Origin of the sequence: Amycolatopsis pretoriensis (assembly GCF_900107925.1) — a bacterium.
Lineage (GTDB): Bacteria > Actinomycetota > Actinomycetes > Mycobacteriales > Pseudonocardiaceae > Amycolatopsis > Amycolatopsis pretoriensis.
The window spans coordinates 506545-620625 of the sequence record NZ_FNUJ01000007.1; the positions used below are offsets into that span (position 1 = coordinate 506545).

At 72.5% G+C, this 114081-nt stretch carries 108 protein-coding genes (2 of these 108 cut by a window edge); 46 read left to right on the forward strand and 62 right to left on the reverse strand.

Going from position 1 to position 114081, the window contains the following annotated elements:
- From glgX to BLV96_RS32290, 6 genes are all read left to right on the forward strand, one after another.
- Positions 1 to 1627, forward strand: partial view of a glycogen debranching protein GlgX gene (gene glgX, locus BLV96_RS32265; RefSeq protein WP_086676913.1) — the 3' portion only. 518 nt of this gene lie to the left of the window's left edge; 1627 of the gene's 2145 nt are visible here — the last part of the coding sequence; its start codon lies off the left edge, out of view; the stop codon is at positions 1625 to 1627.
- A gap of 271 nt (positions 1628 to 1898) precedes the next feature.
- Positions 1899 to 3881 carry a maltotransferase domain-containing protein gene (locus tag BLV96_RS32270; protein WP_086676912.1) on the forward strand — a complete coding sequence of 661 codons (1983 nt, stop codon included), beginning with the start codon at positions 1899 to 1901 and terminating at the stop codon, positions 3879 to 3881.
- A 38-nt stretch (positions 3882 to 3919) separates the two neighbouring features.
- A complete protein-coding gene (gene treS, locus BLV96_RS32275; protein ID WP_086676911.1) occupies positions 3920 to 5728 on the forward strand; it encodes a maltose alpha-D-glucosyltransferase in 1809 nt (602 codons plus the stop codon).
- Positions 5729 to 5733: 5 nt separating this feature from the next.
- Positions 5734 to 7107, forward strand: a complete 1374-nt coding sequence (locus BLV96_RS32280; protein ID WP_086676910.1) for a maltokinase N-terminal cap-like domain-containing protein — start codon at positions 5734 to 5736, stop codon at positions 7105 to 7107.
- 4 nt (positions 7108 to 7111) lie between these two features.
- Complete coding sequence (gene glgB / locus BLV96_RS32285) at positions 7112 to 9346, forward strand: 1,4-alpha-glucan branching protein GlgB (protein ID WP_091389817.1); 2235 nt, start codon at positions 7112 to 7114, stop codon at positions 9344 to 9346.
- 92 nt (positions 9347 to 9438) lie between these two features.
- Positions 9439 to 9831: a hypothetical protein gene (locus tag BLV96_RS32290; RefSeq protein WP_091389820.1), complete on the forward strand. Its 393-nt coding sequence runs from the start codon at positions 9439 to 9441 to the stop codon at positions 9829 to 9831.
- Positions 9832 to 9897: 66 nt separating this feature from the next.
- Here BLV96_RS32290 and BLV96_RS32295 read toward each other — a convergent pair whose 3' ends face one another.
- Positions 9898 to 11301 (reverse strand): RNA polymerase sigma factor, encoded by a 1404-nt coding sequence (locus BLV96_RS32295; protein WP_086676908.1) that lies wholly within the window; start codon positions 11299 to 11301, stop codon positions 9898 to 9900.
- 185 nt (positions 11302 to 11486) lie between these two features.
- Positions 11487 to 12254, reverse strand: a complete 768-nt coding sequence (ppgK, locus tag BLV96_RS32300; protein WP_086676907.1) for a polyphosphate--glucose phosphotransferase — start codon at positions 12252 to 12254, stop codon at positions 11487 to 11489.
- 64 nt (positions 12255 to 12318) lie between these two features.
- On the opposite strand from ppgK, the gene BLV96_RS32305 reads away from it, so the two are divergent.
- Positions 12319 to 13137, forward strand: coding sequence for an inositol monophosphatase family protein (locus BLV96_RS32305; RefSeq protein ID WP_086676906.1), 819 nt, complete (start codon positions 12319 to 12321; stop codon positions 13135 to 13137).
- A gap of 201 nt (positions 13138 to 13338) precedes the next feature.
- Here the strand turns inward: BLV96_RS32305 and cei are convergent, their stop codons facing one another.
- Positions 13339 to 14022: an envelope integrity protein Cei gene (gene cei / locus BLV96_RS32310; RefSeq protein WP_086676905.1), complete on the reverse strand. Its 684-nt coding sequence runs from the start codon at positions 14020 to 14022 to the stop codon at positions 13339 to 13341.
- Between the two features lie 517 nt (positions 14023 to 14539).
- Here cei and BLV96_RS32315 point away from each other — a divergent pair.
- The gene (locus BLV96_RS32315) at positions 14540 to 14848 is read left to right on the forward strand and encodes a DUF4193 domain-containing protein (protein ID WP_086676737.1); all 309 of its coding nucleotides are present in this window, start codon (positions 14540 to 14542) and stop codon (positions 14846 to 14848) included.
- A 138-nt stretch (positions 14849 to 14986) separates the two neighbouring features.
- Here the strand turns inward: BLV96_RS32315 and BLV96_RS32320 are convergent, their stop codons facing one another.
- Complete coding sequence (locus BLV96_RS32320; protein ID WP_086676738.1) at positions 14987 to 15469, reverse strand: DUF3093 domain-containing protein; 483 nt, start codon at positions 15467 to 15469, stop codon at positions 14987 to 14989.
- A gap of 24 nt (positions 15470 to 15493) precedes the next feature.
- Here BLV96_RS32320 and dut point away from each other — a divergent pair, with 24 nt between their 5' ends.
- Positions 15494 to 15997 carry a dUTP diphosphatase gene (dut, locus tag BLV96_RS32325; RefSeq protein ID WP_086676739.1) on the forward strand — a complete coding sequence of 168 codons (504 nt, stop codon included), beginning with the start codon at positions 15494 to 15496 and terminating at the stop codon, positions 15995 to 15997.
- Positions 15997 to 16659 (forward strand): DUF3710 domain-containing protein, encoded by a 663-nt coding sequence (locus BLV96_RS32330; RefSeq protein WP_086676740.1) that lies wholly within the window; start codon positions 15997 to 15999, stop codon positions 16657 to 16659. Before dut ends, BLV96_RS32330 begins: the two co-directional genes overlap by 1 nt.
- A 58-nt stretch (positions 16660 to 16717) precedes the next feature.
- Here the strand turns inward: BLV96_RS32330 and BLV96_RS32335 are convergent, their stop codons facing one another.
- Positions 16718 to 17401 (reverse strand): alpha/beta hydrolase, encoded by a 684-nt coding sequence (locus tag BLV96_RS32335; RefSeq protein WP_086676741.1) that lies wholly within the window; start codon positions 17399 to 17401, stop codon positions 16718 to 16720.
- Positions 17402 to 17537: 136 nt separating this feature from the next.
- Here BLV96_RS32335 and BLV96_RS32340 point away from each other — a divergent pair, with 136 nt between their 5' ends.
- Both BLV96_RS32340 and BLV96_RS32345 read left to right on the forward strand, forming a co-directional pair.
- Positions 17538 to 17918, forward strand: coding sequence for an OB-fold nucleic acid binding domain-containing protein (locus tag BLV96_RS32340; RefSeq protein ID WP_072480405.1), 381 nt, complete (start codon positions 17538 to 17540; stop codon positions 17916 to 17918).
- 9 nt (positions 17919 to 17927) lie between these two features.
- Positions 17928 to 18650 (forward strand): DUF3159 domain-containing protein, encoded by a 723-nt coding sequence (locus tag BLV96_RS32345; RefSeq protein ID WP_086676742.1) that lies wholly within the window; start codon positions 17928 to 17930, stop codon positions 18648 to 18650.
- A gap of 233 nt (positions 18651 to 18883) precedes the next feature.
- Here BLV96_RS32345 and BLV96_RS32350 read toward each other — a convergent pair whose 3' ends face one another.
- On the reverse strand, positions 18884 to 19540 hold the full coding sequence (locus tag BLV96_RS32350; protein WP_086676743.1) for a potassium channel family protein: 657 nt from the start codon (positions 19538 to 19540) through the stop codon (positions 18884 to 18886).
- Positions 19540 to 20205, reverse strand: a complete 666-nt coding sequence (locus tag BLV96_RS32355; protein ID WP_086676744.1) for a potassium channel family protein — start codon at positions 20203 to 20205, stop codon at positions 19540 to 19542. Before BLV96_RS32355 ends, BLV96_RS32350 begins: the two co-directional genes overlap by 1 nt.
- 94 nt (positions 20206 to 20299) lie before the next feature.
- Between BLV96_RS32355 and BLV96_RS32360 the strand changes: the two genes are divergently transcribed.
- The 3 genes from BLV96_RS32360 to BLV96_RS32370 are packed head-to-tail and all read left to right on the forward strand — an operon-like array spanning position 20300 to position 24108.
- Positions 20300 to 22333, forward strand: coding sequence for an APC family permease (locus BLV96_RS32360; RefSeq protein WP_208608374.1), 2034 nt, complete (start codon positions 20300 to 20302; stop codon positions 22331 to 22333).
- Positions 22330 to 23517, forward strand: a complete 1188-nt coding sequence (locus BLV96_RS32365) for a class I SAM-dependent RNA methyltransferase (protein ID WP_086676746.1) — start codon at positions 22330 to 22332, stop codon at positions 23515 to 23517. Before BLV96_RS32360 ends, BLV96_RS32365 begins: the two co-directional genes overlap by 4 nt.
- Positions 23518 to 23550: 33 nt before the next feature.
- Positions 23551 to 24108, forward strand: a complete 558-nt coding sequence (locus BLV96_RS32370) for a TIGR03086 family metal-binding protein (protein ID WP_086676747.1) — start codon at positions 23551 to 23553, stop codon at positions 24106 to 24108.
- 572 nt (positions 24109 to 24680) lie between these two features.
- Here BLV96_RS32370 and BLV96_RS32375 read toward each other — a convergent pair.
- Entirely contained in the window at positions 24681 to 25103 is a 423-nt protein-coding gene (locus BLV96_RS32375) for a hypothetical protein (protein ID WP_086676748.1), read from the reverse strand.
- Between the two features lie 84 nt (positions 25104 to 25187).
- Positions 25188 to 26657, reverse strand: a complete 1470-nt coding sequence (locus BLV96_RS32380; protein WP_086676749.1) for an aldehyde dehydrogenase family protein — start codon at positions 26655 to 26657, stop codon at positions 25188 to 25190.
- A gap of 185 nt (positions 26658 to 26842) precedes the next feature.
- Here BLV96_RS32380 and dxs point away from each other — a divergent pair, with 185 nt between their 5' ends.
- Positions 26843 to 28756 (forward strand): 1-deoxy-D-xylulose-5-phosphate synthase, encoded by a 1914-nt coding sequence (gene dxs, locus BLV96_RS32385; RefSeq protein ID WP_086676750.1) that lies wholly within the window; start codon positions 26843 to 26845, stop codon positions 28754 to 28756.
- Positions 28757 to 28877: 121 nt separating this feature from the next.
- On the opposite strand, the gene BLV96_RS32390 is transcribed toward dxs, so the two are convergent.
- The 5 genes from BLV96_RS32390 to BLV96_RS32410 are packed head-to-tail and all read right to left on the reverse strand — an operon-like array spanning position 28878 to position 35688.
- Positions 28878 to 30314 (reverse strand): purine-cytosine permease family protein, encoded by a 1437-nt coding sequence (locus tag BLV96_RS32390; protein WP_086676751.1) that lies wholly within the window; start codon positions 30312 to 30314, stop codon positions 28878 to 28880.
- Positions 30311 to 31669 carry an aminobutyraldehyde dehydrogenase gene (locus tag BLV96_RS32395; protein WP_086676752.1) on the reverse strand — a complete coding sequence of 453 codons (1359 nt, stop codon included), beginning with the start codon at positions 31667 to 31669 and terminating at the stop codon, positions 30311 to 30313. The genes BLV96_RS32390 and BLV96_RS32395 overlap by 4 nt, the downstream gene beginning before the upstream one ends.
- Entirely contained in the window at positions 31666 to 33309 is a 1644-nt protein-coding gene (locus BLV96_RS32400; RefSeq protein ID WP_086676753.1) for a thiamine pyrophosphate-binding protein, read from the reverse strand. Before BLV96_RS32400 ends, BLV96_RS32395 begins: the two co-directional genes overlap by 4 nt.
- Complete coding sequence (speB, locus tag BLV96_RS32405) at positions 33306 to 34250, reverse strand: agmatinase (RefSeq protein WP_086676754.1); 945 nt, start codon at positions 34248 to 34250, stop codon at positions 33306 to 33308. The genes BLV96_RS32400 and speB overlap by 4 nt, the downstream gene beginning before the upstream one ends.
- A complete protein-coding gene (locus BLV96_RS32410) occupies positions 34243 to 35688 on the reverse strand; it encodes a sodium:solute symporter family protein (protein WP_086676755.1) in 1446 nt (481 codons plus the stop codon). The genes speB and BLV96_RS32410 overlap by 8 nt, the downstream gene beginning before the upstream one ends.
- Positions 35689 to 35785: 97 nt before the next feature.
- Here BLV96_RS32410 and BLV96_RS32415 point away from each other — a divergent pair, with 97 nt between their 5' ends.
- Genes BLV96_RS32415 through BLV96_RS32425 form a run of 3 tightly spaced genes read left to right on the forward strand, consistent with a single transcriptional unit; the run spans position 35786 to position 39137 of the window.
- The gene (locus BLV96_RS32415; protein WP_208608375.1) at positions 35786 to 37300 is read left to right on the forward strand and encodes a PucR family transcriptional regulator; all 1515 of its coding nucleotides are present in this window, start codon (positions 35786 to 35788) and stop codon (positions 37298 to 37300) included.
- A gap of 35 nt (positions 37301 to 37335) precedes the next feature.
- Positions 37336 to 38016, forward strand: a complete 681-nt coding sequence (locus BLV96_RS32420; RefSeq protein ID WP_043781112.1) for a response regulator transcription factor — start codon at positions 37336 to 37338, stop codon at positions 38014 to 38016.
- Positions 38013 to 39137, forward strand: a complete 1125-nt coding sequence (locus BLV96_RS32425; RefSeq protein WP_086676757.1) for a sensor histidine kinase — start codon at positions 38013 to 38015, stop codon at positions 39135 to 39137. Before BLV96_RS32420 ends, BLV96_RS32425 begins: the two co-directional genes overlap by 4 nt.
- A gap of 4 nt (positions 39138 to 39141) precedes the next feature.
- Here the strand turns inward: BLV96_RS32425 and BLV96_RS32430 are convergent, their stop codons facing one another.
- Both BLV96_RS32430 and BLV96_RS32435 read right to left on the reverse strand, forming a co-directional pair.
- Positions 39142 to 40203, reverse strand: coding sequence for an alpha/beta hydrolase (locus tag BLV96_RS32430; RefSeq protein ID WP_086676758.1), 1062 nt, complete (start codon positions 40201 to 40203; stop codon positions 39142 to 39144).
- Complete coding sequence (locus tag BLV96_RS32435) at positions 40197 to 41729, reverse strand: twin-arginine translocation signal domain-containing protein (RefSeq protein ID WP_086676759.1); 1533 nt, start codon at positions 41727 to 41729, stop codon at positions 40197 to 40199. The genes BLV96_RS32430 and BLV96_RS32435 overlap by 7 nt, the downstream gene beginning before the upstream one ends.
- Positions 41730 to 41798: 69 nt before the next feature.
- Here BLV96_RS32435 and BLV96_RS32440 point away from each other — a divergent pair, with 69 nt between their 5' ends.
- Positions 41799 to 42227: a hypothetical protein gene (locus tag BLV96_RS32440; RefSeq protein ID WP_244180610.1), complete on the forward strand. Its 429-nt coding sequence runs from the start codon at positions 41799 to 41801 to the stop codon at positions 42225 to 42227.
- On the opposite strand, the gene BLV96_RS32445 is transcribed toward BLV96_RS32440, so the two are convergent.
- The 9 genes from BLV96_RS32445 to BLV96_RS32490 all read right to left on the reverse strand — a co-directional run bounded on the left by BLV96_RS32445 (position 42224) and on the right by BLV96_RS32490 (position 55389).
- Positions 42224 to 44335 (reverse strand): 3-hydroxyacyl-CoA dehydrogenase NAD-binding domain-containing protein, encoded by a 2112-nt coding sequence (locus BLV96_RS32445; protein ID WP_091389823.1) that lies wholly within the window; start codon positions 44333 to 44335, stop codon positions 42224 to 42226. The genes BLV96_RS32440 and BLV96_RS32445 overlap by 4 nt on opposite strands.
- Entirely contained in the window at positions 44335 to 45525 is a 1191-nt protein-coding gene (locus tag BLV96_RS32450; protein ID WP_086676762.1) for a thiolase family protein, read from the reverse strand. Before BLV96_RS32450 ends, BLV96_RS32445 begins: the two co-directional genes overlap by 1 nt.
- Before the next feature lie 127 nt (positions 45526 to 45652).
- The gene (locus tag BLV96_RS32455; RefSeq protein WP_086676763.1) at positions 45653 to 46273 is read right to left on the reverse strand and encodes a DUF998 domain-containing protein; all 621 of its coding nucleotides are present in this window, start codon (positions 46271 to 46273) and stop codon (positions 45653 to 45655) included.
- Between the two features lie 59 nt (positions 46274 to 46332).
- Positions 46333 to 47304 carry a hypothetical protein gene (locus tag BLV96_RS50905; RefSeq protein WP_244180612.1) on the reverse strand — a complete coding sequence of 324 codons (972 nt, stop codon included), beginning with the start codon at positions 47302 to 47304 and terminating at the stop codon, positions 46333 to 46335.
- A gap of 30 nt (positions 47305 to 47334) precedes the next feature.
- Positions 47335 to 48927, reverse strand: coding sequence for an allophanate hydrolase (locus BLV96_RS32470; RefSeq protein ID WP_086676764.1), 1593 nt, complete (start codon positions 48925 to 48927; stop codon positions 47335 to 47337).
- Positions 48924 to 52451: an urea carboxylase gene (uca, locus tag BLV96_RS32475; RefSeq protein ID WP_086676765.1), complete on the reverse strand. Its 3528-nt coding sequence runs from the start codon at positions 52449 to 52451 to the stop codon at positions 48924 to 48926. Before uca ends, BLV96_RS32470 begins: the two co-directional genes overlap by 4 nt.
- Positions 52448 to 53083: an urea amidolyase associated protein UAAP2 gene (locus BLV96_RS32480; protein WP_086676766.1), complete on the reverse strand. Its 636-nt coding sequence runs from the start codon at positions 53081 to 53083 to the stop codon at positions 52448 to 52450. Before BLV96_RS32480 ends, uca begins: the two co-directional genes overlap by 4 nt.
- A complete protein-coding gene (locus tag BLV96_RS32485; protein WP_086676767.1) occupies positions 53080 to 53913 on the reverse strand; it encodes an urea amidolyase associated protein UAAP1 in 834 nt (277 codons plus the stop codon). The genes BLV96_RS32480 and BLV96_RS32485 overlap by 4 nt, the downstream gene beginning before the upstream one ends.
- Positions 53914 to 53925: 12 nt before the next feature.
- Complete coding sequence (locus tag BLV96_RS32490; protein WP_086676768.1) at positions 53926 to 55389, reverse strand: amino acid permease; 1464 nt, start codon at positions 55387 to 55389, stop codon at positions 53926 to 53928.
- Positions 55390 to 55565: 176 nt separating this feature from the next.
- Here BLV96_RS32490 and BLV96_RS32495 point away from each other — a divergent pair, with 176 nt between their 5' ends.
- Positions 55566 to 56231, forward strand: a complete 666-nt coding sequence (locus tag BLV96_RS32495; RefSeq protein WP_086676769.1) for a TetR/AcrR family transcriptional regulator — start codon at positions 55566 to 55568, stop codon at positions 56229 to 56231.
- A gap of 105 nt (positions 56232 to 56336) precedes the next feature.
- On the opposite strand, the gene BLV96_RS51310 is transcribed toward BLV96_RS32495, so the two are convergent.
- The 4 genes from BLV96_RS51310 to BLV96_RS32510 all read right to left on the reverse strand — a co-directional run bounded on the left by BLV96_RS51310 (position 56337) and on the right by BLV96_RS32510 (position 59988).
- On the reverse strand, positions 56337 to 56465 hold the full coding sequence (locus tag BLV96_RS51310) for a hypothetical protein (RefSeq protein WP_279627562.1): 129 nt from the start codon (positions 56463 to 56465) through the stop codon (positions 56337 to 56339).
- Positions 56466 to 56566: 101 nt separating this feature from the next.
- The gene (locus BLV96_RS32500; protein WP_086676770.1) at positions 56567 to 57790 is read right to left on the reverse strand and encodes a ribonuclease D; all 1224 of its coding nucleotides are present in this window, start codon (positions 57788 to 57790) and stop codon (positions 56567 to 56569) included.
- Positions 57791 to 57888: 98 nt separating this feature from the next.
- On the reverse strand, positions 57889 to 58605 hold the full coding sequence (locus BLV96_RS32505) for a response regulator (RefSeq protein WP_033261886.1): 717 nt from the start codon (positions 58603 to 58605) through the stop codon (positions 57889 to 57891).
- Positions 58606 to 59424: 819 nt separating this feature from the next.
- Positions 59425 to 59988 carry a DUF3000 domain-containing protein gene (locus tag BLV96_RS32510; protein WP_167379804.1) on the reverse strand — a complete coding sequence of 188 codons (564 nt, stop codon included), beginning with the start codon at positions 59986 to 59988 and terminating at the stop codon, positions 59425 to 59427.
- A gap of 88 nt (positions 59989 to 60076) precedes the next feature.
- On the opposite strand from BLV96_RS32510, the gene hemE reads away from it, so the two are divergent.
- The 4 genes from hemE to BLV96_RS32530 are packed head-to-tail and all read left to right on the forward strand — an operon-like array spanning position 60077 to position 64646.
- Entirely contained in the window at positions 60077 to 61159 is a 1083-nt protein-coding gene (hemE, locus tag BLV96_RS32515) for a uroporphyrinogen decarboxylase (protein ID WP_086676772.1), read from the forward strand.
- Entirely contained in the window at positions 61156 to 62556 is a 1401-nt protein-coding gene (gene hemG, locus BLV96_RS32520) for a protoporphyrinogen oxidase (protein WP_086676773.1), read from the forward strand. The genes hemE and hemG overlap by 4 nt, the downstream gene beginning before the upstream one ends.
- A gap of 57 nt (positions 62557 to 62613) precedes the next feature.
- Positions 62614 to 63306 carry a hydrogen peroxide-dependent heme synthase gene (hemQ, locus tag BLV96_RS32525; protein ID WP_086676774.1) on the forward strand — a complete coding sequence of 231 codons (693 nt, stop codon included), beginning with the start codon at positions 62614 to 62616 and terminating at the stop codon, positions 63304 to 63306.
- Positions 63306 to 64646: a CoA transferase gene (locus tag BLV96_RS32530; protein WP_091389825.1), complete on the forward strand. Its 1341-nt coding sequence runs from the start codon at positions 63306 to 63308 to the stop codon at positions 64644 to 64646. The genes hemQ and BLV96_RS32530 overlap by 1 nt, the downstream gene beginning before the upstream one ends.
- A 158-nt stretch (positions 64647 to 64804) precedes the next feature.
- Here the strand turns inward: BLV96_RS32530 and BLV96_RS32535 are convergent, their stop codons facing one another.
- The 8 genes from BLV96_RS32535 to BLV96_RS32570 form a co-directional block, all read right to left on the reverse strand.
- Complete coding sequence (locus tag BLV96_RS32535) at positions 64805 to 65143, reverse strand: SCO6045 C-terminal-like domain-containing protein (RefSeq protein ID WP_086685305.1); 339 nt, start codon at positions 65141 to 65143, stop codon at positions 64805 to 64807.
- Entirely contained in the window at positions 65140 to 65940 is an 801-nt protein-coding gene (locus tag BLV96_RS32540; protein ID WP_086685308.1) for an MbnB/TglH/ChrH family RiPP precursor modification enzyme, read from the reverse strand. The genes BLV96_RS32535 and BLV96_RS32540 overlap by 4 nt, the downstream gene beginning before the upstream one ends.
- Positions 65933 to 66847, reverse strand: a complete 915-nt coding sequence (locus BLV96_RS32545; RefSeq protein WP_086685310.1) for a TIGR04222 domain-containing membrane protein — start codon at positions 66845 to 66847, stop codon at positions 65933 to 65935. Before BLV96_RS32545 ends, BLV96_RS32540 begins: the two co-directional genes overlap by 8 nt.
- The gene (locus BLV96_RS32550; RefSeq protein ID WP_091389828.1) at positions 66757 to 67839 is read right to left on the reverse strand and encodes a TIGR04222 domain-containing membrane protein; all 1083 of its coding nucleotides are present in this window, start codon (positions 67837 to 67839) and stop codon (positions 66757 to 66759) included. The genes BLV96_RS32545 and BLV96_RS32550 overlap by 91 nt, the downstream gene beginning before the upstream one ends.
- A gap of 74 nt (positions 67840 to 67913) precedes the next feature.
- Positions 67914 to 68336, reverse strand: a complete 423-nt coding sequence (gene msrB / locus BLV96_RS32555; RefSeq protein ID WP_086674125.1) for a peptide-methionine (R)-S-oxide reductase MsrB — start codon at positions 68334 to 68336, stop codon at positions 67914 to 67916.
- A gap of 19 nt (positions 68337 to 68355) precedes the next feature.
- Positions 68356 to 68661, reverse strand: a complete 306-nt coding sequence (locus BLV96_RS32560) for an aminotransferase class IV (RefSeq protein WP_208608376.1) — start codon at positions 68659 to 68661, stop codon at positions 68356 to 68358.
- Positions 68662 to 68729: 68 nt separating this feature from the next.
- The gene (locus tag BLV96_RS32565; RefSeq protein ID WP_244180627.1) at positions 68730 to 70328 is read right to left on the reverse strand and encodes a serine/threonine-protein kinase; all 1599 of its coding nucleotides are present in this window, start codon (positions 70326 to 70328) and stop codon (positions 68730 to 68732) included.
- A gap of 114 nt (positions 70329 to 70442) precedes the next feature.
- The gene (locus BLV96_RS32570) at positions 70443 to 71156 is read right to left on the reverse strand and encodes a TVP38/TMEM64 family protein (protein WP_244180629.1); all 714 of its coding nucleotides are present in this window, start codon (positions 71154 to 71156) and stop codon (positions 70443 to 70445) included.
- A gap of 121 nt (positions 71157 to 71277) precedes the next feature.
- On the opposite strand from BLV96_RS32570, the gene BLV96_RS32575 reads away from it, so the two are divergent.
- Positions 71278 to 72297, forward strand: coding sequence for a DNA polymerase domain-containing protein (locus BLV96_RS32575; protein WP_086674128.1), 1020 nt, complete (start codon positions 71278 to 71280; stop codon positions 72295 to 72297).
- A 4-nt stretch (positions 72298 to 72301) separates the two neighbouring features.
- On the opposite strand, the gene BLV96_RS32580 is transcribed toward BLV96_RS32575, so the two are convergent.
- The gene (locus tag BLV96_RS32580; protein ID WP_086674129.1) at positions 72302 to 72916 is read right to left on the reverse strand and encodes a hypothetical protein; all 615 of its coding nucleotides are present in this window, start codon (positions 72914 to 72916) and stop codon (positions 72302 to 72304) included.
- 327 nt (positions 72917 to 73243) lie between these two features.
- On the opposite strand from BLV96_RS32580, the gene BLV96_RS32585 reads away from it, so the two are divergent.
- Together BLV96_RS32585 and BLV96_RS32590 are read left to right on the forward strand one after the other, a co-directional pair.
- Complete coding sequence (locus BLV96_RS32585) at positions 73244 to 73636, forward strand: DUF6221 family protein (RefSeq protein WP_086674130.1); 393 nt, start codon at positions 73244 to 73246, stop codon at positions 73634 to 73636.
- A 48-nt stretch (positions 73637 to 73684) separates the two neighbouring features.
- Complete coding sequence (locus BLV96_RS32590) at positions 73685 to 74650, forward strand: LLM class flavin-dependent oxidoreductase (RefSeq protein ID WP_208608377.1); 966 nt, start codon at positions 73685 to 73687, stop codon at positions 74648 to 74650.
- Between the two features lie 205 nt (positions 74651 to 74855).
- On the opposite strand, the gene BLV96_RS32595 is transcribed toward BLV96_RS32590, so the two are convergent.
- Both BLV96_RS32595 and BLV96_RS32600 read right to left on the reverse strand, forming a co-directional pair.
- Complete coding sequence (locus BLV96_RS32595; RefSeq protein WP_086674132.1) at positions 74856 to 75512, reverse strand: maleylpyruvate isomerase N-terminal domain-containing protein; 657 nt, start codon at positions 75510 to 75512, stop codon at positions 74856 to 74858.
- Positions 75513 to 75542: 30 nt separating this feature from the next.
- Entirely contained in the window at positions 75543 to 77096 is a 1554-nt protein-coding gene (locus BLV96_RS32600; RefSeq protein ID WP_086674162.1) for a PucR family transcriptional regulator, read from the reverse strand.
- A gap of 113 nt (positions 77097 to 77209) precedes the next feature.
- On the opposite strand from BLV96_RS32600, the gene pruA reads away from it, so the two are divergent.
- Together pruA and BLV96_RS32610 are read left to right on the forward strand one after the other, a co-directional pair.
- Entirely contained in the window at positions 77210 to 78838 is a 1629-nt protein-coding gene (gene pruA / locus BLV96_RS32605; RefSeq protein ID WP_086674133.1) for an L-glutamate gamma-semialdehyde dehydrogenase, read from the forward strand.
- 14 nt (positions 78839 to 78852) lie between these two features.
- Entirely contained in the window at positions 78853 to 79782 is a 930-nt protein-coding gene (locus BLV96_RS32610; RefSeq protein WP_086674134.1) for a proline dehydrogenase family protein, read from the forward strand.
- Between the two features lie 49 nt (positions 79783 to 79831).
- On the opposite strand, the gene trxA is transcribed toward BLV96_RS32610, so the two are convergent.
- Positions 79832 to 80203: a thioredoxin gene (gene trxA / locus BLV96_RS32615; protein WP_086674135.1), complete on the reverse strand. Its 372-nt coding sequence runs from the start codon at positions 80201 to 80203 to the stop codon at positions 79832 to 79834.
- A gap of 86 nt (positions 80204 to 80289) precedes the next feature.
- Between trxA and BLV96_RS32620 the strand changes: the two genes are divergently transcribed.
- On the forward strand, positions 80290 to 80532 hold the full coding sequence (locus tag BLV96_RS32620) for a DUF2630 family protein (RefSeq protein WP_086674136.1): 243 nt from the start codon (positions 80290 to 80292) through the stop codon (positions 80530 to 80532).
- Positions 80533 to 80623: 91 nt separating this feature from the next.
- Here the strand turns inward: BLV96_RS32620 and BLV96_RS32625 are convergent, their stop codons facing one another.
- From BLV96_RS32625 to BLV96_RS32675, 11 genes are all read right to left on the reverse strand, one after another.
- Positions 80624 to 82171 carry an alpha/beta hydrolase gene (locus BLV96_RS32625; RefSeq protein ID WP_086674137.1) on the reverse strand — a complete coding sequence of 516 codons (1548 nt, stop codon included), beginning with the start codon at positions 82169 to 82171 and terminating at the stop codon, positions 80624 to 80626.
- Between the two features lie 69 nt (positions 82172 to 82240).
- Positions 82241 to 83320 (reverse strand): ATP-dependent DNA ligase, encoded by a 1080-nt coding sequence (locus BLV96_RS32630; protein WP_086674138.1) that lies wholly within the window; start codon positions 83318 to 83320, stop codon positions 82241 to 82243.
- 26 nt (positions 83321 to 83346) lie between these two features.
- Complete coding sequence (locus tag BLV96_RS32635; protein ID WP_086674139.1) at positions 83347 to 83946, reverse strand: Asp23/Gls24 family envelope stress response protein; 600 nt, start codon at positions 83944 to 83946, stop codon at positions 83347 to 83349.
- Positions 83943 to 84479, reverse strand: coding sequence for a DUF6286 domain-containing protein (locus BLV96_RS32640; RefSeq protein WP_086674140.1), 537 nt, complete (start codon positions 84477 to 84479; stop codon positions 83943 to 83945). Before BLV96_RS32640 ends, BLV96_RS32635 begins: the two co-directional genes overlap by 4 nt.
- A 2-nt stretch (positions 84480 to 84481) precedes the next feature.
- Entirely contained in the window at positions 84482 to 84832 is a 351-nt protein-coding gene (locus BLV96_RS32645) for an Asp23/Gls24 family envelope stress response protein (RefSeq protein WP_244180631.1), read from the reverse strand.
- Positions 84829 to 85005 carry a hypothetical protein gene (locus tag BLV96_RS32650; protein ID WP_086674141.1) on the reverse strand — a complete coding sequence of 59 codons (177 nt, stop codon included), beginning with the start codon at positions 85003 to 85005 and terminating at the stop codon, positions 84829 to 84831. The genes BLV96_RS32645 and BLV96_RS32650 overlap by 4 nt, the downstream gene beginning before the upstream one ends.
- A gap of 34 nt (positions 85006 to 85039) precedes the next feature.
- The gene (locus BLV96_RS32655; protein ID WP_086674142.1) at positions 85040 to 85270 is read right to left on the reverse strand and encodes a hypothetical protein; all 231 of its coding nucleotides are present in this window, start codon (positions 85268 to 85270) and stop codon (positions 85040 to 85042) included.
- Positions 85267 to 85704 carry an Asp23/Gls24 family envelope stress response protein gene (locus BLV96_RS32660; RefSeq protein ID WP_086674143.1) on the reverse strand — a complete coding sequence of 146 codons (438 nt, stop codon included), beginning with the start codon at positions 85702 to 85704 and terminating at the stop codon, positions 85267 to 85269. Before BLV96_RS32660 ends, BLV96_RS32655 begins: the two co-directional genes overlap by 4 nt.
- Positions 85705 to 85793: 89 nt before the next feature.
- Complete coding sequence (locus tag BLV96_RS32665; protein WP_086674144.1) at positions 85794 to 86207, reverse strand: Asp23/Gls24 family envelope stress response protein; 414 nt, start codon at positions 86205 to 86207, stop codon at positions 85794 to 85796.
- Entirely contained in the window at positions 86207 to 86761 is a 555-nt protein-coding gene (locus BLV96_RS32670; RefSeq protein ID WP_086674145.1) for an RNA polymerase sigma factor, read from the reverse strand. The genes BLV96_RS32665 and BLV96_RS32670 overlap by 1 nt, the downstream gene beginning before the upstream one ends.
- Entirely contained in the window at positions 86758 to 87495 is a 738-nt protein-coding gene (locus tag BLV96_RS32675) for a pyrimidine reductase family protein (RefSeq protein ID WP_086674146.1), read from the reverse strand. The genes BLV96_RS32670 and BLV96_RS32675 overlap by 4 nt, the downstream gene beginning before the upstream one ends.
- 90 nt (positions 87496 to 87585) lie before the next feature.
- Here BLV96_RS32675 and zapE point away from each other — a divergent pair, with 90 nt between their 5' ends.
- Positions 87586 to 88605 carry a cell division protein ZapE gene (gene zapE, locus BLV96_RS32680; RefSeq protein ID WP_086674147.1) on the forward strand — a complete coding sequence of 340 codons (1020 nt, stop codon included), beginning with the start codon at positions 87586 to 87588 and terminating at the stop codon, positions 88603 to 88605.
- Here the strand turns inward: zapE and BLV96_RS32685 are convergent.
- Complete coding sequence (locus BLV96_RS32685) at positions 88559 to 89110, reverse strand: phosphatase PAP2 family protein (RefSeq protein ID WP_086674164.1); 552 nt, start codon at positions 89108 to 89110, stop codon at positions 88559 to 88561. The genes zapE and BLV96_RS32685 overlap by 47 nt on opposite strands.
- 69 nt (positions 89111 to 89179) lie before the next feature.
- Between BLV96_RS32685 and BLV96_RS32690 the strand changes: the two genes are divergently transcribed.
- Positions 89180 to 90058: an FAD-dependent oxidoreductase gene (locus BLV96_RS32690; RefSeq protein ID WP_086674148.1), complete on the forward strand. Its 879-nt coding sequence runs from the start codon at positions 89180 to 89182 to the stop codon at positions 90056 to 90058.
- Here the strand turns inward: BLV96_RS32690 and BLV96_RS32695 are convergent.
- Positions 90045 to 91394 (reverse strand): DUF2252 domain-containing protein, encoded by a 1350-nt coding sequence (locus tag BLV96_RS32695; protein WP_086674149.1) that lies wholly within the window; start codon positions 91392 to 91394, stop codon positions 90045 to 90047. The two genes, BLV96_RS32690 and BLV96_RS32695, sit on opposite strands and share 14 nt — an antisense overlap.
- Positions 91395 to 91510: 116 nt before the next feature.
- Positions 91511 to 92743: an ornithine--oxo-acid transaminase gene (gene rocD, locus BLV96_RS32700; protein ID WP_086674150.1), complete on the reverse strand. Its 1233-nt coding sequence runs from the start codon at positions 92741 to 92743 to the stop codon at positions 91511 to 91513.
- Between the two features lie 144 nt (positions 92744 to 92887).
- Between rocD and BLV96_RS32705 the strand changes: the two genes are divergently transcribed.
- From BLV96_RS32705 to BLV96_RS32730, 6 genes are read left to right on the forward strand one after another with little or no spacing between them, the layout of a single operon-like run.
- On the forward strand, positions 92888 to 93208 hold the full coding sequence (locus BLV96_RS32705) for an ArsR/SmtB family transcription factor (protein WP_086674151.1): 321 nt from the start codon (positions 92888 to 92890) through the stop codon (positions 93206 to 93208).
- Complete coding sequence (locus tag BLV96_RS32710) at positions 93205 to 93672, forward strand: SRPBCC family protein (RefSeq protein WP_086674152.1); 468 nt, start codon at positions 93205 to 93207, stop codon at positions 93670 to 93672. Before BLV96_RS32705 ends, BLV96_RS32710 begins: the two co-directional genes overlap by 4 nt.
- Before the next feature lie 17 nt (positions 93673 to 93689).
- The gene (locus BLV96_RS32715) at positions 93690 to 94541 is read left to right on the forward strand and encodes a PPK2 family polyphosphate kinase (protein ID WP_086674153.1); all 852 of its coding nucleotides are present in this window, start codon (positions 93690 to 93692) and stop codon (positions 94539 to 94541) included.
- 20 nt (positions 94542 to 94561) lie between these two features.
- Positions 94562 to 96661: a S9 family peptidase gene (locus tag BLV96_RS32720; RefSeq protein ID WP_086674154.1), complete on the forward strand. Its 2100-nt coding sequence runs from the start codon at positions 94562 to 94564 to the stop codon at positions 96659 to 96661.
- Complete coding sequence (locus tag BLV96_RS32725) at positions 96658 to 97608, forward strand: LLM class F420-dependent oxidoreductase (protein WP_086674155.1); 951 nt, start codon at positions 96658 to 96660, stop codon at positions 97606 to 97608. Before BLV96_RS32720 ends, BLV96_RS32725 begins: the two co-directional genes overlap by 4 nt.
- A 56-nt stretch (positions 97609 to 97664) precedes the next feature.
- On the forward strand, positions 97665 to 98045 hold the full coding sequence (locus tag BLV96_RS32730) for a hypothetical protein (protein WP_086674156.1): 381 nt from the start codon (positions 97665 to 97667) through the stop codon (positions 98043 to 98045).
- Here BLV96_RS32730 and crcB read toward each other — a convergent pair.
- From crcB to BLV96_RS32755, 5 genes are all read right to left on the reverse strand, one after another.
- Positions 98042 to 98416: a fluoride efflux transporter CrcB gene (gene crcB, locus BLV96_RS32735; protein WP_086674157.1), complete on the reverse strand. Its 375-nt coding sequence runs from the start codon at positions 98414 to 98416 to the stop codon at positions 98042 to 98044. The genes BLV96_RS32730 and crcB overlap by 4 nt on opposite strands.
- Positions 98413 to 98613 (reverse strand): putative PII-like signaling protein, encoded by a 201-nt coding sequence (locus BLV96_RS32740; RefSeq protein ID WP_086674158.1) that lies wholly within the window; start codon positions 98611 to 98613, stop codon positions 98413 to 98415. The genes crcB and BLV96_RS32740 overlap by 4 nt, the downstream gene beginning before the upstream one ends.
- Positions 98613 to 99005, reverse strand: a complete 393-nt coding sequence (locus tag BLV96_RS32745) for a fluoride efflux transporter FluC (RefSeq protein WP_086674159.1) — start codon at positions 99003 to 99005, stop codon at positions 98613 to 98615. Before BLV96_RS32745 ends, BLV96_RS32740 begins: the two co-directional genes overlap by 1 nt.
- A 71-nt stretch (positions 99006 to 99076) precedes the next feature.
- Entirely contained in the window at positions 99077 to 100465 is a 1389-nt protein-coding gene (locus tag BLV96_RS32750; protein ID WP_086674160.1) for an FAD-binding oxidoreductase, read from the reverse strand.
- 80 nt (positions 100466 to 100545) lie between these two features.
- The gene (locus BLV96_RS32755) at positions 100546 to 103533 is read right to left on the reverse strand and encodes an ATP-binding protein (protein ID WP_086674161.1); all 2988 of its coding nucleotides are present in this window, start codon (positions 103531 to 103533) and stop codon (positions 100546 to 100548) included.
- Positions 103534 to 103623: 90 nt separating this feature from the next.
- On the opposite strand from BLV96_RS32755, the gene sthA reads away from it, so the two are divergent.
- The 7 genes from sthA to BLV96_RS32790 all read left to right on the forward strand — a co-directional run bounded on the left by sthA (position 103624) and on the right by BLV96_RS32790 (position 113272).
- Positions 103624 to 105036: a Si-specific NAD(P)(+) transhydrogenase gene (gene sthA / locus BLV96_RS32760; RefSeq protein ID WP_244180633.1), complete on the forward strand. Its 1413-nt coding sequence runs from the start codon at positions 103624 to 103626 to the stop codon at positions 105034 to 105036.
- Between the two features lie 125 nt (positions 105037 to 105161).
- On the forward strand, positions 105162 to 107054 hold the full coding sequence (locus BLV96_RS32765) for an intein-containing Rv2578c family radical SAM protein (RefSeq protein ID WP_208608378.1): 1893 nt from the start codon (positions 105162 to 105164) through the stop codon (positions 107052 to 107054).
- A 365-nt stretch (positions 107055 to 107419) separates the two neighbouring features.
- On the forward strand, positions 107420 to 108022 hold the full coding sequence (gene merB, locus BLV96_RS32770; RefSeq protein WP_086678300.1) for an organomercurial lyase: 603 nt from the start codon (positions 107420 to 107422) through the stop codon (positions 108020 to 108022).
- A 95-nt stretch (positions 108023 to 108117) separates the two neighbouring features.
- Entirely contained in the window at positions 108118 to 109893 is a 1776-nt protein-coding gene (aspS, locus tag BLV96_RS32775) for an aspartate--tRNA ligase (protein ID WP_086678299.1), read from the forward strand.
- The gene (locus BLV96_RS32780; protein ID WP_167379805.1) at positions 109893 to 110840 is read left to right on the forward strand and encodes a DUF389 domain-containing protein; all 948 of its coding nucleotides are present in this window, start codon (positions 109893 to 109895) and stop codon (positions 110838 to 110840) included. The genes aspS and BLV96_RS32780 overlap by 1 nt, the downstream gene beginning before the upstream one ends.
- Before the next feature lie 78 nt (positions 110841 to 110918).
- Positions 110919 to 112103 carry a phosphotransferase gene (locus BLV96_RS32785; RefSeq protein WP_086678298.1) on the forward strand — a complete coding sequence of 395 codons (1185 nt, stop codon included), beginning with the start codon at positions 110919 to 110921 and terminating at the stop codon, positions 112101 to 112103.
- A gap of 305 nt (positions 112104 to 112408) precedes the next feature.
- Positions 112409 to 113272: an SGNH/GDSL hydrolase family protein gene (locus BLV96_RS32790; protein WP_086678297.1), complete on the forward strand. Its 864-nt coding sequence runs from the start codon at positions 112409 to 112411 to the stop codon at positions 113270 to 113272.
- On the opposite strand, the gene BLV96_RS32795 is transcribed toward BLV96_RS32790, so the two are convergent.
- Both BLV96_RS32795 and BLV96_RS32800 read right to left on the reverse strand, forming a co-directional pair.
- Positions 113244 to 113972, reverse strand: a complete 729-nt coding sequence (locus BLV96_RS32795; protein ID WP_086678296.1) for a metallophosphoesterase family protein — start codon at positions 113970 to 113972, stop codon at positions 113244 to 113246. The genes BLV96_RS32790 and BLV96_RS32795 overlap by 29 nt on opposite strands.
- A 63-nt stretch (positions 113973 to 114035) precedes the next feature.
- A protein-coding gene (locus BLV96_RS32800) for a cytochrome P450 (protein WP_086678295.1) crosses the window boundary here: on the reverse strand, positions 114036 to 114081 show its 3' portion. It continues 1178 nt past the right edge of the window; only the last 46 of its 1224 coding nucleotides appear in the window; its start codon lies beyond the right edge, outside the window; it ends in the stop codon at positions 114036 to 114038.

A 114081-nucleotide genomic window follows, 5' to 3' on the forward strand; every position in this document is an offset into this window, starting at 1 on the left:
GCGGCACCCGTTCATCCCGGAGGCGCTGCGGGGCACCTACCTCGGCCTGGCCCACCCGGTGGCCATCGAGTACCTGACCCGGCTCGGCGTCACGTCGGTGGAGCTGCTGCCGGTGCACGCGTTCCTCGACGAGCCGTCGCTGGTGCGGGACGGGCGGCACAACTACTGGGGCTACTCGCCGCTCGGCTTCTTCGCGCCGCACGCGGCCTACGCCAGCGAGCCCACCCACGAGGTCGAGGAGTTCCGGCTGATGGTGGCCGCGCTGCACGCGGCCGGCATCGAGGTGATCGTCGACGTCGTGTTCAACCACACCTGCGAGGGCGGTCCGGACGGGCCGACGCTGAGCTTCCGCGGCCTGAACGCGCCCGCGTACTACCTGCACACCGACCGCGGGCACATGGCCGACATCACCGGCTGCGGCAACACCCTGGAGGCCGGCTCGCCGACGGTGGTCCGGCTGGTCACCGACTCGCTGCGGTACTGGACGCAGGAGCTGGGCGTCGACGGCTTCCGGTTCGACCTGGCCAGCACGCTCGGCCGGGCCCGCGGCGGCCCGTTCGACCCGGCGTCGACGCTGCTCACCGCGATCACCACCGACCCGGTGCTCTCGCGCTGCAAGCTCATCGCCGAGCCGTGGGACGCCACCGGCGAGGGGTACCGCGTCGGCGGCTTCGGCGCCCAGTGGGCGGAGTGGAACGGCCGCTACCGCGACACCGTGCGTGACTTCTGGCGCGGCGCGACGGGCGTGCGCGACCTCGCCTACCGGCTGTCCGGTTCGTCGGACCTCTACGACCACAACCTGCGGCGGCCGTGGCAGTCGATCAACTTCGTCACCGCGCACGACGGCTTCACGCTGCGGGACCTGGTGTCCTACAACGAAAAGCACAACGAGGCCAACGGCGAGGACAACCGCGACGGCACGAACGACAACCGGTCGTGGAATCACGGCGCCGAGGGTGAAACCGGCGACCCGGGGATCCGCGACCTGCGCGCGCGGCAGGTGCGGAACATGTTCGCGACGCTGCTGCTGTCCACCGGCACGCCGATGATCACCGCGGGTGACGAGTTCTGGCGGACCCAGGGCGGCAACAACAACGCGTACTGCCTCGACGACGAGACGTCCTGGTTGGACTGGACCCCCGAAGATCCCGAGGCCGAGGCGATGCTGGCCTTCGCCCGCCGGGTCGTGCGCCTGCGGTCGATGAGCCCGGCGCTGCGGCAGCCGGAGTTCTTCGAGGGCCGGACCACGCCGACCGGCCAGCCGGACCTGGTCTGGTTCCGGCCGGACGGCGAGGAGTTCGGCGAAACCGACTGGTTCGAGGACCGGCACACGCTCGGCATGTGGATCGACGGGTCGAACAGCCAGGCCCGCAACCGCGACGGCGAGCTGGTGCCCGACCACTCGTGGCTGCTGTGGCTGCACGCGGGCGACGAGCCGGCCGAGGTGGTGCTGCCGGGCCGCGAGTACGGCGAGACGTTCAAGCCGACCCTCGACACGAGCACGGCCGACGGCAGCCCGGCCAACCCGGGGACGCTGGAGGCCAAGAGCCGCGTGACGCTGCAGTCGCGGTCGCTGCTGTTGCTGCGGGCCCCGCGCCTGGCGGCGGAGGCCGCCGACCCCCGCTGACGAGTGGGTAGGGCGGAGCTTTCGTAGGGAAAGCTCCGCCTGGTTCGTCCATTCGGGTACGGGTGTTCAACGTTCGGGCCCGCGTGTCGGCGGGGCGCGTTCGCACGCGGGGTTAACGTCCCGGACATCCTACGGAAATTCCTTGCGGGGAAAGCGTTTCGTCCGCGGCCGCGTGGGTACACCGAAGACAACCCTGCCTCCCAGGCGCTTGATCGAGTCAGGCAGACTGGCGTCGCCTGCGTCCAACCGAACACACCGAGGGGCGTTGCCCATGACCGGCCGGCTCGGCATCGACGACGTCTCCCCCAGCGTGAGCTGCGGCCGGTATCCGGCCAAAGCCGTTGTGGGGGAACACATCCCGGTCACCGCGACCGTCTGGCGAGAGGGCCACGACGCCGTCGCGGCCACCGTCGCGTGGCGCGGACCGGACGACCGGCTGACCCGCCAGACGCGGATGGTGCCGCGCGGTCCGGACCACCCCGACGAGTTCGCCGCGGTGATCGTCCCGGACACCACCGGCATGTGGACCTACCGGATCGACGCGTGGGGCGACCCGTGGGCGACGTGGGAGCACGCCGTCGAGGTGAAGGTCGCCGCCGGGCAGGGGCCCGAAGACCTCGCGAACGACCTCGAAAACGGCGCCCGGCTGCTGGAGCGCGTCTCCCGCCGCCCGGACCGCCGGGGCGAGAAAGCGCTTTTGACCGGCGCGGTGACGGCGTTGCGCGACGAAGAACGCGCCCTCGCCGAGCGCGTCGGGCCCGCGCTTTCGCCCGAAATCCGGCAGCTCATGCGCGAGTTCCCGGTGCGCGAGCTGATCACCAAGGGCAAGCCGCACAAGGTGTGGGTCGACCGCCGCCGGGCCGCGTTCGGCTCCTGGTACGAGCTGTTCCCCCGCTCCACCGGCGGGCTCGACGCCGAGGGCAAGGCGGTGCACGGCACCTTCACCACCGCCGCGGCCGCGCTCGACCGGGTCGCGAAGATGGGCTTCGACGTCGTCTACCTGCCGCCGATCCACCCGATCGGGCGGGTCAACCGCAAGGGCCCCAACAACACCCTTGACGCGAAGCCCGAAGACGTCGGCTCGCCGTGGGCCATCGGCGCCGACGAGGGCGGGCACGACGCGATTCACCCGGACCTCGGCACCTTCGAGGACTTCGACGCGTTCGTCGCCCGGTCCGAAGAGCTCGGCATGGAGGTCGCGCTCGACTTCGCGCTGCAGGCCGCCCCCGACCACCCGTGGGTGCTCAAGAACCCGGAGTTCTTCACCACCCGCCCGGACGGCTCGATCGCCTACGCGGAGAACCCGCCGAAGAAGTACCAGGACATCTACCCGATCAACTTCGACAACGACCCCAAGGCCGTCTACGAGGAGATGCTCCGCGTCATCCTGGTCTGGGTCGAGCACGGGGTGAAGATCTTCCGGGTCGACAACCCGCACACGAAGCCGCCGGACTTCTGGGCCTGGCTGATCCAGTCGGTCAAGGACGCCCACCCGGACGTCCTCTTCCTGGCCGAGGCGTTCACCCGCCCGGCGCGGCTGTGGGGCCTGGCCCGGCTCGGCTTCACCCAGAGCTACACGTACTTCACGTGGCGGACCGGCAAGCAGGAGCTGATCGACTTCGCCATCGACCTGCGCGAGCACTGGGACCAGGGCCGGCCGAACCTGTTCGTCAACACCCCGGACATCCTCCACGAGTCCCTGCAGCGCGGCGGCCCCGGCATGTTCGCGCTGCGGGCGGCGCTCGCGGCGACGATCTCGCCGACGTGGGGCGTCTACTCCGGCTACGAGCTGTTCGAGCACGTCCCGGTCCGCGACGGCAGCGAGGAGTACCTCGACTCCGAGAAGTACCAGCTGCGCCCGCGTGACTTCGAACGCGCGCTCGAAGAAGGCCGCTCGCTGGAGCCGTGGATCGCGAAGCTGAACGCCGTCCGCCGCGCGCACCCGGCGCTGCAGCAGATGCGCACCCTGCACTTCCACCACGTCGACAACGACGCGCTGCTGGCGTACTCCAAACAGGACCCGGCGACCGGCGACACCGTGGTCACGGTCGTCACGCTCGATCCGTACGGGCCCCAGGAGGGCACGCTCTGGCTCGACACCGGGGCGCTCGGGTTCGAGGCGCACGAGCGGCTGATCGCCCACGACGAGGTCACCGGCGACACCTGGGACTGGGGTCCGGCGAACTTCGTCCGGCTCGAACCCTGGCGGGCCGTGGCCCACGTGGTGTGGGTCCGGCGGCGGCTGGCCGGGTAGCAGGGGAAGGAACGGATCGAGGGACTGAGGTGGAACACATGGCGGAGGAAGCCCGCCCCGACGCGGCACTCGGGCTGGACGGCGTGCCGCACACCGGTGAGGCGATCACGGCCGACGGGATGCTCGTCGAGCCCCAGGCCGGGGACTTCCGCTCGGCGCAGCAGGCGCCCAGCAATCCGGAGTGGTTCAAGGGCGCGGTGTTCTACGAAGTGCTGGTGCGCGCGTTCGCCGATTCCAACGGCGACGGCACCGGCGACCTGCGCGGCCTGGCCGGCCGGCTCGACTACCTGGCCTGGCTCGGCATCGACTGCCTGTGGCTGCCGCCGTTCTACGCCTCGCCGCTGCGCGACGGCGGGTACGACATCAGCGACTTCCGCGCGGTGCTGCCGGAGTTCGGCAGCGTCGAGGACTTCGTGTTCCTGCTCAACGAGGCCCACCGGCGCGGCATCCGGGTGATCACCGACCTGGTGCTCAACCACACCTCGGACGCGCACCCGTGGTTCCAGCAGTCCCGCAGCGACCCCGACGGCCCGTACGGCGACTACTACGTGTGGAGCGACGACGACTCCCGCTACGCCGACGCGCGGATCATCTTCGTCGACACCGAGACGTCGAACTGGACCTACGACCCGGTGCGCGGCCAGTTCTACTGGCACCGGTTCTTCTCCCACCAGCCCGACCTGAACTTCGAGAACGTCGACGTCCAGAACGCGATGATCGACACCCTGCGGTTCTGGCTCGACCTGGGCATCGACGGGTTCCGCCTGGACGCCGTGCCGTACCTGTTCGAGCAGGAGGGCACCAACTGCGAGAACCTGCCGCGCACGCACGAGTTCCTCAAGCGCTGCCGCAAGGTCGTCGATGACGAGTACCCGGGCCGGATCCTGCTGGCCGAGGCCAACCAGTGGCCCTCGGACGTCGTGGAGTACTTCGGCGACCCGGCGGTCGGCGGCGACGAGTGCCACATGGCGTTCCACTTCCCGCTGATGCCGCGGATCTTCATGGCGGTGCGCCGCGAGTCCCGGTTCCCGATCTCGGAGATCCTCACCCAGACCCCGACCATCCCCAGCGGGTCCCAGTGGGGCATCTTCCTGCGCAACCACGACGAGCTGACCCTCGAGATGGTCACCGACGAAGAGCGCGACTACATGTACGCGGAGTACGCCAAGGACCCGCGCATGAAGGCCAACATCGGCATCCGCCGCCGGCTGGCCCCGCTGCTGGACAACGACCGCAACCAGCAGGAGCTCTTCACCGCGATGCTGCTGTCCCTGCCGGGCTCGCCCGTTCTGTACTACGGTGACGAGATCGGCATGGGAGACAACATCTGGCTCGGCGACCGCGACGCGGTCCGCACCCCCATGCAGTGGACCCCGGACCGCAACGCCGGGTTCTCCTCCTGCGACCCCGGCCGGATCTACCTGCCGGTGATCATGGACCCGGTGTACGGCTACCAGGGCCTGAACGTCGAGGCGCAGTCGAACAACGACGCCTCGCTGCTGAACTGGACCCGCCGGATGATCGAGGTGCGCAAGCAGCACCACGCGTTCGCCGAAGGCGAGTTCGTCGACCTCGGCGGGTCCAACCCGAGCGTGCTGGCGTACAAGCGCCAGTGGCGGCGCCCGGACGGCGGCGAAGACGTCGTGCTCTGCGTGAACAACCTCTCCCGGTTCCCGCAGCCGGTGGAGCTGGATCTGTCCGCGCACCGCGGGTGCACGCCGGTGGAGCTCACCGGCGGCGTGCGGTTCCCCAGCATCGGGGAGCTGTCGTACCTGCTGACGCTGCCGGGGCACGGCTTCTACTGGTTTCAGCTGACGAGCTCGGGAGACGAAGGCGAAGCGAGGTGAGTCCCTTGTCCGACCCGCGTGGGCTGGTCGACGACCTGACCGAGGACCTGAAGCGCTGGCTGCCGGAGCAGCGCTGGTTCGCCGGCAAGGACCGGCCGGTGACCGGCGTCCGGCCGCTCGGCGTCACGGAGCTGGTGTCCGGTGATCCGCAGCTGCTGCACGTCGTCATCGAGGTCGCCCAGGACGACCGGCGCGAGCCGTACCAGCTGCTGGTGGGCCGGCGGACGCACCCGCCGGAGATCGCGTCCACCAGCTGGATCGGCGCGGTCGGCGACCTCAACGCCTACGAGGCGTCCGGCGACCTCGACGTCACCGGCGTGCTGCTGGACCTGATGGCGCGGGAGGGCAGCGTCGGTTCGCTCGCCTTCGAGCACGAGCCGGGCGTCGAGCTCGAGACGGGCCTGCGCGCGCGGCCGATCACGTCGGAGCAGAGCAACACGTCGCTGGTGTACGGCGGCCAGTACATCCTCAAGCTGTTCCGGAAGCTGACCCCGGGCAAGAACAAGGACCTGCTGCTGCACCGGGCGCTGCAGGGCGTCGGCAGCAAGCACATCGCGGCCCCGCTCGGGTCGATCACCGGCGACCTCGACGGGGAGCCGACCACGGTCGGCATGCTCCAGCAGTTCGTCTCCGACGCGGTCGACGGCTGGGCGATGGCCACCACCAGCGTCCGTGACCTGATGGCGGCGCCGGAACTGCACGCCGGCGAGGTCGGCGGCGACTTCGCCGGCGAGGCCGAACGGCTCGGGCGCGCGGTCGCCGAGGTGCACGCGGACCTGGCCGAGGCGCTCGGCACCGAGCCGGTCGACGCCGACGAGCTGGAACGCTCGGCGAAGGCGATGCTCGACCGGCTCGACACGATCGCCGGCCGCGTCCCCGAACTGGCCGCGCACGCCCCGGCGCTGCGGGCGGCGTTCGAGAAGCTCCGCACGCTGCCGCTGGACTCGGTCACCATGCAGTACATCCACGGCGACCTGCACCTCGGCCAGGTGCTGCGGACGGTCGGCGGCTGGCTGCTGATCGACTTCGAGGGCGAGCCCGCGGCCCCGGTCGAGGAACGGCACGCGCTGCGGTCGCCGCTGCGCGACGTGGCGGGCATGCTGAGGTCGTTCGACTACGCGGCCCAGCAGATGCTGGTCGGCCAGCCGGACGAGCCGGCGCTCGCCGAGCGCGCCCACGAGTGGTCGGAGCGCAACCGCGCGGCGTTCTGCGAAGGCTACGCGGCGGTGGCGGCCGACCCGCGCGAGCAGGGCGAGCTGCTGCGCGCATTCGAACTGGACAAGGCGGTCTACGAAGTGGGCTACGAGCACGCGAACCGGCCGGACTGGCTGGGCGTGCCGCTCGCTTCGATCGCCCGGATCACCGACGGAGAGGGATGACACCGTGAACGCGGTTCCGGAAGGCCTCCCGGCCGCGGCCCCGCCGGCCGCGGACATCGACCGGCTGCTCGCCGGCTCGCACCACGACCCGCACTCGGTGCTGGGCGTGCACGCGATCGGCAAGGGCTTCGTGGCCCGGGCGCTGCTGCCCGGCGCCAAGGGCGTCACGCTGCGCGCGGGCGACGACCGGTACCCCCTGGAGCCGGTGATCGACGCGCTGTTCGCGGCCGCGGTGCCGGAGCACCCGGGCGACTACCGGCTGGAGGTCGAGTACGACGGGCACACCGTCACCGCCGACGACCCCTACCGCTGGCTGCCCACGGTCGGCGAACTCGACCTGCATCTGATCGGCGAAGGGCGCCACGAGCGGCTCTGGGAGGCGCTCGGCGCGCACGTCCGGTCGTACGAGACGCCCGGCGGGGTCGTCGAGGGGACGTCGTTCGCGGTGTGGGCGCCGAACGCCCGCGGCATCCGCGTGATCGGCGACTTCAACGGCTGGGACGGGCGCGGTCACGCGATGCGCTCGCTCGGCTCGTCGGGGATCTGGGAGCTGTTCGTGCCCGGCGTCGGAGCCGGCACGTGCTACAAGTTCCGCATCCTCGGCGCCGACGGGAGCTGGCACGAGAAGGCCGACCCGATGGCGTTCGGCACCGAGCAGCCGCCCGCGACGGCGTCGGTGGTGACGACGTCCGGGCACATGTGGGACGACGACGTCTGGGTCGCGCAGCGCGAGGCGACCGACTGGTCCGCGGCGCCGATGAGCGTCTACGAGGTCCACCTCGGCTCGTGGCGGCCCGGGCTCGACTACCGCGAGCTGGCCGACCAGCTCGGCGACTACCTGGTCGAGACCGGCTTCACGCACGTGGAGCTGCTGCCGGTGTCGGAGCACCCGTTCGGTGGCTCGTGGGGCTACCAGGTGACGTCGTACTACGCGCCGACGTCCCGCTTCGGCTCCCCGGACGACTTCCGCTACTTCGTCGACCGCCTGCACCAGCGGGGGATCGGCGTGCTCGTCGACTGGGTGCCCGCGCACTTCCCGAAGGACAGCTGGGCGCTGGCGCGGTTCGACGGCACCGCGCTGTACGAGCACGCGGACCCGCGCCGCGGCGAGCAGCCCGACTGGGGCACGCTCGTGTTCGACTTCGGCCGCAATGAGGTCCGCAACTTCCTGGTCGCGAACGCGCTGTACTGGATCGAGGAGTTCCACCTCGACGGCCTGCGCGTCGACGCCGTCGCATCGATGCTGTACCTGGACTACTCCCGCAAGGAAGGGGAGTGGCTGCCGAACCAGTACGGCGGCCGCGAAAACCTGGACGCGGTGAAGTTCCTGCAGGAGCTGAACGCGACCGTCTACAAGCGACACCCGGGCATCGTGATGGTGGCCGAGGAGTCGACGGCCTGGCCGGGCGTCACGCGCCCGACCCACCTGGGCGGTCTCGGGTTCGGCTTCAAGTGGAACATGGGCTGGATGCACGACACGCTCCGGTACCTGTCGCACGAGCCGATCCACCGCGCGTACCACCACAACGAGATGACGTTCTCGCTGGTGTACGCGTGGAGTGAGAACTTCGTGCTCCCGCTGTCGCACGACGAAGTGGTGCACGGCAAGGGATCCCTGTGGGGCCGCATGCCGGGCGACGCGTGGAACAAGGCGGCCGGGCTGCGCTCGCTGCTGGCGTTCATGTGGGCGCACCCGGGCAAGCAGCTGCTGTTCATGGGCGGCGAGTTCGGCCAGCCCGCGGAGTGGTCGGAGCAGCGGTCCCTGGACTGGCACCTGCTGGACGAGCCGCTGCACCGAGGCGTCCAGGACCTGCTGCGGTCGCTGAACGCGACCTACCGGTCGACGCCGGCGCTGTTCAGCCAGGACACCTCACCGGACGGTTTCCGCTGGATAGACGCGAACGACTCCAGCGGCAACGTGCTGAGCTTCCTGCGCCTCGGCACGGACGGGTCGCGGCTGGCGTGCATCGCGAACTTCTCGGGCGTCCCGCACCACGACTACCGGGTGGGGTTGCCCTCGGCGGGGCGTTGGCTCGAGGTGGTCAACACGGACGCGGAGGCGTACGGCGGTTCGGGCGTCGGGAACCTGGGCGCGGTGGAGGCCACGGAGGACGCGTGGCACGGCCAGCCGGCCTCGGCGGTGCTCCAGCTCCCGCCGGCGGGTGTGCTGTGGCTGGTCGAGGAGAGCCCGGCTGATCCCGAGACGCTGGTGGTCCCGGAGACTCCCGAGCTTCCCTGAGTCACCGCCGGGGGCGGCACTTTCACGTGAAAGTGCCGCCCCCGGCGGATAAAGATTCCGCTAGCGGCCCTGTGCGGGCTTACCATCGGTGCATGACCGGCGCCGGCGGCGTCCTCGTGAACCTGATCCTCTTCGCCGTGGTCTGCATCGCTCCCACGGTCCTCTTCTGGTGTGCGCTGCGCGTCCCCAATCTGGTCCACCGGATCCGCGAGAAGCACGCGAAGCCGCAACCGGTGGGCCCGCCGATCGAGCGCGTCGCCGCGGACCTGCGCCGCGTGCACCGGCTGCTGGCCGGCTACCCGTCCGGCACACCGGCCGCCCGGCGGCTCGGCACCCGCCAGGCCTACGACGAGCTGCTCACCCAGGCGTGCCGCCAGGTGGGCGTCCCGCACCGGCTCGCCGAGCTGCCCGAGGGCATGGACCGCGAGATCGAACGCCTGCGCGTCGAGGAGTCGCTGCGGGAGCGCGGCCTGGCCGTCCCCTGATGTCCTCAGTGGACACAAGGAGACCCCGCCACCGAGAAGATCTCGGTGGCGGGGTCCCGAAAAACGTCAGTCCAGGTAGTCCCGCAGCACCTGCGACCGCGACGGGTGGCGCAGCTTCGACATCGTCTTCGACTCGATCTGCCGGATGCGCTCCCGGGTCACCCCGTACACCTGGCCGATCTCGTCGAGCGTGCGCGGCTGGCCGTCCGTGAGGCCGAAGCGCAGCCGGACCACGCCCGCCTCGCGCTCGGACAGCGTCTGCAGCACCGACTGGAGCTGGTCCTGCAGCAGCGTGAACGACACCGCGTCCACCGCGACGACCGCTTCGGAGTCCTCGATGAAGTCACCGAGCTGCGAGTCGCCCTCGTCGCCGATCGTCTGGTCGAGCGAGATCGGCTCACGCGCGTACTGCTGGATCTCCAGGACCTTCTCCGGGGAGATGTCCATTTCCTTGGCGAGCTCCTCGGGCGTCGGCTCGCGGCCGAGGTCCTGCAGGAGTTCGCGCTGTATGCGGCCGAGCTTGTTGATGACCTCGACCATGTGCACCGGGATGCGGATGGTGCGCGCCTGGTCGGCCATCGCGCGGGTGATCGCCTGGCGGATCCACCACGTGGCGTACGTCGAGAACTTGTAGCCCTTGGTGTAGTCGAACTTCTCCACCGCGCGGATCAGGCCGAGGTTGCCCTCCTGGATCAGGTCCAGGAACGCCATGCCGCGGCCGGTGTAGCGCTTGGCCAGCGACACCACGAGCCGGAGGTTCGCCTCCAGCAGGTGGTTCTTGGCGCGCTCGCCGTCGCGCACGATCCACTTGAGATCGCGGCGCATCTGGGTGACGAGCTTCTCGCCCTCCTCCTCGGCGGTGCGCACGCGCTCGGCGGCGTAGAGCCCGGCCTCGATCCGCTTGGCCAGCTCCACCTCCTCCTCCGCGTTCAGCAGCGCGACCTTGCCGATCTGCTTGAGGTAGGCACGCACCGAGTCGGCGGACGCGGTGAGCTCGGCGTCCTTGCGCGCTTGGCGCAGCGCCTCGGACTCCTCCTCGTCCCAGACGAAGTCCGGGTTGTCGGAGCTCTTGGCGGCCGCCTTGTCGGAGGCGGCGCTGCGCCGGCGCTGCGCCGGGGTCTCCTCGTCCGACTCGTCGTCGTCATCGTCGTCATCGGCCGAGTCGGCGTCCGGCTCGTCGTTGACCGTCTCGTCGACGACGTCGACCTCGACCTCTTCCAGGTCCGACAGGTCGGGCGAGTCGAGTTCGGCTTCGTCGATCTCGCCGGGACCGTCCGGCTCGCCGTCCTCGGTCTTCGCGCCCTTGGTCGCGGGCTTCTTCGCCGGGGCCTTCTTGGCCGGAGCCTTCTTGGCGGTGGTGGTCTTGCGGGCCGCTGGCTTCGCCGTCCCGGTGGCTGCCTCTTCGGCCGGCTCGCCGGCTGCGGTCGCGGTCTTCGTCCCGCCTCGGGTTGCGGTTCTTGCGGCTGCCACTTACGCCCTTTCGCAGCGGTCGATCATGACGAGCAACGGCACGGGTGCCACTGCTGCCTCACATTCGGGGATCACGCCTCGGCCTGCGGTTTTGGCCTCCGCAGCCGTGGGCCGTGTTCCATTGTAACGACGGTACGCGCATGCGTCGCGAAGCGATCACCCTCCGGCCCGGTTTCGGGTCGGATTCAGTGCTGGATGCCCTCCGCGGCGGCCGCCGCGGCACCCACGATCCCGGCGTTGTTCTGGAGCGTCGCGACCAGCACCGGAGTGCGGATGTCCAGCAGCGGCACCCATTTCTCGGCCTTCTTGCTGACCCCGCCGCCGACGATGAACAGATCGGGCCAGATCAGGTTTTCGAGCACGGTCAGATAACGGTGCACGCGCTTGGCCCATTCGGGGTAGGAGAGCCCCTCGTTGTCCTTCACGGAAGCGGCCGCGCGCTTCTCCGCGTCGTGCCCGTCGATCTCCAGGTGGCCGAACTCGGTGTTCGGGACGAGCTTGCCGTCCTGGAACACCGCGCTGCCGATCCCGGTGCCGAAGGTCAGCAGCGCGGTGACGCCCTTGCGCGCGACCGGGTCGCCGAAGCGGATCTCGGCCATGCCCGCGGCGTCGGCGTCGTTGAGCATCGCGATCTGGTCGACGCCGCGGCCGAGCCGCTTGGCGAACAGGGCGTCGGCGTCGGTGCCGATCCACTGCTTGTCGATGTTGGCCGCGGTGTGCGCGACGCCCTTCTTGACGACCGCGGGGAGCGTCACGCCGACCGGGCCGTCCCAGCCCGCCTGCGTGACGATGTCGTGCACGACGTCCGCCACCGCCGACGGGGTGGACGGCTTCGGCGTCTCGATCCGGATCCGGTCGCCGATGAGCTGGCCCTTCTCCAGGTCGACCAAGGCACCCTTGATCCCGCTGCCGCCGATGTCGATGCCGAAACCTCGGCGGGTCGCCTCCACCACGGACGTGGTCCCTTCTCGCACGATTCAGAAGCCTGCCTCGGAGACTTTAACCGGATGTGGTGACATGTCGGACGTGGGAGTTGACGAGTCGTTGCTGAAAAGCGTCGCGGTGCAGGTCGCGACGGACGCCGCCGAGCTGGTCCGCGAGGCCTGGGAGGGCATGGCGGCCGGCCGGTCAGTGGCTGTGGGCACCAAGTCCGCGGACACCGACGTGGTGACCGCGGTGGACCACGAGTCCGAGCGGCTCGTGCGGGACCGGCTGGCCGCGCTGCGGCCGGGGGAGCCGGTGCTGGGCGAGGAGGGCGGCGGGACCGCGGGCGACGGCGTGACCTGGGTCGTCGACCCGATCGACGGGACGGTCAACTTCCTCTACGGCCTGCCGTGGTTCGCGGTGTCGGTGGCGGCGCAGATCGCCGGCGAGTCGGTGGCGGGCGCGGTGGTGGAGCCGGCGAGCGGCCGCGTCTGGTCGGCGGCTCGCGGGCAGGGCGCGTTCCTGGACGGCCGCCGGCTGGCGGTGTCGGCACCGTCGCGGCTGGAGCTGACGTTGGTCGGAACCGGTTTCGCGTATTCGGCCGAGCGCCGGACGCGCCAGTCGCGCTTCGCGGCCTCGCTGCTCGGGCAGGTGCGGGACATCCGCCGCAACGGCGCGGCATCGCTGGACCTGTGCGCGGTGGCGGCGGGCTGGCTCGACGCGTACGTGGAGCACGGGCTGCACCGGTGGGACTGGGCGGCGGGGGCGCTGATCGCGGCGGAGGCGGGCGCGGAGGTGCTGCTGCCGGGATCGGCCCCGGAGCTGGGCACGGACGCGACATATGCGGCGGCGCCTTCGGTCGCGGAGCCGCTGCGGAAGGTGCTGGCGGACTGCGGCGCCGCGGAGGTCTGAGCGGGCCGCGTGGTCCCTGGTGGTGTCGCGAATGGCGCATTGGGGACCTCCGGCGCCGCGTATGAGTCATTCGCGGCGCGGGGCGGCGGTCTGCGCGGGCCGTCGGGCGGCCGAAACTGTCGGTGCCCACCGGTAACGTGAAAACCGGGGGATCCCCCACGCGCGCGGGTTGCGCCACGCTAAGAGGGCGGCCGGGCCGGGTCAGCAGGCGACGTCGCGGGCCGAGGCCAGCAGCGTCTGGTCGATGACCGGGGCCTGCGCCCCCGCGGACTGCTCGTTCGACCCGCCGCCCTGGTGGGCCTTGGACCAGTCGGCCAGCTGGGTCAGGATCTGGCGGGCCTCCGCGCGCGGCCGGATGTCGCCGAACAGCGTGCCCGTCACCAGGTCCACGCTCGCGTCCTTGCGGTTGTCCTGGACCAGCTCGGCGCACGGCACGACCAGGCTGAGCGTCCGGGCCGCCGTGATGCCGTTCTCGCCGTAGCGGATCTGGCCGCGGCACTTGGCCACGCGGCCCTCGTACGCCGGGTCGTTGGCCGGTTCACCCACTCCGGTGAACCCCAGCTCCTTGAGCGCGGTGCTGGCGATACCGCCCTGGCCGCGCGTGCTGGACGCGTTGAGCACCTTCACCGCGACCTTGTCCGGCGGCACCGGCGCGCGGTCGTCGAGAGCGTTGTGGGGCATCGAACTGAACGTGACCCCCGGCGGCGGGCTCGCGGCCGGGTCGCACTTCACGGCCTCGTCTACGTCGCCTTTGCCGACGGCCGCGTTGATCCAGACGATGATCGCGCCGAGGGCCAGCACGCCGATGACGACCAGCGCCGGCAGCGGCTTGTGCTTGCGATACGGCCGCGTCCCACGGTCCCCGATGCCGTTCCCCGACGCCACCTGCCCGTCCCTTCCCGAACACCGAACCCGGCCGGTGCGAACCCGGCACCGTCGTGGCCGCTCAGCCTAGGCGCTGCGGCCGGCGCGCACCGTCCCGGGTCACCCGTCGGAACACACCCCCGGCCGCCCGTCGCCGCGCGCCCCGCCCGCGGCCGGTCCCCGTGCGGCGATCGCACCACGGCGGGGCCGGCCGGGGCAAGCGGACACGGGCTGGCGGTGAAGTTCTCCACCCCCGGGCAACCCGAATGGACGACACCGCGTCTTACCTGCGGGTTCCCCCTGTCGGGTGACGATTCCCCGGCAATGTCTGACTCGTTGCAGAACCGTCGCGGGCGTGAGCTACCCTTCCCGGGCTCCGGCCGCAGGAAGAGGCCCATAAAGAAGAGACCTCGGTCACTTCGGCCGTCGGGCACAAACAGGGGCCCTGGAACGTTGACCAGCGGCACGGCGGACTCACGGGCGCACCCGGGGGTCCGGGAAAACGACTACACAAGCTGATCGCAGGGGTGAGGGACACATGGCTACCGACTACGACGCTCCGCGCCGCAGCGAAGCCGACGAGCTGGCCGAAGACTCGTTGGAGGAGCTCAAGGCCCGGCGGAACGAGAACCAGTCCGGCGTCGTCGACGTCGACGAGGACGCGACCGCCGAGAACTTCGAGCTGCCGGGTGCCGACCTCTCCGGGCTTTCCGGTGAGGACATGACCGTGAAGGTGGTGCCGAAGCAGGCGGACGAGTTCACCTGCTCCGTGTGCTTCCTGGTGCACCACCGCAGCCGGCTGGCCGAGGAAAGCGGCGGACGCCTGATCTGCCGCGACTGCGCCTGACGGACGCGGGATCTCGGACCAGGGGTTCAGGGGACGAACAGACGCGACTGAGAGCCTCGAGGGCACCAGGGGGAGGCTCGAAGCGCGCTGGGGAAAAGGGGGCCGGCCGGCAGGCCGGCCCCCTTCCCATGTCTCGGGTCAGGCGCCCTTGACCAGCTCGGCGACGCGTTCGGGGTGGCGGGTGCTGAACAGCCAGTAGGGCGTCGGGTCGGCCGGGTCGGTCAGCCGGATCCGCACGACCGGGCCCACCCAGCCGCGGTGCAGGACGTAGGCGGCGGGGTCGCCGTCGCGGCCCAGCGCCTTGCGCTTGGCGTCCTTGTCGAAGATCTCGACCTCGCCCGCGTACCGCAGCGGCAGGTGCGCGTCGCCGACCCACAGCTCCGGCTCGGTGCCGCCGGTGACGCGGACCTTGGACCGGCCGAGCGACAGCATCAGCCCGACGACGACCGGCAGCGCGATCACGTACGGCAGCCACGCCCGGACGCCCGGGTAGCCCATGTCGATCTCGGCCGCCAGCAGGATCGCGCCCAGCACCGGCAGCGGCCAGCCCCACCACGGGACGTACAGCCGCTCGGAGTGCCGGACCGCGGCACTAGCGGCCGTCTTCGCAGATTCACCCACGGGTAGAGAGTAATCTCGCCGCCCGTGTCCAGCGTTCAGGTACTCCTCTCCCGGCTCGACCCGGATGTCCCGCTGCCCGCCTACGCCCGGCCGGGCGACGCGGGCGCCGATCTCGTCACGACCTCGGATATCGTGCTGAAACCCGGGGAACGCGGCGTCGTCGGCACCGGCGTCGCCATCGCCCTCCCGCCCGGGTACGCGGGGTTCGTCCACCCGCGGTCGGGCCTGGCCGCCCGGGTCGGCCTCTCGGTGGTGAACACGCCGGGCACGATCGACGCGGGCTACCGCGGGGAGATCAAGGTCTGCCTGATCAATCACGACCCGGTGCACCCGGTGGAGCTCGCGCGCGGCGACCGCATCGCCCAGCTGGTCGTCCAGCGGGTCGAGCACGCGGTGTTCGTCGAGGTCGCCGAGCTCGACACGACCGAGCGGGGCGACGGAGGCTACGGCTCCACGGGTGGACACGCCACACTGGGAGCACCGGCGCTCGCCGCGAGCGCCGGCACGGGGGAAGGAACGGAGAAGTAGTGGGGATTTTCGGACGCAAGCGGCGGACCGAGGGCGGGTCCGCCGGACGGCACGCCGCGCCCGGAGCCGACGACACGATCGAGGACGAGGCGTACGACGAGGACTCGGAGCTGTCGGACGTCTCCGACGGCCCGTTCGACGTCGCGGACTTCGAGGACGACGGCGTCCCGCGGATCGACCTCGGCTCGGTGAAGGTGCCGGTGCCGGACGGTTCCCAGGTGCAGGTCGAGATGGACCCCGAGACGCAGGGCGTGCGCGCCGTGCACGTCGTCACCGAGCAGGGCCAGATCACGGTCAGCGCCTACGCCGCGCCGCGCTCGGGCGGGCTGTGGCGCGAGGTCAGCACCGAGCTGGCCGAGCAGCTGCGGGCCGACGGCGCCAAGGTCAACATCGGCCGCGGCGTGTGGGGCCTGGAGATCTCGGCCATCGTCGGCGACGTCTCGCTGCGCTTCGTCGGCATCGACCGGCCGCGCTGGATGCTGCGCGGCGTCATCGCCGGGCCGCAGTCGGAGGCCGCGGCGGCGGTCGAGGTGCTGCGGGGGATCGTGCGGCGCACGATCGTCGACCGCGGCGACGCGCCGATGCCGGTCCGCACCCCGCTCACGATCACGCTGCCCGAGGCGGTCGCCGAGCACATCGCGGCCCAGCAGCAACAGGGCTGACCCCACCCGAAGGCCGTGAATGGCACATCGAGGGACCAAGTGTCCGTCAATGTGCCATTCACGGCCTTTTCCGGGCCCGCAGGAAGGCCAGGACGGTCGCGCGGCCGAGGGACTCGCGGTCCGCGCCCAGCGCCGTGAGCGTCGTCTCGCCGAGGACGCCGCGGGGGAGTGCCGTGGCCCACTCCGATGCGACTTTCGTCGGGTGGATCGGGTCGTCGGTGCACGTGCCGATCCCGGCCGGGACGTCGAGCGCCGCGAGTGCGCCGAGGCTCGGCGACGGGCGGCCCGCCGCGACGCGCAGGCCGTCGGCGAGCCCGGCGCCGTGCCGGCGCCACGCCCGGTCGAGTTCGGCCCGCAGCCAGTCCGGGCTGCCCGCCGTCTGCGCCAGCGCGACGTCGACCCCGGAGCCGGCCACCAGATCGGCGGACAGCGTCGCGGCCAGCGACGCGGGTGCTGAGCCCGGGACGCCGTTCCAGGCCGGGAGGGCGGCCAGCAGGCCCCCGCAACGCCCCGGGTTGGCGACCGCCCACTCCGCGGCGAGGTGGGCGCCGAACGAAATGCCGCCTACGAGCAGTTCGCCGTGTTCGTCCGCGAGCGCGTCGAGGGTCGCGAGGTAGCCGTCGGCGAGCGCCGCCCCCGGTGGCGGCGGTGGCGCGATGAGCGGGACACCGAGGGCGCGCAGCGGGCCGCCGAAGACGGCCCGGACGAAGACCTCGTCCGAGCCGGTGCCGGGCAGCAGCACCGCGGCGGGAACTCTGATTGCGGACGTCACGTTGCGATCTTTGCGCAAAGGCGTTTCCCTGGCGGGGACCGCAGTACGCTGGAATCGTTCGGGCCGCAAGCAGTTTGTCGCCGGGCCCCGGAGCACAGGAGCACCTATGTCCGCCAAAGACGGCGGCTACTTCAGCCGGCTGGTACGCAAGCTGACCAGCGACGTCGACGAGCTCGACGCCGACGAGATGTCCATGAGGTCCGGCGCCGAGGGCGCGCAGCGGGCCTGCGACTGCCGTTCCGGCGAAGAGGTCACCGTGATGGGGAGACTCCGCAGCGTGGAGCTCTGCCCGACGAACGAGGCCGCCACGCTGGAGGCGGAGCTGTTCGACGGAACACAGGGCGTGACGCTAATCTGGCTCGGCCGCCGCCGGATCCCGGGCATCGAGCCTGGCCGGACGATCAAGGTGCGTGGTCGGATGGCCGAGCGTGACGGCCAGAAGGTGCTTTACAACCCCTATTACGAGCTCCAGAGCCCAGTGAGTTGATCACCCATCGTGACTGAACCCGCCTCGAGCGAGAAGAAGACCGACTCCGGCGACGAGCCGCAGCCGACCCTCCTGGAGCAGATGGGCGGCGTGTCCGGCCTGATCTACTCCTCGGTGCCGGTGATCGTCTTCGTGCTGGCGAACGCCTTCTTCGGGCTGACCGCCGCCATCTGGACGTCGGTGGGCAGCGCGGTGGCGATCACCGTGCTGCGGGTGGTCCGCAAGGAGCCCCTGCAGCCGGCGATCTCCGGGTTCTTCGGCGTCGCGATCGCGGCGTTCATCGCCTACCGGACGGGGTCGGCGAAGGGGTTCTTCCTCTTCGGGATCTACGCGAGCCTGGTCTACTGCGGCATCTTCGTGCTGTCCGTGGTCGTCCGGTGGCCGATCGCGGGCGTGGTGTGGAACGTGCTCAACGGCACCGGGCAGGCGTGGCGCAAGGACAAGCCGTCCCGCTACGGCTACGACATCGCGACGCTGGCGCTGGCCCTGGTGTTCGCCGCCCGGTTCGTCGTGCAGCGGTGGCTCTACCAGGAGGACTACACCGGCTGGCTGGCCTTCGCGAAGATCGCGATGGGGTACCCGCTGTACGCGCTGGGCCTGTTGGTCGTGGTGTGGGCGGTGCGCCGGTCGGACAAGCGGCTGAAGGCGCAGGCGGAGGACGAGCCGAAGCCGGAGACCGACGCGGAGATCGAAGCCCGGCTGCGCGAGAAGTACGCGGCCCCCGAGGCCTGACAGCCCGACCCGCGAAGCCCGGCAACCCGCGCGCGTAGGGGGACCCCCGGTTTTCACGCTACCGGGAGGCACCGACAGTTTGCGCGCGCGGATCTCAGGCCGGGCTGCTGCGACGCCGTGAACGACTCTTTCACCTCGTCCGACGACATGAACGACCCTTTCATGTCGTCTCACCGGCACCGGACCACGCGAAAGGCCCCCGGCAAACGAGCCGGGGGCCTTCGTCGACGAACTCAGTACCCCAAAGCCGTCCGGATCTCCGGCTCGACATCCGCGGTGGCGACGAACAGCAACTCGTCCCCCGGCTCCAGCGGGTCCTCCGGCTGCGGCACGATCACCCGGTCACCCCGCAGGATCGTCACCAAAGCGGCATCCCGCGGCAACGTCAGATCACTCACCGGCTTCCCGGCCAGCGGGGTCTCCGCCGGCAACGTCAGCTCGACGAGGTTCGCGTTGCTCTGCCGGAACGTCATCAGCCGCACCAGGTCGCCGACGCTGACCGCCTCCTCGACCATCGCCGCGAGCATCCGCGGGGTCGAGACCGCCACGTCGACGCCCCACGCGTCGGTGAACAGCCACTCGTTCGCCGGGTTGTTCACCCGGGCCACCACGCGCCGGACCGCGAACTCCGTCTTCGCGAGCAGCGAGACGACCAGGTTCGCCTTGTCGTCGCCCGTCGCGGCGATCACGACGTCGCACTGCTCGATCCCGGACTCCTCCAGGATCGACACCTCGCACGCGTCGCCGAGCACCCAGTCGGCCTGCTCGACCGTCTGCGGCTCGAACTGGTCGGCCTCCCGCTCGATCAGCATCACCTGGTGGCGCCCGTCGATGAGCTCGTTGGCGATGGAACGGCCGACCGCACCCGCGCCCGCAATCGCGACCCGCATCAGTTCTCGTCCTCCGGTTCGCGCTGCGCCACGCTGGTCACGTCGCTGACCGTGCCGGAGCGCGCGGCGACCCACACGTCGTCGCCGTCCTGCACCACGGTCTTGTTGTCGGGCAGCACCGGCGTGCCGAAGCGCATGATGAACGCCACCCGCGCGCCGGACGCCTCCTGCAGGGACCGCACCGAGTGCCCGACCCAGCCCTCGTGCAGCGGCAGCTGCAGCAGCGCCACGTTGCCCGACGGGTCCCGCCACGCCGACGCGACGCCGTCCGGCAGCAGCGTCCGCAGGAAGCGGTCGGTGGTCCACGGGACCGTCGCCACCGTCGGGATGCCCAGCCGCTCGTACACGGCCGCGCGCTTGTGGTCGTAGATCCGCGCGACGACGTGCTCGATGCCGAAGTTCTCGCGGGCGACCCGCGCCGAAATGATGTTCGAGTTGTCGCCGCTGGACACCGCGGCGAACGCGCCGGCCCGCTCGATGCCCGCTTCGATGAGCACCTTGCGGTCGAACCCGACCCCGACGACCTGCTGGCCGTGGAAGTCGCTGCCGAGCCGGCGGAACGCCTGCTGGCTCTTGTCGATGACGGCCACCTCGTGGCCGAGCCGCTCCAGCGCAGCGGCCAGGGACGCGCCGACCCGGCCGCACCCCATGATCACCACGTGCACGCCCTGCCTCCTCTTCGGCGGGTTCACCCGTCCGTACCTACCCCGACATGCCAGCGCCGAACCTACCGTGCGCCCCGGCAGTTAGGCTTCCGTGGTGTCGAAGTTCCCGACCGTGCTGAAACGCCTGGTCCTCGGACGTCCGTTCCGCAGTGACAGGCTCGCTCACACGCTCCTGCCGAAGCGCATCGCGCTGCCGATCTTCGCGTCCGACGCGCTCTCGAGCGTGGCGTACGCACCCGAAGAGATCTTCCTGACGCTGAGCGTCGCGGGCCTGTCCGCGTACGCGCTGGCGCCGTGGATCGGCATCATGGTCGCCCTGGTCATGCTGGTCGTCGTCGCGTCGTACCGGCAGAACGTGCACGCGTACCCGAGCGGCGGCGGCGACTACGAGGTCGCCAACACGAACCTGGGCGGGAAGTTCGGGCTGACGGTGGCGAGCGCGCTGCTCGTCGACTACGTGCTGACCGTCGCGGTGTCCACTTCGTCCGGTGTGGCCAACATCGGGTCCGCGGTGCCGTGGGTGGCGCAACACAAAGTGCTCGCCTCGATCGTCATCGTGGTCGTGCTGACATCGCTGAACCTGCGCGGCATCCGGGAGTCGGGGAAGGCCTTCGCGATCCCGACTTACGGGTTCATCCTGGGCATTCTGGTCATGGTCGTGTGGGGCCTGGTGCAGGCGGCCACCGGCACCGAGATGAAGGCCGAAAGCGCCGGGTTCACGCTGAACGCCGAGGGCACGTTCGCCGGCGTGGCGTACGCGTTCCTGGTGCTGCGGGCGTTCTCCTCCGGCGCCGCGGCGCTGACCGGGGTCGAGGCGATCAGCAACGGCGTCCCGGCGTTCCAGAAGCCCAAGTCGAAGAACGCGGCGACGACGCTGCTGATGATGGGCCTGCTCGCGGTCACCATGCTCGTCGGCATCATCACCCTCGCCTCGATCACCGACGTCAAGTTCGCCGAGGACCCGGCCGAGCAGCTCGCCGGCGCGCCCGCGGGCTACGAGCAGAAGACGATCGTCGCGCAGATCGCGCACGCGGTGTTCGCCGACTTCCCGCCGGCGTTCTACTACATCTCCTTCTCCACCGGCATCATCCTGCTGCTGGCCGCGAACACCGCGTTCAACGGCTTCCCGGTGCTGGGCTCGATCCTCGCGCAGGACCGCTACCTGCCGCGTCAGCTGCACACCCGCGGCGACCGGCTCGCGTTCTCCAACGGGATCCTGTTCCTCTCGGCGTTCGCGCTCGTGCTGATCATCGCGTTCGACGCCGAGGTCACCCGGCTCATCCAGCTGTACATCGTGGGTGTGTTCGTGTCGTTCACGGTGAGCCAGGCCGGCATGATCCGGCACTGGAACCGGTTGCTGGCCAAGGAAACCGACCCGGGCGTGCGGCGGCGGATGCGGCGCTCGCAGACGGTCAACGCGGTCGGGCTGACCATGACCGGCGTGGTGCTGGTGATCGTGCTGATCACCAAGTTCCTGCTCGGCGCGTGGATTGCGATCGCCGCGATGGTGGCGATCTTCGTGCTGATGACGGCGATCCGGAAGCACTACGACCGCGTCGCCGACGAGCTGAAGGAGCTCGGCGACACCCCGACCGTGCTGCCCTCGCGCAACCACGCGATCGTCCTGGTGTCCAAACTGCACCGTCCGACGCTGCGCGCCCTGGCCTACGCCAAGGCGATGCGCCCGGACGTCCTCGAGGCCGTGACGGTCAATGTGGACGATGCGGACACGCGAAGGCTCACCGCTGAATGGGACGCGCACAACTTCAAGGTGCCGCTGAAGGTCGTCGAGTCGCCCTACCGCGAGATCACGAAACCGGTCCTCGACTACGTGAAGCGCGTGCGCGGCGACAACCCGCGCAACGTCGTCACCGTGTTCATCCCGGAGTACGTGGTCGGGCACTGGTGGGAACAGGTGCTGCACAACCAGAGCGCGCTGCGGCTCAAGGGCCGCCTGCTGTTCCAGTCCGGTGTGATCGTGGCGAGCGTGCCGTGGCAGCTGGAGTCCTCGGCCAAGGCGGCCGCGCGCGTCCGCAACGAACGGCCCGCGGCCGGCGACGTCCGCCGCGGCTTCTCGCCCAACGGCAAGCCGGTCGCGGCGCCGAAGCCCAAGGAGCCCGCCGAATGACGAGCTGGCTGGGCCGGGTCCTCGACGTCGAGGTCGGCGCGGTGGCGCACGGCGGCCACTGCGTGGCGCGTGCGGAAGGCCGCGTCGTGTTCGTCCGGCACGCGCTGCCGGGGGAGCACGTCCGCGTCGAGGTGACCGAGGACAACGGCGGGTCGTTCTGCCGCGGCGACGCGGTCGAGGTGCTCTCGGCGTCTTCGCACCGGGTGACGCCGCCGTGCCCGCTCGCGGTGCCCGGCGGCTGCGGCGGCTGCGACTGGCAGCACGCTTCGCCGGACTACCAGCGTTTGCTGAAGGCTTCGGTGGTCGCGGAGCAGCTGCAGCGGCTGGCGGGCATCGAACGCGAGGTCGTCGTCGAGGCGCTCGACGGCGGGCCGCTGGACTGGCGCAGCCGCGTCCGCCTGATCGTCGACCGGGAAGGACGTGCGGGGCTGCGGGCGCACCACAGCCACCGCGTGGTGGCGCTGGACGACTGCCCGATCGCGGTGCCCGGCGAGCTCGACGACGTCCTGGCGCGGCGCTGGCGGCCGGGCAGCGAGCTGGAGGTCACCAGCGACGGCGACGGCGGCGTGCACGTCCGCGAGCTGTCGACGGTGCGCGGCAAGGTCCGGGCGCGGCAGCTGGCCGGCGGGGTCGCGGTGCAGCACGCGGCGGGGCGCGACTGGCACCTCGACGCGCACGGCTTCTGGCAGGTCCACCCGGACGCGGCGTCGACGCTGGCGGCGGTCGTGGCGGAGTGGGCCGAGGCCCCGGCCGGCGGCACGGCGTGGGATCTCTACGCGGGAGTCGGGCTCTTCGCGTCGGTGCTGGCTTCGCAGGTCGGCTCGTCGGGACGCGTCCTGGCGGTCGAGTCCGGGCGGCGCGCGGTCGCCGACGGGGAGAAGAACCTGGCGGACCTGCCGCAGGTGTCGTGGCAGGCGGGGCGCGTGGAGCACGTGCTCGCGTCGGCGGCCAAGCCGGTCGACGTCGTGGTGCTGGACCCGCCGCGCAAGGGCGCGGGTAAGGCGGTCGTGGAGTCGATCGTGGCGGGTTCACCCGATCGGATTGTCTACGTGGCGTGCGACCCGGCGGCTCTGGCCCGTGACCTGGCGTTCTTCAGCGGGCACGGGTACTCGCTGACCGATCTGCGGGCGTTCGACGCCTTCCCGATGACCCACCACGTGGAGTGCGTGGCGCTGCTGTCCTGAGTTTTTGTCGGTGGTGGTCGTCACACTGCTCGCATGACTCCACTCGACGAATTCGACCTGGCGGCTTCGACGGTGACCGGCTTGGTTTCGGGCACCTCGGCTTGGGACGCGCCCACGGCGTGCGCGGATTGGAACGTGCGCGCGGTGGTGAACCACTTGGCGCACGGCAACGCGAAAGTGGCGTTCTGGGCGGGGATGGGCCCACCCGCGCCGGAGGGTGACTACCTGGGTCCCTCGCCGGTCGAGGCGTTCACGGCGTCGGTGGCGGCGGCCCGGTCGGTGCTGGCGTCGCCCGGGCTGTTCGAGCGGACGGTGACGACTCCGCTCGGCGAGGTGCCCGGGGTGTTCCTGGTGCACATGCGCGTGAACGAGTACGTGGTGCACGGCTGGGACATCGCCGACGCCACGGGTGCTTCGACGGACCTGCTGCCGGAGCTGGCGGCGCGGGCACTGGAGCAGTGGCGGGCACGGTTCGGGTCGGCGCCGCGGCAGCCGGGCGGGCCGTTCGGGCCGGAGGTCGACGCTCCGGAGGGCGCGACGGCGGCGGACCGGCTGGCGGCGTTCCTCGGCCGGAAGGCGGTGAGCGGCTAGCTATCGCCGCGCGTTCAGGGCGAGAGTGCGCGGCACGGGAGAGCTTTGGGGCACCGGTGCGGAGCGGCGCTTTCGGGAGCAGCGCCAGGTGGAATGGCGAGCGCCGCCGGCCGGATGCGGGTCGCGCCAGGCTTACGCGGCCCGGCGGACCGCGAAGGCCGCTGGCAGGTCGGTTGTCGTCATGGCGATGCCCGGCCCCTGGCATCACGCGTGCGGGCGGGTTGGATGGGGGTCGCGCCTGGCAGCGCCTGCTCTACGTGGCCCGGCGGACCGCGAAGGCCGCCGCGAGGTCGGTTGCCGTCGTGGCGATGCCCGTCCGCCGGGCACCGGGGTTGGGCTGGATGCGGGCCCCTGGGCAGCGCCAGGTCTACGTGGCCCGGCGGACCGCGAAGGCCGCCGCGAGGTCGGTTGCCGTCGTGGCGATGCCCGGCGCCGAGAAGAGTGCGGGCCCGGCCCATGCCAGGTCTATGCGGCTCGGCGAACCGCGAAGGCCGCAGCCGGGCCGGCTGCCGTCATGGCGATCCCGGCCGGGCATCACGCGCGCAGCCGCCCGGACGCCGGTCGCGCCAGCTCTACGCGGCCCGGCGGACCGCGAATGCGGCCGCCAACCCGGTCGCCGTCATGGCGATGCCCGACACCAGCAGTACCCACGCCCCGGCCCCGGGCACCACCCGCGCCGCCGGTTGGAGGCGGGTCACTCCCGGCAGCGTCACCACCAAGTGGCGCAAGACCACGCCCGTCACCACCAGCCCCGGCAAGCACGCCATCGCCAAGGGCTCGTCCTGGCGGCGGGCGAACGTCAAATACGCCAGCGTGGCCGTGATCAGGACCGCCGCCGCGCACACCAGGCGCAGGCCGAGGTCCAGCTCGGGGTCCGGCGTGCCCGGGGGCAGCATCCCCGGGTGGTCCGCGGTGCGCAACGTCAGCCCGGCGATCACGCCGAGGCCGGTGATCCCCGCCGCCACCGCCCGTGGAACCCGCCAAGCACGCGTCACGCACGCAGCATAATTCGCCGGAAACGGCTTTCCGGTCACCTTTTCCGCGCTGGGCCGTTCGGGGGATCCCGATCGGAGGACCGCTCAGCCGGCGAACCAGCGCTGCGGGGCCGGCCGGAGGTTCTGGTAGATGTGCTTGACCTCGGTGTACTCGCCCAGCCCCGTCGGCCCCAGCTCGCGGCCGAACCCTGACTGCTTGTACCCGCCCCACTCGGCCTGCGGCAGGTACGGGTGGAAGTCGTTGATCCAGATCGTCCCGTGGCGCAGCCGCCCGGCGACCCGCTGCGCCCTCGACGCGTCCTGCGTGAACACCGCCCCGGCCAGGCCGTAGTGGGTGTCGTTGGCGATGCGGACGGCGTCGTCCTCGTCGGTGAACGTCTCGACCGTCAGCACCGGTCCGAAGGACTCCTCGACCACAGCCGACGACCCCTGTTCCACCTGGTCCAGGATGGTCGGGAGGTAGTAGAAGCCGTCAGCAAGCGCGGGATCCTCGGGCCGGCGGCCGCCGGTGCGCAGCACCGCGCCCTCGGCCAGCGCCGCCGCGACGTACGCCTCCACCTTCTCGCGGTGGGCCGCCGAGATCAGCGGCCCGGTCTCGGCCCGCGGGTCGAAGGGGCCGCCCAGGCGGATCCGCTCGGCCCGGCGCACCAGCTCGTCGACGAACTCGTCGTGCCACTCCCGCTGCACGATCAGCCGCGCGCCCGCCGAGCACACCTGGCCCGAGTGCAGGAACACCGCCGTCAGCGCGTAGTCGACGGCCGTCTCGAAATCGGCGTCGGCGAACACCACGTTCGGGTTCTTGCCGCCCAGCTCCAGGGCCACTTTCTTGACCGTCCCGGCGGCCGCCGCGGCGATCACCCGGCCCGTTGCCAGGCCGCCGGTGAACGACACGAGGTCGACGTCCGGGTGCGACGCCAGTGGCGCGCCGGCCTCGGCGCCCGCACCGAGCACCAGGTTCGCGACTCCCGGCGGCAGGCCCGCCTCGGTGAGCAGCTTCATGAACAGGATCGCGGTGTGCGGCGTCAGCTCGCTGGGCTTGAGCACGAACGTGTTACCCGCCGCCAGCGCCGGCGCGATCTTCCACACGGTCTGCAGCAGCGGGTAGTTCCACGGCGTGATCAGCCCGCAGACCCCGACCGGCTCGTGCACGATCCGGCTGATCGCGTCCGGGTTGCCGGTGTCGACGACGCGCCCGGCGTCCTGGGCCGCGAGCTTGCCGAAGTAACGCAGGCACGCGGCGATGTCGGCCATGTCGTAGCGGCTCTCGACCAGCCGCTTGCCGGTGTCGAGCGACTCCGCGCGGGCGAACGCCTCCGCGTCGCGGTCCAGCAGGCCGGCGGTGCGCAGCAGCAGGTCGCCGCGCAGGTGCGCGGGGGTGCCGGGCCACGGGCCGCTGTCGAACGCCCGGCGCGCCGCCGCGATCGCGGCCTCGGTGTCCTTTGCGGTCCCTTCGGCGACCGTCGCGACCGGGGAACCGTCCGCCGGGCAGCGGATCTCGCGGCGCCCGCCGCCGATCGCGTCCACCCAGTCGCCGCCGATGAAGAAGTCCGCCATGGACCCATTCTCGTGGCCACGCCGCGTGACCGCCACAGCACTGCGGGGAGACGAGGTTCACCTGGCGTGATGACAGGTGGTCGCGCTCCGCCTGTGACGCCGGACGCGGCGGGCGGAACCACCCTGGCGGGTCTCCGTAGACTGGGCCGGACGTGGGGCGTGCCGACCAAGTGAGGTGGAGACGAGTGACGTTGCTGGAGTCCGTGAACGGACCGGCGGACCTGAAGCGCATGAGTGTCGAGGACCTCGGCGAACTGGCTGCCGAGATCCGGGACTTCCTCGTCGACAAGGTCCGCCGCGCCGGCGGGCACCTGGGGCCCAACCTCGGCGTCGTCGAGCTGACGCTGGCGCTGCACCGCGTGTTCGACTCGCCGCGCGACGCGATCGTCTGGGACGTCGGGCACCAGGCCTACGTGCACAAGATCGTCACCGGCCGCGTGGACGGCTTCGACAAGCTGCGTCAGACCGGCGGTGTCACCGGTTACCCGTCGCGCGCGGAGAGTGACCACGACTGGGTCGAAAGCAGCCACGCCTCCTCCGGACTGTCCTATGTGGACGGCCTGGCGAAAGCGTTCGCCCTGGAGGGCGGCGAGCGGCACGCGATCGCCGTCGTCGGCGACGGCGCGCTCACCGGCGGCATGTGCTGGGAAGCGCTCAACAACATCGCCGCGCACCGCGAGCGCCCGGTCGTCATCGTCATCAACGACAACGGCCGCTCGTACTCGCCGACCATCGGCGGCCTCGCCGACCACCTCGCCGCGCTGCGCCTCCAGCCGGGCTATGAGCGCCTGCTCGACGGCGGCCGCGAGATCCTCAAGCACACCCCGGTCGTCGGCAAGCCGATCTACGCCGCGCTGCACGCCGCGAAGGCCGGACTGAAGGACGCCCTGAGCCCGCAGGCGATGTTCTCCGACCTCGGCCTGAAGTACCTCGGCCCGGTCGACGGCCACGACCAGGTCGCGCTGGAGAAGGCCCTGCAGAGCGCGAAGGCGTTCGGCGGCGCGGTGATCGTGCACGTGGTGACCGAAAAGGGTCACGGCTACGCGCCCGCGGTCAACAACCAGCACGACCAGATGCACCAGACCGACCCGATCGACCCCGAGACCGGCCTGCCGCCGGTGAAGGGCCCGAGCTGGACCGGCGTGTTCGGCGACGAGCTGGCGAAGATCGGCGCCGAGCGCGAGGACGTCGTCGCGATCACGGCGGCGATGCTGCGGTCCACCGGGCTCGACAAGTTCGCCGAGGCGTTCCCGGACCGCTGGTACGACGTCGGGATCGCCGAGCAGCACGCGGTCACCTCGGCCGCCGGGCTCGCGATGGGTGGGCTGCACCCGGTCGTGGCGATCTACTCGACGTTCCTCAACCGCGCGTTCGACCAGGTGCTGATGGACGTCGCACTGCACCGCCAGCCGGTGACGCTGGTGCTGGACCGGGCCGGGATCACCGGGCCGGACGGGCCCAGCCACCACGGGATGTGGGACCTGTCGCTGCTCGGGATGGTGCCCGGGATGCGCGTCGCTGCTCCGCGTGACCCGGCGACGCTGCGGGAGGAACTGCGGGAGGCGGTCGCCGTCTCCGATGGGCCGACCGCGCTGCGGTTCTCGAAGGGCAAGGTCGGCGCGGATGTGACGGCGGTGGAGCGGATCGGCACGGTCGATGTGCTGCGTCGCCCGACCGAGGGCGCGGATGTCTTGCTGGTGACGGTCGGTCCGTTCGCGACGCTCGGGTTGGCGACCGCGGACCGGCTGGCCGATCAGGGGATCGGCGTGACCGTGGTGGACCCGCGGTGGGTGCTGCCCGTTCCGGCCGAGCTGGTCGCGTTGGCTTCGCAGCACAAGCTCGTGGTGACCGTCGAGGACAGCGGCCGGCACGGCGGTTTCGGGTCGGCGCTGGCCGCGATGTTCCGGGACGCCGAGTGCGACGTGCCGTTGCGGGATCTGGCGGTGCCGCAGGCGTTCCACGACCTGGGCAGCCGCGACGAGGTGCTCGGGCGGATCGGCTTGACGGCCCAGGACGTGGCTCGTCGCGTGACCGAGTGGGCCGCCGGCCGGCTGGGCTCGGAAGAGCAGCCGGCGAAGAAGGACGCCAACCGCGGCTGACCGCGGCGAACCGGCCCCCGGGAACTGTTCCCGGGGGCCGGTTCGCGGCTTCAGGTCCCGAAACTGTCGGTGCCCACCGGTAGAGTGGAAAACGGGGGGCGCCCCCGCGCGCGGGGTGAAGTCAGGCCCCGGCGTTGACCGGGAGGGGCACCGAAGCGAAGACCTCCGCGGGTTCCGGGAACAGCTTCACCAGCACCGGGTACGCCACCGCCGCCGTCGCCAGGGTCACCAGCAGGCTGATGTCCACACCGCCCGCGATGTCCCTCAGCGGGCCCGCGATCATCGGCGTGTTCGCGCACAGCAGGCCCAATGTCGTCGCCGGGATCCACGCCGCCATCGCTCGCCAGTTCACGCCTCGGGCGAACCAGTACCTCCCGCCGCGCCGGCCCTCGTTGAACACCTGCAGGTCCGCCACGTCGTAGAACCCCCGGCGCTGGACGAAGCCGATCATCATGATCACCATCCACGGGCTCGTGCACAGCACGATCAGCGTCGCGAACGCGTTGATGCTCGACACCATGTCCAGCACGAAATTGCCGATGAAGATGAACGCCACGCTCAGCGTTCCGATCAGCAGCGTCGCCTGGACCCGGGACAGGCGCGGGAAGATCGAGCTGAAGTCCAGGCCCGTGCCGTACAGCGACGTCGTTCCGGTCGACAGGCCGCCGATCAACGCCACGACGATCAGCGGGATCGCGTACCACAGCGGGGAAATCGCCGTCAGGCCCGTGATGTAGTCGGCCGGGTTCGCGACCAGCGTGGCCGTCGCGATGCCGAACCCGAACGGCAGCAACGTCGCCACCTGGGCCAGGAACGGCGCTGTCAGGAGAGAGCGCTTGCTGAACGAAGAAGGGATGTAGCGCGCCCAGTCGCCGAGGAACGCGCCGAACGAAATCGGGTTCGCCAGCGCCGTCAGCGCCGCCAGGGTGAACGTCGGCCAGAACGTGCCGAGTGCGTAGGTGCCCGTGCCGGCGTAGCCCGGGTCGAACGAGCCGCCGTACGCCAGCACGCCCAGCAGCATGATCGCCGTGCCCAGGACCACCGCGATCCGGTTCACCAGCAGCATGAACCGGTAGCCGTAGATGCACACCACCAGCGTCGCGACCGCGATCACGCCGTACGCCACGCCGCGCAGCACCGCGCCGCCGTCGAAGCCGAACAGCCGCTGTGCCGCGCCGGCCACCGCGTCGCCGCTCACCCACACCGAAATCGCGAAGAACGTGATCGCCGTCAGCAACGACAGGAACGAGCCGACGCACCGGCCGACCACGCCGAAGTGCGCTCCCGACGACACCGCGTTGTTCGTGCGCGTGCGTGGTCCGAACAACGCCATCGGCGCCAGGACCAGGCCGCCGACCACCACGCCGAGCGCGGTCGCCAGAGCCGCGTCCCGGAAGCTCAGCCCGTACGCGATCGGCAGCGTGCCCAGGATGATCGTCGCGAACGTGTTCGCGCCGCCGAACGCCATCCGGAACAGGTCGCGCGGGCGCGATGTCTGCTCCTCCGGCGGGATGGGCGCGATGCCGTTGTGCTCGACCTCCGTCACGCGCGCGCTCATGCGAACCTCGTCATGACGTGCTTGACGCGCGTGTACTCGGCGAAGGCGTACGCCGAAAGGTCCTTGCCGTGGCCGGAGTGGCCGAACCCGCCGTGCGGCATCTCCGCGACCAGCGGCCCGTGCGTGTTGACCCACACGCAGCCGAAGTCCAGCTCGGCCGACACCCGCGTCGCCACGGCGAGGTCGCGAGTCCACACCGACGACGCCAGTCCATAAGGGACGCCGTTGGCCAGCGCGACACCGGAAGCTTCGTCCGAAAAGGACTGGACCGTGACGACCGGCCCGAAGATCTCCTCCTGGACGATCTCGTCGTCCTGCCGCACGCCGGAGATCACCGTGGGGAAGAAGTAGTACCCCTGTGAGCCGAACCGCGAGCCGCCGGTTTCGATCCGCGCGTGTGCCGGCAGCCGCGAGATCAGGCCCTCGACGCGGGAGAACTGCGCCGCGCTGTTCAGCGGCCCGTAGTCGACCCCGGGGGTCTGCGCGGCCGCGACCTTCGCCAGCGCGGCGACGAAGTCGTCGTGGATCGACGCGTGCACCAGCACCCGGCTGCCTGCGGTGCAGTCCTGGCCCGCGTTGTAGAACGCCGCGCCCACGATCCCTTCCGCCGTCGCGGCGAGGTCGACGTCGGGGAAGACCAGCAGTGGTGCGTTGCCGCCCAGTTCCAGGTGCGTGCGCTTGAGGTCGGCGGCCGCGACCGTGGCGACGTCGATGCCCGCCCGCGTCGACCCGGTGATCGACACCAGGGCCGTGACCGGGTGGCGCACCAGCGCGCGGCCCGTGTCGCGGTCGCCGGTCAGCACGGTGAAGGCTCCCGAAGGCAGGAACTCCGCGGCGACCTCGGCCAGCAGCACGGCCGTCGACGGGGTCGTCTCGGCCGGCTTGAGCACCACCGTGTTGCCCGCCGCCAGGGCCGGCGCGATCTTCCAGACCGCCATCATCAGCGGGTAGTTCCACGGCGCGATCTGCGCGCAGACGCCGACCGGCTCGCGGCGGATCACCGACGTGTGGCCCGGCGCGTACTCCCCGGCCGCGGTCCCTTCCAGGTGCCGCGCGGCGCCGGCGAAGAACCGCAGCGCGCTCACGCACTCCGGGATCTCCTCTTCGAGCACCACGGACCGGATCTTGCCCGTCTCGCGGACTTCCAGGTCGGCGAACTCCGACGCCCGCGCCTCGAGCGCGTCGGCGATCTTAAGCAGAGCCAGCTGCCGCTGCGCCGGGGTGCTGCGCCGCCAGGCCGCAAACGCTTGCGCGGCGGCTTCCATGGCCTTGTCCACATCGGACTCCGAGGCGACGGCGCTGGTGCCGAACACCTCGCCGGTCGCCGGGTCGGTCAGGTCGAGCGTGCGGGTCATGCCTGCTCCAGGTGGGTCGGCGCGAACAGCTTCAGCAACGCGGGGAGGACGACGACGGACGGGCCCGGCGTGCGCAGTGCCTCGGCGAGGTCCGCGCCCACCGTGTCCAAAGAGGAGAGCCGGGCGGGGACGCCGAACGACGAGGCCAGCGCCACGAAGTCGGGCCGGGCCAGCTCGGTGGCCGTCGTCTGGCCGAACGTGTCGGTGAGGTACTCGCGCAGCACGCCGTAGCCGCCGTCGTCGACGATCAGCCACGTGACGTCGAGGCCGTGCTGCACCGCCGTGGCCAGCTCGGCGACGCCGTACATCGCGCCGCCGTCACCCGACACGGCGAGCGCCGGACCGCCCGCGGCCGCGCCGCCGAGCGCGCCCGGCAGGCCGTAGCCCAGCCCGCCCGCGCCCTGCGCGGTGTGGATCGGCGCGCCCTCGGGGTTCCACGCCGACCAGGCCCAGTACGCGGCGATCGTCATGTCCCAGAACGTCTGCGTGCCCTCGGGCAGTGCCGCGCGGACGTCGTCGATCAGCTTCCGTTCGACGGCCAGGTCCTGACCGTCCAAACGGGACTCGACCCGCGCGAGCAGTCCGGAGACCGCTTTCTCGGCCCGCCCGTCGGATGGCCGCATCGGCACCCACTCCAGCAGCGCCTGCAGCGTGAGCTTGACGTCGGCGTGGATGCCCAGGCCCGGGTAGTTCGACTCCAGCTTGCCGAGATCGGCCTCGACCTGGATCACCCGGCCGCGCGGCGCGAACTCGCGGTAGTTGCTGGACAGCTCGCCCAGGCCCGAGCCGAGCACGAGCAGGACGTCCGCGGAAGCGAGGAACTCCGTGGTGTGCCAGTCCTCCAGCCACGACCGCCCGGACAGCTCGTGGTCCCAGCCGAAGACGCCCTTGCCGCCGAACGTCGAGATCACCGGCGCACGCAACGCTTCCGCCAGGGCCTTCAGCTCGGCCGAAGCGCCGGACCGCAAGGCACCGCCGCCGGCGAGGATGACGGGGTTCGACGCCGCGGCCAGCAGGTCGGCTGCCGCGGTGACCAGCTCGGGCAGCGGTGCCAAGGCTGGGGGAGTGGCCGACACGGACGTGATCGGCGGCAGACCGGCCGGGCCGAGCAGCACGTCCTGGGGGATCTCGACCCACACCGGGCCGTAGGGCGCGGTCGCCGCCGACGTCCACGCTTCCCGCAACGCGGAAGGGATCTGGCTCGCCCGCCGCACGACGTGCACCGACTTCACGACGTCCCGGAAGCTCGCCTGCTGGTCGGGCAGTTCGTGCAGGTAGCCGTGCCGGCCGCCGCCGAGCCCGGCGACCGGGACCTGGCTGGAAATGCCGAGCACCGGCACCGACGCGGTCCGGGATTCCTGCAGCGAAGCCAACGTCAGTAACGCACCCGGCCCGGTCGAGACGACCAGGGGCGTCACCGGGACCGGCCCGTCCGGGTTCGCCGCGAGCCGGGCGCGGGCGAAACCGTCGGCGGCGAACGCGAGGTTGTTCTCGACGCGCCCGCTGATCACGCGCAGGTCGCCGGCGCGCCGCAGCGCTTCGAACAGACCCAGCGCGTGCTGGCCGGGCAGGCCGAACACCGTGTCGGCGCCCAGCGCGCGAAGGGTTTCGACGACGACGTCGCCGCCGATGCGGGTCATTCGCCCTTCCCCAGCGACAGCAGGCTCACCAGGTCGTAGGCGACGTGGGAGGCCGCGATGGCGGTGATCTCGGCGTGGTCGTAGGCCGGGGCCAGCTCGACGACGTCCGCGCCGACCAGGTTGAGGTCGCGCAGCCCGCGCAGGATCTCCAGGAGCTCGCGGCTGGTCATTCCGCCCGCTTCGGGGGTGCCGGTGCCGGGTGCGTGGGCCGGGTCGAGCACGTCGATGTCGACCGAGACGTACAGCGGCCGGTCGCCGATCCGCTGCCGCAGCGCGTCCACGGTCTCGGCGACGCCGCGGCGCAGGACGTCGCCGGAGGTGACGATCCCGAAGCCGAGCCGGCGGTCCTCTTCGAGGTCGCGCTTGCCGTACAGCGGCCCGCGCGTGCCGACGTGCGACAGCGCACTCGTGTCGAGGATGCCTTCCTCGGACGCCCGCCGGAACGGCGTGCCGTGCGTGTACGGCTCGCCGAAGTAGGTGTCCCAGGTGTCGAGGTGCGCGTCGAAGTGCAGCAGCGCGACGGGTCCGTGCTTCTTCGCCGCCGCGCGCAGCAGCGGGAGCGCGATGGTGTGGTCGCCGCCGACGGTCACCAGCCGCGTCCCGTTCGCCTGCAGTGCTTCGGCTTCCTGCTGCAGCGTCTCGATCGCTTCGCCGATGTTGAACGGGTTGACCGCGATGTCGCCCGCGTCGACCACCTGCATCTGCTCGAACGGCGAGACGTCCAGCTCCGGGTGGTACGGCCGCAGCAGCCGGCTCGCCTCGCGCACGGCGGCCGGGCCGAACCGCGCGCCGGGCCGGTAGGACACGCCGGAGTCGAAGGGCACCCCGACGACGGCGACGTCGGCGCGCTCGACCTGGTCGATCCGCGGCAGCCGCGCGAAGGTCGCGAAGCCGGCGAACCGGGGGACGCGCGACGAGTCGAGGGGTCCGATGTTAGGCACTGGTGGGCTCCTGTTCCCGGGTCTCGGTGGTGGTGTCTTCGCCGGCCAGGCGGCGGGTCCAAAGGGAGAGAATCGAGTCGGCCGTGCGGGGCGTGGCGAAGCTGACCGCCAGGTAGACGACCAGGCTCGCGCCGAGGCCCCAGTAGATCGGGGTGTTGGCGTCGACGCCGTCGATGATCATGAACGCGATCACCGACACCGTGCCGGCCACCATCGACGCGTACGCGCCCTGCCGCGTGCCGCGCTTCCAGAACAGCGCGCCGACGATCGCGACGAGCAGGCCGCCGACCAGGATGTCGTAGGCGATGGTGAGCGCGTTGACGACGTCGTCGACGACCATCGCGATGCCGATGGCCAGCAGGCCGAGCACGAGCGTGGCGATCCGGTTGCGGCTGACTTCGCCGCCCTTCTTCAGGCCGAGCTTGCTGAGCAGGTCCGACGTCGTCGTGGTGGAACACGCGATCAGCGCGCCGCTCGCGGTCGACATCATCGCCGAGAGCGCGGCGGCCAGCACGAGGCCGCGGACGCCGGTCGGCAGCAGCCGCTCGACGATCGTCGCGAAGGCGTCCTGCGCGCTGGCGAGGTCCGGGTAGAGCGTGTGGGCCGCGGTGCCGATCAGGGCGCCGGCCAGGCCGTAGACCAGACAGTAGACGCCGGAGGTGATGCCGCCGGACGTCGCGATCGCCGGCGTGCGCGCGGTGAACACGCGCTGCCAGATGTCCTGGCCGATCAGCAGGCCGAAGGTGTAGATGACGAAGTAGGTGATGATCGTGTCGGTGCCGATCGAGGTGAAGCTGAAGAAGCTCGCGTCGAGCTTTTCGCTCATCCCGGAGAAGCCGCCCGCGGAAGAGATCGCGACCGGCAGCAGGATCGCCAGGATGCCGATGGTCTTGATGACGAACTGGGCGATGTCGGTGAGCGTGATCGACCACATGCCGCCGAGCACCGAGTAGAGGACGACGATCGAGCCGCCGACCGCGATGCCCGCCCAGTTCGGCAGGTCGAACAGGACCTTGAAGATGGTCGCGAAGGCCAGCGTCGAGGTGACCGTGAGCATCAGCGTGTAGCCCCACATGACGACGCCGGACACCGCGCTGGTGCGGCCGCCGTAGCGCAGGTCGAGCATCTCGCCGACGGTGTAGACCTTCAGCCGCACCAGCCGCCGCGCGAACAGCGCGTGCAGCACCAGGATGCCGACGCCGATGCTGACCACCAGCCACATGCCGGAAATGCCGTAGGTGTAGCCGAGCTTGACGCCGCCGACGGTCGACGCGCCGCCGAGCACGACGGCCGACATCGTGCCGGAGTACATGAACCAGCCCAGCCGCCGCCCGGCCACCAGGTAGTCGGACTTCGTCTTCGCGAGCCGGAGGCCGTACCAGCCGACCCCGAGCATCCCCGCGATGTACAGCGCGATCACCGCGTAGTCGCCGGTCACGGTGTCCTCCTCACGTCGTTTCGGGTCACCGTAGGTTCGCCCGCCACCCCTTGGGCATGGGATGATTCATCCCCATGTCGACTTCGATAGGGATGAAATGACCTCGAGCACGGATGCGCTGTCCACGGAGGTGAATGTCCCGTTACGGGACGTGGTCGGCAACCGGGAGCTCGCGCTGGAGGTCGTCCCGGAGACCCTGCGGCCGGGCGCGCTGGACGCCCCGGTGCGCTGGGCGCACGTGAGCGAGCTGCAGGATCCCGCGCCCTACCTGCTGGGCGGCGAGCTGATCCTCACCGCCGGGGTCGACCTGCCGGAGCAGGTCGACCGGTACGTGCGCGGGCTGCGCGACGCCGGCGTGACGGCGCTGGGGTTCGGGCTCACCCCGACGGTGCACGAGACGCTGCCGGAGCCGCTGCGCCGGGCGTGCGCGCGGCGCGGGCTGCCGCTGCTGGTGGTGCCCTCGCGCACGCCGTTCCTGGCGGTCAACCGGGCGGTCTCGGTGGCGCTGACCGAGGCCGGCCAGCGGGACCAGCGGCGGATCACGGCGGCGCGCGAGACGCTGACGCGCGCCGCGGGGGGCGGGCTCGGCGAGCTGACGTCGGCGCTGGCGGCGGTGCTGCGGTCGTGGGTCGCCCTGGTCGGCGCGGGGGACGTGCTGGCCTCGGCGCACGACGCGCCCACGCCGCTGCCGCTCCCCGTGCGGGAGCTGATGGCGACCGTGCGGGCGGGCAGCGGGATCCGGAGCGCGACCACCGAGCTCGACGGCGGCATCGTCGTCGTCCAGCCGGTGTACCCGCAGGCCACGGCGTCGCACCTGGTGGTCGTCGGCCGGGCCGGGCGGCTCGACGGCGCCGAGCGGGCGATCCTCGCGGTCGGCGCGGCCCTGCTGGGCCTGGTCGGCCGCGCGGGCTCGGACGCGGCCGAGCTGGGCGCGGCGGCGACGGGGCTCCTGCTGGGCCGGGTGTCGCCGGGGGAGGCGGCCTGGTCGGTGCTGGGGTCGGAGGTGGTCCGGCTGGTCGCGGGCGCGGAGCACCGGCGCGGCCCGGGCGAGGTGGCCCGGCGGCCCGACTGGCTGCGGGCGCGGCTGGACACCCCGCTGGTCTCGGTTCTCCCCGGGCCGTCGTTCGTGGCGGTCGCGGGGACGAGCCCGGCGCCGGAGGTGCTCGAGGACCTGCGCGAGCACGGCTGGCTCGCGGCGGTGGGCTCGCCGGTCCCGGCCGGCCGGGCGGCGGGCGCGGTGGCGGAGCTGGACCTGCTGCTGGCCCGCGCCCGGGCGCTCGGCCGCGCGGTCGTCGCGGGCGACGGCCCGCCGGACCCCGGCGCACTGCTCGATCCGGCCGCGGCCCGCGGATTCGCTTCGAAGGTCCTGGAGCCGCTGGTGGCGCTGGACCGGGCGGGGGATCGCTCGCTGGCGCCGACGCTGCGAACGTGGCTGGCCCACCACGGCGCGTGGGAGCCGACGGCGGCGGAGCTGGGCGTCCACCGCAACAGCGTCCGGCACCGGATCGCGCAGGTGGAGAAGGCTTTGGGGGTGGACTTGGCGGACCCGGAGGCCCGGATGCGGCTGTGGTTCGCCTTGCGGTGGCTCTCACCGGTCACACACAGTCCTTAAAGGGCACTCTCAGGAAAATATGGGATTGTGGGCTCGTGCGAGTTTTGGTAGTCGAGGACGAAGAACCCCTGGCCGACGCGATCGCCCGCGGCCTCCGCCGCGAAGGCATGGCCGTGGACGTCGCGCTCACCGGGGACGATGGGCACGAAAAAGCCGCCGTCACGCGGTATGACGTCGTGTTGCTGGACCGGGATCTGCCCGGGATGTCCGGGGACGAGCTGTGCCGGGAGATCGTCGCCTCCGGGGAGCTGACCCGGGTGCTGATGCTCACCGCCAGCAGCTCGGTGTCCGACCGCGTCGACGGGCTCTCCCTCGGTGCCGACGACTACCTCGCCAAGCCCTTCGCCTTCCCCGAGCTCGTCGCGCGCGTGCGGGCGCTGGGCCGGCGGGCCACGCCGGCCGCGCCGCCGCTGCTCACCGCCGGGGACGTCGAACTCGACCCCGCCAAGCGGACCGTGCGGCGGGCGAGCGGGCCCGTGGAGCTGACGCGCAAGGAGTTCGGCGTCCTCGAGGTCCTCCTGCAGGCCGCCGGATCCGTGGTCAGCAGCGAGGAACTCCTCGAACGCGTCTGGGACGAGAACGCCGACCCGTTCACCACGACCGTCCGGGTCACCGTCATGACGCTGCGCAAAAAGCTCGGCGAGCCGGGGATCATCGAGACCGTCGTCGGCTCCGGGTACCGGGTGCCGGAACCCGGCACGCCGCAGCGCGCGTGAACCTGCCGGGCACCCGCAGCCTCCGCGCCCGGATCACCCTGCTCGCGACCGTGCTGGTCGCCGCCGTCAGCCTGCTGCTGCTCTGGCTCGCCTGGACGCTGGTGCGGGATTCGCTCGACAGCGTCCCGCAGATGCCGCCGGGCAGCACGGTCGTCGTCGACGGCGTCACGGTCGACGCCTCGACGCTCGCCGAGCACCTGCGCGTGCACGCCCGGAACCGGATGCTGCTCTTCGGGTCGATCGCGTTCCTGCTGGTGGTGGCGGCCGCGGCGATCCTCGCCTGGACGTTCACCTCCCGCGTCCTGCTGCCGTTGCGCGAGATCACCGGCACCGCGCGGCGGCTGTCGGTCGAGTCGCTGGGGGAACGGATCGGCGCGGTGCGCCCGCGTGACGAACTGGCCGTGCTGGCGGAGACGTTCGACGCCATGCTCGACCGGCTCCAGTCCGCCTTCGACGCGCAGCGCCACTTCGTCGCGAACGCGAGCCACGAGCTACGGACGCCGTTGTCGGTGATCCGCACGGAACTCGACGTCACCCTCGCCGACGACGACGCCGACGAAGCCGAGCTGCGGCGGATGGGCGGCGTGGTCCGCGACGCGACCGAACGCGCCGGGCAGCTGGTGAACTCGCTGCTGCTGCTGGCCCGCACCGACGGCGCCGGGCTCGGCGTCCGCGAGCCGGTCGACCTGGCCGTGGTCATCGACCGGGCCTGGCGCGCGGTGCGGCTGGAAGCCGAGAAACGCGCGATCCGGGCGACGTTCGCGGTGGTGCCGGCGCCCGCGTTCGGCGATCCGGCGCTGCTGGAGCGGATCGCGGGCAACCTGCTGGAGAACGCCGTCCGCCACAACGTCGAGGGCGGCTGGCTGGAGGTCGTGACCCAGCCGGGGCCGCGGTGGTCGACGCTGCGGGTGCGCTCGTCCGGCGGCCTGGTGGACCCGGCGACGGTGGCGGAGCTGTTCGAGCCGTTCCGCCGGGCCGGGGTGGCGCGGACGGCCCGGTCGGGCGCGGGCCTGGGGCTGTCGATCGTGCGGGCGGCGGTGGCGGCGCACGGCGGAAGCGTGACGGCGGAACCCATCGTGGGCGGCGGTCTCGGCGTGACGGTCCACCTGCCCGTCCGGTAACTGCTCAGCCGAGGGCGAGACCCGCGCGGAGCACGCCCGCCGCGTGGACCATGGCCGCCCGGGCGTCCGGGTCGATGCCCACCCGGTTCGCGAAGCCGTGCAGCTGTCCCTCGTGACGTCGGTGCACCAAAGGCACTCCCGCCGCGGCCAAGCGAGCCGCGTACGCCTCACCTTCGTCGCGAAGCAGGTCGAAGCCGCACGTTGCCACGTACGTCGGCGGAAGACCTTCGAGGGCGTCGTCGTACAGGACCGACGCCCGCGGGTCCGCGTACAGCGCCGGATCCCGCACGTACTGGTCGCGGTACCAGGCCCACTCGTCGCGGTCCAGGCGGAAGCCGGAACCGAACTGCCGGTGCGACTCCGACGAACCCAGCGCGTCCGTCGCCGGGCTCAACAGCAGGCTGAACGCCGGCCGGGGCAGCTCGCCGCGGGCCGCCGCGTGGGCCACCACCGCCGCCAGGTTGCCGCCGCTGCTGTCGCCGCCCACCGCCAGCCGCGCCGGGTCGATGCCGAATTCCCCCGCGTGCTCGTGGACGAAGGCGAACGCCGCCACCGCGTCCGAAGCCGCCGCCGGGAACGGGTGTTCCGGCGCCAGCCGGTAGCCGATCGACACCACCCGCACGCCGGCCTCCTCGGCCAGCAGCCGGCACGCGCCCTCGTGCGTGTCGAGCCCGCCGAGGACGAACCCGCCGCCGTGGAAGTACACGATCGCCGGGGCGGGCGCCGGGACGCCGGCCGGTTCGTACCGCCGCAGCGGCAGCGGGCCACCCGGCCCGGGCCACCCCGAGTCGCGCGTCCGGACGCCCGGGCAGATCCCGGCGCCGGCCAGCGCGCCCGCCAGGTTCAGCTCGGTCCGCGCCCGCGCGAGGCTGCCGTTCTGGTGCGGCGCGTCGAACGGCGCGAACCGCGACACCCGCATCAGCATCCGCGCGGTCGGCACCGGCTGCCGCCCGTCGACCACCACCGGCCGGCCCGCGAGCACGCGCAACACCGGTGACGGCAACCGCAGCAGCCACCGCAACCCGATCATGATCGACCGGACGAGCAGCACTCTCCTGTTCAGCACACGTCCACGAAAATCGGGTTCGCGTACATCCACAAGTCCTCGAACGGGTTCGCCTGCCCGATCACGTCCGGAGTCGGCTCCGAAGTGCCGTTCGAGCCGCGTACTCGCGCGTAGAACGGCGAGCGCACGTTCCGGAAGGTGTGCCGGAAGACCACCTGCCGGCCGGGCGCCCACCGCGGCTCGAACGACTCGGCGACCTTCGTGCCCGGCGCCGTCATCGTGTCGGGATCGGTCACGGCGCCGGTCACCGGGCCCGCGACGACGTCCAGCCGCGCCAGCCTCGGCACCGAACCACCACCGTGGGGCCGCGCCGCGAGCCGCGCCGAAACCACCAGCGTGACGTCCGAACCGCGGCGCACCCGCAGCCGGCCGCCCAGCGTCGCCGCGGCACCACCGCCGTACGCGCCGACTTCAAGGGACTGGACCAGGCCGCCGTGCACGCCCCAGACCCGCCCGGCCCGCAGGCCCTCCAGGACGCCTTCGAGACTTCGCCGCGTCACACCGACGTACGTGCGGCTGAACTCGCCGGGGTAGAAGTCGGCGTAGGGCGCGAGCAGCTGCGGGGAGCCGGTGTCGACCGGGTCCGGGAACTTGCCGTGGGTGTCGTACCAGTCGTCGGCCACCTGCGGCCGCACGAGCGTGTCGCCGCGGTTGTAGTGCGAGTCGGAGTTGGTCGTGATCCACCACGGCTTGCCCTCGGCGAGCAGCGAGTCCCACAGGCCGCCGACCTTCGCCGTCGCCCAGTCCCAGCCGCCGTATGACCGGTACGCCTCGGCCGGGAAGCCCGGCCACGAGTTCGGGCCGGCGCTGTTGGCGTAGCCGCCGCGCGCGCCGCCGTTGCCGAGCGGCTTCGGGAAGCCGTCGGCCTGCGCGCCGGGCGCGCCTTCCATGCCGATGACGATGTTCGGCGCGGCATCGCGGTAGGCGCGCAGCTCGTGCGGCGCGATCCGGCCGTTGCGCAGCGGGTGGTTGATCAGCACCACCGGCGCGTGGATCCGCTTCGCCTGTTCCTCCGCCGCCAGCCAGCGCAACGCCCGCAGCGCGAGGGCCTCGTTCGCCGGGCTCGACGCCTCGGAGTTCGTCAGCCGCCAGTCGAAGGCGCGTTCGAACTCGCGCAGCTTCGCGGCCTGGTCCCGGCCCGCCTGGAAGAACACCGTCGCGTGTTCGGCGCCCGGGACGTTCCACTCCATGCCGTGCCACAGCAGCAGATCCGGGTACTTCCGCCGGGCGGCGAGGAAGTCCGCCTCGGTCGGCTCGACCGACACCTTCTCGTGCTCGGCGTGCCCGTGGTCGGTGAAGACGATCCAGTCGGCGCCGTGCGCCCGGCCTCCGCGGGCGATCTGGTCGATCCGGTACATCGCGTCGTAGGAGTACTGGCTGTGCGTGTGGTGGTCGCCCACCAGCCACTGGTAGCGACCGCACAGCCGGCTCACGTCGAAGCTTTCGGAAGGAGCGGGGAGGGGCGCGCCCGCGGCGGCGGCCGCGAGCCCGGCGCCCTTGAGGAACCGGCGTCTGTCGGTGGTCACGCGCGGACGCTAAGCCGCCGGGGTGAACGGGCGGTGTCCCGGCGGCCAACGTGTGCTGTGATCTTGGGCGTGGAGGAAAAGCCGCTGGTCCGCGTGGTCGCCCCGGCCGTCGCGCTGGCCCTGGCCGCCGGCGTGGGGCTGGCCTTCGGCGTCGCGGCCCTGAAGCGGCCGCCGGACCTGCCGGTGGACACGAACCCCGCGCCCTTGGCGGGGCACACGCTGTGCGCCGCGGTCGTCGTGGTCTTCCCCGCCGACGCCGAGCTGGGGGCGGCGCTGCCGGCCGTGCGCGCCGACCCCAAGGTGCGACGCGTGTTCGTGGACCCGCCGTCGGTCTCGCTGCTGGCCGTCCCGGGGACCGACCTCAAGGCCTGGGCACAGGAGCTGCACGCCCGTTTCCGGACGGCCGAGCGGGTGACGGTCATCGATTCCGACGCGGCGGCGGCGCAGCTGAAACTCACCGCGCCGCCGCCGAAGTGCCCTCGTGAGGGCGAGTACTAGTTCGCCGGAACCGATGCCACGCCCGGGGCGAGGAACGGCTTGCCGTTCACGCGCTCGGAGACGCCGGAGCGGTCCAGGTACGGCGTGATGCCGCCGTTCCAGAACGGCCAGCCCGCGCCCAGGATCAGGCACAGGTCGATGTCCTGCGCCTCGGCGACCACGCCCTCGTCCAGCATGATCCGGATCTCCTCGGCGATCGCGGACAGGGCCCGGTCACGCACCTGCTCCGAAGTGGACGGAGAATCTCCCTGCGTCCACAGCTCGACGACCTCGGGGTCGGCCGACTGGTTGCCTTGGGAATCCCAGACCCAGACGCCCTTCTTGCCCGCCTTGACGAACTTCGCGAGGTTGTCGGACACGGTGAACCGGTCCGGGAAGGCCTCGTGCAGCGTCTCGCCGACGTGCAGCGCGATGGCCGGGCCGACGAGCTGCATCAGCGTCAGCGGCGTCATCGGCAGACCGAGCGGTTCGAGCGCGGAGTCGGCGACGTCGAACGGCGTGCCCTCGTCGACGGTGACCAGCACCTCGCCGAGGAAGCGCAGCAGGAGCCGGTTGACGACGAACGCGCTCGCGTCCTTGACCAGCACGCTGGACTTCTTGAGCTGCTTGCCGACCGAGAACGCCGTCGCCAGCGACGCGTCGTCGGTCTGCTCGCCGCGGACGATCTCCAGCAGCGGCAGCACGGCGACCGGGTTGAAGAAGTGGAAGCCGACCACGCGCTCGGGGTGCTGCAGCTTCGACGCCATCGCGGTGATCGACAGCGACGAGGTGTTCGTCGCCAGGATCGCCTCGGGCTTGACGTGCTGCTCCAGCTCGGCGAACACCTGCTGCTTGACGCCCAGTTCCTCGAAGACGGCTTCGATGACGAAGTCGGCGTCGGCGAACGCGGCCTTGTCGAGCGAGCCGGAGACCAGCGCCTTGAGCCGGTTCGCGCCGTCCGGGGAGACGCGCTTCCTGCCCAGCAGTTTGTCGATCTCGGCGTGGACGTACCCGACGCCCTTGTCGACGCGCTCCTGGTCGACGTCGGTCAGCACGACCGGCACCTTCAGGCGGCGCACGAACAGCAGCGCGAGCTGGCTGGCCATCAGGCCGGCGCCGACGATGCCGACCTTGTTCACCTTGCGGGCCAGGTTCTTGTCCGGCGCGCCGGCCGGGCGCTTGGCGCGCTTGTTGACCAGGTTGAACGAGTACAGCCCGGCGCGCAGGACGTCGGACATGAGCAGCTCGGCGAGGCCGTCGGTCTCGGCCGCGTAGCCGCGGTCGAGGTCGTTTTCCTTCGCGAGTTCGAGCAGTTCGACGGCCTTGGTGGCGCCCGGCGAAGCGCCGTGCGTCCGGCCGTCCACAATGGACTTGGCGCGGGCGATCGCGGCGTCCCAGCCGGAACGGCGGTCGATCTCCCGGCGTTCCGGCTTGATTTCGCCGTTCACCACGCGAGCCAGCCACAGCAGCGACTGCTCGAGGTAGTCGGCGGAGCCGAAGACCGCGTCGACGATGCCGAGCTCGGCCGTCTGCTTGACGTTGAGCATCTTGTTCTGCGCCAAGGCGTTCTCGATGATCACCGTGACGGCGGCGTCCGCGCCGATGAGGTTCGGCAGCAGCTGCGTGCCGCCCCAGCCCGGGAACAGGCCGAGGAAGACCTCGGGGAACGCGATCGCGGCGGTGTTCTCCGACAGCGTCCGGTAGTGGCAGGACAGTGCCAGCTCCAGGCCGCCGCCCATGACCGCGCCGTTGATGAACCCGAAGGTCGGGATCTTCGTTTCGGTGAGGCGGCGGAAGACGTCGTGCCCGGTCTGGGCGATCTCGCGCGCCAGCTTCGGGTCGCTCACCGACTCGACGCCCGACAGATCGGCGCCGACGGCGAAGATGAACGGCTTGCCGGTGACGGCGATCGCGGCCGGCTCGGCCTCGAAGGCCTTGTCGATGGCCGCGTTCAGGCTCACCAGACCTTGGGGGCCGAAGGTGTTCGGCCGGGTGTGGTCGTGGCCGTTGTCGAGCGTGATGAGCGCGACGGGCTTCTCGAGCCCGGGCACCTTCACCAGGCGCGTCACGGCGTGGGTGACGACCTCGTCCGGGAAGGCGGCCTTCGCTTCTTCAGCGGTGAAAGTCATTACTTGGCCCCCTCGAACGCCGGGTTCTCCCAGATCACGGTGCCGCCCATGCCGATGCCGATGCACATCGTGGTCATGCCGTACCGGACATCGGGTCGCTCGGCGAACTGGCGGGCCAGCTGCGTCATGAGCCGGACGCCGGACGACGCCAGCGGGTGGCCGCACGCGATCGCGCCGCCCCACTGGTTGACGCGCGGGTCTTCGTCGTCGATGCCGAAGTGGTCGAGGAAGGCCAGCACCTGCACGGCGAAGGCCTCGTTGATCTCGAACAGGCCGATGTCGTCGATGGACAGGCCGGTGCGCTTGAACAGCTTCTCGGTGGCCGGCACCGGGCCGATGCCCATGACCTCCGGCTCGACGCCGGCGAAGGAGTAGCCGACCAGCCGCATGGCGACCGGCAGGCCCAGCTCGCGGGCGGTGTCCTCGTCGGCGAGGATCGAGGCGGTCGCGCCGTCGTTGAGGCCGGCCGCGTTGCCCGCGGTGATCCGGCCGTGCGGGCGGAACGGCGTCTTCAGCCCGGCGAGGGTTTCGAGCGTGGTGCCCGGGCGGGGCGGCTCGTCCTCGGTGGCCAGACCCCAGCCCAGCTCCTTGGAACGGGTCGCGACCGGAACCAGCTCGGGGCCGATCTTGCCGGTCTTGACGGCTTCGGCGTAGCGCTCCTGGCTGCGCGCGGCGTAGGCGTCGGTGCGCTGCTTCGTGATCGCGGGGAAGCGGTCGTGCAGGTTCTCGGCGGTCTGGCCCATGACGAGCGCCGTCGGGTCGACGAGCTTGTCGGCGATGATCCGCGGGTTCGGGTCGACGCCCTCGCCCATCGGGTGCCGGCCCATGTGCTCGACGCCACCGGCGATCGCGATGTCGTAGGCACCGAAGCCGATGCCGGACGCGGCGGTCGTGACGGCGGTCATCGCGCCGGCGCACATGCGGTCGATGGCGAAGCCGGGGACGGACTTCGGCAGGCCGGCGAGCAGCGCGGCGGTGCGGCCGATGGTCAGGCCCTGGTCGCCGATCTGGGTGGTGGCGGCGATGGCCACCTCGTCGACGCGCTCGGGCGGCAGTTCGGGGTGCCGCCGCAGCAGCTCACGGATGGCGTTGACGACGAGGTCGTCGGCGCGGGTCCCGGCGTAGATGCCCTTGTCGCCGGCCTTGCCGAAGGGGGTCCGTACCCCCTCGACGAAGGCGACGTTTCGCACGCCCCGCGCGTTCGGCGCGAGCGGCGTTGCTGGTGCGGCCACTGAAGCTCCATGAAGTAGAGGTCTTTGCCCGCACGATAGCCCTTGTTACCCGTCGGTAACCAGTGGAGTGGCCCGGTCGAGTGGGCTACGGCACACTCTTGGGGGTGAGCGTCTGCCCCTTCACGAGCCACGCGACACCGAACGCCCACACCGCGGCCGCCTCCAGCCACAGCGCCGGGTGCCACTCCGGCACCAGCCGCAGCCGGCTCGTCAACGCGATCAGCACGAGCGCGGCCAGGATCACCGCGCCGCACACCCGGTAGACGACCCCGACGCCCGGCGGCTGTTCGCCGTCGTGGGGGAACAGGCGCAGGCAGAAGTAGGCGAGGGAGAGGAAGAACACCGCCGCGAACGCCAGGTGCAGCACGCCCGAGGTCCGGTCCCACGAACTCACGTCGTGGTCCGGCGTCGTCGGGAAGAGCGCGAGCCCGATCGCACCCAGGCCGGCAAGAGTGCTCACGACGTTGTCGACGTAGTCGTGGCCGTAGTACGCGAGCAGGAACACCCCGGCCGCGCACATCGCGCCGACGAAGACGTCGCGGAGATCGGTGTAGTAGTACGAGCTGAGCGAGCCGGCGAGGTCGCCGCCGTCGACGAGCTGCTTGCCGAAGATCAGCACGAAGGGCAGCGCCAGGCCGATCAGCCCGATGGCGCGCCGGAGGAACAGGTACGAATGAACGAGTGGGGTCTGGGTCGCCGTGGTCATGGCCGCCTCCGGGGTCTCACCAAGGTCATCGGCGGTCTGCTGCCCCGGGAGGAGCGTTGTTATCCGACGGGTGCCCAGATCCTCAGCTGATCGTTACGGAGTTCGGCGAAGGAGCCGTCGTGGTGGGCGATCGGCGCGAAGCCTTCGAGGAGCCCGATCCGCGCGCCTTCGGTGGGGTCCCAGACCTCGAGCCCCGCTTCGGCGGCGACGTACAGCAGGCCGCCGTGAGCCCACATCCGGCCCTTCGGCCCGGCGAACTGCCCGAGCAGCCGGCCGGACGCCGCCGCGCGGACCTCGACGCCGTCGAGCGGCGGGCGCTCGCTGCCGATCCCTTGCAGGGCGATGGTTTCCTCGTCGAGCCACACCATCGGTTCGTCCCAGACGTCGCCGCGATCGGCCAGCTGCGCCGGGTTCCGATCGCCCGCGAGCCACGCGGCGCAGTCGATGACGAGCGGGATCCCGACCGGGTGCCAGGCCCAACCGTCGACGAGCAGCGACCGGCCGGACGGGCTCGGCAGCACCGCGCCGAAGTAGTAGCCGGAATCGTCCGCGTGCTCGGTGAGCAGGCGCCCGGTGGCCGCGTCGAAGACGTCGAGCCGGTCGCAGGCGGTGGCCGCGGCGAACCTGCCCCCGTCGAGGAACGCGAACGGGTAGCGCGTCCACTCGTTGTCGTCCCAGTCCCGGTCGAGGTCGAGCACGGTGACCCACTCGGCCAGGTCCACGACGGTCCCGTACTGCCCGTAGTCCGAGACGACCGCCGCGAACCGGCCGTCCGCCGAGGCGTGCAGCGCGGGACCCCGGGGCCGGTCCGGGCGGTCGTACCGTTCGACGTCGCGTTCCTCGGCCGGCTCGACCGGCCCGAGGAGCCACTGGTCCTCGTCGTCGATCCGGACGAAGCCCGCCTCGGTGAGCGCGAGCCAGCCACCGGGCACGGGGACGAGGCAGCGGTCGTTCAGCGGGGTCACCGGGCAGGGCCGGGTCGTCCAAGTACCGGCGGCCGGGGCGGGATGGCCGCACGGAGAAACGTTCACCTGCCCAGTATCCGGCGGCCCGCATCCGTTTTATCCCAAGTGCGCGAGCCAGCCGCCCTTTGCCGAGATGTCTTCCGCGCCTTCCGTTGCCGCCGGTTCGCACAAGAAGCCGGAGACCCGGGAGCCGTCGGCCAGCTCGACCTTGCCGATCGCCAGCGGCGCCGGAATGCGCGAGACGAACTCGCCGAACCCGCGCACCGGCAGGTCCCACAACTCCGCCGCGATCGCGACCCCGCCGGACGCCACCCGGACCAGCCCGGGCTTCGGCGGCACCGTGTCCAAGGCGAACAGCCGGTACGACCCGGCGGTGGAAACCGGCGAGACGAACCGCCCGCCCCGCGAAGTCAGCTCGTGGTTCAGCGGCTGCCCGCGCAAGTGCGCCCCGACCACCACGATTGGTACGCGCTCGCCGCGCAAACCTGCCAGCGCCGCCAGCTTCAGGTCGTCGTGCGGGGCGCCGATCAGCATCACGCCGAACGGGCGTCCGGCCACCGTGCCCGCCGGGACCGCCAGGGCCGGCAGCCCGAACAGGTTGGTCGAGTTCGTGAACCGGCCCAGGCGCGCGTTGACCGCGACCGGGTCCGCGGCGACCTCCGCGATCGTCGGGTGCTCGGTCGTCGTCGGGAACAGCAGCGCGTCGACGCCGGCCAGCGTCGCCAGCGCTTCGGCCCGCAACCCGGCCAGCGTCGCCTGGTCCGCGAACAGCCGGTGCGCGCGGATGTCTCGGGCCGTGGTGATGATGCCGTGCACCACCGGGTCGCAGTCGGCCGGGTGCGCGTCCAGGAATTCGCCGACCGCCGTGTATCGCTCGGCCACGAACGCGCCGCCGTACAACAGTTCCGCCGCCTCCAAAAAAGGCGTGGTGTCCACAGTGGTCACTTCGGCACCCGCCGCGGCGTACTCCGCGACAGCCGTCTCGAACGCCTCGGCCCAGCCCGCCGCCAACGGGCCCAGCTCGGCCGGCACGCCCAGCCGGAACCGTCCCGTGTGGACTTGCGCGGGCTCGGCCAGGCACGTCAGCGCGAACGACGCTTCCTCGACCGTCCGCGCGAACAGCGACACGCAGTCGATGCTCGCGCACGCCGGGACGACACCTTCCGTCGGCAGCAGGCCGGGCGTCGGCTTGAGGCCGGTGATTCCGTTGAACGCCGCCGGGACGCGCCCGGAGCCCGCCGTGTCCGTCCCCAGCGCCAGATCGGCGATGCCCAGCGCGACCGCCACCGCCGAACCCGAGCTGGACCCGCCGGAAACGTAGGCCGGGTCGACGGCGTTGCGGACCGCGCCGTACGGGCTGCGCGTTCCGACCAGCCCGGTCGCGAACTGGTCGAGGTTGGTCGTGCCGAGCACCAGCGCCCCGGCCGCCCGCAGCCGCGCGACGACCGGCGCGTCCACCTCCGGCTGGTACGCATAGGCCGGGCACCCCGCCGTCGTCGGCAACCCGGCGACGTCGATGTTGCCCTTGACCGCCACGAGTTTTCCGTACAGCGGCAAGCCTCGCCCGTCCAAGGCCGCGGCCTCGGCGAGCACCTCGGCTTCCGGCCGGAGATCGATCCAGATCTCCGGCCGGTCCACCTGCTCGATCCGCCGGTACGCGGCCCGCACCCGTTCCTCGACAGGGGTCATCCCAGCACCACCAACGGGGTGCCGGGAGCGACCTGGTCACCGGGGGACACGAGCACTTCGACCACCTCACCGCGGGCCGGCGCGGGGATCCGCGCCTCCGTCTTCATCGCTTCCAGCGTCACCAGCGACTGCGCGTCCTCGACGCGCTCGCCCGCGGTGACGTCGACCCGCCACACCGTCGCCGCGAACGGCGCCTCGACGACGTGGCCGCCCGCCGGGGCTTCGACCCGCTTCGGCGGCCGCGTCACGGGTTCCGGCTTCGGGTCGAACTCGCCCGCCGCGGCCCACGCCCGCCGTTCCGCTTCGAACGCCGCCGCCTGCGTCGCCCGGAACTCCGCGATGCCCGAAGCGTTGTCCGACAGGAACTTCTGGTACTCGGCCAGTTTGAAAGTGCCGTCGCTGGTGTCGAGGGCCAGTTGCCCGGACGAACTCCGCGCCCGCAGGTCGAGGAGTTCCTCCGCCGACACGGGGTACCAGGAGATCCGGTCGAAGAACCGCAGGTTCCACGGCTGCTCCCCGCCGTGCCAGCTGTTCCACACCTGAACGGTCCGGCCGACGAACTGGTAGCCGCCGGGGCCCTCCATGCCGTAGATGCAGAGGTAGGCGCCGCCGATGCCGACGGAGTTCTCCGCGGTCCACGTCCGCGCCGGGTTGTACTTCGTCGTGACGAGCCGGTGCCGCGGGTCCAGCGGCGTCGCGACCGGCGCGCCGAGGTAGACGTCGCCGAGGCCGAGGACCAGGTACTCCGCGTCGAACACCGTGCGGTAGACGTCGTCCACAGAGGACAGTCCGTTGACGCGCCGGATGAACTCGATGTTCCACGGGCACCACGGAGCGTCGTCGCGCACGCCCGTCATGTACCGCTCGATCGCCTCGCGGGTCGCCGGGTCGTCCCACGACAGCGGCAGCCGGACGCTCCGGCTCGGCACCTCGAGGTCGGCGGTCGGCGGCAGGTCCCGCTCCAGCTCCCGCACCAGCCCGAGCGCCTTTTCGACGGGCAGCGCGTCCGGGTCGACGTGCACCTGCAGCGACCGGATGCCCGGGGTCAGGTCGACGATCCCCGGCACGCCTTCGACCGCCAGCCGTTCGCCGAGCGCGTGCACCCGCATCCGCAGCGCCAGGTCGAGCTTCATTTCGCCGTACTCGACGAGCAGGTTGTCGTCCCCGCTGCGGCGGTAGGTGACCGACGGCTCGTCGCCGGTGGACGTCTGCCGGCCCAGGACGCCGCCGTCGTGCCGGGTGTCCCGAGTGGACGTCACGGCCGTCGCGGGCCGCTGCCGCAGCGCCGCCGCGTGGTCGGTGTCGATCGGGACGAACCGCACGGTGTCGCCCGGGCGCAGCTGCCCGAGCTTCCACCGCTCGCCGGTGGCGACCGTCGCCGGGCAGACGAACCCGCCCAGGCTGGGCCCGTCCGGGCCGAGCAGGATCGGCAGGTCGCCGGTGTAGTCGACGGCGCCGATCGCGTACGGCGTGTCGTGGATGTTCGACGGGTGCAGGCCCGCCTCGCCGCCGTCGGCGCGCGCCCATCGAGGCCGCGGTCCGACGAGCCGGACGCCGGTGCGGGCGGAGTTGAAGTGCACCTGCCACTCGGTGGCGTAGAAGGTGTCGACGTCTTCGGGGGTGAAGAACTCCGGTGCCGCGTGGGGACCTTCGAGCGCCCCGATCGACCACTGTGGCGCGAAGCCCGGGCGGTCGGCCACCGGTCCGACGACCGGGTCCGCGGGCTCGGGCCCGGTCCGCAGGACGTCCCCCACGGCCAGCGCGCGGCCGCCGTGCCCGCCGAACTTGCCCAGGGTGAACGTCGCCGCGCTGCCGAGGAACCCGGGAACGTCGATTCCGCCGCGTATGAGCACGTAGCTGCGCAGGCCCGCCGTGCACGCCCGGACGTCGAGCGTGCTTCCGGCGGGCACCTCGACCGGTGTCCACAACGGAACCTCGGCGCCGTCGACGAGCACGGTGGTCGGAGCGCCGGTGACGCATACCTGGGTGGCGTGGGAGAACCGCAGCGTCACGCCGTCCACAGTGCACTCCAGGCCGGGCGCGCCCTCGGGGTTGCCCAGCGCGAGGTTGCCCAGCCGCAGCGAGCGGTCGTCCATCGGGCCGCTCGGCGGCACCCCGACGTGCCAGAACCCGGTGCGCCCCGGCCAGTCCTGCACCGTGGTCATCGTCCCGCCGCGCACGACGTCGATCCGGGGCTCGGCGTCCTCGATCCCGTCCAAAGTGGACGTGTCGTGCGCCGCCGCGCCGAACGCCGCGTCGGCGGCCGCCGCGCGCAGCTGCCCGAGGTTGGTGCGCACGCCGTCGACCCGCGTCGTCGCGAGTGCCTCCCGCAGGTGCGCGAGGGCGTCGGTGCGGTCGGTTCCGGTGCAGATCACCTTGGCCAGCAACGGGTCGTAGTGCGTCGTGACGGTCGTGCCGGGCTCGACCCAGGTGTCCACGCGGACGCCGGCGGGCAGCGCGACCCGCGTGACGAGACCCGCGCTCGGCCGGTGCCCGGCACTCGGGTCCTCGGCGTACACCCGGGCCTCCACGGCGTGCCCGCGCGCCACCGGTACCGCGCGGAACATCGCGCGGTCGCCCTGGGCCAGGCGCAGCATCCAGGCGACGAGGTCGACGCCGTACACCGCCTCGGTGACCGGGTGCTCGACCTGCAGCCGCGTGTTGACCTCGAGGAACGCCGCCTCCTCACGCTCGGGGTCGTAGACGTATTCGACCGTGCCCGCCGAGCGGTACCGCACCGACGAGCACAGCGCGACGGCCGAGTCGACGAGCTGCTTGCGCACGGCGGCGGGCAGGTCCGGCGCCGGGCACTCCTCGACGACCTTCTGGTTGCGCCGCTGCAGCGAGCAGTCGCGCGTGCCCAGAGCGAGGACCTCGCCGAAGCCGTCGCCGAACACCTGCACCTCGACGTGCCGGGCGCGGCGCACCAGCCGTTCGAGGAACACCCCGGCGTTCGCGAAGCTCTTGGCCGCGACGCTGCGGACGCTGTCCCACGCCTCGCGCAGCTCCCCGGCGGTCGCGCAGGCACGCATGCCGATGCCGCCACCACCCCCGGTCGCCTTGAGCATCACCGGGTAGCCGATCTCGTCGGCCCGCGCCAGTGCTTCGTCCACATCGGACAGGAGACCGGTGCCGGCCAGCAGCGGCACGCCGGCCGCGATCGCCGCCTCGCGCGCGGTGTGCTTGCTGCCGAACACCTCCAGGTGCTCCGGCGCTGGGCCGGCGAACGCGAGCCCGGCGTCCTCACAGGACCGGGCGAACGCCGTGTCCTCCGAGAGGAAGCCGTAGCCGGGGTGGACGGCGTCGCAGCTGGTGTCGAGGGCGGCTCGGACGATCGCGTCGGCACGCAGGTAGCTCTCGGCGGCGGGCGCCGGGCCGAGCCGCACGGCCCGGTCGGCGAGCCGCACGTGCGGGGCGAGGCGGTCGGCGTCGGAGTACACCGCGACGGTCTCGAGACCCAGTTCCCCGGCAGTGCGCAGGATCCGGACCGCGATTTCGCCGCGGTTGGCGACGAGCAGCCTCACTCGCCGCCTCCGGGGGCCGTCACGACCATGCGGACCGGCGTCGGGTCGAACCCGTTGCAGGGGTTGTTGATCTGCGGGCAGTTCGACACGAGCACGAGGACGTCGGTCTCCGCGCGCAGCCGGACTTCCAGGCCGGGCGCGGAGATCCCGTCGACGATGCCGAGCGTGCCGTCCGCTTCGACCGGCACGTTCATGTACCAGTTGACGTTGCTGACCAGGTCCCGCTTGCCCAGCCCCCACTTCGCGCCCTCGATGAGGAAGTTCTCGACGCAGGCGTGCTGGAACCGGGTGTGCTGGCCGTAGCGGAGGCTGTTGGACTCCTTGCTGCACGCGCCGCCGAGCGTGTCGTGCCGGCCGCACGTGTCGGCGACGACGGTCAGCAGCGGCGCGCCTTCCTGCGTGCGCAGGACGCTGCCCGTGGTCAGGAAGATGTTGCGCTGCGCGGCGATCGTCGCCGCCGCGCTGTAACGCTTGGCCGTGTCGTTCGCGTCGTAGCAGAGGAAGTCGACGGCCTGGTTGCCGCCGAGGTCGATGATCGCCAGCTCGCTGCCGCGCTTCAGCACGGTCGAGAACGGGGCCCGCGCGGGGACGTCGAACGTCAGCTCCAGCTGGGACTGGTACGCCGTGCTCATGCGATCCCCCGGGCGGTCAGGTAGTCGGCGGTGTTCTCGAAGGCCCGCTGGGCCTCCGGCGAGTGCCTCCACTCCGGACTGTCCGGAGTGGACGGCGTGGCGCGCCAGGCGAGGACTTCGAGGTTCGTCACGGTGTAGTCCGGCCGCGGGTCGACCGGGTGCGCCACGTTGGCGATGAGCACGACGGCCGGGATCTCGATCCGCAGCTCGACGGACTTGCCGGCGCCGGCGGACCCGGTGAACTCCAGCTCGCCTTCGGGCTGGACCCGCACCCCCTGGAAGAACGACAGGCTCGGCGGCAGGTCCCGCGGCCCGAGGCCGTTCTTGGCCGCCGCCAAGGTGAACAGCGGCAAACCGGCGGGGGACGGGCCCTGCGGGGAGCCGTCGCCGTAGTGCTCCACGTTGCCGTCCACAGTGGACGTTCCGCAGAGGGCGTCGTGGCGCCCGCTCGAGTCCGCGACGATCGTGGCCAGCACCCGCGCCTGGTCCGACAACAGCGCCACCTTTTCGCCGAGGTAGGCGTTCCACTGCACCTTCACCGTGTCCGCGACGTTCAGCCGCTCCCACGGCTGGGCGGCGTTGAACAGCAGCAGGTGCGCGCAGGCGTCGCCCTCGACGTCGGTCAGCCGCAGCCGCGTGCCGCGGGCCAGCACCTTGTGCGTGTAGCCGCCCCCGGCCACGGTCTCCGCCCAGGTCAGCGCCTCGGGTGCCACCCCGGGTGGGGGAGCGGGGAAGGTGCTCGCCGGGATCGACGGCATTGTTTCGACCACGGTGCCGGCCTGGGCCCTGGCGTGGTCGCGGGCGCCGTAGGTGGTGGCGGTGGTGCTCATGGACGTCCTCTCTCAGATCGCGGGTTCGAGGGCGGGAGCGGGGCGCAGCCGCAGCCAGCAGAGCCGGCCGATCACCAGTGCGCCGCCGACGAACTCTATCGGGAACAAGAGCATCCAGGGGGCGCCCGAACCGGTCACGTCGTAGATCTCCGCGCGTGGCCAGGCGATGTTGACGATCATCGCGATGCCGTAGAGAACGGCTGCCCCGTTCAGGGGAACACCCCACCGTCCGAGGGAGAACCGGCCGGGTTCCGCGGGGAACTTCCCGCGCAGCCGCTTGACCAGCAAGGGGCCGGTGACCAGCAGGTAGGCCAGGTAGACGACCACGACGGACGTCCCGGTGATCGTGCTGAACAGCGTCGGGTTGCCGAAGTTGAGCAGCAGCAGCCCGATCGCGAGCCCACCGGAGAGCAGTGCCGGCGCGACCGGCGTCCCGGTGCGCGGATTCACCGACGAAAGTCGGGTGGCGAACGGAAGTGCGCCGTCCCGCGCCATCGCGTAGATCAGCCGGACGGTACCGGTTTGGATGGTCAACGTGCAGACGACGACGGCGATCGCGACGTCGGCGAGGAAGACGCGGCCGAGGGTGTCGCCGAAGACGGCGGTGATCACGTACGGCAGGCCGCGGCCGGCGAGCTGCCCGTCGGTCAGGCTCGGCGCGGCCATCAGCGCGGTGATCACGACGGCCAGCCCGCCGATCCCGGACACGAGCACGGCTCGCAGCACCGCACGCGGCGCCGCCTTCCGCGCGTTCTTCGTTTCCTCCGCGACCGACGCGGCGGTGTCGAAGCCGTAGAGCACGTACGCCGCCATGAGCGCCGAAGCGAGCACGCCGCCGATCCCGGCGCCCGTGCCCGGGGTGTCGTGCAGCACGACCTGCGGACCGCGGACGGCGAACAACCCGAGCCCGGTGACGAGCACGACGACGCCGAGCAGTTCGGCCGCGACGCCGACGTCGTTGATCCGCGCCATCAGCCGGACGCCGCCGGCGTTGACGAGCGTGGTGAAGACGAGCAGCAGGGTGCCGAGCAGCACGGCGTTGGCCGCGCCGGACGGCGACGTCACCGCCGGGTCGCCGCCGACGATCTGGAAGCCGGCCCACACCGACGGCAGCACGACCTGCAGCGCGATCGCGGCGGCCGCGAGGGCGACGACGCAGCCGAGCAGCATCATCCAGCCGGCGAGCCAGCCGAGGAACCCGCGGGCGAGCTGTTTCGCCCACTGGTACACGGATCCGGCGAGCGGGTAGCGCGCGGCGAGCTCGGCGAAGGTGAGGGCCACGAGCAGCTGGCCGGCGAGTACGACCGGCCACGTCCAGAAGAAGAGCGGGCCGCCGAAGGAGAAGCCGAAGCCGAAGAGCTGGAAGACGGTCGTGAGGATCGAGACGAAGGAGAACCCGGCGGCGAAGGCGGAAAACCCGCCCAGCGACCGGCGGAGCTCCTGGCGGTAACCGAAGGCGGCGAGTTCGTCGGGCATGCGCGCTCCTTTTTTCGATCGCACGACAGAAATTAGGGCCACGCAAGGACTTTTCGATCTCCGGCGCGTTAGCGGCGAGTTAACGTCCCGGTCGACGGGGCGTCAACGGCGACATGTGGGTGTAACTCCCGCGGCGGTGTGGGTGTCCGGGCGCCGGACCTGGCAAGATCACCGCCGTGGTCAAAGGGGCGGGGGTCGGCAGGCCCAGGGCGAGCGGCGCGGCGGCGAACCGGCCGGACGCGCGGCAGGCGGTGCTCGACGCCGCGGGTGAGCTGTTCACGGGAGCCGGCTACGCGGCGACGACGACGCGGGCGATCGCCGAACGCGCGGGTCTGCGCCAGGCGTCGCTCTACTACCACTTCCCGGCCAAGGAAGACATCCTCGCCGCGCTGCTGGCCGAGACGGTCCGCCCGTCGCTGGACCTGGCCGCCCGGCTGGTCGCGGGTCAAGCCCCGGCCGCGGTCCGGTTGTGGGCGCTGGCGTACGCGGACATCGGCCTGCTCGGCGGCGCCCGCCACAACCTCGGCGCGCTGTACCTGCTGCCGGAGGTTTCCTCACCCAACTTGGCCCGCTTCCGGGCGGAGCGGGCGGATCTGAAGGCGGCGTACGGGAGTTTGGTGGCGGCCGCCGGTGTCGCGCCGGAGGCGGTGAGGATCCGGACGGACCTGGTGTTCGGGCTGGTGGAGAGCATCGCGGTGATCCGCCGCGACGACCCGGCGCTGGACGTCGAGTCCCACGTGCGCGAGGGGGCCGACGGGGTGGTCCGGCTGGCTGGGCTCCCGGCGCCGACGGACGAACTGCGCGCCGAGGCGCACACCCTGCTGGCGACGCTCGCGGACTGACGCGGGCTCAGCTGCGGAGGCCGGGCAGGGCTTGATCGTGTCGGCGGCCAGTGCCCCCGATCTTGGCGAGGTTTCGATGTATTCCGGAGCTCCTCTCGGCATGCGCTACTGGTAGAAGTAGCTCATCGAGATCGCCGGGATGAACGCCATCGCGGCGTTGAGGCCGTCCTGGATCTTCGTCCGCCAGCCCTCACCCCAACGCACGGCGGGCTGATCGGACATGAAATCGGTCATCGAGCTACCTTCGGCGAACGACGCGGCATTGCGCGGCGCAGCCTAGGGGAGCCGCCGGGCCGTTTCGGCGCTGCCGCCGGAACTGTCCGGGAATTGTCCGTTCAGGAAGCCGTCGTCTGCAGCGCCTTGCTCAGCGCCGTCACCGTCAGCTCGATCTGCCACGGCCGGGCCCCGCCCGCGCGGAGCACCGCGGCCACCGACTCCTCGTCGGTCTCCGCCGGCGGGCGCCAGCACGTGCGGCGCACGAGGTCCGGCAGCAGCAGGTTCTCCACCGGCAGCCGGCGGTCCTCCGCGATGGCCGCCAACCCGGCCCGGGCCGCCGACAACCGGGCCGCCGCGTCCGGGTCCTTGTCCGCCCAGCGGTTCACCGGGGGCGGGCCGTCCGTCGGCTGCGACGGCGACGGCAGTTCGGACGCCGGGAGCGCGCGGGCCGCCTGCAGGTGCCGCAGCCAGCTCGACGTGTACTTGCGCTGGACCCGGCCGCTGAACACCGGGAGCGCCTGAAGTTCCTCGACCGTCTTCGGATCGGCTGTCACCGCGTTGATGATCGCGCTGTCCGGCAGGATCCGGCTCGGGGCGCGGTCGCGCTTGCGGGCCAGCTCGTCGCGCGCCTGCCACAGCTCGCGGACCGCCGCGAGCCCCCGCGGGTTGCGGATCTTGTGCACCCCCGACGTCCGGCGCCACGGCTCGGCCCGCGGCGCGGGCGGCGGGGCGTTGCGGACGTTTTCGAACTCCTGCTGCGCCCACTCCAGCTTGCCCTGGGCGCCCAGCTCCGCCTCCAGCTTTTCGCGCAGCTGGACGAGCAGCTCGACGTCGAGGGCCGCGTAGTTCAGCCAGTCGACCGGCAGCGGCCGCTTCGACCAGTCCGCCGCGCTGTGCCCCTTCTCGAGGGTGTAGCCGAGCAGCAGCTCGACGAGGGTCCCCAGCGCCACGCGTTCGTAGCCCGCCAGCCGGCCGGCCAGCTCGGTGTCGAACAGCGCCGCCGGACGCAGGTCCAGCTCGGCGAGGCAGGGGAGGTCCTGGGAGGCGGCGTGCAGCACCCACTCCAGGTCGTTGAGGACGTCGCGCAGCGGCTGGAGGTCGTCGGCCAGTGCGATCGGGTCGATCAGCACCGTGCCGGAACCCTCGCGGCGCAGCTGCACGAGGTAGGCCTTGGGCCAGTACCGGTAGCCGGACGCGCGTTCGGTGTCGACGGCGACCGCGCCGGTGCCCGCGGCGAGTCTCGCGCACGCTTCGGCGAGCGCGTCAGCATCTGTGATCACCGGGGGCGTGCCCTCGGCGGGTTCGCGTAGCAGCACAGGGCCGCCCGTGGACTCGATCTCCATCCCGGTGTCCTCGGCCTCTGCACTTCCCATAACCGACGACCCTACGGGACGGGCATACCGCGCCTGGTCTGCCCGCCCCGCAGGGCTGTTCGCTTGCGTCAGCGGATCACGCCGGCCCGCATGGCCAGCGCCACCATCTGCGCCCGGTCTCCCGTGCCGAGCTTGCGCCCGATCCGGGAGAGGTGGGACTTGACGGTGAGAGCGGAGAGCGAAAGCTCTTCGCCGATCTCCTTGTTGGACTGCCCGTCGGCGACCAGCTGGAGCACCTCCACCTCACGAGCGGACAGCTCGCGCGGGGTGTTGTCGGTGCCCGCGACGCGGGTCCCGGTGGCGAGCACCGGAGCCACGCTCGGGTCGGCGTAGACGCCGCCTTCGAGCACGCGCCGCACGCCATCGGTCACGACGACCGGTGACGCGGACTTCAGCAGGTACGCCTGGGCCCCGGCCTGGAAGGCCGAGCGGACCGCGTACGGGTCGTCCGAGGATGCGAGTACGACCACGCGCGGCCAGCCGTGGCTACGGAGTTCCGTAACCAGCTCGATGCCGCTGCCGTCCGGCAGTCCGAGATCGAGGATCGCCAGGTCACAAGGCCCGGTGGCCTGTGCTCGCGCCCTCGCCTCGGCCACCGTGGCGGCCTCGTGGACGGTCCCCGCACCCATCTGTGCGAGTCTTGCTGCGATTGCCTCCCTCAACAGCGGGTGGTCGTCGACCACCAATACCGAAAAGAGCTCTTCCCGCGGGTGCGGAACCATGCTCGCCGGCAACGCGCCGGCTGGCGTGGATCGGACGGCCTGAGAAATGCCGACGGTAGCCACGTCACTACCTCCCTGGAGTCGGTCGTGCCCCCCGACCGGCACCGGGACCTTCGGCCGTTCAGCCGCGCCAGCTTTAGACCGAAAGTGGTGTCGTCGAAGGCACTGTAGCCGCCCTGAGGCCATTGCGGGGGGATCGAATGGGTATCTATCTCAAACGAACAGTCACTCAGTGGGTTCGTAGTAACACGATCGGGCTAGTACACGGCCGGTTGTTAACGGATAGCCCAGCGAACACGATGCTAAGAAGTTACCGGCGGCCAAATGGCCGTGCAGATGAGGTGTGCAGCTGCCGGTGCGCCTAGTGACCAGGGGCCGGATGGGGGTCTCCGCGGGGCGGAAAGTGGCTCCGGCCGGGGCATGATCAACTCTCTCGCGCGGCTTCGGCGAGCTTCGCGGGCTCTTGTTCCGGTGACTGTCCGTGGCGTTCGAGGGCGATCTTCGGCCCCGGAACCCCTAGATGATCTTGTTGCGGTGCGTGACCGCGCGGAGTCACGAACGGGGAGACGTGAAACGGCCTCAGAGGCGTTTGGGCCAGTGCCCCGGCTCCGGGTGCTGGTTTGAGTGGTTTCGCCCGTCCGGTGGCGCTCCAGGCGGCCGTTCGGGGGTGAACGGCGTTCAGGGGACGTGAGATTTGCTCACATCCGTACAGGCAGCTCCTGACGGACCGCGCGGTGGCGGCCCGCCGTTGCCGATTCGTTGCCGACCATCGCCCGAACGCCGCGCCCGGGCCTGGATCACCGCGGCTGAGAGGACATGAACGACTCGTTCAGCGCGCCTGGCGACATGAACGACTCGTTCATGTCGTCCGGCGCCGGCCGGTCAGGAGCTCTGGCGCTGCCCGAACATCGTCACGCCGACCGGCGGCAGACCCACCACACTGGCCATCACCTGGCAGAACGCCTGCCCGTGCGGCAGCAGCCCGGCATCGGCGGGGGTCCAGGACGCCCGCAACTCCAGGTCGTCCGTTCGCGCCGGCCCGGAGATGTCGCCGAAACGCGCCGAGGACGTCTCCGTCACCGTGCCGCCCAGCGCCGTCCAGGTCGCGCCCGACACCTCCAGCGCGTCGGTCAGCCACGACCAACCCACCTGCGGCAGGAACGGATCCGTCGCCAGCTCGCGGTCCAGCTCCGCGCGCACGTACATGACGAGGCGCAGGACGCCGTCCCAGCCGTCCTGGCCGTCCGGGTCGTGCAGCAGGACCAGCCGGCCCGAGGCCAGCACGTCCGCGGGCCCGGAGACCTCGCAGCTGACCGCGTACGACCACGGCGCGAGCCGCTGCGGGGCCCGCATCGGCTCCAGCAGCACCTCCCGGCGGGGCCGGACGGACTGCAGCGCCGAAACTGCTTCGCGGAAGAGTTCGGGCACTGGCGTCATCGCGGTCACGCTTCGACTTTAGGGCGGGCACGCCCCGTTGCGGGCGCAGGCGCGCCGAGAGAACGGCCCCGGCGGGCTCGTGGCACGATTGACGGCGATGTCTCCGACCACGCCCTTGCCGCAGCAGGCCGCCCCGTCCGGCCGCCGCGAGCTGCCCGAAGCCCCGTTCCTGGCCGCCGCGCGCGGCGAACGCCCGGCCCGCACGCCCGTCTGGTTCATGCGCCAGGCCGGCCGCTCGCTGCCCGAGTACCGCGCGCTGCGCGAAGGCGTGCCGATGCTGGACGCCTGTTTCGACCCCGAGATGCTCGCCGAGATCACGCTGCAGCCGGTCCGGCGCCACGGCGTCGACGCGGCCATCCTCTTCAGCGACATCGTCGTGCCGCTGAAGGCCGCGGGCGTCGACATCGACATCGTTCCCGGCACCGGCCCGGTGGTCGCTTCGCCGGTGCGCGACCTCGCCGCCGTCCGAGCGCTGCCCGAGCTGGCCGCCGACCAGGTCTCGCAGGTCGCCGAGGGCGTGGAGCTGCTGGTCGAGCGGCTGGGCGAGACGCCGCTGATCGGCTTCGCCGGCGCGCCGTTCACGCTGGCCAGCTACCTCATCGAGGGCGGCCCGAGCCGCAACCACGAGCACACCAAGGCGCTGATGCACTCGTCGCCGGAGGTCTGGCACGAGCTGGCCGGGCGCCTGGCCGACATCGCGCTGACCTTCCTGCGCGCGCAGCTCGACGCCGGCGTCGACGCGATCCAGCTGTTCGACTCCTGGGCCGGCGCGCTCTCCGAGCGGGACTACCGCGAGTTCGTCCTGCCGCACTCGACCAAGGTCCTCGACGGCGTCGCCGCGTACGGCGTGCCGCGCATCCACTTCGGCGTCGGCACCGGCGAGCTGCTCGGAGCCATGCGCGACGCGGGCGCGGACGTCGTCGGTGTCGACTGGCGCATCCCCCTGGACGAGGCCGTCCGCCGCCTCGGCGGCAAGGCCTCGGGAAAAATCGCAGTGCAGGGCAACCTCGACCCGGCGCTGCTGCACGCGTCCTGGCCGGTGCTCGAAGCCGAGGTCCGCCGGATCGTCGAAGAGGGCAAGGCGGCCGACGGCCACATCTTCAACCTGGGCCACGGCGTGCTGCCGGGCGTCGACCCGGACGTGCTGACCCGCGTGGTCGGGCTGGTGCACGAGCTGTGAAGCGCGTCGCCGTCGTCGGCGGGGGCGTTTCCGGGCTGACCGCGGCGTACCGGCTGCGGCGTCTGCTGGGCGACACCGCCGAGATCGTCGTCTTCGAGAAGACGAAGACGCCGGGCGGGAAGCTGCGCACGGCCGAGCTGGCCGGCGTTCCCTACGACGTCGGCGCGGAGGCGTTCCTCGTCCGCCGGCCCGAGATGCTCGCGCTGGTCCGCGAGCTCGGGCTCGACGTCGTGAACCCGACGAAGGCGCGCGCGAAGATCCACGCCGGCGGCAGCGTCACCGGCCTGCCGCCGGGCACCGTCATGGGTGTCCCGGCGTCGGCCGAGTCGGTGGCCGGGGTGCTGTCGGAGGCCGGGCGGCGGGCCGTCGAGGCCGAGCCGTCGCTGCCCGAACTGCGGTTGCCGAGCGGCGACCTGCCGCTCGGGCCCTTGCTGCGCGAACGCTTCGGCGACGAGCTGGTCGACCGGCTCGTCGACCCGCTGCTCGGCGGCGTCTACGCCGGCGGCGCGGACGGCCTCGGACTGCGCGCGACCATGCCCGGCCTGGCCGCGGCGGTGGCCGCCGGCGCGGGCTCGCTCACCGCGGCGGCCCACGCGCAGCTGCCCGCGAACCCGTCGACGGCACCGGTGTTCGGGACGGTCCCGGGCGGCCTGGGCACCGTGATCGACCGCCTGACCGAGCTGTCCGGCGCCGAATTGCGGTCCGGGCTGCCGGTGTGCGAGATCGAGCGGCACGGGCCGGGCTGGCGGCTGCGGATCGGCGCGAACCCGACCGCGCACGCGCCCGCGGACAACACGGTCGAAGCGGACGCGGTGGTCCTCGCGGTCCCGGCGCCCTCGGCCCGGCGGCTGCTCGCCGAGCTGGTGCCCGCGGCGTCGGCGGCGTTCGGCGAGGTCGAGCTGGCGTCGATGGCGGTGGTCGCGCTGGCGCTGCCGCCGGGAACGCGGCTGCCCGACGCGTCGGGGATCCTCATCGGCGCCGGCGAAGGCGATTCCGCGGGCAAGCCGTACGCGGCGAAGGCGTTCACGTTCTCTTCGCGCAAGTGGGCGCACTTCGGCTCGGGGCCGGTGCTGGTCCGAGGCTCGGTGGGCCGGTTCGGCGAGCTGGGCGCGTTGCAGGCCGACGACGTCGAGCTGGTCCGCGTGGTCCGCGACGACCTCGCGCGGCTGACCGGCGTGACGGCCGCGCCGATCGAAACCCTGGTGACGCGCTGGGGCGGCGGCCTGCCGCAGTACGGCACGGGCCACCTCGAGCGCGTGGAGCGGATCGAGAAGGCGGTCGCGGGGATCCCGGGGCTGGCGGTGGCGGGGGCGACCCTGCACGGCGTCGGCCTGCCGGCCTGCGTGGCGACGGCCGAGGCGGCGGCGCACCGGATCGCGGCGCACCTTTCCGCGTGAGTGCGCTCACCCGGACCCGTGGCAGCGTTCCGGCGGCCGCGGTGACAGGATGGAAGCATGGCGCGGGTCAACTACAACGAGCTCAACGACACCATCCGCTACACCACCTGGTCGGTCTTCCGGATCGAACCCGGCCGGCTGGGTGAGGACCGCGGGGCGGCCGGGCGCGAGACGACCGAGTACCTCGACGGTCTCGAGGCCAAGGGCGTCGTTGTCCGGGGGGTCTACGACCTTTCGGGCCTGCGCGCCGACGCCGACTTCATGATCTGGTGGCACGCCGAGGAGATCGAGCAGGTGCAGGCCGCCTACTCCGGCTTCCGGCGGACCCCGCTCGGCCGCGCGTCGACGCCGGTCTGGAGCCAGACCGCGCTGCACCGGCCGGCCGAGTTCAACAAGAGCCACGTCCCCGCGTTCCTCGCGGGCGAAGAGGCGCGCAAGTTCATCTGCGTCTACCCGTTCGTGCGGTCCTACGAGTGGTACCTGCTGCCGGACGCCGACCGCCGCAAGATGCTGGCCGACCACGGCAAGGAAGCCCGCGACTACCCGGACGTGCGCGCCAACACCGTCGCGTCGTTCGCGCTGGGCGACTACGAGTGGATCCTCGCCTTCGAGGCCGACGAGCTGCACCGGATCGTCGACCTGATGCGCCACCTGCGCGGCACCGAGGCGCGGCTGCACGTCCGCGAAGAGATCCCGTTCTACACGGGCACGCGCGTGCCGCCCGCCGAGCTCGTCGCGGCCCTGCCGTAGTGCGCGACGCAGTCGAGGGCGTCTGGCACGCCCTCACCGAGTCGAAGCCGGGACCCTTCGAGCTGACCGGCGCCGAGGACGTCCTGCCCGGCCCGTACCGGGTCGCGGCGGCCGCGACGGCTTCGATCGCCGCGGCGACGCTGGCCGCCGGCGAGCTGCTGAAGCTGCGTGAGATCGACCCCGGCGTCGTCACGGCGGACACGCGCCACGCGGCGGCGGCGTTCCACAGCGAGCAGCTGCTGCGGGTCGACGGCGTCGGCCCCGAGCCGATGTGGGCGCCGCTGTCGGGCAACTACCGCGCGGCCGACGGCTGGGTGCGCCTGCACTGCAACTACCCGCGCCACGAAGCGGCGGTGTGCTGGGGCCTCGGCGTGCCGGGCAGCCGGGACGCGGTCGCGAAGGCGGTCGCCGGGCGGCCCGCGCGCGAGATCGAGCACGCGGTCGTCTCCGCCGGGGGAGCGGCCGCCGAGCTGCGGTCGCCGGAGGAGTGGGCGGCGCACCCGCAGGGGCAAGCGGTTTCTTCGCTGCCGCTGGTTTCGGCGTCGCCGGTGGGCGACGCCCCCAAGCGGGCGTTGTTCTACTCGGACCGGCCGCTGGGCGGGGTGCGGGTGCTGGAGCTGACGCACGTGCTGGCGGGCCCGGTGGCCGGCCGCGTGCTGGCGGCGCACGGCGCGGACGTCCTGCACGTCGGCGCGGCGCACCTCCCGCGGGTCGAGGCGCTGGTGCGCGACACGAACCAGGGCAAGCGCTCGACGTTCGTGGCGCTGGACACCGAGGGCGGCCGCGCGCGGCTGAAGAAGCTGATCAGCCGCGCGGACGTGCTGCTCCAGTCGTTCCGCCCGGGCGCGCTGGAGCGGATCGGCTTCGGTGTTTCGGAGCTGGCTTCGCTGCGGCCCGGACTGGTGATCGCGGACTTGAGCGCGTACGGCTGGGAAGGCCCGTGGCGGCGCCGGCGCGGGTTCGACAGCGTGGTCCAAATGGCGAACGGCATCGCCTACTCGGCGGAGGGGCCATCGCCGCTGCCGGTCCAGGCCCTGGACCACGCGACGGGCTGGCTCGCCGCGGCGGCGATCATGACGGCGTTGCGCCGGCAGGTGACGGACGGCGGGACCTGGCGGGTCCGGCTGTCCCTGGCCGGGACGGGCCGGTGGCTGGATTCGCTGGGCCGCAAGGATCCTGCAGGTGCTTCCGTGGAATTCGGGGACTTGCTGGAGGAAGCCGACAGCGGCTACGGCCGGTTGACGCGGGTCCGGATGGCCGGTGGGCTCCCGGGAGCGGAGCCGCACTGGGACTTCGGGACGCGGCTGCCGGGAGTCGACAAACCGACCTGGACCCCTTAGCCGGCGGCCTGACCCCCTGGCTGCCGGCCTGCCCCTGCTAGCCGCCGGCCGGGCGCGGCCCGCCCTTCCCGGGGGTGCCCCCGCATCCAGTTTACCGGCGGGGCCCGACGGAATCGCCGAGTCGGCCTCAGCTGTCCACAAGCCGGCGTGCCTGTGGACTAGCGGCGCCGGAGGCGGGACACCAGGCCCCGCCTTGGTTTCGGCAGATGCCCTCCCGCGATCAGCCACGTCACGAACTCGTCCGCGTACGCCCCCGAGCGCTCGGTGTCCCGCTTCGGCCGGGCCGAGTTGAACTCCGCGAACAACGGCCCGAACCGCTCCCCGAGCGCCTCCGCCAGCTCGGGCCGCTGGTACGCCAGCACACGCCCGTGCTTGCGCCGCAACACCGACGCCTCCACCCGCAGCCGCGAGGCGTCGAAGCCCGCCGGTGGTGGGCCGGACGCCAGCAGCGCCCGCAGCAGTTCCGCCTGCCGCGCCGCCAGGTCCGCGCGGCTCACGCCGTCACCGCCGCACGCAACGCCGCCAGCTCCGCGGTCAGCTCGTCGTCCGTCGGGTAGTCGTCGTCGCGCTCCAGCAGCACTCCCGGCGGGTCCGTCCGGCTTCGCAGCTCCGTCAGCAGCGCCAGGACCTCCGGCAGCACCGGGTGCGCGTGCGTGTCGTGGTAGACGCCGTCGCGCTCGATGCCGCCCGCCATGTGCACGTACGCCAGACGCTCCCACGGGATCCCGTCCAGGAACTTCACCGGGTCCGTGCCGATGTTGCGCGCGTTCGCGTACAGGTTCGCGACGTCGATGATCAGCCGGCAGTCCGTGCGCTCGGTCAGCTCGGTGAGGAACTGCTCTTCGGTCAGCTCGTGGTCCGGCCAGTCCAGCACCGCCGCGATGTTCTCCAGCGCGAAAGGTGCGTCCACAATGGACTGCGCGAGCCGGACGTTCGCCACCAGCACGTCCAGCGCCTCGCGGGTGCGGGGGAGCGGCATCAGGTGGCCCGAGTCGAGCCCGCCCGCGCGGACGAAGCACACGTGGTCGCTGACCAGCGGCGCGTCCAGCGCCCGCGCGATCTCCGCGAGGTGCTGGACGCGTCCGGTGTCGAGCGGCTCGGCGCCGCCCAGCGACAGCGAAACCGCGTGCGGCAGCACCGGCATCCCGCGCCGGCGCAGGGCCACGAGCGTCTCCGGGAGGTGGTCGGCGTGCAGGTTCTCGGCGACCACCTCGACCCAGTCGACGCCGGGCAGCCGGGCGATCGACAGGTCCAGCTCGTGGCGCCAGCCGATCCCGATGCCGAGCTCACCCACCGCACCCACCCCCGCCGCACGACGAACCACACGACGAGCCGCTGCTGCACGACGAGCTCGAGCAGGACGACCCGCTGCTGCACGACGACCCGCCGGACGAACCGCCGCCGCCGAACGACGTCACCGGCGGGGTCAGCGCCGCGCTCAGCTCCTCGTCCGGGTACATCGCCCAGCCGCCGAGCGCGACCGCCGCCGCGGCGCCGCCGAGCAGCACGCCGCCCGCCAGCATCCCCGCCGGCAGCGGGCCGCTCGACGCGGACCGGGCCTGCCCGAGCACGCGGTGCCCCGCGGCCGAGGGCTGCCGCGCCCCGGTCTTGGACCGGCGAACCGCCGCGATGATGGTCAGCACGGCCGCGACCAGCACCAGGAACACCAGGATCCCGACCGGGCGGCCCAGCGAGAGGCCGTTGACCAGCCGCACCACGCCGAGCACCAGCACGGCCAGCTGCAGGAAGAGCCCGAACGTCCGGGACTGGCGCTTCGCGGCCGCCGACGCCAGCAGACCCCGCTGGTCGAGGCCGTCCTCCAGCGCCCGCATCGCCGCCGACCCGCGGACGTACGCCCGGATCGTCGACGTCGTCTTCAGCTGTGCCGCGTCGAAGACGGCCTGCTCCAGCGGCTCGGCCGGCCGGGCGCCGGCCTGGCTGATCTGCTTGTAGCTGTTGACGCGCACCTGGCCGCGCTCCACCAGCGCCGCGATCGCCGCGTCGGCGGCCCGGTCGGGGCCGCCCGCGAGGAACGCGAGCTGGTAGACGGTCGGCGGCGGCCCGGGCCGCTCGGTGTTCGCCCGCAGCGCGCGGCTCGCGACGACCCCGGTCACGACGACCCGGACCAGCAGCACGGCGACGAGCAGTCCGATGTAGAAGACCACGAAATCCGGTCCGGAGATGCCCCACGGGTCGTCCATCGCCCGTCTCCCCTCAGTGAGTTGCGGTTACCGTAGCTGTGAGACGCGGCTGGTCGCGTCGGCGTTTCAACCGCCGCAGCCCCGCCGCCACCCCCTCCGCCGCAGCCGCCCCCGCCGCCGCCACCGCAGGAGCTGCCGCTGCCACCGCCGCACGAGCTGCCGCCCCAATAGCCGACGGCGGCCCCGCCGCCGGCGCCGGCCAAGCGGGTGCGGCGGCTGTGCGCCCGCGCGGCCGAGTGCCGCGCGGCCTGAGCGGCGGCCTGGGTGGCGGCCCGCCGGATGTCTTTGTCGGGGTGACCGCCGAACCCGTGCGCCGCGACCGTCCCGGCCGAATCGGTCGTGAGCGTTCCGGCCCGGCGGGCCGCTTCGGCAGCCGCCGTGCCCGCGGCGGTGGCCATCACCGACGGCCGGTTACGGGCCTTCACGGTGACGGCGATCGCGACGGCGGTGCCGACCGCGAGCAGGCCCAGCAGGATCCCCACCGGGTGCCCGGTGCTCGACCCGGCGATCAGCCGGACCACGCCGAGGACGAGCGCGAGCCAGTACGCCACCGCGGTGGCGACCCAGGTCGAGCGCACCTTCCGCGGGTCGGTGAGCAGCCCGCGGCCGATCAGCGCGGCCTCGAGCTCGAGTGCGGTCCCGTGCTCGGCGGCGGCATCGCACACCCGCTCGAGCGAGGTGCCGTGCTTGCCGATCCGGCTCACTGCTTCGCGGCCCACGGTGCCGGCCGTGGTGCCCTTGACGCGGCTCAGCCAGCCGTTGCCCGCCAGCCGGACGACCTGCTCGTCCAGCAGGGTGGCGACGACGTACTCGCCGAAGCGCCGCCGCCCGCCGGTCAGCACCGCCAGCTCTTCGGGTCCTTCCGGCGCTCCGCCCGCGCGGCCCCGCCGCAGGAGCGCCAGCCGGATCGCGGCGGACAGCGCCAGCAGGAGCAGCAGCCCCAGGTAGAGGCCCGCGAACGCCGGTCCGGGAATGCCCCAGGTGTCGGTCATGAGTCCGCCCTCCCTCGTCCGTGTGCGGAGACTACGTTCGAGGAAGGGCGGCAGGTTGTCGGCTTAAGAGAGATTTAGGACTCAGGTACCAATTTCAGCGAAATCGAGTTGATGCAGTACCGCTGGTCGGTCGGGGTCGGGTAGCCCTCGCCCTCGAAGACGTGCCCGAGGTGGCTGTGGCAGGAGCCGCAGAGCACCTCGATCCGCTTCATGCCCATCGTGCGGTCCTCGCGCAGCAGCACGGCGTCGGAGTCGGCCGGGTCGAAGAACGACGGCCAGCCGCAGTGGCTCTCGAACTTCGTGTCGCTGCGGAAGAGCTCGGCACCGCACGCGCGGCACTCGTAGACGCCGGTGCTCTTCGTGTCGGTGTACTCGCCGGTGAAGGGCCGTTCGGTCCCCGCCTGGCGCAGCACGGCGTACTCGTCGGGGCTGAGCTGCGCCCGCCACTCCTGCTCGGACTTCACGACGCGCGGGGTCGCGCCGACCACGGGTTTCATACCTTTCACCCGTTCCACGTTACGCCGCGAGCCACGCGAGGGCGTGCACGACGATGTCCCATGCGGCCACGATCACGCCGAGCACGATGAGCACGACGATGAGGGCCGACACCCAGTAGCGCAGCCCGCCGAGCCGGTTGCTGGAGTCGGCGAAGTCGGCCACGCCGTCCAGCGCGGCCTCGATGGTGAAGTTGGGGCCGGAGCGTTCCATCCGGTCGAGGTGCTCGGCGAACGCGAGCGCCTCCGGGTCGTACGGGTCCAGGCCGACCAGGTCCTCGTGGAAGCGAGGATTCTGGCCCGGCAGCGCAGCTCCGTCGTCGGCCATACCACCACGGTAGGCCATCGGTGCCCGCGAACCCACCAGCGGCGCGTTAAGTCTCAGTACCCGGCGGGCTACGTCTGGGGAAGCCGGGTCTCGCCGGCGATCATCAGCTGGCCGCCACCGGCGTCGAGGACACGGACCGTGTTCTGCACGGATCCGCCGCCCTTCAGGACGAGGTTGATCTGGATCACGACCGAGCCGTCCTGCTCGTTCGCCCGCTTGTAGGCGCTGGCGCCGCCGTAACTGCTGAGGGGGTGTTGCTCCCAGTACGACGCGAACTGGTCCTGGCTCCCGTACACGGCCTGTGCGTCGGGGGTGAGCAGCGCCCACGCCGCCGCGGGATTGCCGACGCTCTTGTAGAAGTCGATGACCTTGTTGCCCGCCGGACCCCACTCGACCTTCCCGTTCGAGGCCACGTTGGCCGTCGAGGGCGCCGAGGTGGACGGCGACTTCGGCGTGGTTTCGACGGTCACCGGCGCCTTGGGGGTCGTCGGGCCCGCCTGGTTGTTCCCGCCCCCGCCGCCGCTCGAGTTCAGCACGAGGAAGACGATCACCGCGACCACGACGACCGCGGCGCCGCCCCCGGCGAGCAGCGCGTACTTGCGCTTGTTGTCCGCCTTCGGCGGGTTCGACGAGTACTGGGGCGCCCTGGCCGTCGGCGCGGCCGCGGGCATCGGTCTGGGCGGCGTGTTCGGCGGTGCGGCCGGCGACCGCATCGGCATGAACGCCGCGGTCGGGCGCGGCGGGTTCGACGCCGCCTTGTTCGCCGGCATCGGCGTGCCGACCGGCGGCGACGACGGCGCCTTCTGGTCGGTGCGCTGCCAGGGCGGGCGCTCCCCGCCGTCGGCGGGCGCGGCGGGCTTGCGGCCCGCGCCGCCCGAGAGCAGCGGCGGCGACGCCGACATGCCGCCCGGCTCGGTGCGGGCCAGCGCGGCCAGCCGCTCACGCGCCTCGGCCATGCTGGGCCGCTCGCCCGGCTCGCTGCGCAGCAGGCTCATCAGCAGCGCGGTGGCCGCGCCCGCCTGCACCGGCGGGTTGATCTGGCCGTTCGCCGCCGCGTAGAGCAGCGCGAGCTGGTTGGTCGTGTTGCCGTACGGCGTGGTGCCCTCGATCGCCTGGTAGAGGGTCGCGCCGAGGGCGAAGACGTCGGAGCTGGGCACCGGGTCGGCGCCGCGGGCCAGCTCGGGCGCGAGGTAGGCGGGGGTGCCGCCGATCAGTCCGGTGGCGGTGAGCGTCATGTCGCCGGCGGCGCGCGAGATGCCGAAGTCGGTGATCTTCGCGGTGCCGGTCTCGTCGATGAGGATGTTGCCGGGCTTGACGTCGCGGTGGACGATCCCGGCGCGGTGGGCGGCCACCAGCGCGGACGCGACCTGCTCGCCGAGCCGGGCGACCCGGCCGAGCGGGAGCGTGCCCTCCTCGGACAGGATCGTCGAGAGGCTGGGCCCGTCGAGGTACTCCATCACCAGGCACGGGTCGCCGTTGTGCTCGGCGATGTCGAACACGACGATCGCGTTCGGGTGCTGGAACCGGGCGGCGTTCTTCGCCTCGCGCATCGCGCGCTGGCGCATGTTGTCGCGTTCGGTCTCGGAGACGCCCGGCTGCGGGAGGATCTGCTTGATCGCGACGGTGCGCTCGAGGCGCACGTCGGTCGCGCGCCACACGACTCCCATGGCACCGCTACCAATGTGCTCGACGAGGCGGTAGTGCCCCGCGATCAGCTGACCGGTGTCGATGGCGGCTGCTCCTGACGAAATTCCCGGTGATGGTGGCCCTGCTCAGCGCGTTTACGCTTCGCGCACCCGATCGAGTGTAGCGGTCGGCCCTGTGCTGTTCGCGTCAGCCAGCAGGTCCGGCGGGCCCGGTTCGGCCGGTGCCCGCTTCTTGAACACCTTGACCAGCCCGATCGCCCCGGCCAGCGCGAACACGCCGTAGCAGGCGAGCAGCGCCGGCGGCGTGTCGCCGGTGAGGGCGTCGCCGAGGACGACCACGGCGACGGTGCCGGGCACGCTGCCGAGGAGAGTACCGGCCAGGTAGGGGAGGAGCCGCACCGAGGACACCCCGCAGAGGTAGCTGAAGGGGGCGAACGGCACGACCGGGATCAGCCGCAGCGACGTGATCGCGAGGACGCCGCCGCCGGAGAGCCGGTCGTTGACGGTCCGCACGGCCGACCGGTGCAGGTGGCGGGTGACCAGGTCCCGGCCGAGCAGCCGGGCCAGCCCGAAGGAGAGCCCGGCCGCGACGGTGGTGGCGACGAGGCCGATCGCGATCCCGGCGGCGGTGCCGACCAGCAGCCCGGCGGCCAGGTTGAAGACGGTCCGCGGGATCGGCGCGACGGTGAGCACCGAGTAGGCGGCGAAGAGCACGAGCGGGGTGGCGGGCCCGGTCGCGGCGGCCCAGGCACGGAGCTGGGCAGGGCCGGGGATCGGCAGCACCACCGCGGCGGCCACGAAGAGGGCGACGACGGCGAGAGCGACGATCAATTTGGTGCGGCCGGACACCCGCTCCAGCCTACAGACGGCACTTTCACGTGAAAGTGCCCACCTGGGGGCGGAGCTTTCACGTGAAAGCTCCGGCACGTTCGCGGGCGCTCCGGTGCGCGATCACCGCTAGCGTGGCCGCATGCCCAAGCACGGTGACCCGGTCGAGTACGAGGTGGGCGGGCGCACCGTCCGCGTCTCGAGCCCGGACAAGGTGTACTTCCCCCAGCGCGGCATCACCAAGCGCCAGGTCGTCGAGCACTACATCACGGTCGGCGCGCCGCTGCTGCGCGCGATCGGTGAGCGGCCGACGACGCTGAAGCGGTACGTCGACGGCGTCGAGGGCGAGTGGTTCTACGCCAAGCGCGTCCCCAAGGGCGCCCCCGAGTGGCTGGAGACCGCCGAGATCACCTTCCCCTCGGGGCGCAAGGCCGCCGAGGTGTGCCCGACCGAGCCTGCGGTGTTCGCGTGGGCGGCCAACCTGGGGACGTTCGACTTCCACCCGTGGCCGGTCCGCCGTCCCGAGGTCGACCACCCGGACGAGCTGCGCATCGACGTCGACCCGCCGGACCGGGCCGGCTTCGCGGACGCGGTCGAGGTGGCGCTGGTGGTCCGCGAGGTGCTGGCGGACGCGGGCCTGACGAGCTACCCGAAGACGTCCGGCGGCCGCGGGGTCCACGTGCTGGTCCGGATCCGCCCCGAGTGGGACTTCGTCCAGGTCCGCCACGCGGTGATCGCGCTGGGCCGCGAGGTGTCCCGGCGCATCCCGGAGAAGGCGACGATCGCGTGGTGGAAGGAGGAGCGCGGGGGGCGCGTGTTCCTGGACTACAACCAGGCGGCGCGCGACCGCACGGTGGCGTCGAGCTGGTCGGTCCGCGGCACCCCGCGGGCGACGGTGTCGACGCCGCTGACGTGGGACCTGCTGCCCGAGGTCGACGCGGACGACTTCGACGTGCTGACGATCCCGGCGTTCCTCCAGGCCCACGGCGACCTGCACGCGGGGATGGACGCCGAGGCGTTCGGCCTGGAGACGGCGCTGGAGTGGTACGAGCGGGACCTGGCCGACCACGGGCTGGGGGACATGCCGTACCCGCCGGACTACCCGAAGATGCCGGGGGAGCCGAAGCGGGTCCAGCCGAGCAAGGCGCGGCCGGAGGCCTGAAGCGTCACGGCTTGCGGCAGCTCACCGAGGTGACGGTCGCCTTGGGCACGACCTTGGTGTTCTTGGTGCTCATCACCGTGCGGTCGACGCGGTAGGACGTGCCGCCCTGCGCGTAGGCGGTCTCGATCAGCTCGCCGGAGCTGTCGCCCGAGATGCTGTAGGTGAGGTCGCACTCCCAGAGCAGGGTGCTCGCGCCGAGGGCGTTCAGCTTCGGCTCGACGACGACGTTGCACCCGGCCGAGCCGAAGCACTGCTTGGAAACGACCGCCAGGTCGACGGAGTAGTCCTTCGCCGTGGGTTCGGGCAGGGCGGGCTCGGTGGTGGTCGGTGCGGCGAGGGCCGGGATCGAGGGGCTGGTCGTGGCGGGCGCGGCGGCGTCGCGGGGCCGGACGGCGCCGTCGGCGGACACCCAGCTCCCGCCGGGGCCGACGCACGGGACCTCCTGGGACTTGTCCAGGCACGGGCTCGAAGACGCCTTGCCCACCGCGATCGCCAGCACGATGCCCGCCGCGAGCGCGGGGACCACGAGCGCGGCGCCGACCACCCACGGCCACTTCCGGCGCTTCGGCGGCTCGGGGACCGGCGGGAGGTGCGGCACCGGCGGAACGGGAACGGTCATGGCTGCCTCCGGGGGTCTTGTGCCCGGGACAGACGCCGCGGCCGGGTTCGCTGTTACTCACCGGCGCCGGGATTCCCTCGATCGGGACCGCGTGTAATCACGGCCACATCCGTGCCGCGCGCCACTTCCGGAAGCGGGAAAGCAATCGGAACGTCGCCGCGGAAAACGCGGAGTGATCATCCCGCTGCCCGCTGTCGCCTTTCGGGTCACAAATCCCGCACGGCCGTCTGTGTGGTCTCGACCACCGCCTCGAACGGCGTAACGTGCGGTCCCGAATCGACGACTCCTCGACGACATGTCCTGGGGCGAGTTCGAGGGAGGCCCTTCGTGGACGACCTGATCGCATTCCTCGCCGCGCGCGTCGGCGCGCGGCAGGCGTTGATCATGCAGGCCGTCAACAAGGCGAAGGCCGGCGAGGCGATGAACCGCGGCGAGACCAAGGTCGCCGTGGAGCAGAAGATCCGCGGGCTGACCGACCTCGAGCTCGACGTCGTCAACCAGATGATCAACGAGATCGAAGCCACGCGGCGGATCCTGCTCGCCCACCGGACCACGGTGTCGGAGAAGGTGCCCGGTTTTCCGCTCTACGGCAGCGAATACTGGTGTGAGACCTGCCACGTCCCCGCCGACGAGGCCGGCTCCAACTGGTGCCTCACCCTGCGCCTGCTGGCCCTGCCCTACGGCGACCACCCGGAGTACAGCGAGCGCTGGCGGCCCTGACGGGAATCCCGCCGCGCGCCGGGCGTTGCACCCGGCGTGAAGCTTTCCGTGCTCGATCGCTCGCCCGTGCGGCGGGACGGCGGGATCGCGCGAGCGCTGCGGGACACCGTCGCCTTCGCCGCCGACGTCGAACGGCTGGGCTACCACCGGTTCTGGGTCTCCGAACACCACGGCGTGCCCGGGGTCGCCGGGTCCGCGCCGACCGTCCTGGCCGCCGCCGTCGCGGGTGCCACCAGCCGGATCCGGGTCGGCACCGGCGGCGTCATGCTGCCGAACCACCGGCCGCTGGTCGTCGCCGAGCAGTTCGGGGTGCTCGAAGCGCTGTTCCCCGGGCGGATCGACATGGGTCTCGGCCGTTCGGTCGGCTTCACCGCCGGCGTCCGGGAGGCACTCGGCCACGGCAAGGAAGCCGCCGGCCACTTCGGTGCGCAGGTGCGCGAGCTGCTCGGCTTCTTCGCGGGCGAGCACCCCGGCGTCCACGCCTACCCGGCCGAGGGACTGCGCGTGCCGCCGTTCCTGCTGGCCACCGGTTCCGGCGCGGACCTCGCCGCCGAACTCGGGCTGCCGCTGGTGATCGCGCCCGTCCGCGGCGAACGCGCGCTCGCCGAGGCCGTGACGCGCTACCGGGACGGCTTCCGGCCGTCCGCGTGGGCGAGCGAGCCGTACGTCGTGGTGTCGTCGGCGATCGCGGTCGCGGACTCGGCCGCCGACGCGCGGCGCCTGCTCGTGTCGGAGGCCTGGGCGACGGTGTATTCGCGCTCCCACGGCGTCTTCCCGCCGCTGTCGCCGCCCTCGGAAGTCCTGGCGCTGCCGATGACCGACCGCGAGCGCAAGCGTCTCGAGGAGACCCTCGACAGCCAGATTTCCGGCACCGCGGCCGAAGTCGAGGACCGCCTCGGCGCATTGATCGACGCCGCGGGCGCCGACGAGGTTTTGGTGACGACAGCCGCGTACGACCAATCCGCGCGGCTCGATTCCCTCGCCCGGCTGGCCGCTCTTCCCGTTCTTGTGTGAGCCGATTTCCCGGTAGCCGGATATCGCGTCGGAGAATTACCGCTGGTGCGATTCCGGGCTCCGGCGATACCGTTTCCGGGTGACTGCCGGGTCGGCCTCGAGCCGTTTGTCGCCGCCCACAGCGATTGCGGGGTGCTCGACGGCGTCGTGCTCGTGACCGACCGCGTGCCCGAGCAGGCAGCCGGGTGACCCAGGGCGCCCTGCCTCACCCGAGCACGAACGGCAGCCGCGCGGCCAGGTCACCCAGCGCGGCCGTCTCTGCCCCGGTCGGTGTACGGCGGCCCGTCGCCACCAGCAGCACGTCCGTGTCCGAGAACGACGCCGGGAAGACCGCTCCGGTGATCTTCTCCAGCATCTCCCGCGTGCGCGCCAGTCCCTCGGCGGGTGGGCCCGCGACGGTCGGCACGTGGGCGATCAGGTCCAGGTGGTGCAACGTCCACTCCAGGACGTAGACCAGGAGGAAGTCGTCCACGGTGAGGACCATGTCCTGCGTGCTCACCCGCATCCGGAGATCCGCCAGCTCCGCCGCGCGGCCGGCGGCCGAGCCGACGTCGTCGAGGTGGCCCCGCAGCAGGGCTGGGTCCTCGTACGCCGCGGCCAGGCGGACGGTCACCGCGTCCTCCGGGGCTTCGCCGGTCGGGGGCTCGTCCGTCACCGTCCAGTACGTGATCGCATCGCGGGTCGGCTCTGTGTCCGCCGGGGTGACCAGGGTGATCAGCACGTCCTGGGCGTTGATGATCAGGTGGCAGAGCAGGTCCCGCACCAGCCACCCCCGGCACCCCGACGGCTTCGCGAAGTCCGCTTCGGGCAGGGCCGTGATCGCGGCGTGCAGCGCCGCCCACGTACGTGTGAAGAGGTGCACCAGGCCAAGCTAACAGCGGGCGCCAGCGATTTAGAGCCGCAGTTGCAGCTGAGTGAGGATGCGCTGGGCCGGGTCGGCGAAGTCCACTCCGGACACTTCGGCCGCCCGCCGGACGCGGTAGCGGACCGTGTTCGGGTGGATGTTGAGGACCCGGGCGGCCGCGCGGACGTCGCCGAACGCGTCCAGCCAGGCCAGGACCGCCGGGACCAGGATGCCGCCGTGCTCGGTGTCGTGCTCCACGAGCGCAACCAGCCGCGGGTCGCGGATGCGGGGCTGCGAACCCAGGTACGCCAGCACCTCCGACAGCAGCACCTCCGCGCGGACGTCGGCCAGCGAGGCGACGTCGGCGGCCCAGTGCCCGCGGGCCATCGCCGCCAGGACGCGGTCGGCGTCACCGCGGGACGCCGCCGCGTCGGACAGGCGCGGTACGACGCCGCCCAGCGCCGCCCGGACCGGGACGTCCAGGTGGCGGCGCGCGGTGCCGGTGATCTCGCGCGCCAGGGCCAGCACCGCCGCGTCCGAGTGCTCGGGCAGGTCCGGCAGCAGCGCGTAGACGCGGCCGCCGATCACGCTCACCAGCGCGCTGCGCCGGTAGGCCGCCGTGTGCACGGCGATCAGGTGCACCAGCTCGGCGCGCCGCAGTTGCCTGTTGCCCGAGCGCTCCAAGGAAAACGCGAGCACCTGGGCCGGTCGCGCGGGGTCCGCGCCGATGTCGTCCGCGACGGACTCCGCGTCGAGGCGCCCTTCCAGCAGGCTCGCGAGGAGGTCCTCCCGCAGCCGCAGTTCCGGGCTCGGCAGCGTGCGGGCGCGGATCAACTGCGGCGCCAGGGCTCGGCTGGCGCCGAGCAGGGCCGTCTCGGCGCGTTCGGTGAGCGGCTGCGCGCCCTCCTGGACCCAGATCGTGCCGAGCGGCTGCTTGCCCGCGTGGATGCCGGCCGCGATGCGGCGGCGGATGCCCAGCTCGGGCCGCTCGTCGATGCGGACGATCCCCTCACCGGCGCGAAGCCGCTGGTAGACGCCCCATTCGCGAAGCATCGCGAGGTAGCGTTCCGGGCCTTCGCGGCCGAGGATCGACAGCCGCCGCAGCTCGTCGACCTCGTCGCCCGCCCGCGAATACGCGAGGACGCGGTTCGCGGTGTCCTCGATGCTGACCAGGCCGCCGGTGAGCGACGCGATGGTCTGGGCCAGGGCGAACAGGTCGCCGAGGACCTCGCCGCTGGCCGCTTCGCCGCCCGCGCGCGCCGCCTCGACGACGCCGCGGGCCAGCGACTCGACCTGTTCCCACCGCGCCTCGGCGCCGACCGTCAGCAGCGCGACCCCCGCGTCGGCGGCGACGTCGGCGCCGGTCGCGCCCTTGACCGCCACCGCGGCCGCCCCGCCGCGTCCGGCCGCGCGGATCGCCGGGGCCGCCGCCCGGCCGCGTGCGCCGATGACCAGCACCAGGTCGCCGGGGGAGGCTTCCAGAGGGTCTTCGGGGTCGAGGATCACGACGTCGGTGACCGGGACCCCCAGCCCGTGCGGCGCCACGACCACCTCGACCAGCGGCTCGCCGAGGGTCGCCAGCACGTGGCGCAGGGAGGTTATCCGATCGGCCAAGGTCACCCCATCGATTTTAGCCGTTGGAACAAGCCGCTACGACGTGTCCGGAGTTACCGTTCGGGGCATCAAGGACGTAGAGGAAAGGCAGAGGAGCCGCCGTGGACGCCGTGACCCAGACCCCCGCCCCGAAGAACGAGCCGGTGCTCACCTACGCGCCGGGCAGCGCTGAGCGCGCCGAACTCGAGGGTGCGCTCAAGCGGCTGGGCCAGGCGGAACCGGTCGACCTGACGGTCACCGTCGGCGGCGAGCAGCGCCCCGGCGGCGGCGAGAAGATCGACGTCGTCCAGCCGCACAACCACCGGCACGTGCTGGGCACCATCCACAGCGCGACCCAGCAGGACACGACCGACGCCATCGCGGCCGCCGCGAAGGCCGCCCCGGAGTGGCGCGCGCTGTCCTACGACGACCGCGCCGCCATCCTGCTGCGCGCGGCCGACCTGCTGACCGGCCCGTGGCGCGCCACTCTCAACGCCGCCACGATGCTCGGCCAGTCCAAGACCGCGACCCAGGCGGAAATCGACTCCGCCTGCGAGCTCGCCGACTTCTGGCGCTTCAACGTCGAGTTCGGCCGCCGCGTCCTCACCGAGCAGCCGGTCAGCTCGCCGGGCGTGTGGAACCGGATGGAGCACCGCCCGCTGGAGGGCTTCGTCTACGCGATCACCCCGTTCAACTTCACCGCGATCGCCGGCAACCTGCCGACCGCGCCCGCGCTGATGGGCAACACGGTCCTGTGGAAGCCGTCGCCGACGCAGTCGTTCGCCGCGCACCTGACCATGCGGCTGCTCGAAGAGGCCGGGATGCCGCCGGGCGTCATCAACCTGCTGCCGGGCGACGGCAAGGCCGTCTCCGAGGTCGCCCTGACCCACCGCGACCTGGCCGGCATCCACTTCACCGGCTCGACCCCGACGTTCCAGCACCTGTGGGCCACGGTCGGCGCGAACATCGCGGGCTACCGCGGCTACCCGCGGCTGGTCGGCGAGACCGGCGGCAAGGACTTCATCGTCGCGCACCCGTCGGCCGACGTCGACGTCCTGCGCACCGCCATGGTCCGCGGCGCCTTCGAGTACCAGGGCCAGAAGTGCTCCGCCGCTTCGCGCGCCTACGTCCCGCGCAGCCTGTGGACGAAGCTGAAGGACGGGCTGGTCTCCGAGACCGAGGCGTTGTCCTACGGCGACGTCACCGACCTGTCGCACTTCGGCGGCGCGGTCATCGACGCGCGGGCGTTCGCGAAGCACACCAACCTCTTCGAGAGCGTGCAGAACGACGCCTCGGTCGAGGTCCTCACCGGTGGCACCGCCGACGACAGCGTCGGCTACTTCGTCAAGCCGACGATCCTCGTGTCGGACAACCCGAAGCACGAGATCTTCTCGACCGAGTACTTCGGCCCGATCCTGTCGGTGCACGTCTACGAGGACGGCGACTTCGACGCCGTGCTGAAGCTCGTCGACGAGACGGCCGCGTACGCGCTGACCGGCGCGATCATCGCCAACGACCGCACGGCCGTGGCGAAGGCGTCCGAAGCGCTGCGGTTCGCCGCCGGCAACTTCTACGTCAACGACAAGCCGACCGGTGCGGTCGTCGGCCAGCAGCCGTTCGGCGGGGCACGGGCGTCCGGTACCAACGACAAGGCCGGGTCGATCTTCAACCTGCAGCGCTGGACCAGCCCGCGCTCGGTGAAGGAGACCTTCGTGCCGCCGACCGGCGTCCGTTACCCGCACCAGGGCTGAGAGGGAGGTCCGTCATGCTGCGTGCCCCGTTGCTCGCCGCCGCCCGCTCCCGGAAGATCCGGGCGCTCGTCGAAGCCGTGCCCGCCACGCGGTCCGTGGTGCGCCGGTTCGTGGCCGGGTCCGAGACCGCCGACGCCGTCCGCGTGGCCCGGGAACTGGCCGCGGACGGCCGGCGGACCACCCTCGACCACCTCGGCGAGGACACGACCGACGCCGCGCAGGCCGCGTCGACCGTGGCGGCCTACGAAGCCGTGTTGACCGCGCTCGCCGCGGAAGGCCTGGCCGAGGGAGCGGACGTCTCGGTGAAGCTGTCGGCGGTGGGCCAGTTCCTGCCGTCGAACGGCGAGGACGTCGCCCTGGAAAACGCGCGGAAGATCTGCGCGGCGGCCGAGGCGGTCGGCGCCACCGTGACGCTCGACATGGAGGACCACACCACCACGGACTCGACGCTCGGCATCCTGCGCGAGCTGCGCGGCGAGTACCCGTGGGTGGGCGCGGTGCTGCAGGCGTACCTGCACCGCACCGAGGCGGACTGCCGCGCGTTGTCGGGTCCGGGTTCCCGGGTCCGGCTGTGCAAGGGCGCGTACGCCGAGCCGGAGTCCGTGGCGTTCCAGGAGAAGTCCGAAGTGGACAAGTCCTACGTCCGCTGCCTGCGCGTCCTGATGGCGGGTTCCGGGTATCCGATGGTCGCTTCGCACGACCCGCGGATGATCGAGATCGCCGCCGCGCTCGCCGACGAAAACGGCCGCAAGGACGACGACCACGAGTTCCAGATGCTCTACGGCATCCGGCCGGAGGAGCAGGCGCGGATCGCGGCTTCGGGCTCGCGCATGCGCGTCTACGTGCCCTACGGCGACGAGTGGTACGGCTACTTCATGCGGCGGCTGGCCGAGCGGCCGGCGAACCTGGCGTTCTTCCTGCGCGGGCTCGCGACCCGTTCCTGAAACACGACGAAGGCCGCCCCGCGGGGCGGCCTTCGTCGTGTGGTGGTGGTCAGGCCTTTTCGGCCTCGGCTTCGGCGGCCTTGCGCTTGACCTCGTCCATGTCGACCTCGCGAGCCTGCTTGATGAGCTCTTCGAGGGCGGGCTCGGGCAGCGCGCCGGGCTGGGCGTAGATCAGCGTCTTGTCTCGGATGATGGCCAACGTCGGGATGGAGCGGACGTCGAAGGCGGCCGCGAGCTGCTGCTGCGCTTCGGTGTCGACGCTCGCGAAGACGATGTCGTCGTGCTTCTCGGAGGCCTTCTCGTAGACCGGCGCGAACTGGCGGCACGGCCCGCACCAGCTCGCCCAGAAGTCGATCAGGACGAACTCGTGGTCGTTAACCGTCTGGTCGAAGTTCTCGGCAGTCAGCTCAACGGTGCTCATGCCCTGGTCAACGACGTGGACGCGGCGGGAATTCCCGGAGCCGGGGTAGCGTCTGCACCCGAGCACCCGTGAAGAGGAGGACAAGGATGGCCGACGGCGAAATCCTGGGCCGGATCGACGAGCTGATCGCGGAGGAGCACGAACTCCGGTCGCGCTCGGTCGGCGTGGGGCTGAGCGGCGGCGACAAGGACCGCCTCACCTCGGTCGAGCAGCAGCTCGACCAGTGCTGGGACCTGCTCCGCCAGCGCCGCGCGAAGTCGGAGTTCCACGAGAACCCGGACGACGCGCAGGCCCGCCCGGTTTCCGAGGTGGAGTCCTACCGCCAGTGACCGGCTGAAGGGCACCTTCCTCACGTGTGGTGAGAGGAAGGTGCCCTTCAGCGCGTCACATGCGACGAAAGTGCCCTTCAGCGCGCCGGGGTCAGGCGGGGCAGAGGGTGCCGTCGGCCGGGACCTTGCCGTCCACCAGGAACGCCCGCGCCGCCTCCGTGACGCACGGGGACGTGCCCACCGCGCCGTGGCCCGCGCCCTGCCACGTGAGCGTCACCGCCGTCGGCATCTGGTCCGCCGCCCGGGTGCTGCCCACCTGCGGGGTCACCGGGTCCGCCGCCGTCGCCGTCACCAGGATCGGCGGGGCTCCCGTCGCGCCCGCCGGGGGCAGCGGTTCCGTGCGGACCGGCCACGGCCCGCACCACGCCAGCTGCTGGGCGACGACCGTGCCGAACTGCGGGTACTTCGTCCGCATCCCCGCCGCCACCTGGTCCAGCTGGTCGGCCGAAAGCCGGGTCTGGCTGTCGTTGCAGCGGGTCGCGATCGTCGCGTCGAGGCGGGACGGCTGTGCGCGCGTGTCGTGCAGCACCGGCGACGCGAACGCCGCCAGCGCCGTGATGTTGCCGCCGCGAGCCGCCGCGATCGCGTCGGCCAGCTCCGGCCAGCGCGAACGCTGCGAAAGCCCCGAATAGACCGCGTACATCGCCACTCCCGGCCCGAACCCGACGGCGTCCTCGGTCATCGGGGGCGAGACCCGCAGCTGGTCGGTGAGCGCCGTCAGAGCCGCCTTCGGGTCGCCGAGGGCGCACTTGCGGGCCGCGCAGTCCGCGGCGAACGCGTCCAGCGTCGTCTGCGCGCCGGCCGCGACCGCGTCCAGCACCGCCGCGGTGTCCGGGCCCGGGTCGGGGACGCCGTCGAGCACCATCCGGCCGACCTGGCCGGGGAAGCGCACCGCGTACTCCGACAGCAGCTTCGAGCCGTCGCCGCGGCCGAGCGCGTTGAGCCGGTCCGAACCCAGCGCCTTGCGCAGCTCCTCCAGGTCGCCGGCGCCGCGCCAGCTGTCCAGCGCCGTCTGGGAGTCGTCCAGCTCGATCGCGCACTGCTGACCGGCCTTGCGCGCCGCGTCCAGCACGTCCTGCAGGTCGCCCTGCCCCGGGTCGGCGTCGATCAGGTCGTGCCGGATGTCCGGCGGCACGCACTGGACGGGCGCCGAAAGCCCGGTGCCGCGCCGGTCCAGGCCGATCAGCGAGAACTTCGCCAGGAACGCCGGCGGCAGCGTCGCGGCCAGCCGCGCGGCGTAGACCGTGCCCGGTTCACCGTCGACGTCGTTGACCACGACCAGCGGGATCGGCCCGGTGCCGGCTTTCAGCGCCAGCAGCCGCACCACCGACCGGCGCGCCTCGCCGGGCGCGTCGAGCGGCGTGGTGACCCGGGCGCAGGTGAAGTGCAGGCTGTCCGGCACCGGCGGGGTGCCGATCCGCTGCCGGGTGTCGTCGTCGCAGTCGGCCCACCGCAGCGACGGCGACTGCGGCTCGGCCAGCGGCGGCAGCGGCACCGGCGGGGTGCCGGTGGGCGACGCGGGCGTCGTCTTCCCGTCGTTTTCGACCAGCGCCGGGCGGACCGACGGCCCCGCGGCGCAGCCCGCCGCGGAGGCCAGGGCGAGCAGCGCGACCAGGAGACGGGTACGGCGGCGGCGCACGGGCGAGGTCCTCACGTAGATCACAGGCAGGGTACTGCCGAGCTTCGCACGCCCGGTGTGGGACGCGGGTTAGCGGGTCCGCACGACCTGGCCGCGGAACACGGCGTCGAGGTCGTAGCGGGCGGGCTCCTCGAGCTGGCTGTAGTCGCACGACGCGGGTTCGCGGTCGGGGCGCCAGCGCTTGAACCGCGCGTTGTGCCGGAAGCGCGACGGCATCCCGCCTTCGGTGTTCTCGTAGGCCACTTCGACGACGCGCTCGGGTCGCAGCGGCACCCATTCGTGTTCGGTGGCGCGCCAGCGCGTGACCCCGCCGGGGATCCGCTGGGCCTCGCCGGTCGCGCGGCCGCCCCACGGGTGGTCTTCGCCGTCGGTGACCAGCGGCGCCAGCTCCTCGGCGAGTTCGCGGCGGCGCTCCTTCGGGAACGACCCCACCGTGCCGACGTGGTGCAGCACGCCCTTTTCGTCGTGCAGGCCGAGCAGGAACGACCCGACGAGTTCACCGGGGCCGCCGTCGACGTGCCAGCGCAGGCCGGCGAGGACGCAGTCCGCGGTGCGCAGGTGCTTGTACTTGACCATCACGCGCTTGCCGGGTGTGTACGGCTCGTCGAGGGGCTTGCCGATGACGCCGTCGAGGCCCGCGCCCTCGAAGAGCTCGAACCAGTGCCGCGCGGTGTCCGGGTCGGTGGTCGCCGGGGTGAGCGGGAACCGGTCGCCGGCCAGCTCGGCGAGCCGCTCGCGACGCACCGACGTGGGCTCGTCGAGGAGGGATTCGTCGTCGAGGGCGAGGACGTCGAAGGCGACGAACTCGGCGGGCTGCTCGGCCGCCAGGAGCGTGATCCGGCTTTCGGCGGGGTGGATGCGCTCGGTCAGGGCGTCGAAGTCCAGCCGGCCGCCGCGCGCGACGACGAGCTCGCCGTCCAGCACGACCCGCGGCGGCAGTGTCTCCAGCAGCCGCGCGACGGCCTCCGGGAAGTACCGGTTCAACGGCTTTTCCGCGCGCGACTGCAGGTACAGCTCGTCGCCGTCCTTGAAGACGATGCAGCGGAAGCCGTCCCACTTCGGTTCGAACAGCAGGCCCCCGGAGTCCGGGATGGCCTTCGCGGGCTTGGCGAGCATCGGCTTCAGCGGCGGCTGCAGCGGTAGGGGCATGCGGGCATTCTGCGGAAAGACGCGGTTCAGCGCACGCGTTTCGCCGCGCTCGTGTCGAGTTCCAGGCGGACGGCCGTGGGCAGGACGTCGAGGCCGAGCGACTCCCGGGCCCTGGTCAGCACGCGGCCGTCCAGGTCTTCCCAGACGCCCTTGAGGTCGGTGCCCTCGTGCAGCCACAGGGTGATGCGCAACGCGGGAGACGTCCGCGAGCCGACGGCGCGGACCCGGGCGCGGCTCACGCCGCCGAGCTGTTCGGCGTCGGCCTGGACCGCGCCGGAGATCGCCGCGGCGGTGACCACCAGCTCGGCGCCTTCCGTGCGGTCGAGGTCCAGATCGGGCCGCGGCTCGGGGCGCAGTGAGCGCAGCGTGCCGCGCAGGCCGAACACGACCAGCAGGATCCCGAGCACGATGGCGGCGGCCCGGGCGGGCGTGGCGTGGCCGCCGAGCCAGCCGAGCGCCATCGGGTCGAGCAGCGGGCGGCGCCCGCGGAACTCGCCGAGCAGGCCGAAGCCGACGACGAGGGCCAGCGCCCCGCCGAGCAGCGCCAGCAGCCCGACCAGGAAGACCCACGTGCGTTCGCCCGAGTACGACCGGGAAAGCGCCTTCGCGGCGATCGACTTCCTCATCGGCGGTCCTTCGGCGAGTCGACGACGACCGACACCTTCGGCCGGCGCGCGAGGGGGACTTCGTCGAGCAGCGCGGCCACGGTTTCGAGCAGCCGCGGCCGCAGCTCGCCTTCGGATTCGAGAGTGCTCTTCGCGCGGACGCGGACGCGGCGGGCGCTCGCGGTGACCGTCGCGCCGGCGACGTTGTCCTGCGCGCGCACGGTGAGCCCGACCAGCCGGGCCAGCGAGCGCGGCGACGTCGAGACGCTCACCTCGCCGGCCGGGTCGGTGAGCCGGACCGCGCGGTTGCCGGCTGCCAGCGCACACAGCAGCAGGACCAGGCCCGCGGCGGCGAGCACGCCGGCGCCGACGCGCACCGCGTAGGCGTCCCAGCCCAGCGCCGCGAGCTGCGCCTGCCAACGCGGCCACGGCACCAGCAGCGGGCCCGAAGCCGGGCGCCACCAGTGCCAGCCGACTTCCAGGGCGAGCAGCGCCCCGGCGGCGGCGACGGCCAGCCCGAGCAGGGCCGAGAGGAGGCGGACGAACGGGCGCACGGCTACCGCACCCTCGGCGCCACCGCGGGCCGCAGCGCGGACACCGTCACGGCCAGCGTCCGGACGTGGTAGCCGGTGAGCAGCTCGACCTCTTCCGTGACCTTCTCGCGCACGGCACCGACGACGGTCCGCACCGGCGCCGGGTACTGCAGGGCCAGGTCGAGGGCGAGGTCGACGTCGTTGTCGAGGCCGCCGACCTTCGCCTTGGCGCCCTTCTTGGCGTCGCTCGAAGTGCCGGGCACCTGGTCGGCGGCGTGCTGGGCGACCTTGCGCACCACGGCGTGCCCGACGGTGAGCGTGCCGCGCTCGGCCGGTTCGGCGAGCTCGCGCGGCACGTCCAGGACGCGGCTCACTTGTCGCGGCCCTTGCCGAAGAGCTCGCCGAGGTCGAGCTCGCCGTCGAGGACCCGGCCGGCGACCAGGCCGATGATGCCGACGGCCAGGGTCACCAGGAACGCGGTGAACCCCTGGGACGCGGCGAGGCCGAGGATCAGCCCGGCCAGGAGCCCGGTCTGCGTTGCGTTCACATGTCCTCCTTGGACGGTCCGTTGTGCGGAAGCTTCAGCGCACCCGGGGTGGCCGGCGGCGGAAGCGGGCGAGGAGCGCGGCGACCCCGCGCCGGCGGGCGGCGAAGCTCACCGGAGCGTCGTAGCGGGAGTCCACTTCGGACTTCCCGGCGCGGAACCGGGCGAGCCCTTCCGCGAACACCGCCGGGTCGCCGCCGACGTCGGGGTGGTGGGTGCGCACGAACTCCCGGAAGGCCGCGCGGCCGTCCCGGTCGCCCCCGGTCATTCCACCCGCGTCGATTCGGCTTCTTCCTCGCCGGGCAGGTGGATGTCGTTGACGGCGATGTTCACCTCGATCACCTCGAGGCCGGTGATCTGCTCGACCGCGGTGATCACGTTGCGCCGCACCGCGCGGGCGACGTCGCCGATCCGCGCGCCGTACTCGACGATCACGTCGAGGTCGATCGCCGTCTGCTTCTCACCGACCTCCACCGCGACGCCGGTGGTGCTCACCGTGCCGGAGCCCGGGATGCGTTCGCGCAGCGCGCCGATCGCGCGCGACACCCCGCCGCCACCGAGGGCGTGCACCCCGGCGACTTCGCGGGCGGCCAGGCCGGCGACCTTCTGCACGACCAGTGAGGAGATCGTGGTGCGGCCGGCGGCGCCCTCCTCGTTGAGCGGGGTCACCGTGCCGGGGCTTTCGGTCCGTTCCGGGTGCATGCGTGCGGGCTCCTCTCGCGGCGGTCTCTCGCCCGTACGATGCCCGCGGGCGCGCAAACCTCACGCAAACTCACCCGATCGGGGGTATGTCAGTCCCGGTGGACGTCCACGACGTGCACGTTCACCGTCGCTTCGGTCCCGAGCTGGCGAGCCAGCTCCGCGGTGACCTCGCGCCGCAGCGCTTCGGCGGCTTCGTCGGCGGCCACGCCGAAGCGGACCGACACGAGCACCTGCACGGCGTCGTCCTCGACCGCGACCGCCGAAACCCGCACCCCGGCCGGCGCCCGCTCGCCGGCGATCGCCGTGGCCAGCCGCGTGACGACGGTTTCGGCGACCCGCAGGTCGCCGTCGTCGCCGGGCACCTCGACGGCGGTGCGGCGGCCGCGCGCGACGGCCCGCAGCACCCGTTCGACCAGGCCGGGCGGGGTCGGCACCCGGCGTGCGGCCGCCCGGCGCACGGCGTCCCAGCGGGGGTCCCGCTCGGGGTCGGACTGCTCGGCCATCACCGCTCCCTCAACTCGGCGAGCAGCGCCACCCTGGCCCGGTGCAGCCGGGAACGCAAGGCGCCGACGTTCACATCGAGCACTTCGGCGACCTCTTCGTAGCTCAGCCCCTCCAGTTCGCGCAGCACCAGCGGCACTCGCTGCGAGACCTCCAGCCGGCCGATCGCGCGCAGCACCGCGTCGACCTCCTCGGCCCGCACGACCCGGCCTTCGGGACCGGGGACCGCGGCGGCGAGCAGCGCGGTGTCCACTGTGGACCGATCGGCGGGCTCGTCGAGCGAGACCGTGGGACGGCGGCGGCGCAGCAGCGCGAGGGCGCTGTTGGTGACCACGCGGTAGAGCCACGTCGACACCGCGGACTCGTGCCGGAAGGCGGGCAGGGCGCGCCACGCGGCGAGCCACGAGTCCTGCACGACGTCCTCGGCCTCGGCCGCGCTGCCGGTGATCCGCAGCGCGACGCGGTACATCCGGGGCGTGTGCCGCCGCACGAGCGCGCCGAACGCGGTGTCGTCGCCGGTCGCGGCCTTGGTGACCAGGTCGGCGTCGTCGCTCACCCGGCGTCCCGGCGGTAGCGCAGGAGCGTGAAGCCGTCCTCGACCAGGATCGATGCCAGCGCGAGCCGGCGCGGGACGGCGACCGGCCCCGCGGCGATCCGCGCGGCGGGACCGGCCACGAGCAGCGGCGCGACGGTGAGGCACAGCTGGTCGACCAGATCGGCTTCGACCAGCTGCGCGAACAGCCGCGACCCGCCTTCGCACGCGACGCGGCGCAACCCGCGCGCGGCGAGCAGGTCCAGCGCACGCCGGACGTCGACTTCGGTGTCCCCGGCGCGCAGGATCTCCGCTCCGGCGGCCTCCAGCGGCCAGGTCCTGGCGGTCTCCGTGGTCACCACGATCGGGGGGACGACGGTCTCGGTGAACAGCCGGGACGCGGGGTCGAGGTCCGCGGTGCGCGTCACGACGGCGATCGGCGGGACGGTCTCGAAACCGAGCCGGCGACGGCGTTCGAGGCGTTTCGGGCCTGCGACGACCCCGCGGTAGTCCTCGGCGCGGGCGGTGCCGGCGCCGACCAGGATGACGTCGGCGAGGTCGCGCCCGAGCAGGAAGACCTTGCGGTCGGCGGCGTGCGACAGGCCGGCGGAGGTCGTGTCGACCTCGACCGCGCCGTCGGCGGACGCGACGAAGTTGACCTGCACCCACGGGCGGTCGAGGTCCGCCGGGTAGGCGTAGATCGCCTCGAGGTCGACCCCGGTCAGTTCGCCCGTCGAAGAGGGCCACACGCTCCGCACGCCGACAATCCCAGCACGGGCGTGAAGTGCGTCTCGACCGGGGGACATCGGCGCCCGCCGGGTCGCGCGACGCCGTTAGGCTCTGCCACCATGCCCGCGCACCTCACCGACCGCCGTCCCGAGCTGTCCTCCGACGAGCTGATCGGTGCGCTGGTGCCGCCGCCGCGCTTCGACGCCGTCCGGTTCGAGACCTACCTCCCGAACCCGGACGAGCCGAGCCAGGCCGCCGCGGTCGAGGCGTGCTCGGCGTTCGCCGCCAAGGTCGGGCCGCGCAAGGAGAAGAAGCGCTTCAAGCTCTTCGGCGGGTCTTCGGAGCCGGCCGGCCCGATGGGGCTCTACCTCGACGGCGGGTTCGGCGTCGGCAAGACCCACCTGCTCGCCTCGACGTGGCACGCGGCGCCCTCGCCGAAGGCGTACGGGACGTTCGTCGAGCTGACCCACCTGGTCGGCGCGCTGGGCTTCGCCGAGGCCGTGCGGCGTCTGTCGGAGCACCGCATCCTGGCCATCGACGAGTTCGAGCTGGACGACCCGGGCGACACCACGCTGGTCACGCGGCTGCTGCAGGAGCTGATGGACGCGGGCGTGTACGTGGCGGCGACCTCGAACACGCTCCCGGAGAAGCTCGGCGAAGGCCGCTTCGCCGCCGAGGACTTCCTGCGCGAGATCCAGACGCTCTCGGCCCGCTTCGGCGTCGTGCGCGTCGACGGCCCGGACTACCGCCACCGCGGCTTGCCGGACGCGCCGCCGCCGGTGACCCCCGAGGAGCTGGAGTCGTCGGTCGCCGCGCACGAAGGGTCCACTGTGGACGACTTCGACGCCTTGGTCGAGCACCTGGCCTCACTGCACCCCTCCCGCTACGGGCGGCTGCTCGACGGCGTCACGCGGGTGCACCTGCGCGACGTCCACCCGGCGCCGGACCAGAACGTGGCGCTGCGGCTGGTCGCGTTCGCCGACCGGCTCTACGACCGGGCGATCCCGGTGGTCGTCTCCGGCGAGCCGCTGCCTGCGCTGTTCACCGAGGAGATGGTGAACGGCGGCTACCGCAAGAAGTACCTGCGCGCGGTCAGCCGGCTGACCGCGCTGGCACGGGACGCGGCACGGACCAGCTGAACAGGACGACCGCGACCGCGAAGAGCGTCCCGCCGGCGACGTCGGTGAGGTAGTGGTAGCCGAGGCCGACCAGCCCGGCCGTGGCGGCGAGCAGCGCCACCGCGCTCAGCACGACCACGACCACCTTGCGCGTGACGAGCACGAGCACGGTCAGCACGGCGACCAGGCTCACGGTGTGCCCGCTGGGGTAGACGAGGGTGTCGTTCTTCCACCGGTCGTAGAGCGGTTTGAGCAGGACGGCGGTCAGCAGGACCGCCAGCAGGGGCGCCGCGAGCGCGAGCCCGGCCTCCAGCCTCCGGCCCGCGCGCAGGCACAGGACCATCGCGAGGACGCCGAGCGCGACCACGACGTACGGCTCGGTCGGGAAGACCAGCGCGCGTAGCACGCCGGGGCTCAGGTGCGCCGTCCACCCCGCGGCCACGGCGTCGACCGCGCCCGGGCCGGTCCCGCCGGCGAACGGCAACCCCAGCAACACCGCGAGCAGCCCGCAGACCGCGGCCGGCACCCACATCGTCCTCACCCGCGCGAGGGTAGCCGCGACCGGCGTGGGACGGCTGTCTGCCACGATGCGGGAATGCACATCACGGTGGCGGGGGCCGGGATCATCGGCTTGACCTGCGCGTACCGGCTGGCCGGCGCGGGCCACGACGTGACGGTCGTCGCGGCGGCGGGCCCGGGGGAGTCGACGTCGGCGGTGGCGGGCGCGGTGCTGTACCCGCCGGTGCGCCGCCCGGACAAGCGGATCGCGCGCTGGACGGCGGAAACCTTGGCGGTGCTGCGGGAGCAGGAGGCACCGGGGGTCCGCTTCCGCCGCGGCCGGGTCCTGCTGGCCACGGGCGAGCCGGAACCGCAGTGGCTGCGCGCGATGATCGACCCGGTCCGCGACGGCGACCGGCTGGTGTTCACGACGGCGCTGGTCGACACCCCGGTGTACCTGGAGTGGTTGCTGGCGCAGGTGGTTTCGCTGGGCGTGCGGGTCGAACACCAGCCGTTGACATCGTTGTCCGGGTTGGGGCCGGTGGTCAACGCGGCCGGGTTGGGAGCGGGCCCGCTGGCCGGCGACGGCTCGATGGTCCCGATCGGCGGCCAGGTCGTGCACCTGGCCGACCCGGGGTTGCGCGAGTTCGTGGTGGACGAGACGGGCCCGGGTGTGACGTACGCGATCCCGCACGGCGGGCACGTGGTGTGCGGCGGAACGGAGGAGCCGGGCCGCGCCGACACGGTCCCGAACCCGGGCGTGACGGCGGACATCGTCCGGCGGTGCCGCGAGCTGGTGCCGGCGCTGGCGGGGGCGGAGGTGCTGCGGTCGGCGGTGGGGCTGCGCCCGTTCCGGCCGGTGGTGCGGCTGGAGCGGTCCGGCGAGGTCGTGCACTGCTACGGGCACGGGGGTTCGGGGATCACACTGGCGTGGGGCTGCGCGGCCGACGTCGTCGAGCTGTTCAGGGCCGGCTGAAAGCCGCGTGGTCGGCTTCGGTGCGATCGGCGTACCGCACCGCGTACGCGCCCATCGCCTCGTCCAGCTCGGAGTCTTCGGCGAAGTATCCCGCCAGCAGCTTCGGGTGCAGCGACCGCGTGTGGGCGCGGGCGAGCAGTGCGCCGGCCAGGCGGCCGTAGTCGTCGAGGTGGTCCTTCTCCAGCTCCGCCGGGTCGATGTCGCCCTTGAGGTTGCGGAACTGGCGGACGATGTACGGCACGCCGTCGATCGTGGTCCAGCCGAGCAGGATGTCGGTCTCGGCCTGGACCAGCCGGGCGCCGTCGACGATCCGCTGACCTTCGTGGTCCGCCGGCGGCAGGTCGAGGTACGGCGCCAGCGCGGGCTTCGCCGCCTGCTTCACCTGCAGGACGAGGTCCTCGTCGTCGTTTCCGTGCAGCAGGGCGACGTAGCTGCGCAAGCCCACGCTGCCGGTGCCGACCACGCGGAAGGCGACGTCGGCGATCCGGTACCGCTCGGCCAGCGTCCGCCGCGACTCGCGCAGCGTGTCCACATAGGACACCAGTCCGGCGGCGACGGCGTCGGCGGTCTCGTCGTCGACGTGCGTCAGGACCGGCGGGTCCTCGACGAACCGGTGGCGCGCCAGGCCGGTCTCGCGGTCGTCGACGCGCTCGGTCCACTTCGCGACGACCTTCGCGCTGTCGTTCTTGCGTGCCTTCTCGGCGGCGTCGGCGAAGTCGTCGATCAGCTCGTCCGCGCGGGCCTTGGACAGCACCGAGGAGTCCGGCAAGGCGTTCCAGCTGCGCAGGAACGGCAGCTCGGCCAGCGCGCGGATGGTGCGGCGGTAGGACTTCACGGCGTCTTCGGCGGCCGCGCGGCAGCCGGACTCGCCGATGCCGCCCTCGCGCCCGGCGAGCACGAGGCTGGCGGCGAGCCGCTTGAGGTCCCACTCCCAGGGGCCGGGGACGGTCTCGTCGAAGTCGTTGATGTCCATCACGATCTTGCCTTCGGGCGTGCCGTAGAGCCCGAAGTTGGCCGCGTGGGCGTCGCCGCAGAGCTGGGCGGTCAGCCCGGAATCGGGTGTGCCGGCGAGATCGGCGCCCATCAGCCCGGCGGCGCCGCGGAAGAAGGTGAACGGCGACGCGAGCATGCGTTCGCGCCGGAGGTCGATCAGCTCCGGGAGGCGTCCTTTGTTGGAGGCCTCGAAGTACTGCTTCGCGCTCGGCCGGTTTTTCGCTGCGGCCTCGTGGTCGTGCGCGGTGGCCGGGACCTTCTCCCGGAGCCGCTTCCCCTGCTCGTACAGCTCGCTCAGTGTGACGGTGCCGGTGCCCACCAGCGGGCGCTCCCCTGATCCCATACCGGGCACAACGTCCGAAGGGGACGATCTGCTCCCGGGGCGCCGGTCGTCACCCGGGCGCGTTGTGCTCCGGATGCCGCCGGGGCGGGAGGCTCACCCGGCGGCATCCGGACGTCTTACGGGCGGATGACCTCGGCGATCGCGTCGATGCCGCGGTCCAGCTCTTCGCGCGTGATCACCAGCGGCGGTGCCACGCGCAGCGTGCGCTCGTGCGTCTCCTTGCACAGCACCCCGCGCCCGGCCAGCGCCTCCGATGCCTCGCGCCCGGACGGCCCGCCCGGGGCGATGTCGATGCCCGCCCACAGGCCGCGGCCGCGGACCTCGGACAGCCCGGTCCCGATCAGCGCGTTCAGCCGCCCGTGCAGGTGGGCGCCCAGCTCCGTCGACCGCTGCTGGAACTCGCCCGTCGCCAGCAGCTTTACGACCGCGCGGCCGATCGCGCAGGCCAGGGGGTTGCCGCCGAACGTCGAGCCGTGCTCTCCCGGCTTCAGCACGCCCAGCACGTCCCTGCGGCCGACCACCGCCGACACCGGCATGATGCCGCCGCCGAGGGCCTTGCCGAGCGTGTACACGTCGGCGCGGACGCCCTCGTGGTCCAGCGCCAGCACCGTGCCCGTGCGGGCCAGCCCGGACTGGATCTCGTCGGCGATCAGCAGCACGCCGTGCTCGTCGCAGGCCTGGCGCACCTCGGCGAAGTAGCCCTCCGGCGGCACGATCACGCCGGCCTCGCCCTGCACCGGCTCCAGCAGCACCGCGGCCGTGCGCGGGGTGATCGCGTCGCGCAGCGCGGCCGCGTCGCCGTACTTCACCGTGACGAAGCCCGGCGTGAACGGCCCGAAGTCGGCGCGCGCGGTCTCGTCCGTCGAGAACGACACGATCGTGGTCGTCCGGCCGTGGAAGTTGGACCCGGCGACGATGATCTCGGCCGTGCCGTCCGGCACGCCCTTGACCCGGTGCGCCCACTTGCGGGCGATCTTGACCGCGGACTCGACGGCCTCGGCGCCCGAGTTCATCGGCAGCACGAGCTCGGTGCCGGTCAGCTCGGCCAGCTCGCGGCAGAACAGGCCCAGCTGGTCGTGGTGGAACGCCCGCGACGTCAGCGTGACGCGCCCGAGCTGGTCCACGGCGGCGGCGATCAGGTCCGGGTGGCGGTGCCCGAAGTTCAGGGCCGAGTAGCCGGACAGGAAGTCCAGGTAGGAGCGGCCTTCGACGTCGGTCACCGAAGCACCGGCGGCTTCGGCGATCACGACGGGCAGGGGGTGGTAGTTGTGCGTGCTCCACCGCTCGTCGAGCTCGATGAAGCTCGCGGCGGTGGGGGCGGCGGTCTCCCGGCCGGCGAACGTCGTCATGCGTTCAGGTTAAGGGCAGAAGACGCAGAGTTCAGCCGGGAATCGTTGCTTTCACCCGTCGTTCGTTGCGCAATCCGCGGCAGAGACCCCCGAAACACTGCGTGGCCGTTGACGACGTCATCAGTAAGCCGTAACTTACGGTTCGTGGCGACTTACGGAAGCGACCAGCTGGCCGCCCTCGCCGACCCTTCGCGCCGCGCGATCTTCGAGGCGTTGCGCGCCGGGCCGCGCGCGGTCGGCGAGCTGGCCGCGGACCTCCCGATCAGCCGCCCCGCCGTCTCCCAGCACCTGAAGGTGCTCAAGGCGGCCGGCCTGGTCACGGACCGGGCCGCCGGCACCAAGCGGCTCTACCGGCTGGAACCGGCCGGCATCGCCGCCCTGCGCGCCTACCTCGACGGGATGTGGTCGGACGCGCTGAAGTCCTTCGCCGAACTGGCGGAACGAACGGAAGAAGAGGAGCCATGACCTTCGAACCGATCCGCAGGACGATCACCGTCGCCTGCTCGCGCGAGCACGCGTTCAAGATCTACACCGAGGCCTTCGACAGCTGGTGGCCGCGCCGGCACCACCTCGGTGACGCCGACCTCGCCGAGGCCGTCCTCGAGCCGAAGCCGGGCGGGCGCTGGTACGAGAAGACCGTGGACGGCGCCGAGTGCCAGTGGGGCGAGGTGCTCGTCTGGGAGCCGCCCGCCCGGGTGGTCCTCTCGTGGCGGATCGACGGCGACTGGAAGGTCGACCCCGACCCGGCGCACGCCAGCGAGATCGAGGTCAGATTCGTCGAGGAAGGCCGGCGCTCGACCCGTGTCGAACTGGAGCACCGGGACTTCGAGCGGCACGGCGAAACCGGCGCCAAGGTCCGCGAAGGCGTCTCCGGTGAGGGCGGGCACGGCGCGCTGCTGAAACTTTTCGCCGAGAAAGCCGCCGCCTGAGCGGGTAGCTTCGGCGGATGGCCAAGAAGGACGCAGGAAGCCGGGTCCGGGACGCGCTGCGCGTGGGCGCACAGCTGCCGGACCCGGGCTCGACCCCGGTCGGCCCCGGCAAGAAGCCCAAGGCGCTGGCCAAGCTCGACAGCGCCGGCGAGCGGCTCTCGGCGCTGCAGGAGTCGCTCTACGCCGAGGGCGTCGGCGGCGGCACCCGCAGCGTGCTGCTCGTGCTGCAGGGCATGGACACCTCCGGCAAGGGCGGCACGGTCTCGCACGTGCTCGGCCTGGTCAACCCGATGGGTGTCCACTACGCCGGGTTCAAGGCGCCCACGCCGGCCGAGCGGCGCCACCACTACCTGTGGCGGATCCGCAAGCAGCTGCCCAAGCCCGGCCAGATCGGCGTCTTCGACCGCTCGCACTACGAGGACATCCTGGTCCCGCGGGTGTCCGGGCTGTTGACGGCGGCCGAGCGCCGCCGCCGCTACGGCGAAATCAACGCGTTCGAGCAGGAGCTGGCGGACGCGGGCACGACCGTCGTCAAGGTGTTCCTGCACATCTCGCCGGAGGAGCAGCTCAAGCGGCTCAAGGCCCGGCTGGAGACCCCCGAGAAGCACTGGAAGTACAACCCGGGCGACCTCGAGGCGCGGTCGCACTGGCCCGCCTACCAGGAGGCCTACGCGGACATCTTCAAGAAGACGTCGACCGCGCACGCGCCCTGGTACGCCGTGCCCGCCGACCACAAGTGGTACCGGAACTGGGCGGTCGCCGAGCTGCTCCTCGAGACGCTCGCCGAGCTGGACCCGGTGCTGCCGGAGCCCGGCTTCGACGTCGACGCCGAGCTGGCGAAGCTCAAGGGCGTTGGCGTGTCGGCGTGATCGTCTGAAAGAGTGCGGGCGTGACCGATGTCGACGACCTCCCGTTCCTCCGCAAACAGGCCCGGACCCAGCGCTTCACCCTCGGTGCGCCGAAGGAGTTCCGGGTCGCCCCGGACGCCTCGCGCGTGCTCTTCCTGCGCGCGGAGTCGGGCACCGACCCCCGGCACAGCCTCTGGTCGGCCGACCTGGCGACCGGCGCCGAGACGAAGCTCGTCGACGCCGCCGAGCTGCTGCCCGGCGAGGAGGAGCTGCCGGCCGAGGAGCGGGCGCGCCGCGAACGCGCCCGCGAAAGCGGCGGCGGCGTCGTCCACTACGGCGTCGACGCGGGCTTCACGGTCGCCGCGTTCTCGCTGTCGGGCAAGCTGTACACCTTGGACCTCGCCTCCGGTGCGGTGGCGCTGCGCGTCGACGGCGCCGTCATCGACCCGCGGCCGAACCCGACCGGCACGCACGTGGCGTACGTGCAGAACCGCCGGCTGCACGTGATGGAGCTGGCCACCGGCGACGACCGCGTGCTGGTCGAGGAGGACGGCGAGGACATCGCCTGGGGCCTCGCCGAATTCATCGCCGCCGAGGAGATGGACCGCACCCGCGGCTACTGGTGGGCCCCGGACGGCCGCAGCATCCTCGCCGAGCGTTCCGACCGCGGCCCGGTGCCGCGGTGGACCATCGCCGACCCGGCCAACCCGCAGAACCCGGCCAACGTCGTCGCCTACCCGGCGGCGGGCACGACGAACGCGCTCGTGTCCTTGGCGGTGCTCGGCCTCGACGGCTCCCGCGTGGACGTCGCGCCGGGGGAGTGGGAGTACCTGGCCTCGGTGCACTGGTCGGCCGGCGGCGCGCCGCTGCTGGCCGTCGAGCCGCGGGACCAGAAGCGCATGGACGTGCTCGCCGTGGACGTCACCGACGGCTCGACGTCGGTGCTGCACACCGCGTCCGACCAGTACTGGATCGACATCGTCGGCGGCGTCCCCGCGTGGACGCCCGACGGGCGCCTGGTGGTCGAGGGCATGGTGGACGGCGACCACCGGCTGTTCGTCGGCGGCGAGGCCGTCACCCCGGCCGGGCTGCAGCTGCGCGCCGTCCTCGACGTCGGCGACGAGATCCTCTTCAGCGCCTCCGAAGACGACCCGACGCAGATCCACGTGTTCCGGACCGAGGGCGGCTCGGTGCGTCGGCTGTCCACTGTGGACGGCGTGCACCACGGCTCCGGCGGTGCCGCGGTCACCGTGCTCTCGTCGTGGAGCCTGGAGCACAGCGGGCCGCGGGTTTCGGTGCTGCGCGACGGTTCGCCGGTGGCGTCGATCGAAACGTCCACTGTGGACCCGGACGTCGTGCCGAACCTGACCTGGCTCACGCTGGGGGAGCGCGGGTTGCGGGCGGCGCTGCTCCTGCCGCGCGGGTACGAGCCGAGCGAGGGCAAGCTGCCGGTGCTGCTCGACCCGTACGGCGGCCCGCACGCCCAGCGCGTCCTGCAGAGCCGCAACGCCTTCCTGACGTCGCAGTGGCTGGCCGACCAGGGCTTCGCGGTGCTCGTCGCGGACGGCCGCGGCACGCCGGGCCGCGGCGCGGTGTGGGAGCGCGAGGTCGCCGGGCGCCTCGCCGACGTGACGCTGCAGGACCAGGTGGACGCCCTCCAGGCGGCCGCCGCGCGGTTCCCCGAGCTGGACGTCGAGCGCGTCGCGATCCGGGGCTGGTCCTACGGCGGCTACCTGTCGGCGCTGGCGGTGCTGCGCCGGCCGGACGTGTTCCACGCGGCGGTCGCGGGTGCGCCGGTCACCGACTGGTCGCTCTACGACACGCACTACACCGAGCGGTACCTGGGCCTGCCGCAGGACGAGGCCGAAAGCTACGCGCACAACTCGCTGATCGAGAGCGCCGGCGAGCTGAGCCGGGCGCTGCTGATCGTGCACGGGCTGGCCGACGACAACGTGTTCGTCGCCCACGCTTTGCGGTTGTCGTCGGCGTTGCTGGCGAAGGGGCGCCCGCACGTCTTCCTGCCGCTGGCGGGCGCGACCCACATGACGCCGCAGGCCGAAGAGGTCGCGGAGAACCTGATGCGCACGCAGGTGGACTGGCTGCTGCGCGAGCTTTCCGCCGTGGACAAGGAGAATTCATGAGCCGCTGGGGCCTCACGATCCCATTGACCGGGGTGCCGCTGACGGCGCACCGCGAAATGGTCGAGCAACTGCCGGACCTGGGCTACACCGACGCGTGGACGGCGGAAACGGCGGGCACCGACGCGTTCACGCCGCTGGTCCTGGCCTCGCAGTGGGCGCCCCAGCTGAGGCTGGGTACGGCGATCGTGCCGGTGTACACGCGCGGCCCGGGCCTACTGGCGATGCAGGCGGCGACGGTGGCGGAGCTGGCCCCGGGCCGGTTCGTCCTCGGCATCGGCGCGTCGTCGCCGGTGATCGTCTCCCAGTGGAACGCGGCTGCCTTCGATGAGCCGTTCGCGCGGTCGCGGGACACGCTGCGGTTCCTGCGCACCGCGCTGGCGGGGGAGAAGGTCACCGAGAAGTACGACACGTTCGCGGTGTCGAAGTTCCGGCTGGAGCGCCCGGCCGACCCGCCGCCGTCGATCATGCTGGCGGCGCTCCGCCCGGGGATGCTGCGCCTCGCGGCCCGTGAGGCCGACGGCGCGATCACCAACTGGCTGGCGGCTTCGGACGTGCCTCGCGTGCGCGCCGAGATCGGCCCGGACGTCGAGCTGGCGGCCCGGATCTTCGTGTGCCCCACGGAGGACGCGGAAGCGGCGCGCGGCCTGGGGCGGATGCTGATCTCGAGCTACCTGACGGTCCCGGTGTACGCGGCGTTCCACGAGTGGCTCGGCCGCGGCGAGGCGCTGGCCCCGATGCACGAAGCCTGGGCGGCGGGGGATCGGCAGAAGGCCAACCAGGTGATCCCGGATTCGGTCGTGGACGAGCTGGTGATCCACGGGAGCGTCGAGTCGTGCCGGGAGCAGGTGCGGTCCTATGTGGACAACGGGCTGACGACGCCGATCATCGCGCTGCTGCCCACCGGCGGGGATCCCTTCGAGCAGGTGCGAGGGCTCGCGCCGCGCTGATATTCCGTTGCCGCCCTCCGGCGCCCGGGTGTTTCCTGGGCGCCGGAGGAGGACGGATGAGACGGAAGACGCCGCAGGAGAAGAAGCGGCTCAGCTACCTCAAGGACCGGCGCGACACCTACGGCGAAAACGCCAAGTCGACGCGCAAGAACTTGCCGCGCGGCAAGGCGTTCGCGCGCAGGGCGAACCGCGCGCGGGAAAGCCTGGCGCTGCGGGCGGCGACCGGAAACCCGGACGAGGTCCGCGCCGAAGCGGCCGAGTTGCGGATCCTGGGGAAACGCCGCCGGGTGAAGCGCAAGTGGCCGGACACCCCGCTCGCCGAGTACGTGGAGTGGAAGGTCGAACGCCGCGCCGAGCGGGAAGGCGGCCGCGCCGGGCGGCTGGAGGAAGCCCTCGGCCGCGTACAGCGGCGGATGGGCCGGCCGGACCGCGGCTAGGCGAAGACCGCGGTCGCGAGGAGCAGGCCGAGCGCGCCTGAAGTGAGACCCGCGACCACCGTCACCAGCACGTTCAGCACCGCGTACAGCCGCGTCTTCTCCAGGAACAGCCGCACGGTCTCGTAGCCGAACGTCGAGAACGTCGTCAACCCGCCGCAGAACCCCATGGCCACCAGCGAACGCACCGACGACGGCTCGGCGCCGTGCAACAGCCAGCCGCTCGAGAAGCCCAAGATGAACGACCCCACGATGTTCACCGTGAGCGTGCCGAACGGGAACGGCGAGTCCCGCCACGCCTGCACCCGCCGGTCGGTCAGGTAGCGCAGGATCGACCCCGCCGCCCCGCCGAGGGCCACCAGGACCGGCGTCACTCCGTCCGCCCCACGTAGCGGACCACCTCGACCTGGTCGAGCGTCACCAGGCCCTCGCCGATCAGCTCGTCCAGCTGCGGCAGGAACGCGCCGTAGCCCTCGACGCCGCGGAGCACCGAAGCGCCCACCAGCGGCTTGTGGTGCCAGTGGTCGTCTTCGCCGATGTAGATCGTCAGGCGGGTGGCCGGTCCTTCCATCAGCGTCCCTCCCGCACCGCTCGCGTCGCCGTGAGGCCGGCCGCGACCGCCGTCAGGCACAGCACCACCGACGCGGCCACGTACAGCGAGGATCCCACGAGACGCCCGGTCGTCGCCGCGTCGAGGGTGTCGGTCACGAACGTGGAGAACGTCGTGAACCCGCCGAGGATCCCGACGCCGAGGAACGGCCGGAGCAGGTGGTGCGGGCGCGCGGTGGTGGTCAGCAGCGCCATCAGGACGCCGATGAGCAGGCAGCCCAGGACGTTGGTGAGCAGCGTCGCGACGGCGAACTCGCCGCGGGCGTGCGGGATCGCCACGGACAGCCCGTACCGGGCGAGGCTGCCCAGCGCGCCACCGGCGCCGATCGCCGCCAGGACGTCCCACCGGGGCACGTGATCACCTCCCGGCGGTGAACCTACCCCCGGGCGGCCGGGCCCCCTCGGCCCGGCCGCCGCGCCGCGCGCTACGCCGGGCGGATGTTCTGGTTGACGTGGAACACGTTGTCCGGGTCGTACCGCCGCTTCACCGCCGCCAGCCGGTCGTAGTTCGCGCCGTACGACGCCTTCACCCGGTCGTGGCCCTCCTCCATCATGAAGTTGACGTACGCCCCGCCCGCCGACGTCGGGTGCAGCTCCTCCCAGTACTCCCGCGTCCACTGCGAGATCGCCTCGGCCTGCGAAGGCGACGGGTCGACCCCGACGATCACGCCCGACCAGCCGCCCGACCGGTGCGGGAACGCCGTCGCGTCCGGGGCGACCCGGCTCGCCGCGCCGTCGATCGGGTACAGGTGCATCGTCGAATGCATCGTCGGCAGGGCGGAGCCGTGCTTGAGGTGGATGTCGATCGCCGCGTCGGAGATCTCGTGGAACACGTCGGCCCGCCAGTACCACTGCAGCCCCGCCGGGTACAGCGCATCGAACGCGCCCTGCAGCGCCGTGTACGGCATCTCCTGCAGCCCCACCAGCAACGGCGACCCGAACGAGCGGACCGGCGCCAGCACCTCGTCCGCCTTGTCGTGCGCGCCCGTGTAGCACCAGACGATGCCGCACGCCTTGCGTCCCCACAGCTCCTCCGGGAACGGCGGGGCCGGCGGGACGGTCAGCAGGCCGAACCAGCCGCTGAGCTCTTCCGGCAGCGACGGCAGCAGTTCGCGGTACCAGCGCAGCACGTCGGGCGTGTCGCCCACGTCGTACAGCACCGGTCCGCCGATCACGACGCCGCGCTCGCCGATGTCGTGGCAGCGGAACGTGAACGACGTGACGACGCCGAAGTTGCCGCCCCCGCCGCGCAGCGCCCAGAACAGGTCGGGGTGCGACGACTCGTCGGCGTGCACGAACGAGCCGTCCGCGAGCACGACGTCCGCGCCGAGCAGGTTGTCGACCGTCAGGCCGAAGCGGCGGGCCAGGTAGCCGATGCCGCCGCCGAGGGTCAGGCCCGCGACACCGGTCGAGGCGACCACGCCCGACGGCGTCGCCATCCCGAACGCGACCGTCGCGTGGTCGACGTCGCCCCACGTGCACCCCGCGTCGGCGCGGACGGTGTGGTGCACCGGGTCGACCGTCGTGCTGCGCAGGCCGGACAGGTCGATGACCAGGGCGCCGTCGGCGACGCCGAGGCCGCCCGCGTTGTGGCCGCCACCGCGCACGGCCAGGTCCAGGCCCCGCTCGCGGCCGTACCGGACGCAGGTGACGACGTCGGCGGCGTCGCGGCAGCGGGCGATCGCCGCCGGCCGCTTGTCGATCATGGCGTTGTAGACCGCGCGGGCTTCGTCGTAGCCCGGGTCGGCCGGGGTGATGAGGTCGCCGCGCAGCGCGGCGGCCAGTTCCTCGTGCGGCAGAGCGGTGGTGGTCATGGTGCCCCTCTCGGATTTCCCGGTTCGGAAGGGAACGTAGGCACCGGGCGTTCGCGCAGCGTTCGGTCCGTTCGCCGGGGTCAGGACGGGAGCCGAACGCCCAGGTCCGCCTCCGCCCGCCGCCGCAGGGCGACGCTGCCCTGGGCGCGGGCCAGCTCGGCGGCCGCCCGCAGGCGGGGGACCGGGTCGGCGTCGTGGGCCGCCCGCAGCCGCAGCACCTCCGGCAGCCACCAGCGGTCGTCGCGGGCTTCCCCGGCGGCGAGCGCGGCGTCCAGCGTCGCCCGGGCCGCGGCCGGCTCCGCGAGCTCGGCGACCAGCGCCAGCCAGTACGGCATCCGCGCGAACGACCCCTCGGCCTTGAGGTTCGCGACGCCCTCCTGCGCCGCGGCCAGCCCGGCCGCACCGCCACGGGACCAGCCGCCCAGCACCAGCGCCCACTCGCGGTAGTAGGCGAAGCCGTACCGGTCGCACAGCGCGTGCAGCTCCGACACGGCCGCCCACAGCGCCGGCCCGTCACGGCGCATCTGGTGCGTCACACCCGCGTAGGCGAGCCCGATGGCCAAGCTGTACGGATCGTCGACCGCACGGGCGCGCGCGACGGCCTCGGCGGCGCTCGCCACCGCCGCGTCGTCGTCGCCGAGGAGCCAGTGCGCGTGGGCCGCCCAGGCCGGGCCGTGGACGTCCGGTCGGGTGCCGACGGGCAGCCTCGGCAGGTCGCGCGTGCGGGCCGCGGCCAGGGCGAAGTGCCGCACCGCCGCGGCCGGGCGGCCGAGGCTGACCGACGACCCGGCGTAGGCGAAGTGCGCGGTGCCCGTCTCGGCGGCGGCCGCGTCCGGGCCGAGCAGCTCGAGCGCGCGTTCGGCGACCTCGTGGGCCTGCGCGGTCCGGCCCTGCACGAACCGGGACGAGAACACGGCCAGCAGCGCGGTCACCGTCGCCGCCGGGTCCCCGGCGGCCTCCGCCAGCACGAGCGCGCGTTCGACGGTCTGCTGCAGCTGCGGCGAGGAGTAGCCGTGGCGGGCGTTCAGCGGGCCGGCGAGCTCGTCGAGGACGGCGTGCTCGGTGCGGTCGCGCGTCCCGCTCGCGGGCCGGGCGCGCACCAGCGCCAGCGCGGCCTCGAGCAGCCGGATCGCTTCGGCGTGGGCGAAGGTGCGCGTGGCGACCGCCGCCGCCCGCCGGTACGAGGTGACGGCGCGGTCGGGCCGCCCGCCGCGCGCGTACTGCTCGGCCAGCTGCGCCGCGACGGCGTCGGCGTCGTCGGCGTGCAGCAGCTCCAGGCCCTGGGCCAGCCGCCGGTGCAGCAGCCACCGGCGCGGCGGGCTGACCTGCTGGTAGGCGGCCTCGCGCAGCAGGTCGTGGGTGAAGTCGTAGCCGCCGCCGACCTCGCGCAGGATCCGGCGGCGCCACAGCTCGTCCACCGCGTCGACGACGGTGTCGGCGTCGAGGTCGCTCGCCTCGGTGAGCAGCTCGAGGGTGAAGTCCCGGCCGGCCGCCGCGGCCAGCCCGGCGACCTCGCGCGCCGCGGGCCCGGGCTGCGCCAGCCGGGCCCGCAGTACCGCGCCCAGGCTCTCGGTGGGCGGCGCGTCACCGGCGCGCAACGCTTCCACCACGAACAACGGGTAGCCGCCGGTGGCCGCGTGCAGGACTTCGCGGTCCGACGCGGTCAGCGGCCGCCCGGCCACCGCCTCGCCGAGCAGCGCCGTGCCGCCGGCGTCGAACGGGCCCAGCGGCAGCTCGGTCAGCCGGCCGTCGTCGCGCAGCTGGGCCGTCCACGACGGCACGCCCGGGGCCGGCGTCCCTTCGCGCAGCGTCGCCGCGACCAGCAGCGGCGCGTCCGGCAGCAGGCCGAGGCAGAAGGCGAGGAACGCGCCGGTCTCTTCGTCGCACCACTGGACGTTGTCGAGCACCAGCAGGACCGGCCGCCCGCCGGCGGTGAGCGCCCGCGCCAGCCCCTCGAAGAACCGAGGCCGCTGCCAGGCTTCGAGGGTGGCCTGCCCGCCGTCCGGGCGCGCGGCGGGCAGCAGCCGGGCGACCTCGGCCCGCCAGAGCGGGTCCAGCGACCCGGTGGCGCGCTGCAGCGCGGGGGTGCGCAGCCAGTCGGCCACCGGCGCCAGCGGGAGCCGGCCGGCCGAGCCGAAGCAGCGGCCGGTGGCCACGACGGCGCCTTCCGCGCGCGCCAGGCCGGCGAGCTCGGTGACGAGCCGCGTCTTGCCGACGCCGGGGTCGCCGCGGACGAGGACCACCCCGGCGCGGCCCGCGGCGGCCGCGTGCCACCGCTCGCCGAGCCGGGCCAGCTCGGCCGCCCGGCCGACGAGCGCGGTCGCCGCGGCGCGCCGGACCTCGGGGCCGGGCCGGGCGAGCAGCCGGCGCAGCGCCGCACGGGTCGGTTCGGCCGGGACGACGCCGAGCTCGCGTTCGAGCACCGACGCGCACCGGTGGTACGTGCTCACCGCGCCCGCGCGGTCGCCGGCGTCGGCCTGCAGCCCCATCAGCGTCCGGTAGCCGGTCTCTTCGAGGGGGCGCAGCCGGATCCGGCGGCGGGCGGCGGCGAGGGCGGCGGCCGGGTCGCCCGCGGGGGTCGAGCAGATCAGGTCGCACAGCTCGACGCACCGGCGGTCGAGCTCGGCGCGGGCCGCCAGGACCCAGTCGTCGGCCAGACCGGGCAGCAGCTCACCGCGGTAGGCCGCGAGCGCGGTCCGGGCGTGGGCGACGGCTGCACCGGGGTCCTCGGCGGCGAGCGCGGCCTGGTGGGCGAGGTCGAACTCGCGGACGTCGACCCGGCTCGACGGCGTGTCCCGCCAGCACAGGTCCCGCCCGGTGACGGCGAGCGAGGGCGGGTCGCCGAGGACGCGGCGCAGCTGGTGCAGCTCGCGGCGGAGGTTGGTCAGGGCCTGGGCGTCGGTGGAGTCCGGCCAGAACAGCCCCGCGAGCAGGCGGCGCGGCTGGGCCAGGCCGGCGTGCACCACGAGGTGGGCCACGAGCGCGACCGAGCGCGGCGACCGCGTCAGCACGGTGCCGGTGGTGTCGTCGGCGATCACCTGCTCGCCCAGCAGCGAGACGCGCAGCACCCGGCCACGCTAGCCCGGAAACCGATCCGCGCGCGGATCTTCACCGGCGGGGGGTTGCGCCGGGACGTCCGGGTGCGCAGGCTCGACACCGTGAGCGAGCACGAGTACGACCTCATCGTCATCGGTTCGGGCCCCGGCGGCCAGAAGGCCGCGATCGCCGCGGCGAAGCTGGGCAAGCGGGTGGCGGTCGTGGACCGGCACGACATGGTCGGCGGGGTGTGCGTCAACACCGGCACGATCCCGTCCAAGACGCTGCGCGAAGCGGTGCTCTACCTGACCGGCATGAACCAGCGCGAGCTGTACGGCGCGAGCTACCGCGTCAAGCAGGACATCACGATCGCCGACCTGCTGGCGCGCACGCAGCACGTCGTCGGGCGCGAGGTCCAGGTGGTGCGGGCGCAGCTGATGCGCAACCACGTCGACCTGGTCTCCGGCACCGGCTCGTTCGCCGACCCGCACACGGTGGTCGTCGAGAGCAAGCACCCCGGCGACCGCCGGACGCTGAGCGCGGACTACGTCGTGATCGCCACCGGCACCCGCCCGGCGCGCCCGCCCCAGGTGGACTTCGACGCCGCGCGCGTGCTCGACTCCGACGAGATCCTGCGGCTCGAGCAGATCCCGTCGTCGCTGGTCGTGGTCGGGGCCGGGGTGATCGGCATCGAGTACGCGTCGATGTTCGCGGCGCTCGGCTCGCGCGTCACGGTGGTCGAGCAGCGCGACCAGATGCTCGACTTCTGCGACCCGGAGATCGTGGAGTCGCTGAAGTTCCAGCTGCGCGACCTCGGCGTGACGTTCCGCTTCGGCGAGAAGGTCGCGGACGTGGCGGTCTCCGACGACGCGACGATCACGACGCTGGTCAGCGGCAAGCGCATCCCGGCCGACGGCGTCATGTACTCCGCGGGCCGCCAGGGCATGACCGGCGAGCTGGCGCTGGACGCCGCCGGGCTGTCGTCCGACGAGCGCGGCCGGCTGGTGGTCGACGAGAACTACCGCACGGAGGTGCCCCACATCTACGCGGTGGGCGACGTGATCGGCTTCCCGGCCCTGGCGGCGACGTCGATGGACCAGGGCCGGCTCGCGGCGTACCACGCGTTCGGCGAACCGGCGAACGGCCTCGGCGCGCTGCAGCCGATCGGCATCTACACGATCCCGGAGATCTCGTACGTGGGCGCGACGGAGGCCCAGCTGACGTCGTCGTCGGTGCCGTACGAGGTGGGGATCGCGCGCTACCGCGAGCTGGCGCGCGGCCAGATCACCGGCGACAGCTACGGGATGCTGAAGCTGCTGGTGTCCACAAAGGACCGGAAGCTGCTCGGGGTGCACGTGTTCGGGACGGGCGCGACCGACCTGGTCCACATCGGACAGGCGGTGATGGGCTGCGGCGGGACGGTCGATTACCTGGTGGACGCGGTGTTCAACTACCCGACGCTGTCGGAGGCGTACAAGGTGGCGGCGCTGGACGCGACGAACAAGATCCGGGCGTTGGATCGCTTTTCGTCCTGAGTCCGGAGGGACGCTGCCGACGGGGAGCGGGCGGCCGGGACCTCAGCAGTCACACCAGCACCACCCCGCTTCGCCTGCGGCGAACCGGTTTGACACCCGCCTAGAACATATGTTCGACTGGCGCCGTGCGATGGGATCGGCAGCGAGCAGGGGAGGGTGAGCCGGCACTGCCCGGGCTGGAGGGCCTGGTGCGGTCCGTGCGGTCACCGGAATTCGACGGCGTCACCTTTCACGAGGTGCACGCGCGCTCCGTGCTGAACAAGGTCCCCTCGGGCTCCGGTGTCCCCTTCAACTGGACCGTGAACCCGTACCGCGGCTGCTCCCACGCCTGCACCTACTGCCTCGACGGCGGCACCAAGATCCTCCTGGCCGACGGCCGCACGCGGGCGCTGTCCGAGCTGAAGGTCGGCGACGAGATCTACGGCACCCGCGGCCACGGCGCCGCCCGGCGGCTCGTGCCCACCCGCGTCGAAGCGCACTGGACGACCCTGCGCGCCGCCTACCGCGTCACCCTGGAAGACGGCACCCGGCTCGTCGCCGGCGGGGATCACCGGTTCCTCACCAGCAAGGGCTGGAAGCACGTCACCGGCAGCAAGTTCGGCGCCGCGCAGCGGCCGCACCTCGAACCCGGCACCGAGCTCATCGGCGTCGGCCGGTTCGAGCCGACGCCGGACGAGACGCTCGGGTACCGGGCCGGCTACCTCTGCGGCATGCTGCGCTCCGGCGGGTTCGCCGCGGAACCGGACGCGGCCGGCCGCGCCCTCGAATACCTGCCCGACTTCGGCGCCTCCGTCGGGTTCCTGCGGGTGCCGTCCGACCCGGACGCGCACTGGCAGCGCGGGTTCCTCGCCGGCGTCTTCGACCTCGCGGGCGACTACGGCCGCGGCGTCCTCGCCGTGGCCCACGACGAACCCGAGATCGTCGAAGCCTTCGCCGCCGCGCTCGCGCGGTTCGGTTTCACGCACCAGATCGACGAAGTGCCGAAGTTCCCCGCCCGTCAGGAAGTCCGGTTGCTCGGCGGGACCGCGGAGGTGCTGCGGTTCCTGCACGTGGGCAACCCGGCCGTGGCGTGGAAGCGGTCGCTCGACGGCTCGGTGATCGGCGCGAGCCGGCGCCGCGTCGAGGCGATCGAGCCGCTGGGCCTGCAGTTGCCGCTGTTCGACATCACCACCGGCACCGGCGACTTCATCGCCGACGGCATGGTGTCCCACAACTGCTTCGCCCGGAACACCCACACGTACCTGGACTTCGACGCCGGCCACGACTTCGACACGCAGGTCGTCGTGAAGGTCAACGCGCCGGAGGTACTGGCCGCGCAGCTGAAACGGCCGTCGTGGCGGCGGGAACCCGTGGCGATGGGCACGAACACCGACCCGTACCAGCGCGCGGAGGGCCGCTACCGGCTGATGCCGGGGATCATCACGGCGCTGGCGCGGTCGGGAACCCCGCTGTCGGTGCTGACGAAGGGCACGGTGCTCGCGCGCGACCTGCCGCTGCTGCAGGACGCGGCCCGGGACGTGCCGGTTTCGCTCGCGGTCTCGCTGGCGTTGCTGGACGGCGAGCTGCAGCACCGTCTCGAGCCGGGCACGCCGAGCCCGCGGGCCCGGTTGGAGTTGATCCGCAAGGCGCGCGACGCGGGATTGCCGTGCTCGGTGCTGGTGGCGCCGGTGCTGCCGTGGCTGACGGACTCGGCCGAGGCGCTCGACGCGTTGTTCGCCCGCCTGGCCGAAGCGGGCGCGACGAGCGCGACGGTCATCCCGCTGCACTTGAGACCGGGTGCGCGCGAGTGGTTCGGCCGCTGGCTGGCGGGGACGTACCCGGAGCTGGTGCCGAGGTACCGCGAGCTGTACGCGCGCGGGAGTTACGTGCAGAAGGCGTACCGGGAGAGGTTGGGGCAGCGGGTGGCGCCGTTGCTGCGGCGGCACGGGCTGCTGCGGAGCGCGGGGGAGGACTCGCGGGGCACGGTGCGCGAGCCGCGGATCGAGGTGCCGGCCGCGGAACAGCTCCGCCTCCTCTAAGGGCTCGCGCCAGCAAACGGCGGCCCGGCCCGGCCCGGCTGAAGGGCACCTTCATTGCGTCAGATGCGCTGAAGGGCACCTTTGTCTCATCACATGCAAGGAAGGTGCCCTTCAGCGCCCGCAGTTGCCGTGCGGTCCTTTGTGGACAACCGCCCACGCCGGTCCGTGATCACCCGCCGAACCGCCGTGTGGGTGAAACCGTCACCCGGAACGCCGCCGAACACGGTTCGGCTCCCCCGTTCGCCGTAGTCCCGACCCGATTGCGCCACCGTGTCGCGCGCTTGCGGAAAAATGTCCGATCGTGTCGTTGTCGCCCCGGCTCGCCGACGCCTAACGTCGAAGGGATCGATGCGGAAGGGAGAGCGGTGACTACTTCGCAGACCGACCGGTTCGCGGCCGCCCGGCTCGCGTGGGCCGCCCTCAAGCTGACCCGGGCGGGGCGCCACCCCGTCAGTGTGGACAGGCTGGCCGCCATCGTCGGCGTCGCCCCGGTCGAGGCGCGCCGGCTCGTCGAACTGATCGGGTTCACCCTGCACCGCGACCTCGTCAGCACCGGCCCAGCGCCCCGCGGCGCCCACCACCGTCTCGAGCCGGCCGAAGGCACCCTCGGCGCGGGCCCCGACGGCACCGTCGACATGTTCCTGCTGGCCATCGCCACCGGCGAGCCCGTGCACGCCGCCGCGACCTGCCCGGTCACCGGCACCCGCATCCGGATCGACCTCACCTCGCACGGGATCGTGCAGGCCGACCCGCCCTCGGCCGTCGTCGCCGCGGTCGACCTGGGCTTCGGCCTCGAGCACGCCGACGCGATGGCCTGCGCGGGCCAGCCCTTCTTCTCCTCCGCCTCGGCGGCCGCGAACTGGCTGGTCGCCCACCCCGGCGGCCGCATCTACCAGGTCGCCGCCTACCTCGCCCAGGCCCACCGGCTGGTGGCCGCACTCGAGACCCGGCCGAAGTACGTGCTCTGACCACTGCGCAACCCAAGCCTGCCGACGCCGTAAGCTGGGCTGTTCGTTAGCCTTTCCGGGCAGCGATAACCCCAGGTCGAAGGAGAGCAGTCGCAGTGCTCCGCACTCACAACGCCGGCACCCTGCGTGCCGGACAGGCCGGACAGACCGTCACCCTCACCGGATGGGTGGCCCGGCGGCGCGATCACGGCGGCGTCATCTTCATCGACCTGCGCGATGCCAGCGGCGTCGCCCAGGTCGTCTTCCGCGAAGGCGAGATGGCCGAGCGCGCGCACGCCCTGCGCTCCGAGTTCTGCGTGAAGATCGTCGGCGAGGTCGCGAAGCGCCCCGAAGGCAACGCGAACGCCGAGATCCCCACCGGCGAGATCGAGGTCCTCGCGACCCAGCTCGACGTGCTGTCGGAGGCCGCGCCGCTGCCGTTCCCGATCGACGACCGCGTCGACGTCGGCGAAGAGGTCCGCCTCAAGCACCGCTACCTCGACCTGCGCCGCAGCGGCCCGGCCGCGGCCATGCGCCTGCGCAGCGAGGTCAGCCGCGCCGCGCGCGAGGTGCTGCACGCCCAGGACTTCGTCGAGATCGAGACCCCGACGATGACCCGCTCGACGCCCGAAGGCGCGCGCGACTTCCTGGTGCCCGCGCGGCTCAAGCCCGGCTCCTGGTACGCGCTGCCGCAGTCGCCGCAGCTGTTCAAGCAGCTGCTCATGGTTGGCGGCATGGAGCGGTACTACCAGATCGCCCGCTGCTACCGCGACGAAGACTTCCGCGCCGACCGCCAGCCCGAGTTCACCCAGCTCGACATCGAGATGAGCTTCGTCGAGCAGGACGACGTCATCGCGCTCGGCGAGGACATCGTGTCCGCGCTGTGGAAGCTGATCGGGCACGAGATCCCGCGGCCGATCCCGCGCATCACCTACCACGAGGCGATGGCCAAGTACGGCTCGGACAAGCCGGACCTGCGCTTCGACCTCGAGATCACCGACATGACGGAGTTCTTCGCCGACACGCCGTTCCGCGTGTTCCAGGCGCCGTACGTCGGCGCGGTCGTGATGGCGGGCGGTGCCGACCAGCCTCGCCGCCAGCTCGACGCGTGGCAGGAGTGGGCCAAGCAGCGCGGCGCCCGCGGCCTCGCGTACATCCTCGTGAACGAGGACGGCACGCTCGGCGGCCCGGTCGCCAAGAACCTGTCCGAGACCGAGCGCGAGAACGTCGCCGCCGCGGCGGGCGCCAAGGTCGGCGACTGCATCTTCTTCTCCGCCGGCAAGGCGTCGAGCACGCAGCCGCTGCTCGGCGCCGCGCGCGACGAGATCGGCAAGCGGCTCGGCCTGATCGACGAAGACGCCTGGTCGTTCGTGTGGGTCGTCGACGCGCCGCTGTTCGCGCCGGTCGAGGACATCGGCGACGACGTCGCCGTCGGCTCCGGCAAGTGGACCGCGGTGCACCACGCGTTCACCTCGCCGACCCCGGAGTGGATCGACAAGTTCGAGCAGGACCCGGGCAACGCCCTGGCCTACGCCTACGACATCGTCTGCAACGGCAACGAAATCGGCGGCGGGTCGATCCGTATCCACCGCGGCGACGTCCAGAAGCGCGTCTTCAACCTCATGGGCCTCGGCGAGGAGGAAGCGCAGGAGAAGTTCGGCTTCCTGCTCGACGCCTTCGCCTTCGGCCCGCCGCCGCACGGCGGCATCGCGTTCGGCTGGGACCGGATCGTCATGCTGCTGGCGAAGGCCGACTCGCTGCGGGACGTGATCGCGTTCCCGAAGACCGGCGGCGGCTACGACCCGCTGACCGCGGCGCCCGCGCCGATCACGGCGCAGCAGCGCAAGGAAGCCGGCATCGACGCGAAGCCGGCCCCCGCCCCGCAGAACTAGTGCTGCACCTCAGGGCCGTGTGCCCGCCGGACGTCACCGCGCGAGCGTTGGACGTCCTGCGGGCGCACGCCGGGACGGCGCACCTGATCGCCCACCGCGGCGCCGCCGTGGAACCGGCGGGTGACCTGGTCGAGGCCGACATCGCGCGCGAGGCGGCGGACGAAATCGTCGACGCGCTGTGCGGGCTCGGGCTCGACCACACCGGCGGCATCACGCTCGAAGCCCTCGACACCGCGCTGTCCGACGCCGCCGACCGGGCGGAGGAGGCGGCGCCGGGCGAAGGCGCGGACGCCGTCGTGTGGGAGGAACTGGTCGCGCGCACGGGAGAGGAGTCCCGGGCGAACGTGACGTTCCTGGCGTTCCTCACCATCGCGTGCCTGCTGGCCGCGGTCGGCGTGCTGACGAACTCCGCGGTGACGATCGTCGGCGCGATGGTCGTCGGGCCGGAGTTCGGGCCCCTGGCCGCGCTCGCGGTCGGGCTCGTCCTGCGGCGCGGGGACCTGCTCCGCCGGGCGGGCGTGGCGCTGGGTGTGGGCTTCCCGCTGGCGATGGTCGTGACGCTGGGCGGCGCGCTGCTCGTGCGCGCGACCGGCGTCTTCGGCGAAAAGGCGTTCCAGCTGGAGCAGAACCACGAGGTCGACTTCGTCTTTTCCGTCGGGGTGCCGTCGCTGGTCGTCGCGATGCTGGCCGGCGCGGCCGGGATGCTCGCGATGACGTCGGCGAAGTCGGCCGCGCTGGTGGGCGTCTTCATCTCCGTGACGACGGTGCCGGCCGCGGGGTACGCGGTCGTCGCGGCCGTGGCGGGGGAGTGGAGCCGGTGCCTCCAGTCGGTCGGCCAGCTGCTGGTCAACCTTCTCGGAATCGTTGCAGCAGCGGCCATTGTGTTGACTCTGCGCCGGAATGGGCAACGTTCACGGGTGGGAACGCGTCCGCTTTCACGGGGATGACCGGGTCCGGGCCGGGGGATCCTTCTTGTCCGGATGTCAGTAGTCATGGTTGCTCAGTCACGAGTAGGGTCGGTGACAATGACAGTCGACACCTCCTCCACCGGCGATGCTGGGGTCGGGGCAGGAGCCGAGCACCTCGCCGTGGCCGCGGCGGTCGCGGCGGGCGAGTCCGTTCTTTCGCGCCGGTTCGGCAGTGCGATCACGCTGGTCGCGCCGGAGGACCTCGCGGGCAGCGGGCCGGCGACGGTGGTCCGGGCGCGGGTGGTGTCGTCGTCCTTCGCGCTGCCGCGCACGCTGGTCATCAAGCACTACCCGGACCAGCCGTCCTCGGGCGCCGACCCGTTCGCGCAGGAGGCGGTCAGCTACCAGCTGTTCACCGCGCTGGCGCCGGACGAGCGGATGTGCCCGGAACTGCTGGCCCACGACGGCCGCGACCGCGTGCTGGTGCTGGAGGACCTCGGCCGCACGCCGACGCTGGAGGACAAGCTCTACGCCCGCGACTCCCGGGCGGCCGAACGCGCGCTGCTGTCGTGGGCCCGCTCGCTGGGCCGGCTGCACGCGAGCACGGCGGGGCGCGAAGCGGATTTCAACGCGTTGCTGCGGCGCCTGGGCGCCCCGGCGAGGAACGACGCGAGCCGGGACGACGAGCTGTGCGCGCGGGTCCCGGTGGTGATCCAGGAGCGCCTGGGCATCCCGGCGCCGGACGAGGTGCTCGCGCAGGTGGCGGCGGCGCTGGAGCAGGCGCGGTCGGCGGGGTTCCGCGCGTTCAGCCCGGTGGAGCTGAGCCCGGACAACAACCTGGTGACGGGCGAGAGCGTCCGGTTCCTGGACTTCGAGTACGGCTGCGTCCGGTCCGCGCTGGTCGACGCGGCGCACTTGCGGCTGCCGTTCGCGAGCTGGCCGGACGCGCTGGCCCTGCCGGCGGGCATGAGCGAAGCGATGGTCGCTGCGTGGCGCGCGGAGGTGGTGGGGGTGTGGCCGGCGTTCGGCGACGACGACGAGCTGGCTTCGCACCTGACGACCAGCGAGCTGCTGCGGGTGTGGCTGATCACGGGGGAGGAGCTGGGGTCGTTGGACCTGTCCCGGCACGCCGCCCCGGTGAGCCGCGAGGCCGCGTTGGTGACGTGGTGGCGGGATTTGGCGAAGCACGCGGGGTACGGCCGGATGACGGCGGTGTCGGAGTTCGCGGCCCGGGTGGCGGCGGCCTTGGCGGCACGGCTGGGGCCGCACGCGGATTTGGCGTTCTACCCGGCTTTCCGCTGACGACGGCTTTGGTGGGGGCAGGCCGGGCGGCTGGTGGCTTTTGCTGAGTGGTGCGGTGTCCACAGGCCGGCTGTGATGTGGACAGGCGGCACCGGCGGAGGCTGTTTCGCGCGGGTTTGTCGGCCCTCGCCGATACGCTGGAAGCGGGGGCACCCCCAGGGAGGGCGGGCCGCGTCGTCGTCCGGCAAGCGTCGCCGCGCGCCTGAACAGGACATTTCCGGCTCCCGTGAGGTGAGCGTCAAGAATTAGGCGCTCCGTCCCAGGCGCGTTACCTCGTCCTCACCGGGTGTGAGTCTCCGTGGCCGATGGTCGTGGACGTGACCGTGATCAGTGTCGAAGTCACTCCCGAACCTCCCCGGCCCGCCCGCCCCACCCTGGCGGCCGTACCGAACGCCGTGCCCGCGCTCAGGCGTGCCGAGCGGCTTGTCGTGCTCGGGGACTCCACCGCTGTCGGGCTCGGGGATCCGCTGCCCAAGCGGGGTGGCTGGCGGGGCGTCGGCCCGCTCGTCGCCGCCGCGCTCGGCGTCGGGCCCGGTGGCTACCTCAACCCCGCCTTCACCGGTGCCCGGATGCGGTGCGTGCTCACCGAACAGGTGCCCGCCGCCGTCGCGCACCGGGCCGATGTCGCGCTGCTCGTCGCCGGCATGAACGACACCCTGCGCCCGGACTTCGACGCCGCCCGGATCGCCGCCGACCTCACCGAGGTCGTCCACCGGCTCCGCGAGGCGGGCACCACCGTCGTCCCCGTGCGGTTCCACGACCACAGCAAGGTGTTCCGTCTCCCGCGCTCGCTCAAGCGCGCCCTCAGCGCCCGCGTCGCCGAGCTGAACGCCGCCATCGACGAGGTCGTCGCCCGCGAAGGCGTCCCCTGCCTCGACCTCGACCGCCTCCCCGGCGCCTACGACCTCGCCGTCTGGAGCGTCGACCGGCTGCACCCCTCGGAACTCGGCCACCGCCTGCTCGCCGACGGCTTCACCGGCCTGCTCGCCGAAGCCGGCTTCGCCGTGCCCGAGCCGGTGAGCCTCACCTGCGGCGGCGGGGTCGAGCCGAGCGCCGCGGGACACGCGGGGTGGCTGGTGCTCAAGGGAATCCCGTGGCTCTGGCGCCGCGGCCGCGAATTCCTGCCCTACGCCGCGGTCATCATGTGGAACTCGTTCCGCGCCCGCTGAACACGCGCAACGCCTCCGCGTCCGAAGCCGGGTTGCGGACGAAGTAGTCCGCCCACTCTTCGATGCCGGGATAACCCGACCGCGAAACCAGAAACCGGCAAGCCGCCTCGACGTCGTACGACGTCCGCCGCAGCTCGACGCCGTCGCCGAGCAACGCCCAGTGCGCACCCCGTGCGCCGTAGGGCATGCCGACGCTGCCCGGGTTGACGACCAGCCGCCGGTCGGCGAGCCGGACGAACGGCATGTGCGTGTGCCCCAGCACGACGGTCTCCTCCGCCACCCCGGAAAAGACCTCCGCCCACCGCTCCGGCGGGCTGTCGACGAGCACGATTTCCGTGTCGTCGCGCGGGGTCGCGTGGCAGAACAGCACGCCGTCGAGCGACACCGTCAGCGGCAGCGCGTCCAGCACCGGCAAGTCCGCCGGACGCAGTTGCCGCGCCGCCCACGGGAAGATCGGGTCCGGCACGAAGTTCCCGGTCCCGCGCGCCGACGCCGCCAGTTCGCGGTCCGCGTTGCCGCGCACCCAGACCGCCCGCGAGCCCAGCGCCGACAGGCGGTCCAGGGTCTCCACCGGCAGCGGGCCGGCCAGCATGTCCCCGAGCAGCACGATCTTCTCCGCCGCCACGACGTCCGGCTCGGCCAGCACGGCCTCCAACGCCGGGAGCACGCCGTGGATGTCCGCCAGCACCGCCACTGTCATCGCCCCACCCTCGGGCACGGCAGGCGCCCCGGGCGAGGGATTTCGCCCAGGGCGCAAGCCGGTTCACGCGGTCGTGAGCGGCAGCTCCCGCACACCCGTCATGTTCGGG

Coding starts and splice junctions, on each gene's coding strand:
- BLV96_RS32270 (WP_086676912.1), top strand. CDS start 1,899: ATGACCGGCCGGCTCGGCATCGACGACGTCTCCCCCAGCGTGAGCTGC.
- treS (WP_086676911.1), top strand. CDS start 3,920: ATGGCGGAGGAAGCCCGCCCCGACGCGGCACTCGGGCTGGACGGCGTG.
- BLV96_RS32290 (WP_091389820.1), top strand. CDS start 9,439: ATGACCGGCGCCGGCGGCGTCCTCGTGAACCTGATCCTCTTCGCCGTG.
- BLV96_RS32305 (WP_086676906.1), top strand. CDS start 12,319: ATGTCGGACGTGGGAGTTGACGAGTCGTTGCTGAAAAGCGTCGCGGTG.
- BLV96_RS32315 (WP_086676737.1), top strand. CDS start 14,540: ATGGCTACCGACTACGACGCTCCGCGCCGCAGCGAAGCCGACGAGCTG.
- BLV96_RS32340 (WP_072480405.1), top strand. CDS start 17,538: ATGTCCGCCAAAGACGGCGGCTACTTCAGCCGGCTGGTACGCAAGCTG.
- BLV96_RS32350 (WP_086676743.1), bottom strand. CDS start 19,540: ATGCGGGTCGCGATTGCGGGCGCGGGTGCGGTCGGCCGTTCCATCGCC.
- BLV96_RS32365 (WP_086676746.1), top strand. CDS start 22,330: ATGACGAGCTGGCTGGGCCGGGTCCTCGACGTCGAGGTCGGCGCGGTG.
- BLV96_RS32370 (WP_086676747.1), top strand. CDS start 23,551: ATGACTCCACTCGACGAATTCGACCTGGCGGCTTCGACGGTGACCGGC.
- BLV96_RS32380 (WP_086676749.1), bottom strand. CDS start 26,657: ATGGCGGACTTCTTCATCGGCGGCGACTGGGTGGACGCGATCGGCGGC.
- BLV96_RS32390 (WP_086676751.1), bottom strand. CDS start 30,314: ATGAGCGCGCGCGTGACGGAGGTCGAGCACAACGGCATCGCGCCCATC.
- BLV96_RS32395 (WP_086676752.1), bottom strand. CDS start 31,669: ATGACCCGCACGCTCGACCTGACCGACCCGGCGACCGGCGAGGTGTTC.
- BLV96_RS32400 (WP_086676753.1), bottom strand. CDS start 33,309: ATGACCCGCATCGGCGGCGACGTCGTCGTCGAAACCCTTCGCGCGCTG.
- BLV96_RS32415 (WP_208608375.1), top strand. CDS start 35,786: ATGACCTCGAGCACGGATGCGCTGTCCACGGAGGTGAATGTCCCGTTA.
- BLV96_RS32445 (WP_091389823.1), bottom strand. CDS start 44,335: ATGACTTTCACCGCTGAAGAAGCGAAGGCCGCCTTCCCGGACGAGGTC.
- BLV96_RS32455 (WP_086676763.1), bottom strand. CDS start 46,273: ATGACCACGGCGACCCAGACCCCACTCGTTCATTCGTACCTGTTCCTC.
- BLV96_RS32470 (WP_086676764.1), bottom strand. CDS start 48,927: ATGACCCCTGTCGAGGAACGGGTGCGGGCCGCGTACCGGCGGATCGAG.
- BLV96_RS32480 (WP_086676766.1), bottom strand. CDS start 53,083: ATGAGCACGGCGTACCAGTCCCAGCTGGAGCTGACGTTCGACGTCCCC.
- BLV96_RS32485 (WP_086676767.1), bottom strand. CDS start 53,913: ATGAGCACCACCGCCACCACCTACGGCGCCCGCGACCACGCCAGGGCC.
- BLV96_RS32490 (WP_086676768.1), bottom strand. CDS start 55,389: ATGCCCGACGAACTCGCCGCCTTCGGTTACCGCCAGGAGCTCCGCCGG.
- BLV96_RS51310 (WP_279627562.1), bottom strand. CDS start 56,465: ATGACCGATTTCATGTCCGATCAGCCCGCCGTGCGTTGGGGTGAGGGC.
- BLV96_RS32500 (WP_086676770.1), bottom strand. CDS start 57,790: ATGGAGATCGAGTCCACGGGCGGCCCTGTGCTGCTACGCGAACCCGCC.
- hemE (WP_086676772.1), top strand. CDS start 60,077: ATGTCTCCGACCACGCCCTTGCCGCAGCAGGCCGCCCCGTCCGGCCGC.
- hemQ (WP_086676774.1), top strand. CDS start 62,614: ATGGCGCGGGTCAACTACAACGAGCTCAACGACACCATCCGCTACACC.
- BLV96_RS32545 (WP_086685310.1), bottom strand. CDS start 66,847: ATGGACGACCCGTGGGGCATCTCCGGACCGGATTTCGTGGTCTTCTAC.
- BLV96_RS32550 (WP_091389828.1), bottom strand. CDS start 67,839: ATGACCGACACCTGGGGCATTCCCGGACCGGCGTTCGCGGGCCTCTAC.
- msrB (WP_086674125.1), bottom strand. CDS start 68,336: ATGAAACCCGTGGTCGGCGCGACCCCGCGCGTCGTGAAGTCCGAGCAG.
- BLV96_RS32560 (WP_208608376.1), bottom strand. CDS start 68,661: ATGGCCGACGACGGAGCTGCGCTGCCGGGCCAGAATCCTCGCTTCCAC.
- BLV96_RS32565 (WP_244180627.1), bottom strand. CDS start 70,328: ATGGGAGTCGTGTGGCGCGCGACCGACGTGCGCCTCGAGCGCACCGTC.
- BLV96_RS32575 (WP_086674128.1), top strand. CDS start 71,278: ATGCCCAAGCACGGTGACCCGGTCGAGTACGAGGTGGGCGGGCGCACC.
- BLV96_RS32580 (WP_086674129.1), bottom strand. CDS start 72,916: ATGACCGTTCCCGTTCCGCCGGTGCCGCACCTCCCGCCGGTCCCCGAG.
- BLV96_RS32610 (WP_086674134.1), top strand. CDS start 78,853: ATGCTGCGTGCCCCGTTGCTCGCCGCCGCCCGCTCCCGGAAGATCCGG.
- trxA (WP_086674135.1), bottom strand. CDS start 80,203: ATGAGCACCGTTGAGCTGACTGCCGAGAACTTCGACCAGACGGTTAAC.
- BLV96_RS32620 (WP_086674136.1), top strand. CDS start 80,290: ATGGCCGACGGCGAAATCCTGGGCCGGATCGACGAGCTGATCGCGGAG.
- BLV96_RS32630 (WP_086674138.1), bottom strand. CDS start 83,320: ATGCCCCTACCGCTGCAGCCGCCGCTGAAGCCGATGCTCGCCAAGCCC.
- BLV96_RS32635 (WP_086674139.1), bottom strand. CDS start 83,946: ATGAGGAAGTCGATCGCCGCGAAGGCGCTTTCCCGGTCGTACTCGGGC.
- BLV96_RS32655 (WP_086674142.1), bottom strand. CDS start 85,270: ATGACCGGGGGCGACCGGGACGGCCGCGCGGCCTTCCGGGAGTTCGTG.
- BLV96_RS32660 (WP_086674143.1), bottom strand. CDS start 85,704: ATGCACCCGGAACGGACCGAAAGCCCCGGCACGGTGACCCCGCTCAAC.
- BLV96_RS32665 (WP_086674144.1), bottom strand. CDS start 86,207: ATGGCCGAGCAGTCCGACCCCGAGCGGGACCCCCGCTGGGACGCCGTG.
- zapE (WP_086674147.1), top strand. CDS start 87,586: ATGCCCGCGCACCTCACCGACCGCCGTCCCGAGCTGTCCTCCGACGAG.
- BLV96_RS32690 (WP_086674148.1), top strand. CDS start 89,180: ATGCACATCACGGTGGCGGGGGCCGGGATCATCGGCTTGACCTGCGCG.
- BLV96_RS32695 (WP_086674149.1), bottom strand. CDS start 91,394: ATGGGATCAGGGGAGCGCCCGCTGGTGGGCACCGGCACCGTCACACTG.
- rocD (WP_086674150.1), bottom strand. CDS start 92,743: ATGACGACGTTCGCCGGCCGGGAGACCGCCGCCCCCACCGCCGCGAGC.
- BLV96_RS32710 (WP_086674152.1), top strand. CDS start 93,205: ATGACCTTCGAACCGATCCGCAGGACGATCACCGTCGCCTGCTCGCGC.
- BLV96_RS32715 (WP_086674153.1), top strand. CDS start 93,690: ATGGCCAAGAAGGACGCAGGAAGCCGGGTCCGGGACGCGCTGCGCGTG.
- BLV96_RS32725 (WP_086674155.1), top strand. CDS start 96,658: ATGAGCCGCTGGGGCCTCACGATCCCATTGACCGGGGTGCCGCTGACG.
- BLV96_RS32730 (WP_086674156.1), top strand. CDS start 97,665: ATGAGACGGAAGACGCCGCAGGAGAAGAAGCGGCTCAGCTACCTCAAG.
- BLV96_RS32740 (WP_086674158.1), bottom strand. CDS start 98,613: ATGGAAGGACCGGCCACCCGCCTGACGATCTACATCGGCGAAGACGAC.
- BLV96_RS32750 (WP_086674160.1), bottom strand. CDS start 100,465: ATGACCACCACCGCTCTGCCGCACGAGGAACTGGCCGCCGCGCTGCGC.
- BLV96_RS32785 (WP_086678298.1), top strand. CDS start 110,919: ATGACAGTCGACACCTCCTCCACCGGCGATGCTGGGGTCGGGGCAGGA.
- BLV96_RS32790 (WP_086678297.1), top strand. CDS start 112,409: ATGGTCGTGGACGTGACCGTGATCAGTGTCGAAGTCACTCCCGAACCT.
- BLV96_RS32795 (WP_086678296.1), bottom strand. CDS start 113,972: ATGACAGTGGCGGTGCTGGCGGACATCCACGGCGTGCTCCCGGCGTTG.